This is a genomic window from Deinococcus sp. QL22 (assembly GCF_023370075.1).
Classification (GTDB): Bacteria; Deinococcota; Deinococci; order Deinococcales; family Deinococcaceae; genus Deinococcus.
This window is the reverse complement of the sequence record NZ_CP097149.1, coordinates 567350-680923: the sequence shown is the minus strand read 5'-3', so window position 1 is coordinate 680923 and position 113574 is coordinate 567350. Positions and strand designations below refer to the sequence as shown.

104 protein-coding genes, 2 tRNA genes, 5 pseudogenes and 1 riboswitch (2 of these 112 only partly in view) are annotated in these 113574 nt (G+C 63.0%); of the genes and pseudogenes, 65 read left to right on the top strand and 46 right to left on the bottom strand.

The features are described from left to right. From M1R55_RS03260 to yidC, 9 genes are all read left to right on the top strand, one after another. Window positions 1–118: the end of a phosphopentomutase gene (locus tag M1R55_RS03260; RefSeq protein ID WP_249393305.1), read on the top strand. It extends 1061 nt beyond the left edge of the window; only the last 118 of its 1179 coding nucleotides appear in the window; its start codon lies off the left edge, out of view; its stop codon occupies window positions 116–118. After that, a complete protein-coding gene (locus M1R55_RS03255) occupies window positions 100–759 on the top strand; it encodes a DUF3108 domain-containing protein (RefSeq protein ID WP_249393304.1) in 660 nt (219 codons plus the stop codon). The genes M1R55_RS03260 and M1R55_RS03255 overlap by 19 nt, the downstream gene beginning before the upstream one ends. A 206-nt stretch (window positions 760–965) precedes the next feature. Then, window positions 966–2288 (top strand): histidinol dehydrogenase, encoded by a 1323-nt coding sequence (gene hisD, locus M1R55_RS03250; protein WP_249393303.1) that lies wholly within the window; start codon window positions 966–968, stop codon window positions 2286–2288. A 201-nt stretch (window positions 2289–2489) separates the two neighbouring features. Then, complete coding sequence (yedA, locus tag M1R55_RS03245; RefSeq protein WP_249393302.1) at window positions 2490–3404, top strand: drug/metabolite exporter YedA; 915 nt, start codon at window positions 2490–2492, stop codon at window positions 3402–3404. 77 nt (window positions 3405–3481) lie between these two features. After that, a complete protein-coding gene (locus tag M1R55_RS03240; RefSeq protein WP_249394118.1) occupies window positions 3482–4024 on the top strand; it encodes an antibiotic biosynthesis monooxygenase in 543 nt (180 codons plus the stop codon). Window positions 4025–4368: 344 nt separating this feature from the next. Beyond that, complete coding sequence (gene rpmH, locus M1R55_RS03235; protein WP_019010814.1) at window positions 4369–4512, top strand: 50S ribosomal protein L34; 144 nt, start codon at window positions 4369–4371, stop codon at window positions 4510–4512. A gap of 92 nt (window positions 4513–4604) precedes the next feature. Continuing rightward, a complete protein-coding gene (gene rnpA / locus M1R55_RS03230) occupies window positions 4605–5048 on the top strand; it encodes a ribonuclease P protein component (protein ID WP_249394117.1) in 444 nt (147 codons plus the stop codon). 65 nt (window positions 5049–5113) lie between these two features. Further along, window positions 5114–5398, top strand: a complete 285-nt coding sequence (gene yidD / locus M1R55_RS03225; RefSeq protein ID WP_249394116.1) for a membrane protein insertion efficiency factor YidD — start codon at window positions 5114–5116, stop codon at window positions 5396–5398. Continuing rightward, window positions 5395–7029 carry a membrane protein insertase YidC gene (gene yidC / locus M1R55_RS03220; protein ID WP_249393301.1) on the top strand — a complete coding sequence of 545 codons (1635 nt, stop codon included), beginning with the start codon at window positions 5395–5397 and terminating at the stop codon, window positions 7027–7029. The genes yidD and yidC overlap by 4 nt, the downstream gene beginning before the upstream one ends. A 133-nt stretch (window positions 7030–7162) precedes the next feature. Here the strand turns inward: yidC and M1R55_RS03215 are convergent, their stop codons facing one another. The 4 genes from M1R55_RS03215 to M1R55_RS03200 all read right to left on the bottom strand — a co-directional run bounded on the left by M1R55_RS03215 (window position 7163) and on the right by M1R55_RS03200 (window position 12080). Continuing rightward, window positions 7163–8209, bottom strand: coding sequence for a C39 family peptidase (locus M1R55_RS03215; RefSeq protein ID WP_249393300.1), 1047 nt, complete (start codon window positions 8207–8209; stop codon window positions 7163–7165). Window positions 8210–8406: 197 nt separating this feature from the next. Continuing rightward, complete coding sequence (locus M1R55_RS03210; RefSeq protein ID WP_249393299.1) at window positions 8407–9417, bottom strand: alpha-ketoacid dehydrogenase subunit beta; 1011 nt, start codon at window positions 9415–9417, stop codon at window positions 8407–8409. 118 nt (window positions 9418–9535) lie between these two features. After that, a complete protein-coding gene (pdhA, locus tag M1R55_RS03205; protein WP_249393298.1) occupies window positions 9536–10660 on the bottom strand; it encodes a pyruvate dehydrogenase (acetyl-transferring) E1 component subunit alpha in 1125 nt (374 codons plus the stop codon). Window positions 10661–11171: 511 nt separating this feature from the next. Next, the gene (locus tag M1R55_RS03200; RefSeq protein WP_249394115.1) at window positions 11172–12080 is read right to left on the bottom strand and encodes a DUF4384 domain-containing protein; all 909 of its coding nucleotides are present in this window, start codon (window positions 12078–12080) and stop codon (window positions 11172–11174) included. 237 nt (window positions 12081–12317) lie between these two features. Between M1R55_RS03200 and M1R55_RS03195 the strand changes: the two genes are divergently transcribed. Continuing rightward, the gene (locus M1R55_RS03195; RefSeq protein ID WP_249393297.1) at window positions 12318–13016 is read left to right on the top strand and encodes a hypothetical protein; all 699 of its coding nucleotides are present in this window, start codon (window positions 12318–12320) and stop codon (window positions 13014–13016) included. Continuing rightward, window positions 13013–14290, top strand: a complete 1278-nt coding sequence (locus M1R55_RS03190; RefSeq protein WP_249393296.1) for a sensor histidine kinase KdpD — start codon at window positions 13013–13015, stop codon at window positions 14288–14290. Before M1R55_RS03195 ends, M1R55_RS03190 begins: the two co-directional genes overlap by 4 nt. 257 nt (window positions 14291–14547) lie before the next feature. Here M1R55_RS03190 and M1R55_RS03185 read toward each other — a convergent pair whose 3' ends face one another. Continuing rightward, window positions 14548–15591 carry a CAP domain-containing protein gene (locus M1R55_RS03185; RefSeq protein ID WP_249393295.1) on the bottom strand — a complete coding sequence of 348 codons (1044 nt, stop codon included), beginning with the start codon at window positions 15589–15591 and terminating at the stop codon, window positions 14548–14550. 272 nt (window positions 15592–15863) lie between these two features. After that, window positions 15864–16460 (bottom strand): RNA polymerase sigma factor, encoded by a 597-nt coding sequence (locus M1R55_RS03180; protein ID WP_371827175.1) that lies wholly within the window; start codon window positions 16458–16460, stop codon window positions 15864–15866. A 259-nt stretch (window positions 16461–16719) separates the two neighbouring features. Between M1R55_RS03180 and M1R55_RS03175 the strand changes: the two genes are divergently transcribed. Further along, window positions 16720–17097, top strand: coding sequence for an FUN14 domain-containing protein (locus M1R55_RS03175; RefSeq protein ID WP_249393294.1), 378 nt, complete (start codon window positions 16720–16722; stop codon window positions 17095–17097). A 5-nt stretch (window positions 17098–17102) separates the two neighbouring features. Here the strand turns inward: M1R55_RS03175 and M1R55_RS03170 are convergent, their stop codons facing one another. Next, window positions 17103–18107: a LacI family DNA-binding transcriptional regulator gene (locus tag M1R55_RS03170; RefSeq protein ID WP_249393293.1), complete on the bottom strand. Its 1005-nt coding sequence runs from the start codon at window positions 18105–18107 to the stop codon at window positions 17103–17105. A gap of 257 nt (window positions 18108–18364) precedes the next feature. Here M1R55_RS03170 and M1R55_RS03165 point away from each other — a divergent pair, with 257 nt between their 5' ends. The 3 genes from M1R55_RS03165 (at window position 18365) to M1R55_RS03155 (ending at window position 20561) form a co-directional block, all read left to right on the top strand. Continuing rightward, complete coding sequence (locus tag M1R55_RS03165; protein WP_249393292.1) at window positions 18365–18913, top strand: copper chaperone PCu(A)C; 549 nt, start codon at window positions 18365–18367, stop codon at window positions 18911–18913. A gap of 71 nt (window positions 18914–18984) precedes the next feature. After that, complete coding sequence (locus M1R55_RS03160) at window positions 18985–19728, top strand: SCO family protein (protein WP_249393291.1); 744 nt, start codon at window positions 18985–18987, stop codon at window positions 19726–19728. 86 nt (window positions 19729–19814) lie between these two features. Further along, the gene (locus tag M1R55_RS03155; protein WP_249394113.1) at window positions 19815–20561 is read left to right on the top strand and encodes a cytochrome c oxidase assembly protein; all 747 of its coding nucleotides are present in this window, start codon (window positions 19815–19817) and stop codon (window positions 20559–20561) included. A gap of 367 nt (window positions 20562–20928) precedes the next feature. On the opposite strand, the gene kynU is transcribed toward M1R55_RS03155, so the two are convergent. After that, window positions 20929–22116, bottom strand: coding sequence for a kynureninase (gene kynU, locus M1R55_RS03150; RefSeq protein ID WP_249393290.1), 1188 nt, complete (start codon window positions 22114–22116; stop codon window positions 20929–20931). Window positions 22117–22195: 79 nt separating this feature from the next. Beyond that, window positions 22196–22963: a cyclase family protein gene (locus M1R55_RS03145; protein WP_249393289.1), complete on the bottom strand. Its 768-nt coding sequence runs from the start codon at window positions 22961–22963 to the stop codon at window positions 22196–22198. 476 nt (window positions 22964–23439) lie between these two features. Here M1R55_RS03145 and M1R55_RS03140 point away from each other — a divergent pair, with 476 nt between their 5' ends. Next, entirely contained in the window at window positions 23440–25848 is a 2409-nt protein-coding gene (locus tag M1R55_RS03140; RefSeq protein WP_249393288.1) for a tetratricopeptide repeat protein, read from the top strand. A gap of 99 nt (window positions 25849–25947) precedes the next feature. After that, entirely contained in the window at window positions 25948–27747 is a 1800-nt protein-coding gene (locus M1R55_RS03135) for a S8/S53 family peptidase (RefSeq protein ID WP_249393287.1), read from the top strand. A gap of 74 nt (window positions 27748–27821) precedes the next feature. Here M1R55_RS03135 and M1R55_RS03130 read toward each other — a convergent pair whose 3' ends face one another. Then, window positions 27822–29843 (bottom strand): DNA topoisomerase subunit B, encoded by a 2022-nt coding sequence (locus M1R55_RS03130; RefSeq protein WP_249394112.1) that lies wholly within the window; start codon window positions 29841–29843, stop codon window positions 27822–27824. A 345-nt stretch (window positions 29844–30188) separates the two neighbouring features. Here M1R55_RS03130 and M1R55_RS03125 point away from each other — a divergent pair, with 345 nt between their 5' ends. The 21 genes and pseudogenes from M1R55_RS03125 (at window position 30189) to M1R55_RS03030 (ending at window position 46829) form a co-directional block, all read left to right on the top strand. Then, window positions 30189–32210: a vWA domain-containing protein gene (locus M1R55_RS03125; RefSeq protein ID WP_249393286.1), complete on the top strand. Its 2022-nt coding sequence runs from the start codon at window positions 30189–30191 to the stop codon at window positions 32208–32210. 63 nt (window positions 32211–32273) lie between these two features. Further along, a complete protein-coding gene (locus M1R55_RS03120) occupies window positions 32274–32756 on the top strand; it encodes a hypothetical protein (RefSeq protein WP_249393285.1) in 483 nt (160 codons plus the stop codon). Between the two features lie 127 nt (window positions 32757–32883). Beyond that, window positions 32884–34194, top strand: coding sequence for a LysM peptidoglycan-binding domain-containing protein (locus M1R55_RS03115; protein WP_371827147.1), 1311 nt, complete (start codon window positions 32884–32886; stop codon window positions 34192–34194). A 62-nt stretch (window positions 34195–34256) separates the two neighbouring features. Next, complete coding sequence (gene rbfA, locus M1R55_RS03110) at window positions 34257–34544, top strand: 30S ribosome-binding factor RbfA (RefSeq protein WP_249393283.1); 288 nt, start codon at window positions 34257–34259, stop codon at window positions 34542–34544. 11 nt (window positions 34545–34555) lie between these two features. After that, the gene (locus M1R55_RS03105) at window positions 34556–34984 is read left to right on the top strand and encodes a thioesterase family protein (RefSeq protein WP_249393282.1); all 429 of its coding nucleotides are present in this window, start codon (window positions 34556–34558) and stop codon (window positions 34982–34984) included. A gap of 115 nt (window positions 34985–35099) precedes the next feature. Continuing rightward, window positions 35100–35576 (top strand): NUDIX hydrolase, encoded by a 477-nt coding sequence (locus M1R55_RS03100; protein WP_019010786.1) that lies wholly within the window; start codon window positions 35100–35102, stop codon window positions 35574–35576. A gap of 32 nt (window positions 35577–35608) precedes the next feature. Next, the gene (locus tag M1R55_RS03095) at window positions 35609–37042 is read left to right on the top strand and encodes a M1 family metallopeptidase (protein WP_249393281.1); all 1434 of its coding nucleotides are present in this window, start codon (window positions 35609–35611) and stop codon (window positions 37040–37042) included. 129 nt (window positions 37043–37171) lie between these two features. Beyond that, complete coding sequence (locus tag M1R55_RS03090; RefSeq protein WP_249393280.1) at window positions 37172–37939, top strand: BON domain-containing protein; 768 nt, start codon at window positions 37172–37174, stop codon at window positions 37937–37939. Window positions 37940–38066: 127 nt separating this feature from the next. Then, window positions 38067–38477, top strand: a pseudogene (locus M1R55_RS32040) (transposase); the annotation flags it as partial. A 397-nt stretch (window positions 38478–38874) separates the two neighbouring features. Next, window positions 38875–39090 (top strand): transposase, encoded by a 216-nt coding sequence (locus M1R55_RS32035; protein WP_249394874.1) that lies wholly within the window; start codon window positions 38875–38877, stop codon window positions 39088–39090. Between the two features lie 133 nt (window positions 39091–39223). Further along, complete coding sequence (locus M1R55_RS03080; RefSeq protein ID WP_249393278.1) at window positions 39224–39475, top strand: ferredoxin family protein; 252 nt, start codon at window positions 39224–39226, stop codon at window positions 39473–39475. Between the two features lie 26 nt (window positions 39476–39501). After that, window positions 39502–40158, top strand: a complete 657-nt coding sequence (locus M1R55_RS03075) for a Crp/Fnr family transcriptional regulator (protein WP_249393277.1) — start codon at window positions 39502–39504, stop codon at window positions 40156–40158. Between the two features lie 215 nt (window positions 40159–40373). Continuing rightward, window positions 40374–42188: a sensor histidine kinase gene (locus M1R55_RS03070; RefSeq protein ID WP_249393276.1), complete on the top strand. Its 1815-nt coding sequence runs from the start codon at window positions 40374–40376 to the stop codon at window positions 42186–42188. After that, on the top strand, window positions 42185–43399 hold the full coding sequence (locus M1R55_RS03065) for a hypothetical protein (RefSeq protein ID WP_249393275.1): 1215 nt from the start codon (window positions 42185–42187) through the stop codon (window positions 43397–43399). Before M1R55_RS03070 ends, M1R55_RS03065 begins: the two co-directional genes overlap by 4 nt. Then, window positions 43396–44088: a response regulator transcription factor gene (locus M1R55_RS03060; protein WP_249393274.1), complete on the top strand. Its 693-nt coding sequence runs from the start codon at window positions 43396–43398 to the stop codon at window positions 44086–44088. Before M1R55_RS03065 ends, M1R55_RS03060 begins: the two co-directional genes overlap by 4 nt. Continuing rightward, a complete protein-coding gene (locus M1R55_RS03055; protein WP_249393273.1) occupies window positions 44085–44309 on the top strand; it encodes a hypothetical protein in 225 nt (74 codons plus the stop codon). Before M1R55_RS03060 ends, M1R55_RS03055 begins: the two co-directional genes overlap by 4 nt. Window positions 44310–44320: 11 nt before the next feature. Next, window positions 44321–44809, top strand: coding sequence for a hypothetical protein (locus M1R55_RS03050; protein WP_249393272.1), 489 nt, complete (start codon window positions 44321–44323; stop codon window positions 44807–44809). Next, window positions 44769–45593 (top strand): transposase, encoded by an 825-nt coding sequence (locus M1R55_RS32030; protein ID WP_371827146.1) that lies wholly within the window; start codon window positions 44769–44771, stop codon window positions 45591–45593. Before M1R55_RS03050 ends, M1R55_RS32030 begins: the two co-directional genes overlap by 41 nt. Beyond that, a complete protein-coding gene (locus tag M1R55_RS03040) occupies window positions 45529–45831 on the top strand; it encodes a transposase (RefSeq protein ID WP_249393270.1) in 303 nt (100 codons plus the stop codon). Before M1R55_RS32030 ends, M1R55_RS03040 begins: the two co-directional genes overlap by 65 nt. A 318-nt stretch (window positions 45832–46149) precedes the next feature. Continuing rightward, window positions 46150–46323, top strand: a complete 174-nt coding sequence (locus M1R55_RS03035; protein ID WP_249393269.1) for a hypothetical protein — start codon at window positions 46150–46152, stop codon at window positions 46321–46323. 62 nt (window positions 46324–46385) lie between these two features. Beyond that, window positions 46386–46829, top strand: coding sequence for a DUF3995 domain-containing protein (locus M1R55_RS03030; RefSeq protein ID WP_249393268.1), 444 nt, complete (start codon window positions 46386–46388; stop codon window positions 46827–46829). 254 nt (window positions 46830–47083) lie between these two features. Here M1R55_RS03030 and M1R55_RS03025 read toward each other — a convergent pair whose 3' ends face one another. The 3 genes from M1R55_RS03025 to M1R55_RS03015 all read right to left on the bottom strand — a co-directional run bounded on the left by M1R55_RS03025 (window position 47084) and on the right by M1R55_RS03015 (window position 49996). After that, window positions 47084–47830, bottom strand: coding sequence for a chlorite dismutase family protein (locus M1R55_RS03025; RefSeq protein ID WP_249394111.1), 747 nt, complete (start codon window positions 47828–47830; stop codon window positions 47084–47086). Between the two features lie 119 nt (window positions 47831–47949). Continuing rightward, complete coding sequence (locus M1R55_RS03020) at window positions 47950–48984, bottom strand: aldo/keto reductase (RefSeq protein ID WP_249393267.1); 1035 nt, start codon at window positions 48982–48984, stop codon at window positions 47950–47952. A gap of 385 nt (window positions 48985–49369) precedes the next feature. Continuing rightward, window positions 49370–49996 (bottom strand): acetoacetate decarboxylase family protein, encoded by a 627-nt coding sequence (locus M1R55_RS03015; protein ID WP_249393266.1) that lies wholly within the window; start codon window positions 49994–49996, stop codon window positions 49370–49372. A gap of 22 nt (window positions 49997–50018) precedes the next feature. On the opposite strand from M1R55_RS03015, the gene M1R55_RS03010 reads away from it, so the two are divergent. Then, a complete protein-coding gene (locus tag M1R55_RS03010; protein ID WP_249393265.1) occupies window positions 50019–50381 on the top strand; it encodes a VOC family protein in 363 nt (120 codons plus the stop codon). A gap of 16 nt (window positions 50382–50397) precedes the next feature. Here M1R55_RS03010 and M1R55_RS03005 read toward each other — a convergent pair whose 3' ends face one another. Then, window positions 50398–51522 carry an AI-2E family transporter gene (locus M1R55_RS03005; RefSeq protein ID WP_249393264.1) on the bottom strand — a complete coding sequence of 375 codons (1125 nt, stop codon included), beginning with the start codon at window positions 51520–51522 and terminating at the stop codon, window positions 50398–50400. A gap of 148 nt (window positions 51523–51670) precedes the next feature. Here M1R55_RS03005 and M1R55_RS03000 point away from each other — a divergent pair. Then, window positions 51671–51744 (top strand) — tRNA-Cys (locus tag M1R55_RS03000). A 26-nt stretch (window positions 51745–51770) separates the two neighbouring features. Next, window positions 51771–51845: transfer RNA gene (locus M1R55_RS02995), tRNA-Val, on the top strand. A 957-nt stretch (window positions 51846–52802) separates the two neighbouring features. Here the strand turns inward: M1R55_RS02995 and M1R55_RS02990 are convergent. The 5 genes from M1R55_RS02990 to M1R55_RS02970 all read right to left on the bottom strand — a co-directional run bounded on the left by M1R55_RS02990 (window position 52803) and on the right by M1R55_RS02970 (window position 56946). Continuing rightward, window positions 52803–53828: an IS630 family transposase gene (locus M1R55_RS02990; protein WP_249393263.1), complete on the bottom strand. Its 1026-nt coding sequence runs from the start codon at window positions 53826–53828 to the stop codon at window positions 52803–52805. Window positions 53829–53894: 66 nt separating this feature from the next. After that, a complete protein-coding gene (locus M1R55_RS02985; protein ID WP_249393262.1) occupies window positions 53895–54986 on the bottom strand; it encodes a hypothetical protein in 1092 nt (363 codons plus the stop codon). Window positions 54987–54993: 7 nt separating this feature from the next. Beyond that, the gene (locus M1R55_RS02980) at window positions 54994–55419 is read right to left on the bottom strand and encodes a hypothetical protein (protein WP_249393261.1); all 426 of its coding nucleotides are present in this window, start codon (window positions 55417–55419) and stop codon (window positions 54994–54996) included. After that, window positions 55383–56414, bottom strand: a complete 1032-nt coding sequence (locus tag M1R55_RS02975; RefSeq protein WP_249393260.1) for an MBOAT family protein — start codon at window positions 56412–56414, stop codon at window positions 55383–55385. The genes M1R55_RS02980 and M1R55_RS02975 overlap by 37 nt, the downstream gene beginning before the upstream one ends. Before the next feature lie 4 nt (window positions 56415–56418). Further along, on the bottom strand, window positions 56419–56946 hold the full coding sequence (locus M1R55_RS02970) for an alginate O-acetyltransferase AlgF (protein ID WP_249393259.1): 528 nt from the start codon (window positions 56944–56946) through the stop codon (window positions 56419–56421). A 239-nt stretch (window positions 56947–57185) separates the two neighbouring features. On the opposite strand from M1R55_RS02970, the gene M1R55_RS02965 reads away from it, so the two are divergent. Together M1R55_RS02965 and ilvA are read left to right on the top strand one after the other, a co-directional pair. After that, window positions 57186–57608 (top strand): GNAT family N-acetyltransferase, encoded by a 423-nt coding sequence (locus M1R55_RS02965; protein ID WP_249393258.1) that lies wholly within the window; start codon window positions 57186–57188, stop codon window positions 57606–57608. 330 nt (window positions 57609–57938) lie between these two features. Then, complete coding sequence (gene ilvA / locus M1R55_RS02960; RefSeq protein ID WP_249393257.1) at window positions 57939–59489, top strand: threonine ammonia-lyase, biosynthetic; 1551 nt, start codon at window positions 57939–57941, stop codon at window positions 59487–59489. Window positions 59490–59842: 353 nt separating this feature from the next. Here ilvA and M1R55_RS02955 read toward each other — a convergent pair whose 3' ends face one another. The 4 genes and pseudogenes from M1R55_RS02955 to M1R55_RS02940 all read right to left on the bottom strand — a co-directional run. Next, window positions 59843–60814: a hypothetical protein gene (locus M1R55_RS02955; RefSeq protein WP_371827145.1), complete on the bottom strand. Its 972-nt coding sequence runs from the start codon at window positions 60812–60814 to the stop codon at window positions 59843–59845. Then, window positions 60811–61617, bottom strand: a complete 807-nt coding sequence (locus M1R55_RS02950; protein WP_249393256.1) for a M23 family metallopeptidase — start codon at window positions 61615–61617, stop codon at window positions 60811–60813. Before M1R55_RS02950 ends, M1R55_RS02955 begins: the two co-directional genes overlap by 4 nt. Window positions 61618–61699: 82 nt before the next feature. Further along, a pseudogene (locus tag M1R55_RS02945) lies at window positions 61700–63166 on the bottom strand (hypothetical protein). Window positions 63167–63303: 137 nt separating this feature from the next. Then, window positions 63304–63528: pseudogene (locus M1R55_RS02940) on the bottom strand (IS982 family transposase); the annotation flags it as partial. 64 nt (window positions 63529–63592) lie between these two features. Between M1R55_RS02940 and M1R55_RS02935 the strand changes: the two are divergent. Then, window positions 63593–64665, top strand: a pseudogene (locus tag M1R55_RS02935) (IS4 family transposase). 26 nt (window positions 64666–64691) lie between these two features. Here the strand turns inward: M1R55_RS02935 and M1R55_RS02930 are convergent. The 5 genes and pseudogenes from M1R55_RS02930 to M1R55_RS02910 all read right to left on the bottom strand — a co-directional run. Beyond that, window positions 64692–65225 (bottom strand): annotated as a pseudogene (locus tag M1R55_RS02930) (IS982 family transposase); the annotation flags it as partial. 125 nt (window positions 65226–65350) lie between these two features. Next, entirely contained in the window at window positions 65351–66379 is a 1029-nt protein-coding gene (locus M1R55_RS02925) for an NAD(P)/FAD-dependent oxidoreductase (protein WP_249393255.1), read from the bottom strand. After that, on the bottom strand, window positions 66376–66804 hold the full coding sequence (locus tag M1R55_RS02920; RefSeq protein WP_249393254.1) for a CoA-binding protein: 429 nt from the start codon (window positions 66802–66804) through the stop codon (window positions 66376–66378). The genes M1R55_RS02925 and M1R55_RS02920 overlap by 4 nt, the downstream gene beginning before the upstream one ends. Beyond that, the gene (hemL, locus tag M1R55_RS02915; RefSeq protein ID WP_249393253.1) at window positions 66801–68204 is read right to left on the bottom strand and encodes a glutamate-1-semialdehyde 2,1-aminomutase; all 1404 of its coding nucleotides are present in this window, start codon (window positions 68202–68204) and stop codon (window positions 66801–66803) included. The genes M1R55_RS02920 and hemL overlap by 4 nt, the downstream gene beginning before the upstream one ends. 324 nt (window positions 68205–68528) lie before the next feature. Beyond that, a complete protein-coding gene (locus M1R55_RS02910; RefSeq protein WP_249393252.1) occupies window positions 68529–69200 on the bottom strand; it encodes a hypothetical protein in 672 nt (223 codons plus the stop codon). Window positions 69201–69319: 119 nt separating this feature from the next. On the opposite strand from M1R55_RS02910, the gene M1R55_RS02905 reads away from it, so the two are divergent. Next, window positions 69320–70714, top strand: coding sequence for an alpha/beta hydrolase (locus tag M1R55_RS02905; RefSeq protein ID WP_249393251.1), 1395 nt, complete (start codon window positions 69320–69322; stop codon window positions 70712–70714). Window positions 70715–70958: 244 nt separating this feature from the next. On the opposite strand, the gene M1R55_RS02900 is transcribed toward M1R55_RS02905, so the two are convergent. The 6 genes from M1R55_RS02900 to M1R55_RS02875 all read right to left on the bottom strand — a co-directional run bounded on the left by M1R55_RS02900 (window position 70959) and on the right by M1R55_RS02875 (window position 79175). Continuing rightward, window positions 70959–71597, bottom strand: a complete 639-nt coding sequence (locus M1R55_RS02900) for a thiamine diphosphokinase (RefSeq protein WP_249393250.1) — start codon at window positions 71595–71597, stop codon at window positions 70959–70961. After that, a complete protein-coding gene (locus M1R55_RS02895; RefSeq protein WP_249393249.1) occupies window positions 71594–72601 on the bottom strand; it encodes an ABC transporter ATP-binding protein in 1008 nt (335 codons plus the stop codon). The genes M1R55_RS02900 and M1R55_RS02895 overlap by 4 nt, the downstream gene beginning before the upstream one ends. Window positions 72602–72683: 82 nt before the next feature. Then, on the bottom strand, window positions 72684–74234 hold the full coding sequence (locus tag M1R55_RS02890; protein ID WP_249393248.1) for an iron ABC transporter permease: 1551 nt from the start codon (window positions 74232–74234) through the stop codon (window positions 72684–72686). A gap of 75 nt (window positions 74235–74309) precedes the next feature. Then, on the bottom strand, window positions 74310–75335 hold the full coding sequence (locus M1R55_RS02885) for a thiamine ABC transporter substrate-binding protein (protein ID WP_249393247.1): 1026 nt from the start codon (window positions 75333–75335) through the stop codon (window positions 74310–74312). 102 nt (window positions 75336–75437) lie between these two features. Further along, window positions 75438–75535, bottom strand: a riboswitch (TPP riboswitch). A gap of 189 nt (window positions 75536–75724) precedes the next feature. Next, window positions 75725–76960 carry a nitrate/nitrite transporter gene (locus M1R55_RS02880; protein ID WP_249393246.1) on the bottom strand — a complete coding sequence of 412 codons (1236 nt, stop codon included), beginning with the start codon at window positions 76958–76960 and terminating at the stop codon, window positions 75725–75727. An 85-nt stretch (window positions 76961–77045) separates the two neighbouring features. Next, entirely contained in the window at window positions 77046–79175 is a 2130-nt protein-coding gene (locus M1R55_RS02875) for a molybdopterin oxidoreductase family protein (protein ID WP_249393245.1), read from the bottom strand. A gap of 341 nt (window positions 79176–79516) precedes the next feature. Here M1R55_RS02875 and nirB point away from each other — a divergent pair, with 341 nt between their 5' ends. The 4 genes from nirB (at window position 79517) to M1R55_RS02855 (ending at window position 84919) form a co-directional block, all read left to right on the top strand. After that, entirely contained in the window at window positions 79517–82120 is a 2604-nt protein-coding gene (gene nirB / locus M1R55_RS02870; protein ID WP_249393244.1) for a nitrite reductase large subunit NirB, read from the top strand. Window positions 82121–82293: 173 nt separating this feature from the next. Beyond that, complete coding sequence (nirD, locus tag M1R55_RS02865; RefSeq protein WP_249393243.1) at window positions 82294–82671, top strand: nitrite reductase small subunit NirD; 378 nt, start codon at window positions 82294–82296, stop codon at window positions 82669–82671. Further along, window positions 82650–83483, top strand: coding sequence for a uroporphyrinogen-III synthase (locus M1R55_RS02860; protein ID WP_249393242.1), 834 nt, complete (start codon window positions 82650–82652; stop codon window positions 83481–83483). Before nirD ends, M1R55_RS02860 begins: the two co-directional genes overlap by 22 nt. A 146-nt stretch (window positions 83484–83629) precedes the next feature. Further along, complete coding sequence (locus tag M1R55_RS02855) at window positions 83630–84919, top strand: hydroxyacid-oxoacid transhydrogenase (RefSeq protein WP_249393241.1); 1290 nt, start codon at window positions 83630–83632, stop codon at window positions 84917–84919. A 16-nt stretch (window positions 84920–84935) separates the two neighbouring features. Here the strand turns inward: M1R55_RS02855 and M1R55_RS02850 are convergent, their stop codons facing one another. Next, window positions 84936–86045, bottom strand: coding sequence for a quinone-dependent dihydroorotate dehydrogenase (locus M1R55_RS02850; RefSeq protein ID WP_249393240.1), 1110 nt, complete (start codon window positions 86043–86045; stop codon window positions 84936–84938). 45 nt (window positions 86046–86090) lie between these two features. Then, entirely contained in the window at window positions 86091–86450 is a 360-nt protein-coding gene (locus tag M1R55_RS02845; protein WP_249393239.1) for a DUF952 domain-containing protein, read from the bottom strand. Between the two features lie 54 nt (window positions 86451–86504). Between M1R55_RS02845 and M1R55_RS02840 the strand changes: the two genes are divergently transcribed. Beyond that, the gene (locus tag M1R55_RS02840) at window positions 86505–87209 is read left to right on the top strand and encodes an N-acyl homoserine lactonase family protein (protein ID WP_249393238.1); all 705 of its coding nucleotides are present in this window, start codon (window positions 86505–86507) and stop codon (window positions 87207–87209) included. 27 nt (window positions 87210–87236) lie between these two features. Here the strand turns inward: M1R55_RS02840 and M1R55_RS02835 are convergent, their stop codons facing one another. Further along, window positions 87237–87707 carry an Rrf2 family transcriptional regulator gene (locus tag M1R55_RS02835; protein WP_249393237.1) on the bottom strand — a complete coding sequence of 157 codons (471 nt, stop codon included), beginning with the start codon at window positions 87705–87707 and terminating at the stop codon, window positions 87237–87239. Between the two features lie 198 nt (window positions 87708–87905). On the opposite strand from M1R55_RS02835, the gene M1R55_RS02830 reads away from it, so the two are divergent. The 3 genes from M1R55_RS02830 to M1R55_RS31725 all read left to right on the top strand — a co-directional run bounded on the left by M1R55_RS02830 (window position 87906) and on the right by M1R55_RS31725 (window position 90718). Next, window positions 87906–89744 (top strand): chorismate-binding protein, encoded by a 1839-nt coding sequence (locus M1R55_RS02830; RefSeq protein WP_249394109.1) that lies wholly within the window; start codon window positions 87906–87908, stop codon window positions 89742–89744. Further along, window positions 89729–90445 carry an aminotransferase class IV gene (locus tag M1R55_RS02825; RefSeq protein ID WP_249393236.1) on the top strand — a complete coding sequence of 239 codons (717 nt, stop codon included), beginning with the start codon at window positions 89729–89731 and terminating at the stop codon, window positions 90443–90445. Before M1R55_RS02830 ends, M1R55_RS02825 begins: the two co-directional genes overlap by 16 nt. A 147-nt stretch (window positions 90446–90592) precedes the next feature. Then, window positions 90593–90718 (top strand): hypothetical protein, encoded by a 126-nt coding sequence (locus M1R55_RS31725; protein WP_256566009.1) that lies wholly within the window; start codon window positions 90593–90595, stop codon window positions 90716–90718. Between the two features lie 63 nt (window positions 90719–90781). Here M1R55_RS31725 and M1R55_RS02820 read toward each other — a convergent pair whose 3' ends face one another. Beyond that, a complete protein-coding gene (locus M1R55_RS02820; RefSeq protein ID WP_249393235.1) occupies window positions 90782–91333 on the bottom strand; it encodes a DUF6174 domain-containing protein in 552 nt (183 codons plus the stop codon). Window positions 91334–91441: 108 nt separating this feature from the next. Between M1R55_RS02820 and M1R55_RS02815 the strand changes: the two genes are divergently transcribed. From M1R55_RS02815 to M1R55_RS02795, 5 genes are all read left to right on the top strand, one after another. After that, a complete protein-coding gene (locus tag M1R55_RS02815; RefSeq protein WP_249393234.1) occupies window positions 91442–92353 on the top strand; it encodes a 1,4-dihydroxy-6-naphthoate synthase in 912 nt (303 codons plus the stop codon). A 152-nt stretch (window positions 92354–92505) separates the two neighbouring features. Beyond that, window positions 92506–93780, top strand: coding sequence for a sorbosone dehydrogenase family protein (locus M1R55_RS02810; RefSeq protein ID WP_249393233.1), 1275 nt, complete (start codon window positions 92506–92508; stop codon window positions 93778–93780). Between the two features lies 1 nt (window position 93781). Next, the gene (locus M1R55_RS02805) at window positions 93782–95227 is read left to right on the top strand and encodes a superoxide dismutase family protein (protein ID WP_249393232.1); all 1446 of its coding nucleotides are present in this window, start codon (window positions 93782–93784) and stop codon (window positions 95225–95227) included. 308 nt (window positions 95228–95535) lie between these two features. Next, window positions 95536–96474: an ABC transporter ATP-binding protein gene (locus tag M1R55_RS02800; RefSeq protein ID WP_249393231.1), complete on the top strand. Its 939-nt coding sequence runs from the start codon at window positions 95536–95538 to the stop codon at window positions 96472–96474. Next, window positions 96474–97247 (top strand): ABC transporter permease, encoded by a 774-nt coding sequence (locus tag M1R55_RS02795; RefSeq protein ID WP_249393230.1) that lies wholly within the window; start codon window positions 96474–96476, stop codon window positions 97245–97247. Before M1R55_RS02800 ends, M1R55_RS02795 begins: the two co-directional genes overlap by 1 nt. Before the next feature lie 326 nt (window positions 97248–97573). On the opposite strand, the gene M1R55_RS02790 is transcribed toward M1R55_RS02795, so the two are convergent. Together M1R55_RS02790 and M1R55_RS02785 are read right to left on the bottom strand one after the other, a co-directional pair. Then, window positions 97574–98164, bottom strand: coding sequence for an ATP/GTP-binding protein (locus tag M1R55_RS02790; RefSeq protein ID WP_019008293.1), 591 nt, complete (start codon window positions 98162–98164; stop codon window positions 97574–97576). 115 nt (window positions 98165–98279) lie between these two features. Then, window positions 98280–98765 carry a roadblock/LC7 domain-containing protein gene (locus tag M1R55_RS02785; RefSeq protein WP_019008294.1) on the bottom strand — a complete coding sequence of 162 codons (486 nt, stop codon included), beginning with the start codon at window positions 98763–98765 and terminating at the stop codon, window positions 98280–98282. A 194-nt stretch (window positions 98766–98959) separates the two neighbouring features. On the opposite strand from M1R55_RS02785, the gene M1R55_RS02780 reads away from it, so the two are divergent. Then, complete coding sequence (locus M1R55_RS02780; protein WP_371827144.1) at window positions 98960–100915, top strand: phosphodiester glycosidase family protein; 1956 nt, start codon at window positions 98960–98962, stop codon at window positions 100913–100915. 106 nt (window positions 100916–101021) lie between these two features. Here M1R55_RS02780 and M1R55_RS02775 read toward each other — a convergent pair whose 3' ends face one another. Beyond that, window positions 101022–101567, bottom strand: a complete 546-nt coding sequence (locus tag M1R55_RS02775; protein WP_249393228.1) for a PolC-type DNA polymerase III — start codon at window positions 101565–101567, stop codon at window positions 101022–101024. Window positions 101568–101658: 91 nt separating this feature from the next. Between M1R55_RS02775 and M1R55_RS02770 the strand changes: the two genes are divergently transcribed. The 3 genes from M1R55_RS02770 (at window position 101659) to mqnB (ending at window position 106279) form a co-directional block, all read left to right on the top strand. Continuing rightward, window positions 101659–102630, top strand: coding sequence for an AAA family ATPase (locus M1R55_RS02770; RefSeq protein WP_371827143.1), 972 nt, complete (start codon window positions 101659–101661; stop codon window positions 102628–102630). A gap of 26 nt (window positions 102631–102656) precedes the next feature. Next, the gene (locus M1R55_RS02765) at window positions 102657–105524 is read left to right on the top strand and encodes a transglutaminaseTgpA domain-containing protein (RefSeq protein ID WP_371827142.1); all 2868 of its coding nucleotides are present in this window, start codon (window positions 102657–102659) and stop codon (window positions 105522–105524) included. A gap of 89 nt (window positions 105525–105613) precedes the next feature. Next, on the top strand, window positions 105614–106279 hold the full coding sequence (gene mqnB, locus M1R55_RS02760; RefSeq protein ID WP_249393227.1) for a futalosine hydrolase: 666 nt from the start codon (window positions 105614–105616) through the stop codon (window positions 106277–106279). Window positions 106280–106346: 67 nt separating this feature from the next. Here mqnB and M1R55_RS02755 read toward each other — a convergent pair whose 3' ends face one another. Both M1R55_RS02755 and M1R55_RS02750 read right to left on the bottom strand, forming a co-directional pair. Next, window positions 106347–106775: a hypothetical protein gene (locus M1R55_RS02755; protein ID WP_019008300.1), complete on the bottom strand. Its 429-nt coding sequence runs from the start codon at window positions 106773–106775 to the stop codon at window positions 106347–106349. A gap of 82 nt (window positions 106776–106857) precedes the next feature. Further along, window positions 106858–107019, bottom strand: a complete 162-nt coding sequence (locus M1R55_RS02750) for a hypothetical protein (protein ID WP_249393226.1) — start codon at window positions 107017–107019, stop codon at window positions 106858–106860. A 382-nt stretch (window positions 107020–107401) separates the two neighbouring features. Between M1R55_RS02750 and tdh the strand changes: the two genes are divergently transcribed. The 3 genes from tdh to M1R55_RS02735 all read left to right on the top strand — a co-directional run bounded on the left by tdh (window position 107402) and on the right by M1R55_RS02735 (window position 111244). Then, a complete protein-coding gene (tdh, locus tag M1R55_RS02745) occupies window positions 107402–108427 on the top strand; it encodes an L-threonine 3-dehydrogenase (RefSeq protein WP_249394106.1) in 1026 nt (341 codons plus the stop codon). 361 nt (window positions 108428–108788) lie between these two features. Beyond that, window positions 108789–109925, top strand: coding sequence for a molecular chaperone DnaJ (gene dnaJ / locus M1R55_RS02740; RefSeq protein ID WP_249393225.1), 1137 nt, complete (start codon window positions 108789–108791; stop codon window positions 109923–109925). 320 nt (window positions 109926–110245) lie between these two features. Beyond that, complete coding sequence (locus M1R55_RS02735; protein WP_249393224.1) at window positions 110246–111244, top strand: ribose-phosphate pyrophosphokinase; 999 nt, start codon at window positions 110246–110248, stop codon at window positions 111242–111244. Between the two features lie 196 nt (window positions 111245–111440). On the opposite strand, the gene M1R55_RS02730 is transcribed toward M1R55_RS02735, so the two are convergent. The 3 genes from M1R55_RS02730 to M1R55_RS02720 form a co-directional block, all read right to left on the bottom strand. Continuing rightward, window positions 111441–111917, bottom strand: coding sequence for an NUDIX domain-containing protein (locus tag M1R55_RS02730; RefSeq protein ID WP_249393223.1), 477 nt, complete (start codon window positions 111915–111917; stop codon window positions 111441–111443). A 127-nt stretch (window positions 111918–112044) separates the two neighbouring features. Continuing rightward, window positions 112045–112680 (bottom strand): VOC family protein, encoded by a 636-nt coding sequence (locus M1R55_RS02725; RefSeq protein ID WP_249393222.1) that lies wholly within the window; start codon window positions 112678–112680, stop codon window positions 112045–112047. 109 nt (window positions 112681–112789) lie between these two features. Continuing rightward, window positions 112790–113574, bottom strand: partial view of an NAD(P)/FAD-dependent oxidoreductase gene (locus M1R55_RS02720; RefSeq protein ID WP_249393221.1) — the 3' portion only. 496 nt of this gene lie beyond the right edge of the window; 785 of the gene's 1281 nt are visible here — the last part of the coding sequence; its start codon lies off the right edge, out of view; the stop codon is at window positions 112790–112792.

Below are 113574 nucleotides of genomic sequence, written 5' to 3'. Positions count from 1 at the left end.
GGGGGCCGTGAATCTGGGCGAGCGGGCCACCTTTGCCGATGTGGGGGCCACCGCCGCACACGCGCTGGGCGCAGGCTGGGACGGGCCGGGTGAGAGCTTTTGGAATCTGATCGCATAAACGATCCGGGCCAAGAATCTTTCCAGATCGGGGCTGAATCCTTTGCGCTGACCCTGACGTTGGGCGGGCGCTATGCTGGAGAGCAGACGTGGACGGTTCACCCCGAACGCAGCGCCCTGATTGCCCGCGTGGAAACCAACTTTGGCGGCGTGCTGCCCGAAGTGCGGCGCGTGCAGAGCAGCCGGATGCACGCCCGCACCTTTGCCAGCCACAGCTACAGCGAGGGCGACGGACGCGGCAAACCCAGTTTCGAGACTACCTTTGACCGCAAAAACGGCGTGCTGACGCTGCGGCAAGGCAAAGACGAAGTAACCACGCCTCTGCTGGGCGATCATCATGACCCCGTAAGTCTGTTGCTGTGGCTGCGCGGCCAACACGGGCAGGATGTGCCGCCTCAACGCCTGACCGGGGGCCGGGTGCATGTGCAGACTCTTCACCCGGCTCAGGGCGGCGACGTGAACGGCACGCCCACGCACGTGTATCTGCTGCGCCCCGGCCACGCTTACGTGTACGTGGAGCAGGACGCGCCCCACCGCCTGCTGCGCCTGATTCAGCCCACCGATTTTGGCCCGGTAGAAGCCAATCTGCCTCAGGCGAGGCGGCAAGCTCAGCCCGAACGCAGACGGCGGCGGGCGGGGTAGGAGCGTCTAAGGGACGAGGGTCTAAAGGTCTAGTGTCTAAGGTGCTGGGGCGGTAGGGTTTCGGGTGGTGTGCGAGAGCATTCGCGTTGCTCATTGATCCTGTCTTTTGCTCGGCTGTGCCAGTCCCTAGCCCTGCCCACGTTCCACCCCCACGCTCCCGCTTTTGCCCTTAGACCCTCGACCCTTAGACCTCCGCAGGAGCAACCATGCAAGTCCTTCAAGGCCCAGACGCCCGCGCCGCCCTCACCCGTACCTTCAACGATATTCCTGTGCCCGACAGCGTTCTGGCCCGCATAGAAAGCACTTTTGGCGAGGCGCTGACCCCCACGCAGGTCGTAGAGCGAATCATTGCCGATGTGCGGGCACGCGGCGACGACGCCCTGCGCGACTGGACAGAGCGGCTGGACGGCGTGCGCCCCGAGCATCTGGAAGTGAGCGCCGAGGAACTGGCCGACGCGACGGTGGACGCCGATCTGCACGCCGCGATTCGGCTGGCGATTGCCCGCGTGCGTGCTTTTTATGTGCAGCAGCCCGCGCACGGCTTCCTGACCCACGATGAGGGCGGCGCACTGGGCCAACTTATTCGCCCGCTGGGACGGGTGGGCGTGTACGTGCCGGGCGGCCTCGCGCCCCTGATCAGCACCCTGATTCATACCGCTGTGCCCGCGCAGGTGGCAGGCGTGCCCGAAATCGTGGTCGCCACGCCGCCTGCCGCGGGCGGCCAGATTCACCCCGCCATTCTGGTCGCCGCCCGCGAACTGGGTCTGACCCGGATTGTGCGTGTGGGCGGCGCTCAGGCGATTGCGGCGCTGGCGTATGGCACGGCCACATTGCCCGCTGTAGACAAGATTGCTGGCCCCGGCAACCTGTTCGTGGTCATCGCCAAACGGCTGGTATACGGCCAGACCGGAATAGAAAGCCTGCCGGGGCCAACCGAAACGCTGGTGGTGGCCGACGACAGCGCCGACGCCCGCTACGTGGCCGCCGATCTGCTGGCACAGGCCGAACACAACGGCGCGGAACCCGTGTTGGTGTCCACCAGCCGCGACCTGCTTATTCGGGTACAGGCCGAACTGGGCGGCCAACTGGAGAACCTGCCCGAACCCAACCGCACCTGGGCGCGGGACAGTGTGCAGGCCCGCATGAAGGTCATTCTGGCCGCCGACCTGCATGAAGCCCTCGACCTCGCCAACCTCTACGCCCCCGAACACCTGTGCCTGCTGACCCGCGACCCGTGGAGCCTGCTGGGACGCGTGCAGCGGGCGGGGGGCGTGTTCATCGGGGAAGCCAGCATGGAAGCTCTGGGTGACTACGTGGCAGGCCCCAGCCACGTCATGCCCACGGGCGGCACAGCCCGCTTCATGAGTCCGGTCAATGTGCGCGACTTCCAGAACATCATCAGCGTGATCGGCGTGAACGAGGCCACTCTGCACCGCATCGGCCCCGCCGCCGCCCTCCTCGCCCGCGCAGAGGGGCTGGAAGCACACGCACGGGCGATTGAAAGCAGGCTGGTGGCTGAGGAAGTTTGAAGGTGGGGAAGTCTAAGGGTCTAAGGTGCAGATGTATGGCAGTTTTGGGTGGGTGTTGCCCTCTATGTTCGTGTGACAGGGATGGTGAGCGTCAGCGATCGCCTTTTCTTAGACCCTTCGACCCTAGACCCTTAGAACGCTGCCACACCACCTGAAACCCCAGCGTCTCACATCCTGAGACCCCCGCCCCCGCGCAGGCGTATGCTTTCCCGCGTGTCTTCTGCCGCTGCTTCCGCCCCCGCCGCCCGCCTGACTCCTGCCGTGCTGTTGGCGCTGGGCATCGTGTACGTGGTGTGGGGCAGCACTTACTTTGGCATCAAAATCGCCATTGGCAGCCTGCCCCCGCTGGGCATGTTGGGCATCCGGTTTTTGGTGGCGGGCGTAATTCTGTTTGCCTTCCTGCGCTGGCGGGGTGCGCCCATGCCCACGGCGCGCCAGTGGGGAGCCAGTGCCATCGTGGGCTTATTGCTTCTGGGCGGCGGCACAGGCCTCGTTACGCTGGCCGAACGCGACGCCAGTTCCAGCGTAGCGGCGATGGTCATTGCCGTTTCGCCCCTGTTCGCGGCCCTGTTCGCGCGGCTGTGGGGCGAGCGCACGGGCGGGCGAGAATGGCTGGGCATCGGCGTGGGTCTGCTGGGCATTGCGCTGCTGAACGTGGGCGAATTGCAGGCTACGCCGCTGGCCGCCCTGCTGCTGATCCTGGCCCCGCTGTGCTGGACGTTTGGCAGCCAGTGGTCGCGCCATCTGCCGCTGCCTTCTGGCCTGATGGGCAGCGCCGCCGAAATGGTCACAGGCGGGGTGCTGCTCTTCGGATTCAGCCTGCTTATGGGCGAGAAATGGGGGACGCCAACCTCGGCCAGCCTGTGGGCACTGGCGTACCTGACGGTGTTTGGAAGCCTGGTGGCCTACAGCGCTTACATGTACTTGGTGGCCCACACGCGGCCCGCACTGGCGACCAGTTACGCCTACGTGAATCCGGTGGTGGCCGTGCTGCTGGGCGTGGGCCTGGGCGGGGAAACATTGGGGGCGCTGGGCTGGGTGGCACTGGGCGTGATTCTGATGGGCGTGATGCTGGTGGCATGGCCCAAGAAGCTGCCAGAGGTGACCCCTGCATGACCGACCCTGCCCCTGTCTCTGCCCCTGCCTCGCCGGACAACGCCGCCCCCGACTCTGCCCGCCTGACCCTGCGCGACATGGCTCCCTCCGACCCCGTGAGTCTGGTGGTGCGCCGCCGCATTTTGCCAGGCCACGAGGCCGAATACGAAACGCTGCTGACCGAAGGTGGAGCGCTGCTGGCGCGGGTGCCGGGACACCGGGGGACTGGCATTATCAGGCCGCCCCCCGGCGAGCGCGAATATACCCTGATCGCCCGCTTCGATACGGTCAACAGCGCCGCCGATTGGGAACTCTCGCCCGAACGTGCCGAGTGGCTGACCCGTGTGAATGCCCTGGTAGACGGTCAGGTCAGCTTTGAAAAACAGCCCGGCCTGGAGTTCTGGTTCACGCCGCCCGCCGCGCCCAATTTGCGCCAGCCGCCCCGCTGGAAAATGGCGCTGCTGACGTTGGCCGCCCTCTATCCGGTCAGCGTGAGCCTCGGCCTCTTGCTGGCTCCTGCCATCGGCCATTGGCCCGCGCCGCTGCGTGCCCTTCCACAAATGGTGTTGGTGGTTCCTGCCATGACTTATTTGGTGATGCCGGTGGTAACGCGCTGGGCGGCGGGGTGGCTGCGGCGGTAGGGGGTTGGGAAAGAGAGCCTCTGAAAGCTTTCCTGTGTTCTAACTTTCCTGTGTTTTACCTGTGTCTCACAGGCCGCAACTTCACCCTTTAAGCCTATCGAGCCCTGCTCTGTCGTGGTTTCCCCATTGTCTGCCTGTCCCCCTTTTCTGCCTGCCGCCCCCCGTGCTACACTTCCAGAGTTTGCCCTCTAAAGGGGGCGCAAGATCGCGGGCCGAACAGGCCTAGGCAGGGCCGCAGGCGGAAGGCAGTCGCGTAACAGCAGATTGCCGGAACCCAGCGGGACAGCCAGCAGCGGTGCGGGGGCGTGAATCCTCCCGTCCGCCGCGAACGAAGGAGAGAGCACATGAAGCGTACCTACCAACCCAATGTCCGCAAACGGGCCAAAACCCACGGCTTCCGCGCCCGCATGAAGACCAAAGCTGGCCGCAACATCCTTGCACGCCGCCGTGCGAAGGGCCGTCAGCAACTCACCGTCGCCGACGAGTAAGCGCCTCCCCAAGGCAGGAAGCGTCTATCGTCACGCCCGATCAGTCCAGCGCCATGCAGGAGCGGCCCCGCCGCCCAGTGGCGCTGGATTCTTTGCGTGGTGACCGCGAATTTCGCAAGGTGCGTCAGCAGGGTGTGGCAGTGCGCGATCCGCTGTTTACGCTGCGCCTCACCGATTACCGCCCGCGATACGGCGAAACGTGGCAACCCCGCGCCATCATCGGCGTCGTTATTTCCAAAAAAACCCTGAAACGCGCTGTAGACCGCAACCGTGCCCGCCGCCGGATGCGCGAGGCGCTGCGAACCCTGCCGGACGGCTTGCCGCCTTGCCGGGCTATTTTGTTGCCCAATCCCGGCGTCCTCACGGCCACGTTTCCGGCGCTTCAGGCGGCCCTGATGCGGGCGCTCGCCAAAGCACCGGGCCGGGTCAAAAAAGGTGCGGGCGGGCCAAAGGGCGGGAACTCTGGCCGCCCCAGAGCCGTATCTGAACCTGTGTCACCTCTCCCAGTGCCGGCTCAGGGCGAACCCTCCGAATGAAGCAGACTGTGCCGACTCCTGCTCCCGCTGTCCGCGCTCCATCTTCGGGGCTGGCGGCGCGGGGCATGGTGCGCGTGGTGCGCGGCTATCAGCGCAAGCTCTCGCCACTGAAGCCCGTGCCCACTTGCCGTTTTGTACCGACCTGTTCGCAGTACGCTCTAGAGGCGATAGAACGCTTCGGGGCCGTGCGGGGCGGGTGGCTGGCCGCGTGGCGGGTCATGCGCTGCAATCCATTTGTGCCGGGCGGTTTTGACCCGGTGCCCAGTTCGTCCCCGGCCCATCTCGGCTCGGCGGCCCGCACCCCTGCGGCTGACCCGGCCCATCCCACCGCTGGAAAACCCAAACCATGAAACCAAAACATCTGCTTCCGCTGACTGCCGTAGGTTTGCTGCTCCTGACCGGATGCGGTACCACTGGCCCGCTTCCCTCCTTCAACAACGCGATCAAGCCCGAATGGATCAAGGCCGATTTTGACGGTCTTCCCGGCGACGAATTCATTGCCACCAGCAACCTTCAAGACGTGGTCTTCAATGACCGGGGCGAAGTGATCGGCTGGTACGTCAAGTTGTACGCAGGCACGCCGTTTATCAAGAAAGACGGCACCGGCAAGTATGATTTCACGGCCCTGAAAGCGCAAAAAAGCATTATGAATCTGGTGGGGCAACCCAGTGTCCAGGTAGAGGGCGCTGCCGCTTTTCCCGCAGATCGCCGCGCGTTTGCGCTCCGGGGTGGGCCACTCGACCCAGCCCAACCCGCCGAGGCCACCGCGCCGCAACTGACGCAGAGCTTGCCGCAAAACCGTCAGGACGCCGTGTTCCGCTACACGCAGGGCGGCGCAACCGTGACCAAAACGGTGACGCTGCGGCCCCGCTCCTTCAAGGTAGACGTGAAAACCACCGTGACAGGCGGCCCTGAGCGCGTCACGATGCTGTTTCCCGGCCTCGCCAAAGCGGCCAATCCCCGCGTACAGGCGGTTCCTGTGGGGGGCCAGCCTGCCAGCGTGCAGGGCAGCGGCACCACCACCGTTCAGAACATTCAATACGCCGCGATTCAGGAAGTGGGCGGCACCTTCGGCCCCGGCCAGAACGCCCACGCCCTGATCGTGCGCCCGCAGGCCGGAACCAACGCCGACGCGACCCTCACCGGCGGCGCACAGTCGCTCCTGAGTGTCACCTTGCCTGCCGCCAGCACCGTAGAAGTCTTTGGTGGCCGCAACGAACTGATTCACCTGTACCAGAGCGGCTACACCACCCTGCCCGGCCTGTTTGCCCCCAACATTTTCGGTCAGATCAGCCTGTACATCGTCAAGTTGATGGAAGCCATGTACAAAGTAATTGGCAACTGGGGCCTCGTGCTGATCCTGCTGACCGTGCTGCTGCGCCTTGTCATGTGGCCGCTGATGCAGGCTCAGGGCCGTACCACCGCCCGGATGCAGGTCATGCAACCCAAGATCAAGGAAGTGCAGGACAAGTACAAAGACCGCAAAGACCCCGATTCGCAGCGGGCCATGCAGGCCGAAATGCAGCAGGTCTACCGCGATTACAACTTCAATCCGGCGGGCTGCTTTAGCACCTTCGTGCCTTTCCCTGTCCTCATCGCGCTATGGTCTACCATTCGTAACTTCGAGTTCGACAGTGGCTTTCTCTGGCTGCCCGACCTTGCCATTCCCGACCCGTTGTACATCCTGGCCCTGATCTACCTGATCGTGAACATCGGCCAGTTGTACGTGATGACCCGCAAGAACCCAGCGATGTTCCGCCAACAGGCCTTCATCTACCTGATCTTCCTGTACTTCGCCCTGACCTTCCCGGCAGGCGTGACCATCTACATCATTTTCAGCACCCTGATCGGTATTGGGCAGCAAATCCTGATCAACAAGCAAGTGGAGAAGGAAACCGCCAGCATCGGTACGACGGTGGTACAGAAAACGCCTCTGCGTCCGGCCAAAGTCGCCAAAACGATAGACGCGCCCAAGAAGTAAGAAAGTCCTACAAAGAACCGCCCCGGCTTACATAGTCGGGGCGGCGTTCTTTTAGCTGCTGTTTGGAGTGTGGATCGTAAAAAGTGGCAACGGCCAGAACACTCTTCACACTCTATGAGCCACATTCTACGATTTACGTTCCGGCAGCCAATCCTGTCAACGCCACCCGCGCCGCCGCAAATGTAGGCCGGACTCTCAGCGCTTCACGGTAAGCGGCTTTTGCTTTGGCGCTCTGACCCTGTGCGGCCAGGGCGCGGCCCCGCCAGTACAGGGCTTCTTCGTGGGCGGGGGCGTCTTGCAGCACGGCGTTGGTCAGGCGCAACACATCGGCGGTGCGGCCCGTGCGGGTGTAGGCTTCCAGCGGCCCGAAGGAATACCAGAGCGTGCGCCAGGGCAGTCCCCCTACCGTGCGGGCAGGCCGGGTGGGGTCAAGCGCAGCGTCTGCGCGGCTGGAAAAGGCCTGATCGTAGGCGCGGGTTGCTCCTCTGGAATCTCCCAACGCCAACCGCGCATTGCCCACGTTCAGCCAGGCAATGGCGTCGTTTTTGCGATCCGCTTCGGCCACCGCCACCCGCAAAGCTTCCCGTTTTGCCAATACCGGATCAGCCCGGAACCCCAGCAAGCCGCGCAATTCTTCCTCACGTTCCGGCGGCGATACCACCAGATAGGTGCGCCCAAAGGCCCGCCACAGTTCGTCCAACTGGGCGTAGGTGAAACTCAGTTTGCCGAGATAGGAATCCAGCGCCGTAAATTTTTGCTTGGTGTCGTCGTAGCCGTTCAGGATGCGGTAATGGCCCATGCCGCCACTGTCTGAAGTGACAAACCACGTTTCGACGATGACCGGAAATCCGGCGGCCAGCAGCCGCTTCAGCATGGCCCGGCTGCCGTTGACGGCCAAGTGCGTTTGCATGCCCTGTTTGCGGGCAAACGCGGCCAATTCGGGCGGCGTCACGTTCACGTCTGCGCCGTTGGGCTTCAGCACGGGCGCAATCTGGTACTGCGTCAGCGTGCCGCCCCAGCGACTGAGGGCCATGCCCACCGTGACCGGGCCGCAGTTGTTCAGGCGTTGGTATTCGTGCCGGATGCTGGGCACACTGGCAAATCGGGGCAGGGAAGAAGCCGCCCCAGCCAAACCGGAACAGGCCAGTAGCAAGCCGAAAGACAGGGAGCGGAGGCTCATGCTCTCTATCGTTTCAGGTCTGCTGGGGTGGGATTGTGGGGAATAGTGGAGATGACCTGGAAGGTGAACCCCCGGTTGCTGGCGCAACGCCCCCCTTATAGGTCGGGATCAAAGCTCTTTTGCTCTCGCCTCAAGGGGGCTGGCTGCGGACTGGTACAGCTGAGGATCAGAGCAGACTCGGGGGTTTTCTCTGTCCCTCAGTACCCCATCACTGTCCGAATGGCCCGCGCCACCCGCACCGCGTTCGGGCGGTAGACGTCCTCGATGGCGGTAAACGGCGGGTAAGGCGCGTCGTATCCAGTCACGCGCAGAATCGGGGCGCGCAGGCTGTCTATGGCGTGTTCAGCAATGTTGGCGCTGATCTCGGAGTGGAAGCCGCCGGTGCGGGGCGCTTCGGTGACCACCACAGCGCGGCCCGTTTTTGCCACCGAATTCAGTACGGTTTCCAAGTCCATCGGCACCAGCGTTCGCAGGTCAATCACCTCCACGCCGATGCCGTGAGCGCGGGCGGCTTCGGCGGCCTTCACGCTGACTTCCACCATGCCGCCGTAGGTCACCACCGTCACGTCGCTCCCTTCCGTCACTATTCTCGCCTTGCCCAGCGGAACCGTGTAATGGCCGTCTGGCACGCTCTCTTTGTTACTGCGGTACAGCTTGATGGCTTCCAGGAAAAACACCGGATCAGGGTCTTCTATGGCCGCCAGTAGCAGCCCTTTGGCGTCGGTGGGCGTGCTGGGAATCACCACTTTTACGCCGGGCACATGCGCCAGTATCGCTTCGGGGCTGTCGGCGTGCTGCTCTGGAGTATGCACGCCGCCGCCGTAGGGCGCACGAATCACCATCGGCAGGCTGTAACGGCTGCGGGTGCGGTGGCGGTAGCGGCCCAGATGCGACAGGATTTGATCCAGCGCCGGATACATGAAGCCTGCAAACTGAATTTCAGCAATGGGCCGTAGCCCCGCCAGGCCCATGCCGATGCCCATGCCCACGATGCTCGCTTCGGCCAGCGGGGTATCGAACACCCGGTCTGTGCCGAACCGTGCCTGCAAGCCGTCCGAGGCCCGGAACACGCCGCCCATCACGCCCACGTCCTCGCCAAACAGGTAGGTGGTGGGGTCGCGTTCCAGTGCTATGGCAAGCGCGTCGTTGATGGCGGCCACCATCGTGCGGGTGGTGGAGGCAGTGGGAGGGGTTTGGGTAGCGGTCATGCGGGAACCTCAGTTTGGAACGTGGATCGTATTGGGGAGATCGTGGGCTGAAGGGCAAGAGATTGGACGCTCTGGATGCTGTTTTTACAATCCACGATCCACCCTCTAAACTTCCGCCTCATTCGCCCACCTCACGCAGAATCTCGGCCCGCTGCGCCACCAGTTGTGGGGTCGGCTCGGCAAACACATGATCCAGAATCTCAGCGGGTTCGGGTTCGGGGTAGGTGTCGGCCTCGTTCAGCGCGGCCTCAAACTCCTCGGCAATCTCTTTCAGCAGGGCGGCGTCGCTGTCTTCGGTCAAGATTCCTTCGGCCAGCAGATGCACCCGAAGGCGCGTGATCGGGTCTTTTTCGGCCCAGCCAGCGGTGTCGGCGTCGGTGCGGTAGCGGGTGGGGTCGTCGGCCACCGTGTGCGCGGCAATGCGGTAGGTCACGGTTTCGATCAGGGTCGGCCCCTGTCCGGCGCGGGCGCGGGCCACCGCTTCTGCCGTCACCTGATACGTCGCCAGGACATCGTTGCCGTCCACGCGCACGCCGGGAATGCCGTAGCCATCGGCGCGGCGGGCCAGATTGACGGCGCGGGTCTGGGTGCGGGTGGGTACGCTGATGGCCCAGCCGTTGTTCTGCAAAATAAAGATGCACGGCGCGTTCAGTGCTCCGGCAAAGTTCAGCGCCTCGTGAAAGTCGCCCTCGCTGCTGCCCCCGTCTCCGATGTAGGCCATCGCCACATTCTTGGTGCCCTTGCGCTGCTCGGCCAACGCCGCGCCCACCGCGTGCGGGTACTGCGTGGCAATCGGGATGTAAAAGGGCAAGACCTTCAGGTGTTCGGGCATGTGCCACCCGTGCGGGCTGGTGCGCCAGTAGGCCAGCGTGCGGGCAATCGGCAGGCCCAGCGTCAGGGCCGCGCCCGTATCGCGGTAGGTCGGAAACAGCCAATCGTCAGAGGTCAGGGCCGCCGCCGTGCCCACCTGACTGCCTTCCATGCCCTTAAACGGCGGAAATACTCCCAGCCGTCCTGTGCGGTACAGCACCCAACCACGTTCGTCGAAATGGCGAATCCGGCGCATGTGGCGGTACAGGCTCAGGCGGATTTGGGGATCGGGCAGGGCGTCCGGGTTGGGCGCGGTGCCGTCGGGCGCAAGCAACTGAAAGGGAATATCGGTGGCGGGCGCGTGCCGGGGAAAGTCGGTCAAAGCGTCCGGCGTGGGCGCGGCAGTGTTGGATATAGCGGAGAGTTTGGTCATAGGAACTCCTGAAAGGGGAGAGGCGTGCAGCACACTGAACAGCAGACGGCCAAACTACCCCAGTCAGGGAGCGCGGCGCTGGTTCATCAGGCGCGTGCTGGAGCTGGGGCCAGTGCTGCATGCCGCCGCGTCCGTCCATTTGTCTGTGTGAACCGTCATTCCATCACCCGATCTGCCCCTCGCTTGAGCTGTCTTGGGAGTGCTGCGATTGGTCTAAAAGCTTGAGGTGTCTAGCCTACCAGACCTGCCTAACGCCCGTTTGGGGAGGGTGGACAGTTGTGGGTGCTTCGTCTGAGGGTCTGAAGGTCTAAGCGCAGGTCAAAGGCAATCGCTGGCGCTGGCCGCTCTGCTCTTGCGCTTGTCATGTCCTGCAAAGAACAAAGCAGAAGCCTGAGCACGCTTTTCTCAGACCCTTAGACCCTAGCCTCTTAGACATCTCACCCACATCCCACAACCCAAAAAAACCGCCGCCCCTGCATGCAGGAGAGCGGCGGTGATGTGTTGAAGGTCTTTAGCGGCGCGTGATCGTTACGTCGAAGCGGTTGCCACGCTGCTTCACTTCGAGGTTGGCGCTGCCCCGGTTGCTCTTGAACTCGCTGCGGATGTGGTTGCCGGTCTGACGGCTGCTGACCAGCGTAAAGCCTTCATTCCGCAAACGGTTCACGTACTCGGTGTTCAGGTCGCCCAGGCTGCGGTTGCTGCTGAAGGTGGTTTTTGTGACGCCGACGCTGTAGCCGGGCTGCACAGGCTGAACCGGAACGGGGCGCACAGGTGCGGGCTGCACAGGCTGGATGGACGTGGGGCGAACGGGGGCCACATTGCCCTGAGCCACGTTATAGACGGCGGTGGCCGAATCCCAGGTGTTCTGGGGCACGGGGTTCACCACGATGCTGAGGGCCTGCGCCAACCGCACTGGCCCCTGCGCCGCAGGACTCACGGGTGCGAAGGTGTTCTGGCCTGCCCGCACATTGGCAATCTGGTCGATGTTCAGGGCCGTCTTGCTGGCCACCGCCAACACCTTGTTCAGACCGTAGGGTGCGGCAATCGTAAAGGTAAAGGTATCGCCGTTGCTGGGAAACACTTTGACCGTGTTGGCCTTCAGGAAATTCGCGCCGCCTGCGTAGCCGTTGGGCAAAATCAGATCCACCTGTCCCTGCGGGTCTACGTTGAACAGGTACACATACGAATCCTGAGACACGCTGGTATACAGGCGAATGTTCTCGCCGGGGTAGTAGTTGGGGGTCTGTGTGCCGGTGCTGTCACGGTCTGTCCAGACGCGCACATTCACGGTGGTGGGTACCGGATTCACGATGATGCTCTGGGCACTGATCTGGGGTGCGGCCTGAACGCTGCCCAGCGATGCGGCAGCCAGCAGGACGCTGAGGGTCACGCCAGTAGTAAGGGTCAACTTGTTCTTCATGAGACCATCTTGCTCGCCCCGCGTGACGGCGGCCTGACCTGACCCCTGTTCAATCATGATGTTTTTCTCATCGGCACTTCAGGATGCAGCCGAGTCTTCCAGTTGAACGACCCGTCTTTTAATCTTCAGCTCTTTCAGGGAAGGTGGCAGCCCAGCCCTATTCTCTAACTGACCATATTGCATTTAATGCGTAACCAAGGCGACGTTTTTGTCTACCCAATACTCTAGACTGCGGAAGTGACCCACCATGAACCCGGCCTTTCTCAGACGGCCTATGTTGTGGTGAGCCGTAAATGCAGCTTTCTGAAGTCTCGGCCTCTGCGGTGGGCCGCTTCCGCGCTCGCGATAACCGTTGGTGTGTTCGGTCTGGGGTCGGCGGCCTTGACCCAGAACGTCTCTGCGTTGCCTGCTTCCCGGTTGCCTACATCCCGTCAGGCCGCCTCTATCCCGGCGCTGCCCAGTCCAGATCCTTCGCCGCGTGCCTTCCGGTATCTGCGCCCCGGCAAGACCGCGTTGCCTGCGGCCAAACCCGGCGAACGGGTCATGCTGACGCTGGAAAGTCCGGGCCACAGCCTGAAGCTGACGCGGGCACAACTGCTGGCCCTGCCCACCATGCGCTACACCACCGAGCAGCCTCAACTGCACCGCCGGTTTACTTATGAGGGCGTGCCTCTGCGCGATCTGGCGCGGTTGGGCGGCTTTTCGGGCAAAGACCTGCGCGTCTATGCCAGCAACGGCTTTATGACCGTGATTCGGGCCAGCGACTACCTGAGTACGCCCATCATGCTGGCGCACTCGGCTGAGGGAAAGCCTATTCCAGTGCTGGAAAAAGGCCCGCTGACCATCGTTCTTCCCGCCGATGCGACGCAATTTCCGGCCCGGCTGTATTCGCGCTATTGGGTCTGGTATGCCGCCAAAATCTCCGCCGCCCCATGAGCCGCGCCGAACCCGCAGGTCAGCCCAGCAGTAGGGGGGCAGAACCCAGCTGGCCAAAGCAGGTGCCCCGAATAGTGACAGCGCGGGAGATTCTGTTGGCGGCTCTGCCCGCCCTCCTGACCGTACTGCTGCTGCTGCTGGTGACCCGGCCTGCCTACACCCGGCTGCTGGAAAACGACAATGGGTGGTCGCCCTACGCCTATCAGGGATTGGTTCAAGAAATTTTGAATTATCAGGTGGCCCGCCTCGATCCGTCGCAGCCCCCCGCCGAGTTGCCTGATATTCGTGACCGTGCCCGTTCCAGCGCCCAGAATCCCGGCCAATTCACGTCTTTGGAGAGGGTGGAGAGTTACGGGGACGCCCGGCTGGAAACCGTGAACCGCCTGCTCCTACAGGACACGCCCGAATCGGTGGCCGCCGCCGGAGCCGAGGCCATTCTGCTGAACTCTCAGGCCAACAATTTTGGGCAAGAAACGGGCGGCGAATACTTCGAAGCTTTTTCGGACATGCGCCGCGCCCTGATCGTGACGGCCATCATTACGGGCCTGCTGAGTATGTTATTGACGGTGCGGGCGCTGTGGCTGTGGCGCACCGAACGCGAACGCCGCAGCCTGCGCGAAGCCCGCCAACGCGAGGCCCTGAACTTGGCCAGCCATGAACTCCGGCGCCCACTGCAAAAGCTGATGCTGGCCAGCGACCTGATGCGGCACGCCGACACCCCTGAACAGCGTCAACACCTGCTGACCCTGATCGAAGACAGCGCCGCCCAACTGGCGAGCCGCGCCGACCTGACCCGCCTGAACGATCTGTATCTGGACGTGACGCTGAAAGTCATGCGAACCGATTTACGCCCGCTGGTACGCCGCGCCGCGGAAGCCGGGGGCCGCGTGACCGCCCATGTGCCTGATATGCCCCTGATCTGGCCTGTGGACGTGAACCGCACCCGGCAGGTCATTGAAAATTTGGTTGAAAATGCCCTGAAATATACGAACGGGCCAGTCGAACTGACGCTGGGTGAACGGGGCGGCCAGCCAGAAATCGACGTGCGCGACTTTGGCCCCGGCATTGCCCCCGAACTGCGCGAACAGGTGTTCTTGCCCTACGAACGCGGCCCAAGAGGGCTGACCGAAGGACATGGACTGGGGCTGTCGCTGGTGCGCCGTTACGCCCGTGCCCACGGAGGCGACGTGACTCTGCACACGCCCGAAGAAGGTGCGGGAACGTTGGTGAGGGTGCGATTTGGCACGCCGCCACTGGCCGAACAGGGGGCGTGAGGGAGTTGCAAGTTGTGCGGCTTGTTGGTCTAAGCGTCAAGGGGCTGAGGGTCTGATACCAAATTGCGATGATTTGCGAGAATCATCCGACTGGCAAAGCTCTGGTAAAGCTACGGAGCAGAGCGAGTGACGAAAGCTGCGGGCTGGCGGCTATGGACGGACATCCGGTGGGCTGCGGGAGGGTCGGGAATCAGCGCAAATCCGTCTAAGATAAGGTCACGAGAAAGCAGCGGTTCACTTTTCTACAGCTCAGCTTGTTACAGCCGGGCAAAGACCTGCGTCCAGTACGTCTTGTATTTGGTTCCGAGCCGGGTCACGTAGCTGAGGCCGATAAAGCTGAAGTCGCCCATGATGTTGCGGCAATGGCCGGGACTGCGGAGCCAGCTGTCTACCACCTCTTCCGGGGAATCTTGCCCGGCGGCAATATTTTCGGCGCTGCTGCGGGGCTTCATGCCGGTAGCCTGTACCCGGCGAAACGGGGTGCTGCCGTCCAGAGCGCTCTGATGGTCAAAATATCCGGCGAGGGCCATGCCCGCCGACTGGGCAGTGGCGGCCAAATCCAGCTGTGGCATGCGGGCCACTGGGGGTAGGGCCGGGCCACCCTCGCGCAATGTGGCGCAGTTCCAGCCGCGTTGCCGGGCACGGTTGGTCAGGCGCAAGACCTCGGCATCAAAGGGAACGCTGCCGCCCAGCGGAGCCATCGTAAAGCTGAGGCTGCGCTCCAGCACGCCTGCACTGCCGGGCACGCGCACGGTTACTCGGTGTTGTCCGGCGGCCAGAGCCACTGCTTTTGGCCCCACTTCGCGGCCATTGATCAGAATGCTGGGCGTGCCGGGCGCATAAGCCACGCTGCCCGCCGAGCTCACGCGCACTTCTCCGGCACCCAGTAGCAAGGTCACTTCGGCCCGCTCTGCGCCGCTGCTCTGCACGTCCAGTTGCCCGGTGGCCGTGCTGACCAGACGGCCCTGCGCGTCCAAAATCTGGGTTTTGACGGTGTAGCTCCCGGCCCGGTAATAGGTGTGCCGCACCTCTGCGCCCACCCCCCCTTGCCCGTCGCCGTACTCCCACGCCACGCGGTAGCCGCCGGGTACTGTGGCCGTCATGGTCACGTCCAGCGGGGCGCGGCCCTCACCGTTGGCGCTCAGACGCACGCTGTAGCCAACAGATTGCCGCGTCTCTAGCGCCTGCGCCAACGAGGACAGACTGCGGCCCAAATCTGTCCAAGACACGGCACTCAGACCGACCAAAAGAAAGGCTCGGCCCCACTTGGGCTTCAGGGTTTTCTTTGTTCTGGCGCTCACCCATTCAGCTTATGCGGGCAAATCTTAAGATGACGTGAAGGAATCTACGCGGCGTTCTGGGGGCACTGGGGGAATGGGGTGCAGAGACTTGACTTCAGCACCGTTGGAAAAGTTCCAACTGTTCGGCGATTGCTAGATGCTCTGAATGTGTGGGCCACAGGTCATGAACCTCTGGCGTTCCCGGACAAATGCTCTGACTTGGCCTGTTCTTGCCGTCCATATCATCTGCTCGGCTCTCACGCTTCTCGACTCATCAGAGGCGAAGTTGTCGGCTAATGCACGTCGGCAACGTCGGCCAGCAGGGCGGCCAACTGCTCTTTGGCCCGGAACACGCGGCTTTTGGCCGTCCCCACTGCCACGCCCTGAATACGGGCAATTTCGTCATACGGCAAGTCTTCGACAAAGCGCAGTACCACGGCTTCCCGGTATTCCTCGGGCAGTTTCAGCAGGGCACGCTGCACCCGGTCTTGGGCCTGGGCGCTCTCGGCGGCCTGGGTGGGGCTGCGGGCCGCACTGGTGACCTCAAACCCCACGTCCTCGCGGGCTTCTTCCAGACTAAAGCGCTGCAATTGGCGGCGGCGATGGGATTCGATCTGGGTATTTCGGGCCACCTGATACAGCCAGGGCAGCACACGTTCGCCGGGCCGGAACGTGCGAATAGAGCGCCACGCGCGGTAAAACACTTCCTGCGTGAGGTCTAGGGCGTCTTCGCTGTTGCCCTCCAGGCGGTACAGGTAGCCGTACATCCGGCCCTCGTATTCGGTCACAAAGGCGTGCCACGCGGCTTCCTCGCCCGCTGTGAGTCGTGCCAGCAATTCCGCAGACAGCAGATCAGGGGGTATAGGGGGCAAATCCGGGGCGGGTTCCACGTTGCCTACACCATACCGTCCCGGCCCGCCCTGCGGCAGCACAATAGGAGAATAGGCCACAATGCTCAGCGCCGGGGCTCCGGTGGTAGGAAGTTGACGACTCGGGACAAGCAGGAAAGGCGAGCAGGAAAAGCACCGTCTGTAAGGCTAAAAATCCTTTCTCAGACCCTTAGGCCCCCGACCCTTGGACGCCTTTCACGGTGCCCCACCTCCTGACAGGTCTGTGCAAGACCAAATGCTCTAGCATGCGTCCCCGTCCATGTCCGTGCCCCTTCCTAATTCCACACTGACTGATCCCACTTCTGCAGATTCTGTCCTCTCGGGCGGCCTGCTGGCTTCCCTGCTGCCCGACCTGAGCGTGGGCGCGGTGCTGGGCTTTGCCACCGGGTACGCCCTCAAAAAGTTGGGTCGCGTGGTACTGCTGCTCGTCGGCCTGCTGTTCATCACGCTGCAGGTGCTGTCTTGGTTCGATCTGATTACGGTGCACTGGACGCGGGTGCAGGCCCTCAGCGAACCCTGGTTGAGGCAGGGCAGCGAACAGGGTGCGGCATGGCTTTCGCGCCTGCTGACGGCCAACCTGCCCTTTGCGGGGGCTTTTACGGCGGCGCTGTTGGTGGGCTTGCGGGCACGCGGCTAGCTGCTTCAGGCCGTGTCGCGCACCATCAATTTGGGTTCGAAACGGCGGGCGCGGGCGGGGCCACGGTGTCCACCCAAGCGCGACAGGAGCAACTGGGCGGCCTCGTAGCCCATGTTTTCTACCGGTTGGTGCAGGGTGGTCAGCCCGCGTGCGGCGGCCCAGGGCTGATCGTCGAAGCCGATAATCCGCACATCCTGCCCCGGCGTCAGGCCGCGTGCCCGTACCTCGTCCAGCAGCGATCCGGCCAGCAGATCGGCAGAGGCGAATACCGTGCAGGGAAAGCCCCCCGCCGACGCGATCTCGTCCAGCAGCGTGCAGGCGCTGTTGCGTGCGGCCAGTGGGTCAAATGAAGAGGTGTGTTCACTCACCACTTCCCGGCCCGCTCCAGCCACCGCCTTCAGGAATCCGGCGCGGCGATCCTCGAAGACGCGGGTGGTAAACAACTGATCGAGTTCCGTTTCCACCCAGATGGCGTGCAGCGTTCCCGGCAACGTGGCGGCGTAGTCTCCGGCCAACTTGCCGCCCGTCACGTTGTCCATAAAGGCGCAGTCCACGCCCTCGGCGTAGGCGTCGACCAGCACGGTAGGCTGCTGCGTTCGCAGGCGGTGCTCGTTAAACATCTGCGTCAGGTTGTAGGTTGCCATGACCAAGCCATCGGCCTGATACGCCAGCGTATGCGACCCCAGATAGCGTTCCAACCGCGAACGATCCAGCAGCGGAAAAATTGCCACGTCGTACCGCGCTTCCTGAAACGCTGTCTCCAGGCCGTCCAGCAGGCGCACATAAAACTCGGTGGTTACAACGGGCAGCAGCACGCTGATGGTGTAGCTTTTGCCGCCCGCGATGCGCCGGGCGTGCGGATTGGGCGTGTAATCGAGATCGGCAATGGCCTTCAGCACCGTTTCGCGGGTCGCGCCGCGTACAGCAGAGTGATTGTTCAGCACGCGGGACACGGTGCCGACGCCGACACCCGCCTCACGGGCGACATCCTGAATGGTGGGCTTTCGCATAGGTATACCGGTCACCATACCGCGTTGCGTGGAACGGGTTCCATCACGAGGGAGCCGGGTAAGTGGTTAGTCGTCTAAGCAGGCAGGACGGCAGACCCACGTTTTGGCCTGCCAGACCTGCCGCTGACCGCATACAGGGACAATTCAGCCCGGCCTCTGCGCCTAGACTGCTAGGCAGTGGCGGCCGGGGCAACACATTTTTGAGTAACACAGCTTCTTGTTGTGCAACACCTTCTCCCGGCCCCACTGGAGTCCCTATGTCCTCTTCCCAATCTTCCCATCAACCTGTGGCGCTCGCGCTGTCTTTGGCCGCCGCGTCTGTGGCATTCGTGCTGTCTGTGGCGTTGGCGCAAAATACGGCGACCCAACAGGGCCACTCGGCGGGGCATGCCGTTTCTACCCCGCTGGCCTTACCGACCACTGCTCCGGCTGCCGCTCGGTTTCCTCTCTCTGCCCAGAACGCCACCATCGTCGCCGTGCCGCCCAGCATCACCGAAACCAGCGTCTTTATGACCCTGCGAAATACGGGCAGCAAGCCTGTCGTTCTCAGCGGCGTAAGCTCTGCCGTAGCCGCACACGGCATGTTGATGGTCACGCGCCGCGACGCTCAGGGCCGCACTGGAATGTCGGAAGCCCGCACCCTGACCGTCCCTGCTGGCCGCAGCCTGACCCTCAGCGCCACCGGAGATCACCTGATGCTGATGGGCCTCAAGCGCCCGCTGAAAGTTGGTGAGCGGCTGCCCCTCACGCTCCGCACCTCGGATGGCCGTAGCCTGAAGATTGTGGCGGTCGTTCGCAAGCCCTGAGCCCGCCCACGCCAACCCAGCCCAGATCAAGCCAGACACGTACAACCTTGTCATTCCAAAAGGCCCCACCCATGACCGATCATCCTGCCAACCCTGCCGCCAGCACGCCCGCACCCCTGGAAGTCGCTACCGGGCGGCCCTGGTACGTCTCGGCCATCCTGGCCGTGTGCGCCATTACGCTGGTGCTGGGCGGGGCGTGGGTGTTTGCGCGGATTCGCAGCCCGTTTCCGTTTTACGGCACCGCCTACGACGTGCCCAAGCAGGCCGCCGCTTTCCGGGGCACCGATCAGGATGGCCGCGCTTTCGCCTTCACTCCGGCCACCGACAAGAAAGTCACGGCGCTGTTTTTTGGCTTTACGCATTGCCCCAACATCTGCCCGCTGTCGTTGGCGTACCTCGACAAAGTGCGCCTGAGCCTGTCGCCTGCCGAGCAAGCCCAATTTCAGGTGCTGCTGGTCAGTGTAGACCCGGCCCGCGATACGCCGGAGCGCCTGCGCGAGTACGTCACATTTTTTGGCAAGGCGCAGGGCATCTGGATGGCTGAACCTGCCCTGAGCCGGGTGGCGCGGGCGTATGGGGCCAGCTACGAAAAAGCCGACATCAAAAGCGCCACCGAGTATCAGATCAACCACACCACCGCCACCTACCTGATAGACGCGGAAGGCCGCCTGCGCGTGCTGTGGGACTACACGCAGTTGCCGCAGGTGGAGCAGGTGACCGCAGACGTGCGCTACGTGCTGGGCAGCGTGGCCCAGGCGGGGAAAGCTGAGCCTGCAACACCTGAAACACTCGTTCAAACCGGAGAAAACCCGTGACCGTGCCCATCATCTCCGCCTCGGAAGTGGCCGCCAACCTGAACCCCACATTGGCCGAGCTGCTGGCCCTGCGCCCCGACCCGCTGATGCTGGTGCCTGCGCTGATCGTGGCGGCGCTGTATTTCTGGCGCTATGTGGGGGCGCGGCGTACCCCGGAAGGCCGTCAGCGGTGGCCGATCTGGAAGACCGTCCTGTTTGCCCTGGGCATCGTGCTGCTACTGCTGACCACCCAGAGCCGCGCCGCCGATCTGACCTCGGGCAGCATGGCGCTGTACATGGGCCGCCTGATGGTGCTGGCCGAGGTGGTGCCGCCCCTGCTGATGCTGGGCATTCCGCGCAACGTGAAATTGGACGCCCGCAAAGGCTTAGGCCGCCTGCTGGGCGTACTGCTTGACCCCTGGGTGGCGCTGGGCGTCTGGTCTGCCGTCATCATCTTCTGGAATATTCCCGCCGGATTCAACGCCTCAGTGGTCACCAATACGGCGGCGGCGTTGCTCCCCGCGCTGTACCTGCTCAGCAGCCTGATGGTGTGGGCCGTGGTGCTGCGGCCCCTGCCTGCCGTACAACCCGCCACCATCGGCTCTCGCGGCTGGTTCGGATTGTTGGCCGCCCTCCCGATGATGACGGTGGGCATGGTCTGGCTATATTCGCCCGATGTGTTGTACACGCCCTACGTGAACGCGCTGTGCCTCTGGAATCTGACCCCGCTGGACAACCAGCAACTCAGCGGCTGGATCATGATGCTGGCCGGACTGCCCGCGCTGGCGTTGGCGTTTATCCAATTGTTCGCCTGGCTGATCGCCCTGGCCGATGGCGGGACGCAGCGGGAGTAGGGACGTCTACGGGTCGAGAGTCCAAGGGACTGAGAAGGACAATCGCTTTGCTCACTCACCCCTTCTACTGCGTAGCTCTGCAAACCAAAGGAGAGGAGCTAAGTACGGCGCACTTAACATTGCCCGTTTCCAGAACATCACCGGAACCGGTTCATTCCCGGTGCGCTGTACTTTCTTCGTTTCTCGCTCCGCTCGGTAAAGCTTTACTGCGAGGTACTTAACAACTCAAGGCTCTCGCTCTTGCTTTTCGCCCTCGCCCCCGTGGGGCTCGCAGAGCTGCGCTATGGGAGCAGTGGGGTGAGGGGGCCACCGGGCAACCGTTCCCTCCCCAACCCCCTAAACTTTCAGACCTTTAGACGCGTTTCTCCTACGTCACCAACCCCACTTCCCGCGCCGCCTTATAGCTCCCCGTATCCAGCAAGTCGCGCAGCACGCGCACCGTTTCTTCTATTTCGGCCTCGGTGGTGTACAGGGCCACCGGAGCAAGGCGCAGAATGTCAGGCTGCCGGAAATCGGGGATGATGCCGCGCTCGCGCAGGGCCACGCTGAGAGCCAGAGCGTCGGGGTGGGCCAGCGCCACATGGCCGCCGCGCTGGGTATGCTCTCGCGGCGTGACCATCTTTAACTCTGGTAGATGCGCGTCGGCAAGGGCAATCATGTGGTCGGTCAGGGCCAGACTACGGGTGCGGATGTCGGCCATGTCTACGGTGGCGAAGACTTCCAGCGCCCCTTCCAGCCCCGCCAAAGCCAGCACGGGCGGCGTGCCCAACTGGTAGCCGCCCGCGCCCGCCGCAGGGCGGAAGTGGTGCGCCATCTCGAACTGGCTGGTCTTATCGTGGCCCCACCAGCCGCGCAGGGCGGGCATGCGCCCATGATGCCGCTCGTGCAGGAACAGCCCGCCGGGTGCGCCGGGGCCAGCGTTCACGTACTTGTAATGACACCACACCGCAAAGTCCGCGCCGCTGCCGTGCAGCTCGTGGGGCACGCTGCCCACCGAATGCGCCGCGTCCCAGCCCACCAGAATGCCGCGTGCCTGTGCCTCGGCGGTCAGGCCAGGAATGTCCAGTAGTTGGCCGCTGCGGTACAGCACGGTGGGCAGCAGCACCACAGCCACATCGTCCGTCAGGGTCGCCAGAATGTCTTCGGTGGTCAGCGTTTGCCCGTCACGGCTGGGAATCAACCGGAGTTCTGCGCCATGCCTGTCGGCCCAACTCTGCATGGCGTACACATCCGAGGGAAAATCCAGCGACGTGGCCACCAGATGCCGCCGTGTGTCGCCGGGCTGCGGGTGGTACAGGGTCGCCATCAGGGAATGCAGATTGGACGTGATGCTGCCCGTTGCCATGACCTCGTGCGGCAGGGCTCCGACCAGCCGCGCCACTCCCGGTGACAGGCTTTCGGCCAGTCCGAACCATTTGTCCCAGCCATGTACAGCGTCGCGTTGCCAATCGTCCAGGCGACGCAGCACCGCTTCCCGCGCCGCGTGTGGCATGACGCCGAGGCTGTTGCCGTCCATATAGATGCCGGGGGGCATCGCAAAAAGTTCGCGTCTCATAGGAGTTCCATTGAAGCAGATTTGAAGTGAACAGGTGGTCTATTCCCTGTGAATTTGGAAGGGCAAACAGGCAGCATGCTCACTCGCCCAGTCCACTCAGGGCCGCAGCCTCCAGTTCTGTCGACTCCAGAGTTGTCGTTTCTAGGGCGGCCAAGGTTCCGGCGGGCAGCAGCACGGTGCGGGCAGGTGCGCCGTCTATGCCGATGTAGTTCCCGGCAGCGTCCGGGCCACTCGCCAGCGGCATCGGCAGGCACATCAGGTCGTATTCGCCGTCCTGCACGCTGCTCAGGTTCAGGCCTTCCAGAATCAGGATGCCCGCTGCAAAGCAGGCGGCGTGGGCGTCCAGCGTTGTGCTGGTCAGGGGGTCAACGCTGGGGCTATCTGTTCCCAGCAACTGCACGCCGCGCCGTCCCAGTTCCGCGATCAGGTCGGGGTGCAGGGCCGTAAAATCTTCGGGGAAAGCGTCCCAGTGGGCGGGTTGCCCGGTATGCAGCAGCACGCGGGGCGGCAGCTGGTCGGGCAATCCTTCCAGCGCGTCCACGCCCACCCGCGCAGGCTCGCCGCTGCCCTGTGTTTGACTGGCCTGAACCCGAATCACGCGGCAGCGGCCCACATAGCGGCTCAGCGGCACGGCCTCCAGTTTTTCGGCGGCGTCAGCGTAGTGCCACGGCGCGTCGACGTGCGTGGCGGTGTGGGTACTCATCGTCAGTTCTGCCGTGTTCACGCTGTCGCCCGCCGCCATGCGTGCGCGGGGGTGCAGCGCGAATTCGGGGTCGCCGGGCCAGCTCGGATGGCCGGGGGTCAGGGCGCGGGAGATGTCTTGCAGGGCCGGGGGTGCAGTTGACATATCCCCACCATAAAGCGCCGGAGCCAGCGCATGGGCATGAACCTGTTGTATGAATCTAGAGGGGACGATTCTGGGGGAACCCCCCCCCGTTGCTGGCGCAGCGCCCCCTTGAGGGGAGGACAAAAGCTATTGCGCTCCCCTCTCCTACGGAGCTTTGCAAGTCGAGGGGGGCTGGCTGCGAATCAGACTGGGAGGTTCATCCTCCCAGCCGGAATCACAGCCAACTCAGCACCAAACAGATTTACACCGAGTTCAGACAGTCGGAGAGTCGGCACGGAGTTCACCCCTAGAAAAACCGCGTCTCAGTGGCTTTTTTCTCCGGCGGAGCGCGACAACGCAGCCTTCCGTACCTCTCCGCCGTTTAGCGAACTGTGAGATTTGTCGTAATCTGCTTGCGCCCTTTCCCACAGTGGTCAAGAATGCGCGTATGAGACGGCGTTGCTCCACTCCTGCCCACACGGGCCGCCGCTGAGCTGATGAGGCTGCGGACGCTGGGAACGCTGGCAGTAGAAGGCGCGGGCCTGAAGCGCGAAAAGGTGCTGCTGCTGCTGGCGTACCTGTGCCTGGAAGGGCCGCAACCGCGCCGCCGTCTGGCCGACGTGTTCTGGCCCGACGCTGCCAACCCCATGAACAGCCTCGCGCAACATCTGGTGCATCTGCGGACATTGCCGGGGGCGCTGCACGAAGAAGGCAGCCGGGTGGAAGCGGCCCTGCTCTGTGACGCGGCCCAGATGCGGGCGGCGGCCAGAAGCGGGCAGTGGGAACAGGCGGTGTCCCTGTACGGCGGGCCGTTTTTAGACAGCCTGACCATTCCGTTGGGAGGAGATTTAGAAGAATGGGTGTATGAAACGCGCGAAGCCCTGGCGCTGGAGATGCGGGCCGCGCTGCTGACCCTGGGTGGGCAGGCGGCGGCGCGGGGTAACACCGCAGAGGCCTCAGCTTTGGCCGCCCGCGCCCTGCTGCTGCCCGGCGCGCCCCCACCCGATGAAGCCGAACTCCCCCGGCTCTATCATCTGCTGAACCTGAGCGCCCACCCGCTGGCCGCTCAGGTGGAGCGCGACGCCCGCAGCCTGGGCGTGCCGCTGGACAGTCCTGCTGACCGTATCTTGGCCGCTTCCACCCCGTTCGTGGGCCGCGCCGCCGAACTGAGGCAATTGGCCGCGTTGCCGCCCGGAGGCTTCACGTGGGTCAGCGGCCCCGGCGGAATGGGCAAAACTGCGCTGCTAGACGCCCTGAACCGGGCAGGGGGCTGGCAGATTCTGAGGGGAAGGCCGGAGCCTTACGCCACACTCGCGCCGTTGCTGCCACGTCCAATCAGGACGCCACAAGAAGCTCTTAGCGCCTTCCAAACCCCCCGCCTGAAAGTTGCCATTGACGACTGGGACAGCGTGGACGAGGCCAGCCGAGAGGTGCTGACGCTGGCCGCACGGCAGGCCCAACGGCAAGAACTCGGAGCCGTGATTTTGGTCACGTCGCGCCGTCATCCCCCGTTTGAAGTCCGGACACACCTGACGTTGGGATTGCTAGACCCTGAAGACGTAGAGGAGCCCGGCCTGCACGCCCTCACCGACGGACACCCGACGCTGGTGGGCGCGGCCCTGCGTGGGCAACCGCTGGAGCTGGGGCAGGGGGCCAAAGTGCGTGCGCTGCCCCCCGAACTGCGCGACACATTTTTGCTGCTGGCCCTCCAAGACCACCCCGATCTGCGGGCCACCCGCGCCGCCCTGAACCTGCACGCCGACGCTTTTGCCCGCATTCTGTCGGCCTTGACTGTGGAGGGTCTGACGGGCGAAACAGGCCGGGTGTACGCTGCCGCCACTATCCGTCAATACCTGTCGGCCATCTATGTCCAGGCTCAGTTGTTGCATTTGCGTTTGGCCCGCGCCCTGCCGCCCGAAGCCGCCTGGCCGCACTACGCCGCCGCCCGCGACCTGTGGGAAGGTGCAGACGACACCCGCATTGCTGCCGTGGCCGCCGCCCGCGCACACGCCCTGATTCGGCGGGGCCACCCCGGAGAAGCCCGTGCCCTGCTGGACAGCCTTCCAGCATGGCCTCAACTGGCCGTGGCGCACGCTTGGGCGCTGCTGGGCGCGGGCCAATATGCCGCTGCCCTCCGGCGGCTGGACGCCCTGACGCCGCCCCACGCCGACGCCCCTGCTGCCCTGTCTGCCCGCGCCACTGCGCTGGTTCGCATGGGCCGCCCCACCGAAGCCACCGCGCTGGCAGGCCGGGTCACGGGCACGGGCGCAGAGGGCGCGCAGGCCGCGAGCGTGCTGGCCCACGCGGCCCGAATCCGCGAGAATTGGGACGAAGCACGGCGTTATAGCCGCATCGCCGCTGACCTCTGGCAACTGAACGGCGACGAGGAGCAACATCTGAGTGAACTCGGTTTTGTGGCGCTGGCCCGTGTGCGCCTGGGCGTCGCTCCTGCCGAAGCCTTTGACGCCCTGCTGGAACGCGCCAAAGGTGTTCCGAGTGTGCGCGGCACGATGCTGGTCAATTACGCCCAAATGCTGGGGCAACACGGCCAGTGGGAACAGGCTGAATCGGCTTTGCGCCAAGCTGTACAAGAACTCACGCGGGCCGGAGACACGTTGGGGCTGGCTCAGGCGCTGATCAATCTGGGGGTCAGGCTGCATCTGCAGGGCAATCTCAAAACTGCCGCCGAACTGTATAAGCAGGCCATCAGCCACCTTAAGGGCACGGGCAGCATCCGCACTCTGGGGTTGGCGCTGAGCAATCTCAGTGAAATTGAGGGCGATCTGAGTGCCTTCGAGGACGTGATGCAGATGTTGGAACGGGCCGGACAGCATGAGTTGGTGACCTACATTCGCCGCAGCGCACAGGTCGTGTCTCGCCTGCCGCCCAGTTCTATGCAGTCTTAACCGCCGTCTTCAGGAGGCCGCCGCTGCCCGGTCACGCGCTGATCATGGCCGGGGGTTCACACTCCCTACAGCTTCACACTGCATTCAGGAGGTTCGGCCATGAATCACCCACTCCACCGCGATCTTTATAGCAGTACGGCTCAGACCCGCCCGGCGTCCTTTTCCCCCCTGTCTCTTTGCCTGCCAAAGGCCCTGATGCTCACGCTCGCGCTCCTGACATTGCTGACCGTCAGTGTTGTCAATGCACAAAGTACTGTTGCCACTATCCCCAGCATCGGCACGGTCTTTCCCGGCACGGCGGCCCCCGGCGAGCGCGTATGGATTCCGGGGCCGACCCGCCTCACGGTGCGCGATACCCTCTGGATCGGTGGGCAGCCTGCTACATTGGTGCGCGATCCGGTGTCGGGTTGGCTGGCCTTCGATGTGCCCGTAAACGCGGCGGGCGGCCCTCAAGGGCTGGGCGTGAATGACCCGGCGCGGCAGGGCGGCGCGGTTCAAGGGGGCGCTGTCCTGAATGTGTTGCCCCCAGAATCGGCCTTGGGTGACGTGGCGATCTACGTCAATCCGGCAGCGGCGGCAGAGATTCGCACCAGCTTCAGCGAGCGCGTCAAACGCTTTGGGGTAGCCTGCCAGCGCGGTTGCCCCGCCGAATTGACCGCGACGCTTAACCGTTTGTCGGCACTGACCTTACCCGCGTTGCAACCGTTGAGCCAACCGGGCATAGGAACGGTTCGCCTTCCACCTGTGGCGCTCAATCCGGTGCGCGTCAATCCGGGCGCAGCCACCAGCACAGGTATGCCGACTCTCAATATCCAGAATCTCAGGCTCCCGAACCTGACCCTCCCGAACCTGAGCCTGCCGCCCCTGAACAGTGCCGCTGTAGTGGCCGCTCGACGCAGCAGCTTTTGCAGTTGGGTGGGTACGACGCTGCCTACGTCGGGCCTTCCTACGGGGCGGGTCATTGCCCTGCTGGGCGCATTGTTCGGAGATGATCTACAAGTCGACCCTGCCACAGGTTCTCACCCGACCCAGGCAGACGCCCCATACCAGAATGAAAAACCCGGTACGGTACTGGAAAAACTGATCGGCGCGGGCACCGGCAGTGGAAGCACTGGAAAAGGCGTCACGATTCATGTGCTGGACACGGCCAGCGGCGCAGGCAACCGCGTGTCCGACCCGTTCATCATGGGCGAGCCAGTCAATTACTACAACCAGATTTATACAGGTCTGGCAGGGCACGGCAGTATCGTGGGCCAGATTGCCGCAACGGTGGCTCCCGGTGCAGCCCTGCGCTATCAGGCGGTGTGCGACGGCGCGGGCAACTGTTCTAGCCTGCGCGTCGTGCAGGCGTTGTGCGCGGTGGCTTCAGAGGCGCGGCAGGGCGGGCGCCATGTGGTCAATTTCAGCCTGGGCGGCCCGGTGCCGCTGGTGGGCGTGCGCTTGGCCCTACAGGAAGTGGCTCTCTTGGGCGTTCCCACCGCCGCCTCGTATGGCAACACTGACGATTGCGCTGGCCTGATTCCCGGTGACCGCTGCTGGCACTACCCCGCCGACTGGCACGCCGAATTTTCGGTGATGGGCCTGCCCAGTCTGATCGCACAGAAACGCCCCACCATGCTGCTCAGCGTGGCGGGTTGGGACATCGGCACTCAGGAGATGGCGACCTACAACCGCGCCATGCGCCTGAAGGGAGTGACCGCGCCGCCGCCGAGCGTGCAGGCTCTGGGCGAATTCTGGTTTGGTGGGCGGCCCTACTTCGGCACGTCGTTCGCGGCTCCGGTGGTGGCGGGCGGGCTGGCGCTGTGGGCGCAGTGCAAACCGGGAGTGCCCTTTTTGCCGCTGGTGCTGACGCCGGGTGTGGCCCCGATGAATCTGGCTGCTCTGGGAACTTGTCCGTAACCGAACCCTGAAGCAACAACAAAGCCGCCCCTCTCATCTGGGGCGGCCTTCTTTGGACTCGGTTGCGGCTGAGGTTACACGCTGATCTCTGCAAACCTCGCGTTCTCGCGGATGAATTCCTTGCGGGGCGCAACGTCCGTCCCCATCAGGGAATCGAACACTTCGTTGGCCACGATCAGGTCTTCGATGTTGACGCGCTTCAGCACGCGCAGTTCGGGATTCATGGTGGTTTCCCACAACTGGTCGGCGTTCATCTCGCCCAGTCCTTTAAAGCGCTGAATCTCGTACTTCTTGCCTTCCTTGTTGGCGCGGGCCACGTGCTGCTTCAACGTTTCTTCGTCGTACAGGTACGTGCCCTTCTTTTCGCGGCCAAGCGTAATGCGGTAAAGGGGCGGCTGGGCAATGTACAGGTGGCCCTGTTCCACAATGGGGCGCATGTAGCGGAAGAAGAAGGTCAGCAGCAGCGTGGTGATATGGCCGCCGTCCATGTCGGCGTCGGTCATGATCACGACTTTGTGGTAACGCAGGTTGCTGAGGTCAAAGTGCATCCGGTCACCCGTGCCTTCCACACCCGCACCGATGGCCCCGATCAGCGCCCGGATTTCGGCGTTTTTCAGGATCTTGTTCAGTTCCGACTTCTCCACGTTCAGGATTTTGCCGCGCAGGGGCAAGATCGCCTGAAAGCGGCGCTCGCGGCCACCCTTGGCGCTGCCGCCTGCCGAGTTGCCTTCCACGATAAACAGTTCGGATTCGGCGGGGTCCTGCGAGGAGCAGTCGGCCAGCTTGCCGGGCAGGTCGTCATTTTCCAGCGGGTTGCTGCGGCGCACGATGTCGCGGGCCTTGCGGGCGGCTTCACGGGCGCGGGCAGCTTCGGCGGCCTTCTCCACGATCGTTTTGCCGATCTTGGGGTTCTCTTCCAGGAACTCCGCGAATTTCTCGCCCACGATGGCGTTTACAGCGGTCTGCGCTTCACTGTTCAGCAGCTTCACTTTGGCCTGAGACTCGAACTGAGGCTCGCCCAGTTTCACGCTGACCACGCAATAAATCCCTTCCAGGAGGTCGTCGCCCGTGGGAATCGGGTTGCCGTTCTTGATCAGGTTCTTGTCGCGGGCATACTTGTTCAGAATGCGCGTGTAGGCTGTCTTGAATCCGGTCAGGGGTGTGCCGCCGTCGCGGGTGCGGATCATGTTGGCGTAGGTCAGGATGTTGTCGGCGTTGTAGGTGTTGGCATGAATAAACGCCACTTCCACTTCCACTTCGCTGTGCGTGCCGCGCATCACGATGGGCTGGTCGTACAGCAGCTTGGAATCGTCGGTCACGAGGGCGCGGGCAAAGTTGGCGATGCCGCCCTGCTCGTAAAACGTTTCTTCCTTCACGTCGCCCGCGTGCAGTTCCGTGCGCTCGTCGCGGATCACGATTTTCAGGCCCGTCAGGTAGGCCAGCTCGCGCAGGCGGCGGCGAATGCGGTCATAGTCGAACAGGTTGGCAAACTCGCTGAACACGGCGGCGTCGGGCTGAAAGCTGACCTGCGTGGCCCACTTCACGTCGGCGGGCGTGTCGCCCAGCACTTCCAGCGGGGTCACCACGTCGCCGCATTCAAAGCGGATGTGGTGCAGTTTGCCGTGTTTGTTCACGGTCACGTCGAGGTAGCTGCTGAGCGCGTTGACCACGCTGGATCCGACGCCGTGCAACCCGCCCGATACCTTATAGGCACCCTGTCCGAACTTGCCGCCCGCGTGCAGCTCCGTGAAAATTACTTCGATGGCGGAACGGCCCTCGCTTCTCATGATGTCTACGGGAATGCCGCGCCCGTTGTCGGTCACGGTGGCGCTGCCGTCGGCGTGCATGATCACGTGCACTTCGTTGGCAAAGCCCGCCAAGCCTTCGTCGATGGCGTTGTCGATGATCTCGGTCAGCAGTTGGTGGTAGCCGTCGATGCCCGTACCGCCCTGCACGTACATGCCGGGGCGTTTGCGAACGGCCTCCAGGCCCTTAAGAATAGAAATATCGGCGGCGGTATAGCTGCCACTGGGGCCGCCCGCGACGGTGCTCTCACTCTGTACGTTATCAATGTCGCTGTCCAGCACGGCATCCATAGGGTTGGGGTCAGTTTTCGTCATGTTCCTCCTGATCCGCCCACACGGGGCGTCTCGCTGGTTCTGGCTGTGATTGAGATGAAAGTATGGAGCGCCAGAGGTGGAAAGGTGGGTAAAGTCATGGGGTGAGGTGACGCGCACTGCGCCTCCATCAGTCTGCTCAGTATACTCCCTTTGCTGAAATGGGTCAAATAAATTATGTTATAAGCGTAATTTATGGGCAGTCTTCTTGAGGGGTGTCGGGGGTAGAAAATCCGTCCCAGCGCCCTTCTGTTTGCTGCCGGTTTCTGAGGCCTGGGCCAAAGTTGCACGTTAGGCCTCTGTACGGGTCAGAATGGGCACGCGATGCGCCGCGTTTCCCTCCTCCTCCTTTGCCTGACCGGTTCCCTGTCTCTGGCCCATCTGACACGGGCTGGTGCTGCCACACCGAGCCTGCCCAATCCTGCCGCTGCCCCCGTCTGTGTTCTTCCTGCCGGGCCGCTGCCCACCCAGACGCGGGCCGTGTTTCTGCTGGATACCAGCGGCAGCATGCGCGGCATTGGCGACGGTCAGGCCGATATTTTTGAGCGTGTGAAGGTGAGCATCAATGCCTACGTGCGGGCCGAGCAACCTGACCGGGTCGACCTCGTGACCTTCGACAGTGGCGTGAGAACCCAGCGCGGCTACGATCTGCCGGGGGCGGCGGGGCGCTTTAACGGCGACCTGGCCGCGCTGCGGGCCGATGGGCGCAATACCTACCTGTACCGGAGTTTGCAAGCAGCCCTGAAACCGTTGGCGGGTGCAGAGCGCTACCTGACCCGCGTATTCGTACTGACCGACGGCATAGACAACGACACCAGCCGCACCGCCACAGCCCAGAGTGCGCTGGCGGCGTTTACCGGGCGCGGCCCGCTGGATACGCTGCATTACGTGGCGCTGGGGGCCACTGTGCCCGCCGAGGCGGCCCGTGCTTTGGCCGCCAGTGCCTACGCCGACAGTCAAACTGTGCCTGTAAACGAAGTGCCCGACCTGACGCTGGTGGCAGCGGGCGACGGCCTGCGAACTGTAACCGACGCGGGCCAAGTGGCGGCTCCGTACCCAGATGGGACACCGCTGGCGCTGGCTTCCGGCGCCAGTGGGGTTGGGTTGGCTGGAACCACCGCGCAGGGCGGCTTCACTCGCCTGAGCGTGCCGCCGCGCCTGCCACACGGCACGCCGGCGCTGCTCTGCGCTCCTTCCACCCGCGCCGAAGCTCCGGCCCGCCGCGTGCTGTTGCGGCTGAATATAGGCACCGATCCGGCGCTGGCGTGGCTGAATCCTGCCGCAGACCGCACCCTGAAAGCAGGCGAAACCGTAAACCTGCGCTACCGGGCGGCGGCTGACCTGAATCTGGGCGGCGCGAGGGTGGGCGGCTTGAACGGAACCGGGCTGGAAGGCGTGCTGGAGCAGCAACCCGGCAGCCGTGAATTCACGGTGCGCCTCACGAATGGGGGCGCTGAACCGGGCCGAATTCTGACGCCCAGCCTGGCGCTGGCAAATGGGAGGCGGCTGGCTCTGCCCATCATTACGGGCGACGAGGGTGGGCGCGTGGTGGCAGCGGGCAGTATCAGCACGGGCACGCCTGCCTCGCCTCCTATACCTGTCGCCGAGCCAGAAAACCCCAGCAGTCTGGCCCGAATTGCTGCCTGGCTTTTGGGTGGCGCGGCAGTGTTGGGTCTGTTGTTCTTCCTCTGGCGCAGAAGGCAGGGCCGCCGCGTGGCTCCTGCTGCCCCCGTTTCTGTCCCGCCGCCCGCTGTGGAAGGGCTGGAATACCGCGAAGACCGCACGCTGGCCCTCGTGACCGCCAATGGCGACGTGAGCAGCGTCAACATGCCGTTGGGGGGCGCATTCGATCTGGGTCAGCTTGCCAGTGTGCCGCACCTCAGCGGGTTGCGGGCCGAGCAGCACCGCGACGGCCTCAGCATCATTACGGTGCCTGCCGATCTGGAAGTCAGTCAGGGCGCACGCCTGCTGCAATCGGGCGATGTGGTGCGCCCCGGTACGCTGTTGGGTGTAGCTGTCGCGCGGCTCTCGCGTGCGCCTCATCCGCCGCTGGGGTCGTTGGTTGGCTTGGGTCTGCCTCTGCGTCTGCTGGCCGATGGCGTGACCCTGCACGTCACCGGGCCATACGGCGACCACGCCTTTACGCTGGGGGCAGGCATCACCGATCTGGGCGCGGCGTTTCAGGCTCCGGCCCTCGCGGGCGTGCGCGTCAGCTCTAGCGGCCCGCGTGTGCTGCTGGCCGACGTGCCCAGCCACCTGATTCTCAGCCGATTTGGTGAGCCTGCACCCCTGCGCCCCGGCACCTACCTGCCCCCTGCCTCGGAACTCACGTTTTTGAACGACTGAATGGGGTTATGGGCTGTGGACGGTTGCCACCACGTCCCGCCCCCAGCACGTTAGGCTAGCCCTATGGAGTTGCTGCAAGCGGTTCACGGGTATCAGTTTTTTGGGGCGTGGGCCAAGCTGACGCCGACACCCTACGCGATGGTGACGCTGGTGCTGTTCATCTGGAGCATTGCCCCGGCCCTCAAAGGCGTGGTGCGTTCCGGCTTTATCTTTTGGCTGCGCGTCACATGGTTTTTTACGTTGCTGCCAGCCGTTACAGGCATCATATTGGCTCTGAACGGTCAGGCTGTGCCCAGCGCCACCGCTGCGGCGGGCGGCCTCACCAAATACGGCTTCGAGCCTGATCCCAGCCGCAACTGGGAACACTGGATGTACTCGGCCTTCGCGCTGCTGAGCCTGTATGTCCTGGAAGTCCTGGTGCGCGGAAAATTGATAGAACACAGGACTGGCCTGCGCTTTTTGCCGGTAGTCACGCTGTTCTTGTACGGGGTGGCGTATATGGTCGGTCGCGTGGCGGTGTTGCCGGGGAGTACGCCGGGAACCTAACCCATTTTGCACCACCCCCACCGCCCCGGCCCCGCTATCCTCACGCCCGGTCAGCTTCGGCTCACCCGCTGCTGAACTTGGCGTGCTCAGCTAGGCAGCGATGGTACGCCGTGTCTGCTCTGTTGCTGTGTTGGCCCTGATGATGTTGGGTGGAGCCTTGGCCGCGCCCGCTACCGTGAAAGTGAAGTCTGGAGACACCCTTTTTAAGATTGCTACCCGCCAAGGCCTGAGTGTGGCCCGCCTGAAAACCCTGAACGGCCTGACCACAGACACCATCCGGGTGGGGCAAGTGTTGCGTCTGAGTGGGAATGCTGCGCCTGTGACGCGCAGTTCGGCCAACGCTGGTCAAGGCGTCTACACCGTCAAATCCGGCGACTTCCTGAGCAAGATCGCGGTGCGCTACGGCGTCAGTGTGGGGTCGTTGCAGATGTTGAATGGCCTGCGCGGCAGCGTGATTACGCCGGGCCAGCGGTTGCGCCTCCCCACGCGGGGCACAGGGATCGGTTCGGGGGTGGCGGTTCGCCCTGCACCCCGGCCTACCACCGAAGTTCGGATCGTGTACACCTACGTGCGCGTGGCCCTGCGCGATACCGCCGACAGTTTGGCTGCCCGTTACCGCACCACCCGCCCCGCCCTGATGAAACTGAATCTTCTGAACGCCCGCACGCGCCTGATGCCGGGCCAAAAATTGCTGGTGCCTCAGCGCGTGCCTGTGCCGATCCCGCCCGCCGCACGCGGGGCCGCTGTGACCTACAAGCGCTTTAGGCCGCTCAATATTCCGGTGCAGGTATTCCGGGTCGACCTGCGCCACCGCGACGTGTTGGTGGCTCCGGTGCTGCCGCGTGCGGGCCTCGGTTACGGAGCGCGGGTGGGCACCTTGGCCCAGCAAAGTGGGGCGCGGGCCGTCATCAACGGCAGCTATTTTCATCCCCAGACGTTTGCCCCCGCCGGAGACCTCGTGATGCAGGGCCGCCTGCTCACCTGGGGCCGCATTCCCGCCGCGCTCGCTATCACGCCCGACAACCGCGCCGCCTTTGCCGTGACCACCACGGGCCTGCTGGGCCGCCCGCTGGACGCCACCTGGAACGGCATGGAAACCGTGATCGCCACCGGGCCGCGTATTTTGCTGGGGGGCCGGGTGCAAACGCGCTACAACACGGCCTTCCGCGATCCTGCCCTGTTTGGCCGCGCCGCCCGCAGTGCTGTGGGCCTCAGCAGCAACCGCGATCTGGTCTTCGTATCTACCCATTCTCGCCTGACCACCACCGAAATGGGCAAAGTCATGGCCCGCCTCGGTGTGCGAGACGCGCTCTTGCTGGACGGCGGCAGCAGTACGGGTGTGGCCTGGAACGGCGCGGCGATTATAGACAGCACGCGCAAAGTCAGCTACGGCATCGGCATATTTACCGATTACACGGGGAGGCGCTACGCCAGATAGGTCATCCCGTAACATGTTCAGATGATCCCTCCCGTGTCCCGTTCCCGCCGCCCGGTGCAGCCATGAGGCCCGAACAAGTCCAGTCCCAACTGTTGCGGGTGCTCAGCGACGCCATTGCCCAACTGCGTGACCCCCGTGTGCCCATGATCGTCACCGTGGAACGCGTGGCCGTTACCTCCGACTACGGCATCGCCCGGATTTACGTCAGTTCTATGAACGCCGATATGAATGCCCTGCTGGACGCCCTGAACCACGCACGCGGCCACCTTCAGCGGGAAGTGACGGCGCAGGTGAAGCTGAGGCGCACGCCTGTACTGGAATTCCATTCGGCGGCAGATGTGCCGCTTTGATGGGGAATGGAATGACCGAATCCATTTCCAGCACCAGTATCCAAACTGAAATTCGCGTGCGGTACGCCGAAACCGATGCGATGGCAGTGGCCCATCATGCCAATTACCCCATCTGGTTCGAGGTAGGCCGCACCGACCTGATGCACGCGCTGGGCTTGCCGTATGCCGAGGTCGAGGCACGCGGCTACTACCTGATGCTGAGCGGCCTGAACGTGCAGTACCGCCGCGCCGCCCGCTACGATGACCGCCTGACCCTGACCACCCGCGTCTCGGAAATCAGGAGCCGCACCCTGAAATTTACCTACGAACTGCACCGCGCAAACTTGGACGGCGCAGCAGACCTGATCGCCACTGGAGAAACCCAGCACATCGCCACCGACAAGACCTACCGCCCAGCACGCCTGCCGGATGAGGTGCTGAAGCTGCTGCGAGGGGAATAAGAGGCGGAGGAAGCCACCCGAAAACATCCCCGCCCCAGCACCTTAGACCCTAGACTCTTAGACGCAGCACCCTTAGACGCCCCGCCCACACGCCGATGCTCTAGACTGCGCGGCAATGAGTCACCTCTCGCGCACCCTGCCCATCAAGCGCGCCGCGCACGTCTATTTGGTGCGTGAAGGCCAATTGCTGCTGGTCGAAGAACGGATGGACGACGGCAGCATTTTTTACGGCCTTCCCGGCGGCAAAGCGCAGGCGGGCGAGACGTTGGCCGCCGCTGCCGTGCGCCAAGTGCTGGTCGAAACGGGCCTCACGGTCACCGATCTGATGTTTGTCAGCCTGCTGGAAGGCGAACTGCTGACGGGCACACGCAACGAGTGTTACGCCACGTTTGCCCGCTTTACCGCCGAGTTTCACGGCGAACTTGACCCCACCGACCCCGAAGTGGTAGGCGTCAAATGGGTGCCTTTCGAGATGGTCGAAGCGTTGGTGCGTTACGGCCCGCCGCCCGAAGTGGAGGAGCGCAATCCGCTGATCTGGCTGCCCACCCAGGACTTTTTGCGCGGCAAAATCCGCAGCTATTACTCCATCTGAGTATGCAAAAACCAAGGGCAGGGGGACTGGTTTTGGTCAGCCTACTGCTGTGCGGCGGCAGGGGAGAGACACAGGTGGTTCCGGCCCTGCCGCCCGCCCCGCCGCTTCAATCGCTGCCCAACACGCAGAATATTGGCGATTCCATCTTCCCGGCGTTGGGGCAGGCGGGGCTGGACGTGCTGAATTACGACCTTGCCCTGACGGTGGCCCGGCCCGGCACGCCGCAGATACAGGCAGAAGTGACGCTGCTGCTGACAGCCACGCGCCCGCTGCCGCAGATTCGGCTGGATTTTGTCGGCCCCACCGTGTCGTCGGTTCGCTGGAATGGCCGTGCCGTACCCTTCCGAACCGACAGCGCCGCACAAAAGCTGCTGGTGTCTCTGCCCGCCCCGCTGCTGCCGGGAGTGCGGGGCAACCTCACGGTCAGGTATGCGGGCACGCCCGGCATCGTCCGTGACCCCGATTTTAATTTTCCGGTGAATCTGGGCTGGCAAAGTGTGCCCAGCACGGCAGAGACAGCCGGGGCCAACTTCACGCTCAGCGAACCCAACGGCACGCGCACCTTTTTGCCCAGCAACGATCATCCTTCCGATAAGGCCACCTTCCTGACACGCATCACGGTTCCGGCAGGCTTTACCGGGGCGGCCAGCGGCGTGCAGATTGCCCAAACGGGAGCAACGGGCGGCCCCCAAACCTTCGTGTTTTCGCAGGCCCAGCCGGTTCCCACCTATGCCCTTGCCATCCACGTCAACAAGTTCGAGCGTGTGGATTCGCCCGCCGTGCCTGTGGGTGTGAACGGCTCACCTGTTCAGCGCCGCGATTATTTCCCCATTGGCACCGCGCAGCCTACCCGCGAGGCCTACGCCCGAACTGCCGAAATGATGACCGTTCTATCGGGCTGGTTCGGGCCATACCCCTTCAGCGCTTACGGGGTGGCGGTGGTCACGCCCCCGTTGCCCGCTCTGGAAACGGCCACGCTGTCCACCATGCCCGTGTCCTCTAGCCGCGAACCGGTGGCCCTGCACGAACTGGCACACCAGTGGTTCGGCAACGACATCAGCCCCGCGGACTGGTCTGACGTGTGGCTGAATGAAGGCTTTGCCACCTACGCCGAGCTGCTGTGGGCCGAGGCACAGGGCGAAAACGGTCAGGAGATGGCCGCCCGCTGGTGGACGACGCTGAACCGCACTGGCACCCGCCCGTTGGCGGCCCGCCGCGCCGAACAGTTGTTCGATACCAGCGCCTACCGCCGGGGTGCCCTGGGCCTTCACGCCCTGCGCGTGGCTGTGGGGGACGACAAATTCCGTACTTTTTTGCAGACTTACGCGGCCCGCTATAGCGGCGGCACGGTCAGAACTGCCGACCTTGTGACACTGGCCCGCACCCAAACCGGGCCGGAAGGTGAGGCGGCCTTGAGGCTTTGGATAGAATCAGCTACCCTCCCCCCATTACCTGTGCTTCCCTGACTACCCAGTCTCATAATTTTTGGTGTACCAGGGTATATTTCCTAGCTTGCGTGAGAGACACCGCTGAGCTTCCCTTTACCAATCGTGGGGTATTTCACAGTGTGGGTGTTCCGTTGTACGCTGCCTCTTATGTGGCCCTTTGGAAAGAGCACCGCCGACCGAGTGAAAGACGCCCTCAACGCCCAGCCCCAGCTGAAAGACTTGGGCCTTCAGGTCACTGAAAACCGCGGCAACGTGACGGTCAGCGGCATGGTTCCCAATGACCGATACGGCAGATTGGTCAGCGTCGTCGCTGAAGGCATCAACGGCGTCAAGAGCGTGGACGTGAGCGGTCTGGTCGCCGAGGAGACGACCCCCGTTGCCGCCAGCGCCCCAGCCCAGCCCGCTCCCGGCGCACCCACCCCCAACATCTCTGCTCCCAACATCGGCACTCCAGCGCCCAAAAAGGCCGCCAGCCCCAGCATCGAGGCTGAACTGAAGGAAGCCGAGGACAACAGCAAGATTGCTAAGGCCGTGCACAGCGCCCTGAAGAACAACGGCGAACTGAAAGACGACCCGATTGACGTGTTGCAGAGTGGCAAGAGCATCATTTTGCGCGGCGTCGTGGACAACGACCACGAACAGCGCTTGGCCGAGCAATTGGCCCGCGCCGTACAGGGCGTGGCTTCCGTAGACGTGAGCGGCCTGAAGGTCGCCGCCGGAGCCAAAGAACTGACCAAAGAGAAAGATGAGGACAGCGGTGACACCGTGTACACCGTGCAGAACGGCGATACTTTGGGCGCGATTGCTCAAAAGTACTACGGCAACGCCGCCGAGTACAAAAAGATTGCCCACTACAACAACATCAGCAACCCTGACCTGATCAAAGTGGGCCAGAAACTCCGTATTCCTAGCTAGGAGACTTAAATTTAAGCGCCGCCTTCCAAGTTGGGGGCGGCGTTTTTTATGTTGGTGGGGTTTGCGTTTTGGTTGTCCTTGACTTGGGTCATGGCATGGACAGCGTAGACCCGGCAAGCTACGGGACATGACCTCTAGCGCGACATTCGTCATTACTAGTACAGCGTTTTGCAATTTAGTAGAGTTAGTTATGCCTCGCCCTCTGCTGTACAAAGTGGAATTGAGCCCTGAGCAGGAACAGACTCTCAAAGCCATCACAACGAAAGGGACCCACAAGGCGCGGGTCATGACCCGCGCTCAGATCTTGCTGATGGCCCATCGGCAGATGGGTGATCTCGCGATCAAGGAAGCCCTGGGGATCAGTGTGCAGATGGCGCAGTCGATCCGAAAACACTTCGTGCTCGGAGGGCTGGACGCGGCGCTCTATGAGGCCCCACATACGGGTCGACCCGCGAAATTCACTGGCCAGGATCGGGCGGCGATCACGGCACTGGCGTGCCGTGAGGCTCCCACAGGCCATGCCCAGTGGAGCGTTCGCCTGCTCGCCGAAAAAGCCGTGGAATTGAACGTGGTAGACGGCATTGTGCCGTCCACGGTGTTCTACATCCTGAAAAAACGCGCTCCAGCCGCACCGCAAAGGCAGTGGTGCATCGCGCAACTGACGGCAAAGTTCCTGTGTGAGATGGAGCGTGTCCTGGACGTGTATGCCCGGCCCTATGATGAACGCTTCCCCGTGTTGTGCTTCGATGAGCAGCCTTGTTTCCTGATCGGCGACGTGATGGCCCCGGTTCCGATGGAACCGGGACGAGTCGCCAAGCAAGACTATGAATACGAGCGATTTGGAAGTGGCGCGGTGCTGCTCGCGGTTGAACCCCAGACTGGTCGTCGGTTTGTGAACGTGTGCCCGACGAACGGCCGAGGAATACACGGCATTCATGGAGGAGCTGGAACGGGCCTACCCAGCAGCGGTACAGATCACCCTGGTGCAGGACAACCTCAATACCCATCATGGGGGCAGCTTCTACAAGTGGATGTCCCCAGAACAGGCCCACCGGTTGGTGGGCCGATTCGAGTGGATCTACACGCCGAAACACGCCTCTTGGTTAAACATGGCGGAGTTGGAATTCAGCGCTCTTCAGCGGCAGTGTTGACATCGGCGGATTCCTTCGCTGGAACGACTTCGTTCCGAAGTCGAGGCCTGGGTGGCCGCGCGTTCACGCGCGGCCATCACACTCAACTGGCAGTTCTCGACTCAGGCCGCCCGACGAACCCTCGGACGCCACTATGAAACCATTCGTATTAATTGAACGCTGTACTAGCCCCTGCATAGGTGTCAAAGACGCGGCCTGCACCGAAGTTTGCCCCATGGAATGCATCTATGACGCCGGGGATCAGTTCGTTATTCATCCTGAAGAATGCATTATTTGCGGCGCTTGCGTGGCCGCCTGCCCCGTCAGCGCTATTTTCGAAGATGTGGATGTACCCGCCGACCAGTACAGATTTATTGCCCGTAACCGCGCCCACTTTTTGCTCTGAAATTCCCAGCATGCCAGTATCCGGGCATGGATATTCCGTCCCTGCTGCACCAGACCCCACTGTTTGCAGAGGCGTCGGCAGAGGCGCTGGGGCCGTTGGTGAGGGTGGCCCGCGTGCTGGACGTGGCGGCGGGAATAGTACTGGCGCGGCAGGGTGACGCTGCCGATAGCCTGTTCATCGTGGAATCGGGTACGGTTCATGCGTCCAGCCTTGCGGCAGGGGGCCGGGAACTGACCCTGTTCGTGGCCGGAGCGCGGCAGGTCGCGGGCGGGAGCGAAGTGTTTCTGAACTCTGCACCGCACGCAGCAACCCTGACTACGCTGACGCCGGCGCGGGTGCTGGCTTTGCCCGCCCTCCAAGTCCGGCAAAGCGTGTTTGCTTCCCCTCACCTTTCGCGGGCATTGGTGGCGCATTTGGCCCGCCGGGAGGCCGAATTGATGACGCGAATGCAGCGGCTGGTGCTGACCGAACTGGGAGTACGCTTGGCCGCGTATTTGCTTGAACATGCTCAAGCGGGCGGCTTTCCACTCCCCACCAACAGTACCCTCGCCGCCGAACTAGGCAGCGTCCCCGAAGTGGTCAGCCGCAAGTTGGGCGAGTTCTACCGCTTGGGTCTGATTACCCTGGAACGCCGAACCGTGCGCGTAACGGACGCGGTGCGGCTGCGGGACATCGTGGGGTGAGGTGTACAACTGAGTTTTTGGGTGCTAGGTCTAAGGGTCTAGGGTCAAAGGGTCTAAGAAATACTGCTGAGAGCTTAGGCACTCGCCCTTCGTGGATGAGGCGGCCACCCAGAACCGTCCCCGCCCCAACACCTTAGACCGCTCCCCCCCCTTCCCCCTTTCGGCGGAAGCCCGCGCCTACCCACCCGCCCTAGCCTGCGTGCATGATGAGGGCCATGACCGCCCCGCCCCCCCTTCCCCCTGCTCCCGCTCCCCGGCGGGGCGTGTGGCACAGGCTGTTTGCCGATGTGCTCGATCCCTACGCCTTCCGGGTGGCGCTGTATGTGTTGCTGGCGCTTCCGGCGGGCGGCCTGGTGTTGGGGCTGCTGCTTGTAGGTGTGGTGGGCGGCGTGCTGACGCTGGCCCTGGTGATCGGCGCGGCTTTGCTGCTGGGCGCACTCTGGTTGGTGGGCGGCCTGGCCGACGTGCAGCGCGTGATGGCCGGACTGCTGGGCGTGTCGTTCGTGCGGGCGGGGCCAGCTCCGGCCTACACGGGCGTCTGGCCCTGGGTGCGGGCCACCCTGTCCGACCCGGCCACCTACCGGGCGCTGCTGTTTCATGTGGTGCAGTTTCCGCTGGCGGCACTGTGCTGGGTGGTACTGGCTACATTGCTGGGGCTGGCGCTGGGCGCACTGGCCTCGCCGCTGTGGTGGCTGCACCCGCCGTTGTTCCCGCTGGTCTGGCAAGATTCCACCGTGACGCCGGGGTTGCCTGTGGTGGCCGGACTGTTGTTGCTGGGCCTCGGCAGTCTGCTGGTGCTGGGCGGCGTCCTCAACCTGATGGGCCGGATGTGGACGCGCCTGACCTTGGCCCTCCTGGGCGGAGATATGGGCTACGAGGCGGCGAGGCGAGAAGTGATGGCGCTGCGGCGGGCAGCGGGCCGGGTAGCACTGGGTGACGATCTGGACGCGACTTTGGCTGATCTCGCAGTGCAGGCACGGCTGGCAAGTACCGCACAGGCGGTGGCGCTCTTGGCCCCTGACGGCACTTCTCGGGCGTCCAGCGGCACGGCCCCCGCAGAATGGTTTCAGGAGTCTGGGTCAGCCCGGCCTGATCAGCCCGCCCCCGTACCGCAAGGAGAGGCCGACGTGCGCTATACGGCAGGCGGGGCCACTTTGGTGTCTTTTCCGGTGTCGCTGCCCCCCTCTGCCGAGGTGCTGGACGGCGGCATGCTGCAGGCCGTCTATACCCCCGGCACGCGCCCCGGCCCCGATGAACTGGCCTTCCTGCTCTCTATTGCCGACCACGCCGGAACTGCCCTGCACGCCGCCCAACTGATCGAGCGGGCAGGCACGCGGGCTGGAGAACAGGAACGCGCCAGGTTGGCCCGCGAACTGCACGACAGCGTGGCGCAGGCGCTGTATGGCATCACGCTGGGGGCCAAAACTGCCCGCGCCACCCTAGACCGAGACACCGAAAAAGCCCGCGCCAGCCTCGATTACACCATCCGTTTGGCCGAGGGCGGCGTGTCGGAGATGAAGGCCCTGCTGTTCAGCCTGCGCCCCGACGCATTGGAAGAAGGCGGCTTGGTGGCGGCCCTGACCGGACACGCGCAGGCGATGGAAGCGCGGCACGGCCTGACCGTCTTTGCCGACCTGCCCGCCGAACCCCACCTGACGCCTGACGCCCAGGCCGCCGCCTACCGCGTGGCGCAGGAAGCCCTGCACAACGTAGTCAAGCACGCCCGCGCCCATCAGGTGTGGCTGAGTGTGGTGCAGGCGGGCGGCTGGGTCACGCTGACGGTGCGCGACGATGGGCGCGGCTTCGACCCGCAGGTGCAGGGCCGAGATACACAGGGCCGGGGAACCTTGGGCCAGCGCAGCATGCGCGAGCGGGCAGCGGGCGCGGGCGGCACGCTGGACGTGCGGAGCGTGCAGGCCTCAGAGTTTGGAACAGCTTCAGGAATGGAGTCGGGAACGACGATTACTCTGCGCCTGCCGGCTGCCCCGTCCGAACGCGTAGCCGCCGTGCTGACCGGGGCGCAGTCATGACCCGTCACCATCCAGCCAACCAGACTGGACAGCCGATTCCGCCCGTGCTGGCACGGATGGCACTGGGGCTGGGGCTGGCGGTATTGGGCGGCACGCTGGCCTGGAACACGGTCACGGTGCGGCCTACCCCCGGCTTACGCGGCAGCCTCACGCCCATCAATGTTTCGCAAGATGGGTTGGCGGCGGCGTCAGTGCGGCTGGAAGGAGACCGAACCGACCTCCGGCTGGGCGCTCTGGCCCCCGGCAGCGCCGACTTGCTGGGCGGCACGGCCACGCACCGCACGCGCAACCCTGTCAGCATAGATACGACCCGCACGGGGGGCAGGCTGGAGGCGGCGGGTCTGAAGGGCGCCACCATGACCGCCGCCGTGACCCTGAACGTGCAGCCGCTTCAGCGCGGCGTGACCGTGACCGGGGGGCCGGAGCCACTGCAACATCGCCTCGACCTGCGCCTGAGCCGGGGCGTGCCGATTACCCTGACCACGCGCACGGTCACGGGTGACCAGACCCTCGACCTCAGTGCCCTGAGAGTGCGTGCCCTGACCACCCGCACCACCTTCGGCAAGCTGAACATTACCCTTCCGGCGCGGCAGAGTGGCCCGCTGTCTATCGTAAGTGCTGCCGGGAGCATTACCGTGCTGGCCCCCATGGGAGCCGCCCCCGAAGCCCTGCGCGTGAACGCTGACGGCGGCAATCTGGCCCTGAACTTGGGCGCGGCGCGGGTGCAAACGCTGAGTGTGGGTGCGTCGGGCGGGAGTGTGCGCCTGACTCTGCCGCAATCGGGCCGAAGCAGTGTGAATGCGGGGCGGGGCAGTGTGACGGTCAGTGTGCGCCCCGGCACTCGCGGCAGCCTCGATATTCGCGCCGGGGCGGGCCGGGTGCTGTTGCGCGTGCCGCAATCCCTCAGCCTGCGCGTGCGCTTTACGGATCGTGACCCGCTGGTGCTGCCGCTGCCCGCGCCTGCTTTGCCGGATGCTTCGGCGGAAGCAGGAGAGCTAGCAGGGGAGACGTTGCCTCCTGAAGCTGCTCTTCCAGAGACGCCGCCACCTTTCATTCCCCCCGCGCTGGACGTGTTCGTAGACGCACCCGCCACAGCCTTTACGCTGGCCTACACTGACGCCGACACGCCCGACGATTCCCTATCTGTTCCAACTCCCACTCCCGACACCTCAACTTCTAACAGCACTTCTGACCCCCGGAGGAATCCATGACCCAGCCTCAACACCCTGACGACGCCCCCCTATCAAGCCAAACCGCTCCCCGCAGCGTGCGCGTGCTGCTGGTAGACGATCATGCGGTAGTGCGCCAGGGCCTGCGCCTGTTTTTGGGCCTTGACCCTCTGATAGATGTGGTGGGCGAGGCCGCCAACGGCGAAGAAGCTTTGGCCGAAGCCGCCCGCCTGCGCCCCGATGTGGTCGTCATGGATCTGATGATGCCTGTGATGGACGGCATTACCGCCACGCGCCTGCTGCGCCGCCAACTGCCCGACACCGAAGTGATTGCTCTGACCAGCACGCTGGAGGAACACAAGGTCAACGGCGCGATTGACGCCGGGGCGATGGGCTACATGCTCAAAGACGCCTCTAGCGATACCTTGGCCGAGGCGATTCACGCCGCCGCACGCGGGGAAGTCAGGCTGCACCCGGAAGCAGCCCGCCGTCTGGTACGCGATTTCCGCTCGCCCGAGATGCGCGAGAACCTGACGCCCAAAGAGGTGATCGTGCTGCAACTGATCGCGCACGGCCACTCCAACCGCGATATTGCCCAGGATCAGGGCGTGGCAGAGGCCACCGTGAAAACCCATGTCAGCCGCCTGCTGGGCAAACTGGGACTGGAAAGCCGCACCCAGGCCGCCCTGTACGCGCTGCGGCACGGGCTGGCCACGCTGGATGAAGGTTGAATTTCCGACTCCTTCCGCTGTTTGCGCTGCCTCTGCTGATGCTGGGTGTGCCGTTGGCGGGTAGCTTGGCGAGTGTGGTGCGGGGCGTGATGCTGGGCAGTGAAGATGGTATGAATTTACTGGTTGTGGCGGCTCTGTTGTTGCTTCCAGTTACAGTTTGGCGGCGCTGTGCATCTGGGCCAGTCAGCGCAATAAGGGCGCGGCGTGGGGCGCGGGTTTAGGCGTCGTCATCGTGGCAACTGGCGTGAACTTTTACCTGTCGATGCCCGAAAACCTTCAAGAGGGGGATATTCCCTACACCGTCTACGTATTGTATGGCTGGCTGTTTCCGCTGATGCCTATTGCACTCTTAGGCGGCGTGGTGGGCGTGGCGGTATGGCCGGAGCCAAAACGGGCCAGGCACCCTGCGATGCCGCTTGTGCCCTGGCTGTGGCCGCTGCTGATTCCACTTTTTTCCATCGTTGCCGTGACGATCTTTCACATACTCGTCCTGGCTGGTGAACCGTTTGATTTTGCTCTGGTTTTGTATCCCGTCCTCGCCGTTGTAGCTTTGGTGGGACTCATGTTGCTGCCGCTCGTCCTCCTGCGTCAGCAAGCCAATCGCACCCAACAAGCTCAACTGAGATCTTGCATTTTTCCAAAACGATGTCTGGAACGTGCTTTTGGCCCCATAGTGGGGTGTGAACCCAAAAGAACCGCGCTCCAGACGCCTGTATTCTGACATCCTCACGTGCTTTTCAAGGGCGCAGCATCGGGCCTCATTTGAGGTGTTTCTTGATCTGCTGCTGGATGGTTCTGGTCGCCCCCTCCCAGAACGGGCCACCGTGAAGTCACCGGCAGCCATCAGCCGGTTTTTGAACCATGCCGCATGGCAGACCCGGCAGCTCTGCCGGGTCATGCGCCAGCACGCGTTGCAACTGTTGCCGGATGAATGGCGACTTCGGCCTCATCAGCGACCTCGACTTGACCTGTTGGTCGATTTGACGAGCTTGGAAAAGAGTGGCAAGTTCGCTGACCTGGACGACTGGATGCACACCTTCAACAGTGTTCATGGCGTCCATCTGGTGGTGCTGTATCTGTGTTGCGGTCAACTGCGGTTGCCTTGGGCGGTTCAGGTGTGGCGGGGCAAAGGGACGCCTTCCCCTGCACAACTGGCCCTGAAGTTGCTCCGCACCGTTGCACGACTGCTGCTGTCGGGGAGACGGCGCCCTCGTCTCCATGCAGATGGGGGGTTTGAGAGCGTCGAGTTCATTCAAGGCGTTCTCGCCCAGGGCTTGGACATCGTGGTGGGTGTCCGTTGTACACGCAAGCTCGAGGATGGCCGTCAGGTGCAAGATCTCATGGTTAGAGGCAGTCTGGTCAAGCCCTGTGGGCTTGACCAGATCATGTGTCTCTTGGGTGTGGCTTTACCGGAACAAGGAGCCAGAACAACGCTTTGTCATGTCCAACGTCAATCTCGGCGGCGTGTATCTGGCACGGGTCGGGAAAGGGCGTTGGAGGATTGAGGCGTTCTTTAAAACGATCAAGGGGCGTTTCGGACTTGAACGCTTTGCCCAACACAGCAAACAGGGCGTGTTCCGCTGGTGGTGTTTGTCCACCTTGGCCTTTTTTCTCTGTCATTTCCAAGAGTTGGATGGCGCCGTGAGGAAACCGCAGGTCTGGCCGGATTGGGGAGTGTTGGCGAGAACCATACGGTTCTCGTTTGTTCCAGAAGTACGTCGTCAAGCACTTCTTCTAGAGTGAGCGGCACTCAACGCCTTCCAGCACGCACAAATTCCCCTCAAAACTTGAACTGCAAGATCTCAGGCAACCCCGTCTCAGCGCATGGTGGGGCGTTTGCGCTGGCTTGGCGCTGGCCGTGTTGGTCTTTGAAGTTTGGATTGCCACTTCTAATTCTCTTGGCCTACTGTGGATTTTGAGCCTCGCTCTCCCGTTTGTCGGCTACGGCTTGGGCCTCATCTGGGGCGAACGCCGGGGCAAGATTGCTGCACCCCCAACGCCAATACACCCAAATGGCTAGGCCGTCAGACTCGCGTCACGGCCTGCGCTCAGGCTAGCCTCATGTTGAGCCGCCCCCTCGTTTTCTTGCCTCTCTTGCTGATCGTGGGGCTGGTTGGCGTATCGCTTCTCTCGCTGGCCGTGCCCTTTCCAGAATCGCTGTGCATGATCCTCACGGCTTATGCGCTGGGCTACGGCCTGCTGCTGCTGGGCCAAACCGGACGCGAAACCGCCTGAGCGCCCAGCATTGCCAGCCTGAGCAGGACATTCTTCTGGGCCAAAAGGTGTCTGATCACCCTATGTCAGACAAACTCCCGGCTCCCGCTTCAATGCGCTTTGCTTCTGTGGGGGCTGCCCTGATGACGGGGGCCATTTCTGCACTGCATGTGTACTGGGCTGCCGGGGGCCGCGCCGGACTAAGTGCTGCATTGCCTCAAGACACAACGGGCAAGCCCATGTTCTTGCCCTCAACCGCCGCAACGCTGGTGGTCGCCGCAGGTCTGGCAGGCATGAGCGGCACAGCCCTGCTCTCTCAATCCCAGAGTGCAGCCAGATTACGCTGGCCTCTGCGTCTGATTGCTGGTGTGTTTCTGGTGCGTGCGATAGGCGATGGCCGCAGCGTGGGCCTGACCGGTCAGCCGTCAGGTACCCAGTTTGCCCGGTTTGACGCCCAACTCTATACGCCGCTGTGTTTGCTTCTGGCCGCACTTTATGGGGTTCTGGGACTGAAACGGGCCACTTGATCCTGCACGATTCCAGACCTTCCAAAACACCACAGAGCCAAAACAAAAAATCCGCCCCTCACGGACGGCGTTGGTCTTGCTTGATAAGTAGAAATATAGCGCGGTATGCAGGGCGTGTCAACCCGATCAGGCCGGAGTAGATTTTGTCGTGCTGGACGGAATTTATAGGTCGCCAAATAGAGGGCGAATGCATACAGCAAGCGGGCGTCAGAGGCGAATCATGCCGCCTGACGCCCGCTTAATGTGCGTGAGCCTTACGCCAAATCGTCCAGCACGCCTGCCAAGTCCTTTTTCACGCATGTAAACATGGGCGTGTCGGTCAGGGTGTACAGGCTGGCTTGCGTGTAGCGCAGACGGTGAACCAAATCCACAAATTCCTGCGGGTGGTCGGAATCAAAACTCACCACGAATTCCTGATCGTCTATGCCGTAGCTGTAACTGGTGTTGATCCGCACGCCCTTAAACGGCACCGAGGCGTGAATATGCTCGTCCATCATTCCTTGGCGGCTGTGCGGCGTCAGGTCGTACCACGCCCGCGTTTTCACGAACGGGTAGATAAACAGGTATTGCCCCTGCCCCGGCAAGATTTCCAGCCCGTGCCCGCTGCCGTCCACGCGGTTGGCGTACTGGCTGCGCTTGTTCATGCTTACAAAATTGTACGGCTGGGTCAGGTAGCCCATCAGACGGGTGCGGTTCAGGCGGCCCTGCGCTTCCTGAAACTCGCGCACATCGAAGGCGATGCGCCACAGCATGAAATCCACATCGGCCCGCACGCCCACCAGCGAGTACGGGCGCTGAATCAGGCCTTTCTCGGCGGGCGCACTTTCAGTCCAGCCCTGCGCGGCGGCCAAAAACTCAGCCTTCAGTTCCTCGCGTTCGGCGTGTGGCAAGCGGCGAAAAGCCGGGTCAAGCTTAAAGAAGGCATAGTTCAGGAATTGACGGTTGGCCCGGTCAGGCTCGCGCCCGGTGACCTGACCGCTGGGGTCAAGGTCAACCATCATTTTGGGGCGGCCCCCGCCCGCCGGCGCACCTGTCGGGCGTCCAGTGGGTGCAGGTGGCGTGCCCTCATTCTGCGCTGGAGTCTGGTTCGGTTGTTCGCTGCTCATATCCTTATCTCCACTCACCGCACAACCTCCCCGATCAGGTTGGTGTTCAGGCCAAAGTTGGCGGCGTACAGGGCTTGAATGCCTGCATATTCAGCGTCGGTCAGCGGAGTGGCACTTGGGGCGGCGGCATATTCCTCCAGACCTTTTTCGTCGTAAATATTGGGAATCACCGACGCCATCGCTGGCGAACGCAGGGCGAATTGCAGGGCCAGTTGTCCAATCGTGCGGCCCTGTACGAACTCAGCCTGCAACTGCTCCACCTTCTTCAGCCCGTCTTCCATCCACGCCTTGCGCTTCTCGTTGGTGGTCATGCGCCAGTTGCGGTGGTCGCCGGGTTCAAAGGTCGTGTCCAGCGTCATATAGCCTTCCAGCAGCCCCGATGCATGCGGCACACGGGCCATCACGCCCACGCCCTCGGCCTCGGCCACAGGCAGGATTTGTTCTCCCAACACCTGTTCCAGCAGGTTGTAAATGATCTGCGTGGGGGCGCGGCGCTCCCGCACACTGGCAATGCCTTCCTCAATCTGGCGCTCGTTCAGGGCTGGCCCCAGCGCCGTGCCATACGCCCGAATCAGTCCCTCGGCTTTCAGGGCTTCCAGTTCGGCAAATAGGTCGTCACTCTGCGCGGAGCCGGGGGCAATCGCGTCCAGGCGTGGGTTGTGCAACTGGTAATAGTCGATGCGGTCTGTGCCCAGGCGGGTCAGGCTGCCTTCCAGCGCCTTTCGCAAGTAGGCGGGCGTCCAGTCGTGCGGGCGCTCCTGTTGGCCGGGGCGTTCGGGGTTGTTGTAGATGTCGTAGCCGAATTTGGTGCCGATCATCAGGTGATCGCGCACGTCGCCCAGCGCTTTACGCTGCAATTCCTCGGCGCGGCCCGAAGCGTAGGTATCGGCATTGTCAAAAAAGGTGATGCCCAATTCGAAGGCGCGGCGCAGCAGACGGATAGCCACGTTTTCGTCTTTTACGCCCCACCACGTCGTTCCCACCGTCCACACGCCAAAGCCAACGGCGCTGAGGGTCAGGTCGGTGCCCAAAAGCTTCCTGTATTCCATACCTGCACTATTTCACTGTGCCGCCGGGACAATGCACCCCGACCGACAGGTCAGGCGGAAGTATGCAGCGACGCAGGCAAAGGCGTCGAAAAAATGTCGTCTGGGACGCTTGCTATCCTAGTCACTCGCATGATTTGACTGGGGCTGCATACCGCGCTATATTTGTTCCTATCAAGCAACACCACCACCGTCCGAGCAGGGCGGATTTTTAATGCCTTGAATCAGCGGGCGGAGTTGTGGGTATTCAGCCCGCGATAAGTTGACGAGCCGGAAACACCATGCAGCACGGCAAGATTCTGACCCATGTGCATGATTTGACATGCCCTGCATATCACGCTATATTGGCCTCATCACCGTCCGAGCAGGGCGGATTTTTCGTTTTGGCTCACTCAAGCGCCACACCATCAACCCTCTCCGGCACCGGGAAGACCAGCCGAAGCTCCTGCACAGCCAGCGTCAGCAGGGGCCGAAGCTGCATGAGTGGCGCGTGGAATCCGGCGGCGTCCAGCACGGTCAAGCGGGCGGATTGCGCTGTGCCGACGGCGTTCACTGGGGTCAGAAGCCAGCCAGTTTTGCCATCCAATGCGGGTTGGGCCAGTGTGCGGAACTGTGCGGGCACGGGGATGGTGGAAACGGGCAACGAGATTCCCCGCGTTCGGTAGGCCAGATGTGCCAACAAGTGTCCTTCTGGCGCGTGGATTCGGACTTGTGTTGTCTGGCCCTCTTGCTGCCACTCGAACCGTGCGAGGCCCTTGGGAATGCCCCAGTTGTGGCGGCCCCAGCGCACGCTGGCCTCGGTGCTGACCACGATGTTGTGCACCTGTGGGCGCGGCCCGACGGGCGACGGATTCGGCGCGGTGGCCCATAACAGCTCGTCGTATGGCCCCACTGGAGAATCCTTGTAGCGCACCAGCATCAACGCTCCCAGCGCTGCTTCCGCGTGTTTGCCGTACAGCGCAATCACGGCGCGTCCGTGCAGCGTCCAGGGGGGCGGAGCGGTGTCGGCGTGCATCGGTTCAGCGTACCGTAGAGGCATGCTCAAACATGTTTCCTTCCTCACCCGCGACCTGCCCGCCACGCTCGCTTTTTATACACATCTGGGTGGCCTGATCGAAAAAAACCTGACCACCGCAGAAGGCCACCGCCGCGCTGTGGTGCGCCTCGGCGGTGGCCTGTTACAGTTTTTCCAGATAGAGGGTGAGGTTCCCGCGCCGCATCCCCATTGGTCAGAACATATCGCCCTGCATGTGCCCGACTTGCGCGAGCTGTTGCCCGTGCTGCGGGCGTCGGGCGTGACTGTTACGCGGGACTTGCAGTCCAGTCCCAGTGGGCGCGACATGGCCTTTGTACAAGACCCGGACGGGCGGCAAGTAGAGCTGCTTCAGGCCGATGAATGAGCAGGTTGAGCCGCGCTCACGGCCCTTCGCTGTACACCCGGCTGGCGTAGTAGTACTTTTCCAGCAGTAGTTTGCCCAGTGCCACCACTGGCACGGCCAGCAGCGCTCCCACGAAGCCGAGCAGCGCCACACCGACCAAAATCGCCACCAGCACGGTAATGGGGTGCAGATCAGTAGTTTTGCTCAGAATGTACGGACTTAGGAAGTTGCTTTCGATCTGGTTGGCGGCCACGAACACCACGATGACCAGCAGCATCTTGACCCAGCCGTCGGGGAGTGCCAGCAACAGAGCGGGGGTGGCCCCCACCACTGGGCCCAAGTACGGCACGATATTGAAGGCACCCGCCAAAAAGCCGATGGCGGCGGCGCTGGGAATGCCCAGCAGGGTCAGGCCCAGCCACACGAACACGCCGATAAAAATGGCGATCAGCAGTTGCCCCCGCACGTAGCCGCCCACCGCTGTTCCCACGAGGCCCGACAGTTCCAGCACACGCGGCTGCCAGGGGCGCGGAAACACGCGCAGCAGGGTCACGTTCACGCGGGCGTAATCCAGCATCAGATACACGGAAAGCAGCAAAATCAGCAGCACCTGCCCGATAAACCCGCCGATAGACATCAGGCCTGCAAACACCGTACCAGACGAAGTGAGGGCGTTTTGCAGAATGGGGACGATGTTGTTTTCCAGACTTTGCAGGTAGGTTTGCGCCGCTTCGGTCAGGCGTTCGCGGGCATTGTCCAGGCCGGGCACGCCCAACCCCGTGAGCCAGCCCGTCAGTCGGTCTAGGCCCGAACTGAGTTGCTCCACCTGGCCCGGCAAATCCTGAAACAACTGGATAAACTGCGCGGAAATAGTGACGATCAAAGCCCCGGCCATTGCAAAGATGCCGCCGAACATCAGCAGTACGAACAAGACGCCCAGCCCGCGTTTGACCCTTCCGCGTTGCAACCAGTTCAGCAGAGGATTGGCAAGGTAGGCAATCAGGAAAGCCACCAAAAAGTCCACCACCACACTGGTGATTTGCCCCAGCAGGCGGTACGTCAGGTAGGCGGCCAGCCCGAAGACCAGCAACCTCAGCCACGGATTTCGCCACGCGTGCTGAAATGCGTTGTCATGAACTTCTCTGGTGGGTAAAGGTGGCATCACAGTGCCCCTACTCTAAGACCGCCCGCCGCCGTTGAGACGCCGTCCTGTTGAGGGTAGACACTCTTCTGACCCCGTGCTACTATTCCTTCCGCTGGCAGGAGCAACATCCCGCCTGCGGCACCTCAGCACCACCACGCAGACCCCCGGCGCTGTAGCCAAGTGGTAAGGCAGAGGTCTGCAAAACCTCCACCACCGGTTCAAGTCCGGTCAGCGCCTCCAAGTTTTCCCCGATTTTACTTAGGTTCAGATCCGTAGCTCAGGGGTAGAGCACTACATTGACACTGTAGGGGTCAGCAGTTCAAATCTGCTCGGGTCTACCAACCAAAACGCCTTCCTGGAGGGCGTTTTTTTTATTATGTCCCTAATCTGAATTGCCGTTTCTACGCCATTGCAGGAACCCGCTTCTAGTGCAGCAGCGAATTCTTCTTTTAGGCGCGGTTCATCAGCATGTTCAAGGCCCTGATAGTTAGCTAGGGAAACGTAGTTATGGCGCATGTCGTGGATGCGTAGAACAGCTTCTGAACTCTTGTGAGTGTCTTGGAAGGGGATCAGACGCACTCTGGATCATGCCCAAAGCAGAGAAGCCGATCTCAACACCAGCCCCGCAGCCAGACAACAGTGGCGGCAAAGGCGGATAAGCATAGAAGAACAGCGCCCCCGCTTTGGCTGTGGGTGAGGGCTTCCTCCTTTACCCTCAGCCTATGCATCCGCGTGACCTGACGCCTGTCGAACTCGCTGATCTGCTGGACACCCCTAAAGTCACGGACAAGTAAGGCGTTGTGAGGTTCGTGTCACAGAATCACGCGCACGCTGGGCCATGCCTGAAGCAGACAAGCCCTCGCCCCCGCCACCAGCGCCTGCGCCAGATACGGGCGGCACTAAAGGCGGGTAAATCCAGAGAGGACAATGCCAAGTCCTCTCCTGCGCTGATGGATGGGCTCTTTTTGTCCACAAAGTTAACTTGGGGGCGTTGATAAGTTGGAGCAGTGCGCGCAGCACCACTGTCACTCTCTAAAAATCCCTAACTGTTCCAAAAACATAGAGGACACGTCTGACACGCTACAAAAACCTCTATCAAGTTCAAAGAGACCGAAAAATACAGGCAGGCTTGAGCTAGCCATGCTGTGTTCGTCGAAAATCCGTGTCATTCTGCTTATTTGTCGGCCTATCTGTGACTCATTTGCAAGGCCAGCAACTGAGGTTTGTGTCGCAGAGGCGGCACCTCTGCCCGGCATCCGAATCGCTTTGCCCCCAATTAAGTACACCGCATTTAACATCTAGATAAACTTTGCCCCAAGAATCTTGAGCCCAGTCATGAGCGCGGCCCGGAGCTCAGTCACGGCGTTGTCACAACGACGCGGCATCAGAATCCCCTTCAACTTCCGCCACACCTCCTCAATGAGGTTCAGAAAGGGCGCATAGGGTGGAAGATACCGAAGGAACAGCCCCTGCTGTTCCCAAGACGCGCGTTGTTCCCTGAGTTTCGCGCTCCTGTGAAAGGGCGCGTTGTCCAGGACGACGACCGTGAGCTGGTTCGGGTCACCAACCGAGGCCAAGGTATTCAGATATGCGATCACCTGATCCCCGTTGCAGCTGCCTTCCAGTTCGCGAACTTCCAGCACTTCTTCGCAGGCGTGCAGGCTGTAGGTGCCGATGAGGTTGATTCGTCCAGAGGATCCCCACCGAGTGGGGATTTCAAACTGCTGCCCAGAACCTCGCTTAAACCACGTCGCCCCCACCGACAACATCAGAGAAAGTCCGGTCTGGTCGAGATATTTCAGGGTGAGTTTGCTGTCCAGTGCCCCTTTTAAGATCTCCAAAGAAGCCTGATGTGGTGCGATAATTTCAGGATCGAGCGTCTGAGCGGGTGAATATCGGGCGCGTTTCCAGCGGTATCCCAGACGTTGCAGGTGATTGGCCAATGCACGAGGTCGAATTCCCACCCCAAACTGCTGTGCGAGAGCCTCGCACAGCAGTGGAGCATTCCAGAAGCGCTGTTCTCGCAGTTGCTTGTGAAGAAACTGCTCCATCTCTGGCGTCACTTTCGAGGGCTGTCCAGGTGGACACTCATCGGCCAATCCGGGAATGCCGCGCTCCTCGAAACGGGTGAAATCATGGTGGATGGCCTGATGGTTCCGGCCAAAATGCGCGGAGAGTTGTGGAATGCTCCAGCCCTGTCGATGCAGCCGGAGAATGCTGGCCCGCAGGCGAACCTTCGGGTGGGTGTGTGGACTGATCTCCAGTTCCCGAAGCAGCTCATCAGCGTCTTCGGAAATGTCAATGCGGCGAGCAGGACGAGCCATGCTTAAGTCTACATGTTAAATGCGCTGTACTTAGGAAGGCTTTAGGGGCAGAGGTAGAATTTACGGCTATTCCTTGTACGCCACCCGCAGGAACCGTTCTGGAATCTCCCAGATCACGACCTGCGGAGGGTTATTTTGGCGGTCTTCACTTTTCAGGTAGTCACGCATAGGCACAATCGGGCCTTTGCCCTCTTTCGCGGCGTTCAATACTTCGGTTTTGAGGGTCTGCGAGAGTACCCCGGCAAAGTGCCACACGTTGTCTTTACCCTCGGCGCTGTAACTGGTGCCGACCAACGTGACGGCCAGGGTTTCTTCTCCTAGCAGCCCGCCGCCCTCGTCGGTGCGCGTGTATTCCAATTCCCGCACCTCGTCGGGCGCTGGGCCGGGCACGTAGCGCAGGAGGTCGCCGCTGCGCTCAACCGCTGCTCTGGCCTTCACGGCGTACTGTGTGGGCGGCAAATCGGGGGCGAGTTCTGTGATAGCCGGGGCCAACGCTTGGGCGGCTGTCGCTGCTCCATACGGTGTCCAATGGGTATCGGTGCGGAAGAACAGGTCGCCTGCATCTTCCTGCTTTCCTCCCTGAAGGCTGGCGAGCAGATCAGGCGCAGCGATCCCTGCTTGGGTGAGGGCGGCCCGGAAGGAGGCGTAAGTATCGGCCTTCTGGCGGGGGACAGGTGCAGACAGGAACTCGGAATACAGGCGGGTTTTGGCGGGAATCAGGGCAATGACCAACTTGGCCCCGTTTTTGGCAAGCTCGTCCCGCACTTCAGTGATGTAGTTCAACTTGGCCGCAATTTCTGCCTCGTCTTGGGCTGCCGTCTGGTATTCCTCGCTGGTAAACAGCCAGCCCTCTTTGCCCACCAATGCGCCGTCGCTGGCTTCTCCAAACAGGCGGTAATTGAGGCGGCCCCACAGATTCACGCTGAGGTCACGCCACGGCACTTTGGCATCCAGACCTTTTTCCCAGGCCAGTTGCCAGGTGCCCGTCAGCATGTCCTGGCCCGCCACGCGCTCGCGGAAGCCGGGACTGCTGAGGGTGCCCACTGCGCCCAAACCGACCCCACCTAGCAGGAAAGCAGCAGACAGCCAGTGCAGCAAGCGCGGCGCGGCGGCATTGTCTGCCTTACGTTTTACGGTGTCCTGAGCAAATTCAGTCATTCAAACCTCAGAACTGGAAGTACAGAAAGGGCGTGTAACTTTGCGCCGACAATTTCAGAATGGCGACCACGAACAGTGGCAGCAAGACCAGGGTGGCTCCCACCGCCAGCCGTGGCCGCAGCAACCGGCTACCCACATCGCCGACCCGCGCCCCCCACACCGGTGCACCAAAGACCAACACCGTGCCCAGCAGCATCGTGACCAGCACACTGCCGCGCACCTGCCAGGCCAGCGTGTCGCTGATGCCTATCCCGTTCAGGCCGATCATGCCCCGGTACATCCGGAAGGCGTCTGGCACGTTGTCGGCGCGGAACATGACCCAGCCCACCATCACCAGCAACAGCGTGCCGGGAATGGTCAGCCACGCCGCGCTGGGTTTCCACAGGTCGGCCTCTTTCAGGCGGCGTTCGATGGCCAAATGCTGCCGTGCCACATCCCCCACAGTACAAACGTCCAGTTGGCCCCGTGCCACAGGCCCCCCAGTACCATCGTCAGCCACAGGTTCAGGTACGTGCGGGCGCGGCCATAACGGTTCCCGCCCAAACTGATGTACAGGTATTCGCGCAGCCAACTGCTCAGGCTCATGTGCCATCTGCGCCAAAATTCCGTGATGGAGCGGCTGATACACGGATGGTTGAAGTTTTCGGGGAACTTGAACCCCATCATGGTGGCCAGCCCGATTGCCATATCGCTGTAACCGCTGAAATCGAAGTACAACTGGAGGGTGTAGGCGGCGGCCCCCAGCCAGGCGTCGGCCATCGTGGGGTCAGGTTGATTGAAGCTGGCCGTGACCAGCGGCGCGATGGTGTCGGCAATCAAGACTTTTTTGGCAAACCCGGTCATGAAGCGGGTGACCCCGTAGCTGAACTTTTCCAGCGTGTGGGTGCGGGTGCGGAACTGATCGGCCAGCAGGTTGTATTTCAGCACTGGCCCGGCAATCAGGTGCGGAAACAGGGCGATGAAGGCCGCAAAATCCAGCAGCTTATGCGTGGGCGGTTCTTCGCGCCTATACACGTCCACGATGTAGCTGATGGCATGAAAGATAAAAAAGCTCAGGCCGATGGGCAGCAAAATGGGTGTCCAACTGAAGGCTTGCAGACCCAGGCTGGTGGTCAGCGCATTAAAGCTCTCGATGCCGAAATTGGCGTACTTGAAGTAGGCCAGTGCGCCGAGATTCAGCACGATGGCCGAGATCAGCGTCCAGCGCCGCTTGGGGCCGTCTGGTTGCCTGTCCAGCACCAGGCCGTAGGCATAGGCCACGCCCGTAATAGCCATCAGCAACCACAGGCAGTCCAGTCGCCACCAGCCGTACAGCGCGTAACTGCCCGCCAGAATCCACGCGCTGCGGGCCTTGAAGGGCAAAAGGTAATAGACGATCAGAAAGAGCGGCAGGAACAAGAACAGGAAGACGTTGGAACTGAAGACCACGGGGTTATTTGGTCTTGGTGCTGCTTTGGGTGAGCGTCAGGCCGCTGTCGGTCAGCACGAGCGCGTAGGCGTTGCCGCGTTCCAGCTTCACGCCTTTGAGGGTGCCCAGTGCTTTGGTGCCTGCAAACGCGGCCAAATCCACGGTAATGCCGTTCACGGCGCGGCTGCCGCTCTGGCCCGTTTTGACGCCTGCCACCACAGCCGTTTTGCCATCCGCCGTTTTCAGGTCGACGCTGGCGTTTTTGCTCAGGTTGTAGATCGTCAACAGCGCTTTGGCCCGGTTCTCAGCGGCCTGATCCGCCATCAGCATGACTTTGCCGCCGTTGCTGATCACACTGTAGAACTTGCCTGCCTCGACCTTCAGTTTGCTGGTAACCGTGCCGATTTTGGCGGCAAATTCTCCCTGCGGGATAACAACGTAAGCGCTGGCAGCTCCTTTGAGGGCGCTCACAGGCTTGCCTCCCAGCGTGGCGGCGGGCGCATTGATGACCCGCACGAAGGCAGAGTCGGCGGGGGGGGCGGGATCATACAAGCCCGTCTCCTGAGCAGCAGCGAGACCAACCAACAGGCCAATTAAAGGAAGAGCTTTTAACATCTTCCTAACTTAGCTGGAAATTGCCGAGCTTGCACCCAAAGTTGTGAGATTTTGCCGGGACATTTTCCTTAAGTGTGTGATAAAGATTGGTCAGTCTGGGAATATGAGCATCATGTGAGAAAAAGATGGGAATGAGGTGAGCCTGTCTCTCAAAGGGTTTAGCGTGCGGGGAGGTTGTGACCACAGGTGACACCTTCCCATATGACCCTGCGTGGTCGTCCGAACAGGCCCGATCCGTGTGGGTGCAGCCTCTTCCCAGTCACACCGTCGTTGCCTGCGATGACTCGCGGATCCTGGGAACCGCACATATGGGGCGCAACCGTCCTGGTGCAGGAGCGCACGTGGCCACTGCAAGTTTTATGGTCGCTCGGGACGCGCGTGGCCAGGGAGTCGGACGCACACTGAGCGAGTACGCCCTCTCCTGGTCACGTGAGCAGGGGTTCGCCGCCATACAATTCAATGCCGTCGTGGAATCTAACGAGGTCGCGGTGCGGCTCTATCAGGCACTTGGCTTCAACGTCATCGGAACCGTGCCTCAGGCGTTCAAGCATCCGACGCTGGGATTGGTTGGTCTCCACGTTATGCACCGCTTTCTTTAATCTTCACTTGCCATCAGATTGACGCCTTCCCCCACCGCTAGTCGCTGATGAGCATATGCATGTCAACCCGTATTCGCGGTTATTCTTTTCACATCTCCACGATCCACAGGTTGACGATTCACCCCGCCCCTTGTCTACCCTCCCCCCGCTTCACCCTGCGCCCGACGCCTATGCTGAGCGCATGAACGCGGCCAGCCTGTACGGGCGAATTATTCAGAGATTCGGGGAGCGACGCTTCCGGCTCTGAACTGCCGTGATGCCCTTCCCCGCCGATCTGGTGGGGATTTTTTTATGTCCAGATCACTCAGTTATACGAAACAGGAGAAACTCATGATGCAGGCCAACGAATTTAAACCCGGAACCCTTGATGCGATGGATGTGCTGCGCTTGGCTCTAACCAGCAAGGTCTACGGCGCGGCCATCGAAACGGCGCTCAGCGAGGCTCCGAGCCTCAGCAGGCGCACGGGGAACCGTGTCTTGCTGAAGCGGGAAGACCAGCAGCCCATCTTTTCGTTCAAGATTCGCGGCGCATACAACAAAATGAGCCAACTGACAGCGGCGGAAGCAGCACGCGGCGTGATCTGCGCCTCGGCGGGCAACCACGCACAGGGGGTGGCCTTTGCGGCGCAGGCACTCGGCATCCGCGCCGTGATCGTGATGCCCGCTACCACGCCCGACATCAAGGTGCAGGCGTGCAGGCAACGCGGGGCCGAAGTTGTGCTGCACGGCGACAGTTTCAGCGACGCCGAGGCCCACGCTTACGGCCTTCAGCAGGGTTCGGGCCTGACGTTTGTGCACCCTTACGACGATCCCCTCGTGCTGGCTGGACAGGGCACGGTGGCGCTGGAACTCCTGCGGCAACTGGACGCGCCACACGGCTTCACGGTGTTCGTTCCGGTGGGCGGCGGCGGCCTGATCGCGGGCGTTTCCGGCGTGCTGAAGGCGCTGCGGCCCGATATTCGCATCGTGGGCGTGGAGCCCGACGACAGTGACGCCATGTACCAGAGCCTTCAGGCGGGCGAGCGCGTGCGGCTGGACACGGTGGGCATTTTTGTGGACGGCGTGGCGGTCAAGCAGGTGGGCGCGTATACCTTTGACCTGACGCGGCGCTACGTGGACGACTGGGTACGCGTAAACACTGATGAAGTCTGCGCCGCCATAAAAGACGTGTTCGACGACACCCGCGCCGTGATGGAACCCGCCGGAGCGTTGGCCGTGGCAGGCCTAAAGAAGTACGCCGCTGAACACGGCTTGCAAGACGAAGTGCTGGTGGCCCTGACCTGCGGTGCAAACGTGAACTTTGACCGCCTGCGCCATGTGGCCGAACGCGCCGAAATTGGCGAGCAGCGCGAGGCGATCTTGGCCGTGACCATCCCCGAACGCCCCGGCGCATTCCGGCAATTTATCGAAGTGATCGGCGGGCGGGCCATCACCGAATTCAATTACCGTTACGCCCCCCGCACCGACGCGCAAATTTTTGTGGGCGTGCAACTGGCGCAGGCTGGGCAGCGGCCCGCGCTGGTGCGCCAACTGACCGATCTGGGTTACGCCGTGACCGACCTCACCGAAGACGAACTCGCCAAAGTGCATGTCCGCCACATGGTCGGAGGCCGCGCCCCCGAAGCCACCGACGAACGCGTGTACTCCTTTACCTTTCCCGAACGCCCCGGCGCACTGCTGCAATTCCTGACCCACCTGCACGCGGGCTGGAATATCAGCCTATTCCATTACCGCAATCACGGCAGCGCACATGGCCGGGTCTTGGCCGGAATACAGGTGCCAGACGAAGAGATGGACGCCTTCGCAACATTTTTGGACGGTTTGGGCTATCCGGCAGAGGACGCGACTCAGAATGCAGCGTATCGGTTGTTTTTGACTTGAGTGGCGGAGTTTGCTGGGGGTTGGTCTAAAGGTCTGGGGTCTAAGGAAGGGCAATCGCTGTCGCTCACTCACCCTGATACCGCGAGAGGCCAGGGCCAAAAATAGACCCAAACCGTTCCCGCCCAACTCCGTGGGAGGCCTTCGTGTGTACAACGCGCGGGCCAATTTCAGTGTCAAGACGACTGACAATTCCGCTTCAGACGAAGGATTAAGCCGAGTTGGAATGCAGCAAGAGCAATCCTCCCGAGCGGAGCGCTGAGTTCCCCCTAACCGGTGGGGTAGGGGGCTGGGAGGTGGGGCAAAACGTGGGAGAAGTCCAAAAAACCGCCTCCAACAGGCGCAAACGTCGCCAGCTACTCCGGCAAACTCACTACCCGAACATTCCCGTCCTTCGCACTCAGGTAGCTGATCTTTTTCCCGTCCGGGCTGACACTCCAGTCTCCTTGCCTGACCTGATCGCCCAGATCGCCCAGCGTGCGCCAGGTCCCTGTGCGGGCGTTGTATTCGCGCAATACATGCGGGCTGCCGTCTGGAACCAGGGGAATGACCAGCAGCCGCGAGGCGTCGCGCCAACGGTAGGAGCCGAAGGAATCCAGCCGCTTGGCCGTGCCCCCAGCCGTGTTTTGAATCCATAGGCCGTTGCGGGCGGCGCTGTCAAAGGCGATGTAATACACGACGCGGGAACCATCGGCGCTGAGGCTCAGGCCCCGGAAACTGATGGCAGACCGCAGGGTACGGCGTGAGCCTGTGCGGGTATCGAGGGTAAAGAGGTCACGGTCACGGCCTGCGGCGTTCAGCTTGCCATTCAGCAGGAGGGTAGAGTCCTCAATCCAGCCGCTGATGCCGCCGCCGTACAGGGTTGCAATCTGCTTGGGCGCAGCAAACACGTCGGATATAAAGACGTGGGTGGTGCGGCGGTCAAAGTTGCCGCTGGTGTCGCTGCGGGTGTAGGCCAGCCGGGTTTCTGTGGCCGTCCACGTCACGTCTGCGCCGCGTGTGGGCAGGGTAAACTTGCGCCCGTCGCTCAGGCGTTCCAGCGTGGTATTTTCTCCTGTGCCGGGCCGCACCGCCCAACGCAACTTGGGCGAAAAGTAGGCCACAGAAGAAAACCGCCGCGTGACTGCGCCGCCCTCTGCCGGAACTGAATAAATGCCTGTAGCACTCCGCACAGGCGGGCCGTCCAGGAACATGAGCGCCCGCGAGTCGGGTGCCCAGACCACGCCGGGGCAACACGTCCCCGACAATACGGTTTTGGAGGGCAGGGTGGCGGCCAGGGCCGATCCCATAAGAGCAACAAGCCCGACCAGAACGGCGGCCCGCTTCACCGCGCTCCCCCTGGTGCGGGCGGCCAAGGCTTGGCGAACTCGTTCAGAATGCGCCCGCCACGTAGCACTTCCGGCTGAGATTCGGGTGTTTGCCACTTGCGCGGGGCCGTGAGGTCGTATTCGTAGCCCCGGCCAAAGCTGCCTGCCAGCGCTAAAGAATCCCAATCGGCGGCAATATAGGGCAACGGATTGAAAAAGCGTTGGTGAGAGCGGTCACGCAGTTCGAGGTGCAGATGCGGCGCACTGACGCACGTGAACTGGGAGTCTCCGCTTTCGCCTATGATTTGGCCCCGCGTGACGCGCACGCCCACCCGCAGGGGCGAACGCACACGCAAATGGCCGTACAAACTGCTGAGATTACCCGCATGATCGATAACGATATTGTGCGGCGGGCTACCGTGTGGGCCGTCTACTTCGGCCACCACACCGTCCCCGATGGCGCGTACCGGGGTGCCGCAGGGCGCACTGAAATCCAGCCCCGCGTGTACGCCCTGAAGGTTGCCATACGTGCTGCGGCGCTGCCGGTACGCGCCCGTCGTGTTGCCGTAGCCTTGACCCAACAGCCAAGAATTCGGCCCCGGCGCACCCGCAAAAGGCAACCCGAATTGCCGTGAGGGTTTGGCAATGACGCTGCTGGGCAAGGCCGCCGCGTAATGTGCCGCCGCCCATGTCCCGCCCGCACCAACGCACAACATCCCCACAAGCGCCCACCGTGTTCCCGTCCACCGCCGTTTCATGACCGAATGCTGGCGCACTGGGCCGCCGCAGAGAGTGGGAAAGGCCACAGGCGGGGGGACGGTCAAGCCTTCAGCGGAGTGCCTTCTACTGAATGCCGCTCTCGCCAGACAAAACCCGTTCCGCCTCACTTGTGCTGCCCACCAAACGTCAGCGTAAAACGTTCGGAACCCGGCACACCTCGACGTAGCCGGACACAGGCGCTTGCTTCTCCAGTTGAACAGCCAGAGAGCGGACGGATTTTTCGTCGGTCAGCAGGCTATAGAAGTCGGTTCGGCTGCCCGTGAAATAGGAAGCTGGAGTCCGGTAGATTTCAAACCTCAGCGCTGAGCCGTCCGTGTATGTTCCTTCCCTGACTTCAACGTAGTTTGTGGGCGCGTCGGTGTGAATATGAATCAAGCTTTTGCCCTTATTGATCGTGGCCCGCTTGGGCGCAAAGACCATCTTTGCCGATGGAGCCGAAAATTCAGTCTTAGCAATGCGGGTCGCGTTCGAACAGCCGATCAAGGCGGCAGTCATCTGGCCATAATCGAAGTCGTTGTTGGAAACCCCACCCATAAACGGCACCACCACGAACGTCGGCAACTTGGCCACCAGTTTCGGATCTGCCAGGTAGCCTGCCAGGGTCGCCGTCTTTCCGTTTCCAGAGACCGAGTTATTCACCACAGGGAGCGCGGTTTTGGCCTCCAGCAGTACGCCAAAGTTTTTGTCGCCTCGGGTACTGCTGTAGCTCAGGCCGAAGCTGTCGCCAAAAATACCGATCACCGGCTCGACGTCATCCAGGAGCGAGGTGGATTCGGCGGTGTAGGTGGCGTCGTCCACGGGCATAGCCTCGATCCTCAGATCATAGGCTGTCATGTAGTGCGAGCCCATTGACCCCGCAGATCCCCCCGCGGGCTTGATGGTCAGCTCGCCTTGCTGCCGCTCCAGATCAAGCTTCTGGGCCTGGGCGAGGGCCGAAATCTGTGCGGCAATCTGCGTGGTGGCGGCCTCCATTCCAGACAGAGACCAGTGGTGGTCGCGTGATTGGAAAAAATCTTCCCCACGTGCATTGACTTGAAAATTGAGAATGGTGGGCATCAGATCGACGACCGTGATGCCTGTGGCCCGCGTCTGAGCGATCATGGTGTTCCACGACGCCACATACTAATCTTTAGAAAACTGCAGATTCGGGTAGCGCGCGAAGTCGAGCGTCTTTTCGGCGCTCATGGCCCGCGTAGGTACCGGCACCAGAATCAGGGTGGAACCCCGCATCTTGAATGCTTTGGTCAGCTGGTTCAGGGCCGTCAGCGACGTGCTTCTTAGGCCTTCCAGTGCTGTAAATTCGTGACTCTCAAAAATCCAGCCGTCCGAGCCGAACAGTTCGTAGGTACCCTTCCCGTCGATGTCGCTTGACTTGGCGCAGGCCGTGTAGGTGGGCTGAACCGTGGAAGTGGTTGCTTGGGCCAGAGAACACCCAAGAGAGAGTGGAGCCAGAGCCAACCCGATCTGGGTCGCCCGCTTCCACCGGGCATGGACCTCAGGCCGAGTCTCATCTGTGTGGCCCAGTCGTTGCGCCGCAAGAGGGGTGTAATTTCGCTGAAAAGTGTCTATCCAAGGGATATTCGTGCCGCGCATAAGCCATGCTGACTGTTGAGGCGTTACCGGAAGATCGACCAGACGGCGGGCCAGTCGGCCTCGGTGTAGTTACGAATTTGCACCCGAACAGTGTAATCGCGAATAGACGTACTACATAAGAGTTGACAGGGAGGTGATCAGCCGCTGAGGTCAATGAGTTTCAGGTTGTGAGCCAGGACGTTCAACGCCATTTTTAAGCGCAGGCTGAGATACGTTTTCAACTGTCCCCACCGTAGTCCTGCACCTACCAAGACGGAAAATGCCGACTCGACACACTTTCTGGCCGCACCGTATTCTGCCTTCCAGCGCGGATCAACCCGTTTGGCATTCACTTTCGGCGGTGTCAGGCATGTCCCCGACTGCTCTCTAGGGGTCAAAAGCCTGCATTCGAGGTGAAAAGTCGGTTCCTGTACGGTGTTTTCTGCGATGAAGAACACCAAGAACCGACCGCCTCAGGATAACCTCTGTGCACGCCTGACGACCCACTTTCCGCTTGATCCGCGTCGCCTCACCGTCTTGGCGGCGCTGATCCTCGCCATCATTGAAAAACGCACTGTCTGTCTGTTCCAACTGGTGGTGTGCATTCGTCTCGCCTTGCCGACGAGACCATCTATCAGCGCCTGAAACGCTTTGTCCAGTTTGACTGGGCCGATCAGCAGTCGATGGTGGCCCGCTTCGTGCTGAGCTTTTTCCGTGATCAAGATGATCTGGTGCTCATCCTTGACCGCACGAACTGGATGTGGGGGCAGCGCGATCTCAATCTGCTGATTCTCAGCGTCATGTGGAAGTCGTTCAGTTTCCCGTTGGCGTGGACGGTGCTGCCCCATGGGGGCAGCAGTTCATCAGCGACTCGGATCGCCCTGTTGGAATCGGTCGTGGCGTCGCTTCAGGGCAAGCGTCTCGCCCTCCTCGCCGACCGCGAGTTCATCGGGCGGGACTGGTTTCTCGCGCTTCAACGCCTGGGGATCAACAGGGCGATTCGACTGCATGCCACCACACGTGTGAATGGGATCGAAGTCCGGGCTTGTTTCCAGAAGCTCCAACCGGGTGAATTGCGCCGCTGGCACTGTGCGATGACGGTCTATGGTGTGCGGATGCGGGTTCTTGCCTGAAAGAACCTCCACGGCGAGATCCTGTATCTGGCGTACCACGGGTGGAGTACCCAGGCCATTGATCGTTACGCCTGGCGCTGGAACGCAGAACACATGCACCAAGCGCTCAAGGGACGCGGTTTTGATTTGGAAGCGACCCGACTGACTGATGGGGATCGGCTCAGCTTGCTGTTCGGCGTGGTGGCACTCGCCTTCATTTGGTGCTGTGTCAGTGGGGATTTCGTGGCCACGAAATCCCCACCAAAGACCTTAAAGCACGGCTACAGCGCCAAAAGCCTGTTTAGGCTGGGTCTAGACGCCCTTGGCGCCGTTCTCTCAAGGCGGCCTCGACAAAAACATTCGTCCAGGCCGACATTCCTCCAATTACTCGCGACTTTTGACCCCTAGAGAGCCCCGACTGATAGCCCTTGTCCCCAATCTCTGTTCATGTCGCATAGCACGCTGAAATCGTGTTCATTGGCTGGCCGAATCTCATACTTGATGATTGTGCCATTTAGAGTGCTCCAAGTGTGGGGTTCGAAGCCGTACACCGGTTCACCGGTGCTGAAGCCAGGACGGGCTCCACGGAATTTGCATCTTGGAGCTCGCTTGAAGGTCGAGACGGGCAGGGGCTCAGAGTCGACAACGACGAAATCCAGTTTCTGGACTTTGGTGGCAAGTGGTTCGACCACCGGCGTTAACCGGGCCAGCCGGATACGGGTCTGAGGCTCGGACGGGAAGGGCGGGAAGTGGTCGACTCTGAGAAATCGCCATCAGCGGCTGAAGTGCGGTACCTTGTGCAGCCTCTGAAGCAACGCAATCGCCAGTAGGTCTGCATCGGATATTTTCTCGTGTGCGTGAAGCAATTTTGCTGCAACACGGGGTCCAATCCACCGAGCGAGGCAGGTGACAGCTTCAGGCAGGGGGAGTAAAGTCAGATCAGGACGGCACTCATGTGCCGTCCTGATCGCATTCTTTGGGATCGAAGTCACTCCTATTCGCGGTGAATCTCTAGGGGTGTTGCAAAAGTTTAAACCAACAATGTTGACGCTCACGCCCACATGCGCTGTTCCCACGTTCCACAACCCACCCACTACGATCCAGCCCCCACCCTCGCCGCCAAGCGCCAGCCACTCAATAAGGCCGCTTCTACCCTTGGGCCGTGCGGATCGGGCGTCAGCCAATCGCCGCACCAGCCGAGATTCAGGTCTTCATCCCAGTGGCAGGGGGCAGGCACGCGGGCGGTGGGCGTGGCGTAGCGCCAGCGGTGGGCAAAGGCGTGCAGATGAGGCAGCGATTGGCCCAGTACCTCTGCCGCCGCTCCCAACAATTCCGGCAACACCTCGTCGGGGCGGCGCTCCAGGTTGGCGCGTGACCAGTCGGCCCCGGCGTGCAGCATCAGCGCGGGCGGGTGGCCGGGGGCGCGTTTGGTGTGTTCGCGGGCGATCCAGTCCAGCACCGGGTGTCCGGTAAGTTTCAGAGCAGGCCAAGAGTGGCCCTCCAAGTCTTGCTCCAGCACCACGCCCGCCGCCCAGCACGGATCGAAGCGCACGCGGCCCACCGTTTCGGCAGCGTCGCCAATATCGTGGTCTTCCAGCAGGGCGGCCACTTGTGGAGCAGGCAAACTGAGGATCAGGCGCGGGGCCTCCCAGCTTGCGCCGTCGCGGGTATGCACGCGCCAACCGTTGCCCCGGCGCTCCAAGCTGGTCACTTCGGTATCGGTTTGTACGTCCAGCCCGCGTGCGAGGGCGCGGCCCATACCACTGAATCCTTCGGCGGGCGCGTAACGGGGGTGGCCGTCTGCGGGCGTATGAAGCTCGCCGCCCTGCCACTCGCTGACCGTGCGCGTCCATTCGCTTAGCCAGCCTTCGCGGAGGCCTGCTTCTGCTAAAGCTTTTGTGCGGTCATGCCGGGCCGTAAAAAAGCGTGCGCCGTGATCCAGTCGTGCTTCGCGGCCATCCTCCAAAGGCATCCGGCGGGTAGACGCCCTCCCCGAAACGCCCTTGGATTTGTCCAGTACCTTCACGCGCAGGCCCGCGCCCGCAGCGTCCCGCGCACAGGCCAGTCCCGCTAGACCCGCACCGATGATCAGCAAGTCGGGGGCTGGATGGTGTGCGGTCAAAGCAGCGCCCGGTGATCGGCCAGCATGCAGCGGTCTTGAATCACGTCTATGCCGTGCGCCGCCAACTCCTGCGCGGTGGCGTCGTCACGGATGCCCAGTTGCAGCCACACCACCTTGGGCAGCGGATTCATTGCCAGAATATCGGCCAGATGGTCGTGCACCTTGTCGCTGCGCCGGAAGACTTCCACCACGTCTACAGGCGTGGCAATTTCGGCCAGCGTAGATACCGCCTTTTGCCCAAAAAAGCTCTCACCCCGCGCCGCCAGCGACGGATTCACCGGAATGACGCTATAGCCCTGCCGGTGCATGTATTCGGGGACGTAGTGGGCGGGCTTTACGGTGTCGCGGTGAAAACCGATCACGGCAATGGTTTTGTGTTCGGTCAGCACGCGAATCACGTCGGCGGTGGAGGTGAGTAGGGTCATTGTTCTCCTCTTGGGGCCAGATTGAGGGCGGCGTAGGCCTGTGCAGCGGCTTCCAGCGTGGCGTTTAGGTGCGCGTCGGTGTGGGCGGCACTCACAAAAATGCTCTCGAATTGCGACGGTGCCCAGTAGATTCCGCGTGCCAGCATGCCCTGAAACCAGCCCGCGAAGGCGGCGGTGTCGCTACGGGCGGCGTCGGTGTAGGTGCGGATACTGCCGTGCGGGGCGCTGCTGTGAAAGGCCGTGAGCATGGAGCCGATCTGGTTCACGCTGATGGGGACGCCTGCTGCCGTAGCCCCAGTTTTCAGCCCTTCAGCCAACTGGGCCGTATAGGTATTCAGGCGCTCGTACACGCCGGGGTCGGCTTCCAGTGCGCCCAGCATCGCCAACCCCGCCGCCATTGCCAGCGGGTTGCCGCTCAGGGTTCCCGCCTGATAGACCGGGCCTTGCGGAGACACGAAATTCATCACTTCCGCCCGCCCGCCGTATGCACCCACAGGCAGCCCGCCGCCGATGATTTTGCCCCAGCAGGTCAGGTCAGGCCGCAGCCCCAACAGCCCGGTGGCTCCGCGCAGGCTCAGACGGAAGCCGGTCATCACTTCATCGGCAATCAGGAGCACGCCCGCCGCCTGAACGCGGTGCAGGGCGTCTAGGAATTCGGGGGTAGGAATTAGCACCCCGGCATTGCCTACCACCGGCTCAAAAATCACGGCGGCGATCTCGTGCCCACGAGCCGTCATCAGGGCGTCCAGCGCGGCGGGGTCGTTGTACTCGCTGACCAACGTGAGGGCCGCGTATTCTTCCGGCACACCCGCGCTGCTGGGGGCCGCTTGGCCCAAGCCCTGGCGGTTCAGTTGCCCTCCATCGGCTACCGCGTCGGTCATCAGGCCACTGCCCGCTTCCACCAACAGACCGTCAGCGTGGCCGTGATAGTTGCCGCGAAACTTCAGAATGTACTTGCGGCCTGTAAAACCTCGTGCCAGACGCAGGGCGCTCATGGTCGCTTCGGTGCCGCTGTTCACAAATCGCACGCGGTCTACCCCGGTAATTCGCGTCACGGCCTCGCCCAGCAAGACCTCACGCTCGCCGGGAGCGCCGAAGCTGGTGCCGCCCGCCAACGCCTCTATCACGGCTTCGCGCACGGCGGGCAGGTTGTGGCCCAAGATCATCGGCCCCCACGAGCCGATGTGATCTATGTAGTCGTTGCCGTCTGCATCGGTCAGAATCGCGCCGTTGGCCCGCGCGACAAAACGCGGTGTGCCTCCTACGCTGCGAAAGGCCCGCACCGGACTGTTTACGCCGCCGGGAGTGACCGCCTGTGCCCGCGCAAACAGGGCTTCCGACTGCGTTGTGCTGGTTGTAGCAGAAGAAGGAGTGGAAAGAATCTCAGGATTCGCCGTCATACGGCACACCTTACCGAACCCTGATGAGACGTGCGGCGAGAGGGCAGACAGTCTGAACGCGGGGCCAACGGGGGGTGAGATTGGGGGTCAGCACAGTCGCGGAGGGATCGGCTTGGTGTATGACGGCGAATCCGTATTCTCAAGAGTATCGGTGGTATCGAGTGATAGAGAACAGACCTCTTAAAACGCCGTCTAGAACGCTCAGCCTGCCCATCCCCGCTGCTCCGTAACGCTACGACTCTCAGCTCGGCCAAAAAAAACTGGACGGCTGAAACCTTCTCCAGTCCGTCCAGCCCGAAATTTAACCGAGTCTTGCTTGCAGATTTACAGCCCCAGCAATCCCACTGCCGCTGTCGTCAGCAATTCGGTCTTGAAAGGATTCACCAAAGCTTGCGCCTGCGGGTCTGCGGCCTGCACGGTGGTGTTCAGATCGGGCAAGCGGCCCTGCTGCAAGGCAGATGCGGCCTGAGCAAAATCCACGGTGGGCACGCCGAGAGCACGGTTTACGTCCCCCCGCACAGCGGCGTAGCGTTCGGTGGTCATGCCTTCGCGGGCCAGGGCTGTGGCCTGCGCGGTGCGGGCTGCCCCCACGCTGCCGCCGACCTCACGCAAAATGTTGACCACCTGCAAAATATTGGGCGTCGCGCCGTTCTGCACGTCTGTCCAGACGGTTTGCAGGCCCGTAAAGCTGCTGCCCAGTGCGCTCCGCACGTCGCGCCGAATACGCACGAATTTTTGAACGTCGGCTTTGGTCAGCGGGTTAGTGGTATTGACGGTGGTGGCCGTACCAGATGAGGGCGGCGGCGTAATCGTGGTGCTGGAATTGCCTGCTCCGGTCTGTGTTTGCGTCTGCGCGGGTGCGCCCTGCCAATTTGCCAAAAAGCTGCGTGCAGGCTGAATCACCAGAAACCACGCTGCCGCCCCCAATAACGCCAGCACCAACAGCGTGCCGCCGCCGCAGCCCAGGCAGCCAAAACCTACTCCTCTTCGTCTCATGCCCCTAGGGTACGGGCTGAACATGAATAAGGTTCCCGGCGGGTCTGTCTTGCGCTACACTCGGTGGGTCTTAACAACCTAGATGTGCGGGCTTTACTGCACTCTTGCGGAGGTTTACTATGATCCGTTCTGTCTTCCTGACTGCCCGCTCCGGCTCTGCCCTGCTTCTTTCGGCCCTGACCCTGGCCGCCTGCACCCAACCCGTTGCCCCGCCTGTGGCCGAAACCCGTACCCAGGACACCCGCACATTTACCGCTGTCGTGCCTACCCTGACCGCAACGCCCGGCGCGGCGCTCTATCAGGGCAAATACCCCGGAATTCGGGGAGAGGCCAGCTACGCCATAGAGGTTCCCGCCAACTGGAACGGACAACTCGTGATGTACGCGCACGGCTACGCGGGCACGGGCGCAGAGTTGCGGGTGCAGGCTCCGTCACTGCGGCCCTTCCTGCTGTCTCAGGGCTATGCGTGGGCCGCCAGCAGCTACAGCGCCAACTATTACGATGTGCAGGCAGGCGTAGAAGACACCAATGCCCTCGCCAATGCCTTTGTCAGCCTGACCGGGGGCAAGCACGCTGCGCCTACCAAAACGCTGATTATGGGCGTCAGCATGGGCGGGCATGTGGCCGGAGCCGCCGTGGAAAAGGAAACGCAGGCCAGCGCCAAGAATAAAACCACCTATGCTGCGTCGTTACCCCTTTGCGGCGTGATGGACGAAGAATATGAGTTCCAGTGGCTCGGCGATTACACGCTGGCGGCGGCGCAACTTGCAGGCTTTGGCCCCCGCATCTTCCCGCAAACCGACTACCAAACCCTCCTGCCCGACATCAAAGCAGCCCTGTTTAGCAGCACCGAGGGTGCACAGTGGCAAGAAAACAGTGTGCAGGGCGCAAAACTCCGTGAGATTGCCCGCAACCTGACGGGCGGAGACCGCCCCGTATTCGAACTCGGATTCCGCAGCGCTACCTGGCAAAGCGCCGTGCTGGGCACCGGCGGCGCAGACGGCACAGTCACCGGAATCCTGCCCCGCAACCTGTATGACAACACCAACGTGTCCTACCGCTGGACGGCGGGCGCAACGCCTACCGCTGCCGAGGCCGCCTTTAATGCCAGCATTCTGCGTGTGAAGGGAGACGTCAACCCCAACCCGGCCCGCGCCGACGCTGTGCGCTGGCTGCCCCGGATCAATGGCGAATTCAGTGTGCCCGTGCTGACCATGCACACGCTCGGAGACTTTTATGTGCCGTTTGCCCACCAGCAAAAATACCGTGCTGCTGCCATTGCTGCCGGAAATGGTGACCGCTTGGTGCAACGCGCCATCCGGGCTGCGGGGCACTGCGAATTCAATGCCGCTGAACTTGTAGAGGCGTTTACCGATCTGGTGACGTGGGAGAAAACGGGCGTGAAGCCTGCGGGCGACGACGTGACCACGCCCAACGTGGTGGCCGACCCGAACTACGGCTGCAAATATACCCGCGCTCCCCGTGCAGGCGTGGCGGCCTGTGTGGTCAACTGAGGCCGTGGTGGGCTTGATTTCTTCTTGATCTCTGCATTGATCGGCAACTTGTAACGGTTGCCGGGCAGGGGAGGACAGAATGCACTTCTCCCCAGTTCTGAGGGGGGCGTTGCGCCAGCGACGGGGTTGCCCTCCCAGGCTAGCCAAGAATCGTCAATTCAGCTGTTGCTCTCGCGTCCTCGCAAACGCCAAACACAGCCCCGCCGGATGCAGTGGCGGGGCTGTGTTTGCTGTCGTCCCGATCTCAACCCCCTGCCATTTCCGTCCCGCCCGCCAACACCGTCACCAATCCCCAGCCCTCTTCCAACGTGGCGGTCACAGTTTCTCCGGTGGTTTCGTTGCTCACAGTCCACCCGCTGCCCAGCGGCACATCGGCGCGGTGCAGGGGCCAGCGCACTCCGCCGAGGCTCAGGCCGCGCAGGTTGGAGAAGGCCAGCACACTCAGGGTCAACTCCGTTTTCAGCTCTAGCGCAAGGGCAGCGGCGGGCAGCAGCGGCCAGCCCCATTCGTCGCCGCTGGTGAGAATCACGGGCCAGCCTTCCCGTGCCAGCCGAATCCCGCCCAGCATCAGGGCCGCCGTATGGTCAAAGCGGCCCCCGAAAGCCCCGATAAACACCAGTGCAGTCGCGCCGCGTTCCAGGGCCACCCGCACGGCCAGTTCTGCGTCGGTCTCGTCCTTGGCCGCCGGGTGAACCTCGCGTGGGGCGTCGAGATGCACGTCTGCCGAACTGTCGAAATCGCCCACCCACACGTCTACGGCCACCCCAAGTGCCGCCGCGTGCCGTGCGCCCCCATCGGCGGCGACCACCAGCGCGGGCTGGGGCAACGCCGCCAGCAGAGGCGTCGGCGTCAGGCGGCCCCCGACCAGAATCCAAGCGATCATGCTTGTCTCTCTGACACGGCTTCCCGGTCATCCACCAAGCGCTGAAGTTGCCCCTCATTCACCCACACCCGCAACTGTCTATCCACAATCTGCAGGCTTTCGCGGGGGCTGAGATTCAGCGTGAGAGGGCCGCGTGGGTGCGCTACCGTCACGGTTTCGCCGGAATCGTGGGGCTGGCGGGACGTGACCGGATAAGGCTCACCTTCGCCCAAAGTCAAGGCCTGTTCTGGCACCAGCAAGCACACGCCGCCCGGTTGCGGCCACAGGTTGGCCTGGCCCAGGAACGCCGCCACCCACGCCGTCGCCGGATGCCGGAACACGTCCTGTGCCGCGCCCTGCTGCACAATTTGGCCCGCCCGCATGACCGCTACACGGCCCGCCAACGCCAACGCTTCGCGCTGATCGTGCGTGACCAGCAGCACGCCCGCGCCCACCCGTGCAAACAGCGCCCGCAACTCGCCCCGCATTTCGGCCCGCAGGCGTTCATCCAGGTTGCTGAGGGGTTCATCCAGCAGCAACAGCGGAGAGGCGGTGGCCAATGCCCGTGCCAGCGCCACCCGTTGCGCCTGCCCCCCGCTGAGTTCGGTCACGCGTCGGCCCCCGAACTCGGCCAGATTTACCAGCGTCAAGGCCTCCTGTGCCTGTGCCCGAGCTTGGGGCCGGGGCAGGCCACGCACGCGGGGGCCGTAAGCCACATTGTCCAGCACGCTTAAATGGGGAAACAGCGCGTAATCCTGAAATACCAGCCCGATGTGCCGCGCTTCGGGGGGCAGGGCCGTCACGTCCCGTCCGCCGATCTGTACGGTTCCCACATCGGGAACTTCCAGCCCCGCGATCATCCGTAAGACCGTGCTTTTGCCACAGCCACTCGGCCCCAGCAGCGCCACCGTTTCGCCTGCCTGTACGCTGAGCGATACGTCTTTTGCAGCCTGAACACCCTGCCGGCCGCCGTAGCGTTTGCTGAGGTTTCGGGCGTCCAGTGCGGCAGGAAGAGTGCTATTCATCGATTGCACGATTCCCAAGGATTCCACACTCTAAAGCACCCCAGCCAATGCCCAGGCCCCACATTCATTCCCCAATCCTTCTTCACGTTACTTCCCCTTCCCCGCCGTCCAGCAGCGTAAAAGCCAGCACGGCCAGCACCAGCAGCAAGGTCGCCAGAGCGCAGGCTTCGGTGAGGTTACGTTCTCCAGGACGGCCCAGGCGGTCATACAGGCCGGTGCTGAGGGTGGCCCACTCTGGGCGGGTCAGCACCAACGTGGCCCCGAACTCGCCCAGCACGGTGGCCAGGGCCAATGCCGCGCCGCCTCGCAGGGCCGGAAGCGTCAGGGGAAATGTGACTGTGCGCCACACCGTGTAGCTACCTGCGCCGAGTGTCCGGGCGGCTTCCAGGGTGCGCGGGGGCAGCGCCCGCAGGGCCGGAAGCAGGCTGCGTGTGACCAAGGGCATTCCCAGCAGCGTATAGGCCCCGATCAGCATGGGCAATGTGGCTGACAGCGCCGGATACGCCAGCAGGTAGCCCACCGCCAGACTGACGGGAGACACCATCAGCGGCAGCAGCGATAAGCCGTCCAGTACACGGGAAATTGGCCCCCGCGCCCGCCAGGCGGCCAGAGCGTGTAGCCCGCCCAGCAGCACCGCGCCGAACAGTGCCAGCACGCCAAAACGCAGGGTATTGCCCACCAGAGTCCACGTTTCGGGGTTGCTGAGAACGGCCTGCCACGCGGTGAGACTGGGGCCGCTCGTGCTGATCAGACTGCGGGCCACCACCGCCAGCAGAGGCCCAAAGCAGATCAGCGACACGCCGCCCATGAGTGTCCAGATCACGGCCCGTGTGCCCCCACGTGCAGGCACCAGCCCCCGCCCACTGATGCCTGCGCCCCCGCGTGTCAGGGCGACATAGGCCCACGTCGCCGCGCCCGTCAGTAGCAGTTGACCCACGATCAGGGCCGAGGCTTCCGGCAGGCGCAGTTGGTAGGCGGTCAGGGTGTAAATCTCCACTTCCAGCGTGCTGTAGCGCTCGCCGCCCAGCGTGAGCGGCAGGCCGAAGCTGAGGGCCGAATAGAGGAACACCAAGATAAATCCGGCGGCCAGTCCGGGCAGGGCCAATGGGAGTGCTACCGTCCACGCGGCCTTCCACCCCGATGCACCCAAAGAGCGTGCCGCGCCGATCAGGTGAGGCGGAACCCGTGAAAATCCCGCGTGCGCCAGCCGAATCATCACGGGCAGATTGAAAAACAGGTTGCCCAATAAGAGCAGGCCGGGGCCGTCGCTCAGGTCTATTCCGGTCAGGCGGGTGATCCATCCCTGTGGCCCCAGTAAGGCGGTCAGCCCCAGTACAGCGACCAGTGTGGGCGTCACGAACGGCAGCAGCAGGAAACGCAGAAACACCGCCCGGCCCGGCACATTCCAGCGAGACAGCAGATAGGCCAGCGGCCCGCCCACCGCCAGCGCCACTGCCGCCGTGCCCAGCGCCTGCCCCAGCGTCCAGCCCAGGCGTCCCACGAAATACGGATCGCGCCACACGCCCAGATTCACTCCGCCCTCAGCCAGCGTGCGCCCCAGCGGAAGCGCCAGCAGCAGGGCCATGAAGGTCAGGGGCAGGAGGGCCAGCAGGAAGGTGGTTAGGCGGGCCATGAGCCAGAAGCTCTGAGCCGTGAAAGACAGGATTCATAGCCCACAGTCCATAGTTCAGAGCCAAATCTGTACGCTCTAGCGCCGCAGCACATTCGTCACCCAGCCGTCGACCAGCCGTTGAGGGTTGGCGAGCAATGCGGGTTTGATGGGCGTGGGCTTGGGCTGCTCAGCAAACTTGAAGACCGGATTTAGCGGCGTGCCTGCTACCGCCGGATAAATCCACAGCCGGGTAGGAAGGTCGGCCTGTACGCCCCCCGACAGCATAAAGTCCACGAATTTGCGGGCCAGCCCGGGCTGTTTGGCCCCCTTAAGAACGCCCACACCTTCCAGTTGCAAGAAGGTACTGCCCGGCAACAACAGGTTCCCGGTGGGCGATTGCTGGGGCAACTTGGCCGCGCTGAATCCCTCGGCATAAAAGACCTCGGCGGCGGGGCTGCTGGCATAGCTCAGCACGATGGGAAACTTGCCGCCATTGCGCGTAAACTCCTTGTAGTACGCATCCGACCAACCGCGAGTGACCTTCATGCCGCCCGCGCGGACGGTGCGCCACCAGTTCCACGCGCCCGCCTCGCCGTACTGGTTCACGCTCGCCAGCAGGAAGGCCAGACCGGGGCTAGAGGTCGCGGGGGACGGAACAACCGTCAGTTTGGCATAGGCCGGATTCTTCAAGTCATCCAGCGTCTTGGGCAGGGCTAGCCCCACTTTCTGGAACCAGGCCCGGTCAAAGTTGAAGGCCACGATGCCGTAATCCACCGTGTTCAGCAGCGTCGTGCCATTGGCCTCATCCATGCGGTAGGTGGCGGGCACGGCCTTCAGCGCGGGCGAGCGGTAGGCGTCCAGCACCCCGGCAGCGCGGGCACGCGGTAGCAGGCTATTGTCCAGCCCGTACACCACGTCGGCCAGTGGCGCACGGCGGGTCAGGATCAGGCGGTTCAACAACTCGCCCGCATCGCCGCCCTTCACAAAGCGCACGCGGGTCGCATTGGCTTTCTCGAAGGCCGCCACCAGCGCCTTATCTACCTCGAAACTGTCGTGAGAGATGACGGTGAGGGTGGTTTGGGCGGATGCCGCGCTGCCCAATAGCAGTCCTGTAACGATCATTGCTCGTCTAATTTGCATAAACATAAAAAAGCCCCTTCGCGTCAGGAAGGGGGGCGTTTCCCTGACGATGCAGGGCACACGGAACGGGGCCGCACTGGGCAAGCATTCCGCGCATCACGCTCCCTCCGCCGGAATGACCCGGATCAGGTTCCTGGGGTATGTCTCAGCCCTAACGTTGTAGGGCACCCCCGGTGACGACAGGGGAGAGCATAGCGCAGAAAGTGGGGCGGGAAGGCGTGTATGCGTGCTTTGTCTAAGGGTCTAAGGTGTTGGGGTGGGACGCCGCTCGATAGATTCTTCGCACCCCAAAGGAAGAAGGTCCAAGCAAAGACGCATCCGCCGTTGCTTAGACCCTTCGACCCTAGACGCTTAGACGCCTTTGCGCCCTATCAGGCAAAATTAGGCCGACGCCCCAGCGCCCGCAGCCGCATCATGCTGGCCACGAACACGGCGGTGCTGAGCAGGCTGACGAACATCAGCGTAATAAACGCCGCCTGAGGGCCGAGGCTGGGTTTCAGGAAGGCGAACGCGAGGGGCAGGATAAATCCGCCGAGGCCGCCCAGCAAGCCCACTAGGCCGCCCACCACGCCCATGTCACGCGGATACCACTGGGCCACCAGCGTATAGGTGCTGGCTTTGCCCACACCCATGCCCACGCCGACCACAGTGGTTAGCAGCATAAACGCTGTCAGGGGCAGTTCGCGCATCAGGGGCAGCAGGCCCAGCAGCATTACGGCAAAGCTGGCAACCGTGATGCTGCGCGGGCCAAAGCGGTCGCTGAGGTAGCCGCCGAGAGGCCGCAGCAGGCTGGCCGGAAAGATAAACAGCGCGGTAAGCAGGCCCGCCTGTGCCAGCGGCAGGCCGTAATGGTCTACATAGTATTTGGGCAAAAACAGGCTGAGGGCCACGTATGCGCCGAAAAACACCACGTAATACAGCCCGAAGCGCCAAACCTGTGCGCTGCCGAGAGGCCGCATCCAGTCGGCAAAGGTGCGAACCGGGCGCACGGCGGCGTCGGCGGGGGTAAAGCGGGCGGTAAGAGCGGCAATGAGCACCAGCAAAATGGCGAACACGAACGGGACGAAATGCCAGCCGCCCGGAATCAGCAGGCCCACCGGAATCAGCGTAATCAGCAGCGGCGCAAGCAACTTGGTGATACTGGCCCCCGCGTTGCCCGCGCCAAAAGTACCGAGTGCCAGCCCCCGGCGCGACACCGGAACCCACTGGGCAATCCACGCGTTGCCCACCGCAAAGCTGACCCCCGCGAGGCCCACACCCAGCGCCAATGCCAGCAGCGTGTTGTAGCTGTTGGCAAACGCTAGAGCGAGGGCAAAAGCCGCCGTAATCAGCGTGACGCCCAAGAAGACCTTTTTGCCGCCGATTCGGTCGGCCATCAGGCCAGCGGGCAGGCGCAGCAGCGAGCCGGTCAGCACGGGAATAGCGGTCAGCAGCGTGAACTGAGTATCGCTGAGGCCCAGGGTTTTGCGAATGGGCAGGCCCACGATGGCAAACATGACCCACACGGCAAACATCAGCGTAAATCCGGCGGTACTCCACGCCACCACCCGGCGGGCATCGGGGCTGATCGGCTCGGCGGCAGGGCTGGAAATCGGGGTAGATGTCATGGCAAAACCTCGCAACAGAGACAGGAGAGGGCGGACACGGCGCGGGGAACACGGTGTCGAGCGGTAAAACGGGCAAATTGGATAGTCAGCGCATCACAGGTTGACCCACCCCCCGCATTGGTTCGGTTGCAGCCGCAGCATGGGCTGGGTGCAGCCTGACGGGCGTGGCCTTGAACGCGGGCATCTTGGAATGCGGGTCGAGCGTGTGGGGATCGGTGAGCAGATTGGCGGTTTCCGGCCAGTGGAACGGCAAAAACACCGTGTCAGGGCGAATGCCGGGAGTGATGGATACGGGCAGGGTGGTACTGCCATGAGCAGTTTTCAGGGTCACGGCGTCGCCTGCCTTCAGCCCATGTTGGCGGGCCGTATCGGGGTGCATCTGGGCGGTGTTTTCAGCCCGCAAACCTGCGTTCCGGCGCGTCTGGGTGCCGCTCTGGTACTGGTTGCCGAGGCGTCCGGTGGTGAGGGTGAGGGCGCGGGGCGACGCCGTGAATGCGGGCAGCGTGGGCAGATGCAGGGTTGCCAGTCCATCGGCGGTGGGGTAGGTGGGCGCGTAGGCGTAAGGCGTATCGGGGCCAGCCGCGTGTGGCACGGGCCACTGGGCACTGGCCCGGTCAAGGCGCTCGGCACTCAGACCGCTGTAATCGGCCTTGCCACCGCGCGTGGCCCGGAAGAATTCGTCTTGCAAATCCCGGAACGTGGCGTATTCGAAACCTTTGGGACGGCCTACCGCGTGGGCCAGATCGCACAGGATGCGCCAGTCTTCGCGGGCGGCTCCCGGCGCAGTGATCGCTTTGCGGCGGCGCTGCACCCGGCCTTCCAGATTGGTGGTCGTGCCTTCTTCCTCGCACCACATGGAACCGGGCAGCACCAAGGTTGCCAACTGCGCCGTTTCGCTGGGCAAAAAGTCGATGACGATCAGGTGCTTCAGCGCCTGAAGGCGTTCGGTGACGAATCCGGCCCCCGCCGCGCTGACCACCGGATTTGACCCCAGCACGATCAGGGCTTCTATGTCTGTGCCGCAGGCGTTCAGCAACTCCTGTGCGCTCCTGCCGGGTTGGGGCAACTCGGCGGGATCGCAGTTCCACAGCGCGGCAATCTCGGCGCGGTGGCGGGGATCGCGCAGGCTGCGTGCGCCCGGCAACTGGTCAGTTTTCTGGCCGTGTTCGCGTCCGCCCTGCCCGTTGCCCTGCCCGGTCAGGGTGCCGTAGCCGCCGCCCGGTTTGCCAAAATGCCCGGTCAGAAAGGCCAGATTCAACAGCGCGTGAACCGTGTCGGTGCCGTGGGCATGCTGCTCTGCGCCGCGTCCGGTGAGGATCAGGGGCTTGGTGGCACCCGCGTAGGCGTGGGCCAGCGCCAAAAAGTCGCTTTCGGGAATGCCGCATTCGTGGGCTACGCGGGCGGGCGGGTAGTCGTCGGCCTGGCGCAGCACCTCGGTCAGGCCGTGTGCGGTGGCGGTGGGCCGAATTTTGCCCCACTGCTTCATCAGGTGCAGCAGCCCCAGCGCCAGCACGCCGTCGCTCCCGGGCCGAATCCCCAAGTGTTTGCCCGCAACTTTGGCGGTGGTGGTAGCGCGTGGATCGATGGCGTACACCAGCGCCCCCCGGTCTTTGGCGGCCTTGAGGTACTGCATGATGGGCGGCAGCGTCTCGGCAATGTTCGCGCCCACCAGCAAAATCAGGTCACTGGTGCCCATGTCGGACAGGGGGAAGCCCAGCCCCCGGTCATAGCCCACCGTGCGGTTCAGGGCCGTGCTGGCCGAGGCCATGCAGTAGCGCCCGTTGTAATCGATGTTGGCCGTTTTCAGCGCGAGGCGGGCAAATTTGCCCAGCAGGTAGGTCTTCTCGTTGGTGAGGCTGCCGCTGCCGTACACGCCCACCGCGTCAGGATTGGCCGCCAGTAGCGGCGTCAGGGCTTCGCGCACATAGGCCAGCGCCTCGGCCCAACCCACAGGTACGAGTTCGCCGTTTTTCCGGAGCAGCGGCGTGGTCAGGCGTTCGGGGTGGCGCAGATCGCTGAGGGCCGCCAGCCCCTTTTTGCAGACCGTGCCGTGCGCCACCGGGCATTCTTTGGTGGGCGTGATCTTCACGGGCAAATTGTTTTCGATGTGCAAGTCGAAGTTGCACTGCACCGCGCAGTAGGGGCAGGTGGTTCGCACCAGCCGGGGCACGGCGGGCGGCAAGACACTGGAAGCGGAGACGTGCGGCGCAGACATGGCCTCACCTTGCGGGGTACTTGTGTCTATGTCAAGGTCAAATTTGCAGAACGAACTGTTTTTTGGTGACATCTAGCAATACACGTCTAAATTCTTCTGTCACTGTTCCGGTGAATTTGCAGTTTGTTCGAAAATCTATTGACAATCGGTCTGAGATCGTTCCCAATAGAGGGCAGAGGGGGCGCGGCGTGCGTGTCGGCCTTCCTGCCCCCGGCCTCCCTGCTCCGATCTGTACTGTCCCAATCTGTACCGGCCCGATCTGTACTGTCCCAATCTGTACCGGCCCGATCTGTACTGGCCCGATCTGTACTGGCCTTCCCCCGCTTTGAGAGAGGTTTTTGATGTCGCACCCCACCAGTCCAGCTGTCGCCCAAAGCACCTTGCCGCACGTCGTCGTCGTGGGCAGCGGCATGGTCAGCCACCGTTTTGTAGAACAACTCCGCGCACAGGCCGACGCCGCTTGCCTACGCGTCACCGTCGTCAGCGAGGAATTCCGGCTGGCCTATGACCGGGTGCACCTGAGCAGCCATTTTGACCAACCGCGCCCCGATCTGGCGCTGGCGACGCCTGTGGGCTACGCCGAACTGGGCGTGAATGTGGTGTTTGGCCGCGCCAGCCACATCAACCACACCACCCGCAGCGTGAGTGTGGGGAACACTGAACTGAGTTACGACGTGCTGGTGCTGGCAACGGGCAGCTTTCCCTTCGTTCCGCCCCTGCCCGGTAAAGACGCGGCGGGCTGCTTCGTGTACCGCACGCTGGATGATCTGGACGCCATTCGCACGGCGGCGCAGGCATTGCAGGCCGCAGGAAAAAGCACAGGTGTGGTCATCGGCGGCGGGTTGCTAGGGCTGGAAGCAGCGGGCGCACTGGGCAAACTGGGCCTGCAAACGCATGTGGTGGAATTCGCCCCCCAGCTGATGCCCGCGCAACTGGACGCCGAAGGGGGCGCGACGCTGCGCCGCACGATTGAAGGCATGGGCATCGGCGTGCACGTGGGCAAGGCCACCTCTGAGGTGCAGGTGGATGAGAGCGGGCAGGTGACCGGGCTGGCCTTTGCCGACGGCTCTAGCCTGCCTGCCGACTTGGTGGTGTTTTCGGCAGGGATTCGGCCCCGCGACGAACTGGCCCGCACGAGTGGCCTGAGCGTAGGCGAGCGCGGTGGAATCACCATCGATGACCGCTGCGTGACCTCTGACCCGGCGGTGTACGCGGTGGGCGAATGTGCGCTGCACGACGGGCGCGTGTATGGGCTGGTGGCTCCCGGTTACAGCATGGCAAAAGTGGCCGCCGCCAGTGTTCTTACCGATCTGGGCCTTCATGAAGGTTCAAGCGCCCGCTTTACCGGGGCCGACCTTTCTACCAAGCTGAAGCTGCTGGGCGTAGAAGTGGGTAGTTTTGGCGACGCCAAAGGCACCACCCCCGGCGCTCGCACGGTCAGCCTCAGCGACAATGTGCGGAACACGTACAGCAAACTGGTGCTGTCGGAAGACGGATTGCGCGTGCTGGGTGGCCTGCTGGTGGGCGATACGGCCCGCTACAGCGACCTGCTTGACCTGACGCTGAGTGGCACGCCCCTGACCGTGCCGCCCGAAACGCTGATCGTGCCGCCCATGCCCGGTGGCGCGGCCTTACCTGCATCTGCCAACGCCCTGATCTGCTCCTGCGAAAACGTGCGCTCGGACGCCTTGTGCAGCGCCATTGCGGGCGGTGCGCGGGACGTGGCGAGCCTGAAAAAATGCACGGGCGCGGGCACGGGCTGCGGCGGTTGCGTGCAAGTGATGCACGGCCTCCTGCAAACGGAACTGCGGCGGCTGGGCGAAACCGTGTCCAACCACCTCTGCGAACACTACCCGCACTCGCGTCAGGAACTCTTCGACCTGATTCGGGTCAAGGGCTGGCAAAGCTGGGATGAAGTGCTAGAGGCGCACGGCAGCGGCATGGGCTGCGAAGTGTGCAAGCCAGCGGTGGCGAGCATTTTGGCGAGCCTGCACAACGAGTATGTGCTGAAGCCCCAGCACGCGCCGCTGCAAGACACCAACGACGCCTTTCTCGCCAATATCCAGAAAAACGGCACCTACAGCGTGATGCCGCGCATTCCCGGCGGAGAAGTGACGGCAGAAGGGTTGATTGCTATTGGCGAAGTGGCCCGCAAATTCGGCCTGTACTGCAAGATTACGGGCGGGCAACGTATAGACCTGTTGGGCGCACAGCGCGACGATCTGCCCGCCATCTGGACAGACCTGATCGCGGCAGGCTTCGAGAGCGGGCACGCATACGGCAAAAGCTTACGCACGGTCAAAAGCTGTGTGGGACAGACATGGTGCCGCTACGGGGTGCAGGATTCCACCAGCCTCGCCATCCGGCTGGAATTGCGCTACCGGGGCCTGCGCAGCCCGCACAAACTCAAATCGGGGGTATCCGGCTGTACCCGCGAATGCGCCGAGGCCCGCAGTAAGGACTTTGGCCTGATCGCCACCGAAAAAGGCTGGAACCTGTATGTGGGTGGCAACGGAGGCGTCACACCCAAGCACGCGCTGCTGCTGGCCGAGGGGCTGGATGAAACCACGCTGATCACGCTGCTTGACCGCTTCCTGATGTTCTACGTGCGAACCGCTGACCGCCTGCAACGTACCAGCACCTGGCTGGAAAACCTGGAGGGCGGGTTGGACTACCTGCGGGCCGTGATCGTGGACGACAAATTGGGTATCTGCGCCGATCTGGACGCGGCCATAACCCACCACGTCGGCACCTATGAAGACGAATGGGCCGCCGCCCTCACCGACACGGCAGGCTTGGCCCGCTTCCGCACCTTCATCAACAGCGACGCCCGCGACAACGCCATCGAGTGGGTAGACGAACGGGGCCAGATTCGGCCCGCGCCGCTGCAACCTGTCTCGCTGCATGGGCTGACGCCTCTGCCGATGGCGGGCGGAGACGATTAAAAGCCGTAAGTGGTCAGTGGTGAGTGGGAACTGCAAAAACCATGACCATTGCCCATCAAACTCTGATCAACAGGGCTTCTCAGACCCTTAGACCCTCGACCCTTAGACCAGCTTTTTGCCCTGTGTCCCAGCGTCCAGATTTCACCAAAGCTCACCCAATTTCAAAAGGAGCCATGATGACCCTCACCCTTTCTTCTCCGTCTACCGCCTGGGTTCGCGTGTGCAAGCTCGACGATATTTTGCCCGGTGCGGGCGTGTGTGCCCTCGTAGACGGCGCTCAGGTGGCTGTGTTCCGCGTGACCTACCGAGGTGCAGACCGGATTTTTGCAGTGGGCAACCACGATCCCTACACCAGCGCCAATGTGCTGTCTCGCGGGCTGACCGGCAGTTACACGGCGGTAGACGGCCTGCGGTTCAAGGTGGCCTCGCCGCTGCTGAAGCACGCCTTTGACCTGGAAACGGGCGTAAGTCTGGACGACCCCGCCCTGCGCCTGCCCGTGTATGCGGCCCGCGCCAAAGGGGGTGACGTATGGATTGGTTTGGCGGTCTGAGGGTACTGAGCCTGGAGTCCCGGCGCTCCGAGGAAATGGCGACCCTGATCGGCAAATACGGCGGCGTGGCGATGGTGGCCCCCAGCATGCGCGAGCAGAAGCTGGATCTGAGCGCCCACCTGACCCAGTTTGAGGCGGGGCTGGCGGCGGGCGACATTCACGCGGTGGCCTGCATGACGGGCGTGGGCAGCAAACTGTTCCTACGCGATCTGGCGGCCCTGAATCCACAGCATCTGGAGACGCTGCAACGTGTTCCGATGGTGGCACGCGGCACGAAGCCCATGCAGGCGCTTAAAACCTTTGGCCTGACCGGGGTGAGTGTGCCCAAGCCCTGCACCTGGCACGAGATTCAGGATCACCTGATTGCCACCCTGGCCCCCGGTCAGCACGCTGTGATTCTGGAATACGGCGACGCCACGCCCCCGGCCATGCTACACACGCTCAAGCACGCGGGCCTGCGCGTGACCAGCATTCCGGTGTACCGTTGCGCCTTCCCCGCCGACACCGCGCCACTGGCTCACGCCATCCGCGAGACTGTGCTCGGCGGCCAGGACATCTTGCTGCTGTCCAGCGGCACACAGGTCTTGCATCTGCTGAAATTTGCGGCCCGCATGAACCTGGAGCCCGAGTTGCGCGACGCGATTCGCCGGATGGTGGTCGTCAGCATCGGCCCCGCGTGCAGCGAGAGTGCCGCCGAACTGGGCCTGAGAATTGATCTGGAGGCCAACCCGCACAAGATGGGCATTCTGGTTCGCACCGCTGCCGAACACGGCCCCGCGCTGCTGCGTGGGCGACTGGGAAAAGTCGGCTAGGTAGGCAAAGCAATCGCTCTCAAAACAAACCTAATCACCCCCGCCCGTCTGCCATGCCCAGACGGGCAATTCCTTGGCACTGCACGGGTGCTAGCCTGCCGGAAACGCGACAACCTACCCCAACAGCGCTGCCCCGGAGGAATTCTATGACCCATGCCCCATCTCCCCTCGAAACCGTCTTTACCGTCGAAGCCACCCCCATCAAGTTTGGGCCGGGAGCGGCGGCAGAAGCAGGCTGGGAACTGGCGCGGTTGGGCGTGCGGCGGGCCTTCGTGGTGATTGATCCGGCCTTGCTGGAACAGGCGGCGGGGCAGGCGGTGCTGGACAAGTTGCGGGAAAGTGGCGCGGAACTGATCCTCTTTTCGGATATCCGTGTGGAGCCGGATTTGCAGAGTTTAGAACGGGCGGCAGCGGCGGCGCGGGCCAGTGGGGCCGATGGGTTCGTGGCGCTGGGCGGCGGCAGCGCCATAGACACGGCCAAAGTTGCCAATCTGCTGGCCTCGTGCGGGGGCGGGGTGATGGACTACGTGAACCCGCCCATCGGCGCAGGCGGTCAGCCCACGCGGGCGCTGATGCCCCTGCTGGCTATTCCCACCACGGCGGGCAGCGGGTCAGAGGCCACCACCGTCGCCATTCTGGATCTGCCTGAACTGGGCGTAAAATCGGGCATCAGTCATCGGCTGCTGCGGCCTTCGCAGGCCATCGTAGACCCGGAATTGACCCGCACCGCGCCGCCTCAGGTCATCGCTGCCGCCGGGCTGGATGTGGTCTGCCACGCTGCCGAAAGTTTCCTGAGCCGCCCCTACACCACGAGGCCGCGCCCCGCCACGCCCGCCGAGCGTCCGCCGTATCAGGGCAGCAATCCGGTGGCCGATTTATGGTCGGGTCAGGCCCTGCGCTGGGGCGGAGACTACCTGCGCCGCGCTGTGCAGGACGGCCACGATACCGAGGCACGCGGCTTCATGATGCTGGGCGCGACGATGGCAGGCGTGGGCTTCGGCTCGGCGGGGGTGCATATTCCGCACGCCTGCGCCTACCCGATTGCGGGCCTGCGCCACAGCTTCCAGTCGCCCGGCTATCCCACCGACCATGCCTTCGTGCCGCACGGCTTTTCGGTCATCGTGACCGCCCCCGCCGCCTTCCGGTTTACCTTTGGGGCCAGCCCTGCACGGCACATTCAGGCCGCCACCTTCTTGACCGGGCAAACCTATGCGCCGGATGACTGGGACGCGCTTCCCAACGCCCTTTTGTCTCTGATGCGTGATGTAGGCGCACCGTCTGGGCTACACGCTCTGGGTTACGTGCCCGCCGATTTGCCTGCACTCGTGGACGGGGCGCTGAAGCAGCAGCGGTTACTGGCGGTTGCGCCCCGGATGCCTACTGCAGAGGATCTTGAAGGAATTTTTGCAGCGAGCTTTGAAAATTGGCCGTCGTAAGGAATGGAACTGCTGATTATTCCCCTACCCCCACCGCTTCCGCCACTGTCTTAAAGCCGTCGCGCTGCAAATACTGCGCCAGTGTGCGGTTCAGGCGGGCGGGCAGCAGCGGGCCTTCGTAGATCAGGCCTGTATACAACTCGATCAGGCTGGCCCCGGCGCGGATTTTGGCGTAGGCCCCGTCGGGGGTAAAAATGCCGCCCACACCCACAATCGGCAGGCGGCCCCGCGTCTGGCGGTAGGCGTCGGCGATCAGCGCGGTGCTGCGGAGGGCCAGAGGAACCCCGCTGAGGCCGCCCGCCTCGGCAGAGTGGGCGTGCGTGAGTCCGGTGCGGCTGAGGGTGGTGTTGCTGATGATCAGGCCGTCTGCGCCCGCCTCCTGCACGGCGTTCACGCTGGCCTCAAAGTCGGCGGGGTGCAGGTCGGGGGCCAGCTTGACCAGCACGGGCGGGGCGCGGCGGCCTCCACGAACCCGGCCTGTCTCGCCCCCGCTTTGCGCCTCCACTTCTTCCCGCACAGCCCGCACCAACGCTCCCAAGCCTGCGGCTTCCTGTAGGGCACGCAGTCCCGGCGTGTTGGGGCTGCTCACGTTGATGACAAACCCATCGGCCACCGCATGCAGCGCCCGCACGCATTTCAGGTAATCCTGCGCGGCTTCTTCGTTGGGCGTGTCCTTGTTTTTGCCGATGTTGACCCAGACAGGCACAGGCCGTTTTTCCCCTGCCAGACGCTGTTGTAAGGCTTCTGCTCCCGCATTGTTGAAGCCCATCCGGTTGATCAGTGCGCCGTCGGACGGCAGGCGGAACAGGCGCGGGCGTGGGTTGCCGGGCTGCGGCAGCGGCGTCACCGTGCCTACTTCCAGAAAGCCGAAGCCCATTGCGCCAAAGGCAGGGACGGCCACACCGTTTTTATCCAGGCCCGCTGCCAACCCCACCGGAGAGGCAAAGGTGCGCCCCCACAGCGTTTGCGCCAACTGCGGTTGCACCGCACCGGGCAGCGTGACGCCGCGTGCCAGCGCAGGCCACAGCGGAATGCTGGAAGCTGCCTGCAACAGGTTCAGGCTCAGGTGATGCGCGTCCTCGGCATCCAGACGAAACAGCAGCGGGCGGAGGGCTTGGCGGTACACGGGCCATAGGATAGAGCGTGGAGGGTCAGAACTCCTGTGAACACATCACAGGGTTTCGGTCAACCCAGTCAGACTGGAAAGTGAGAACAATCCATCTGGCGCGGGAAGGAAGTCGGCCACCGCGAGAACAGCGTCCAGATTGATAGGGCCGTACACATGCGGGAAAAACAGCCCACTGTCCTCGTATTCCTCGGACTTGAGTGCTGAGGTGAGCCGTTCGGGATCGATGTGCAGCAAGATGAGATAAGGCTGGCCCAAGAAATAAGCGTTGGCGACGGCGATAACCTGCTCGGTGGTTGGTGTGGAGCAATGAATAGAGTCGTCTATAACGAGACTGGGATGGCTATAGTGGCCGATGTGCTGTGCCTGCGCCCAAGCTGAGCGGGTGGTGATATGAACGATCATTCAGACCTCGGGTTGCAGGGACGAAAACCTATATTTGGTTTCAGGGAGGAACAGATGAGCCAGAATGCTGTGAAGCGTTTGTATCTGATGCAGGTAGGAGGCATGCCGGAGTACCAGATTCCGATTGTGTGCTACTTGGTGCAGATGGAGGACGGCCACAATGTCCTGATCGACACTGGCCTGCCAGAGATCATCCCGGAAGAAGGCTCCGACTTCGAGAATGGGCAGGACGTGACCCTACAGTTGGCGAGCATTGGCCTGACACCAGACGACATTGATACCGTCATTTCGACGCATTACGATCTTGACCATGCCGGAAGACACGCGGCCTTCAGGGCAGCGCAGTACGTGGTTCAGCGTGTGCATCATTTGGACGCGGCGACCAATCCCCGTTTTGCGGCCACTCGGCCCGAATGGGATCAGCCCCCAGAGCGCGTCCGGCTGGTGGACGGAGATATGGAGCTGTTACCGGGGCTGGAGCTGATCGAGACGAGCGGGCATGTGCCGGGCCATCAATCGGTACTGGTGCGGCTGCCCAATACAGGGACGGTGTTGTTGCCCATAGACGCAGTTTCCTTCGGCAAAGACTTCACGCGTGACGAGCAGGATGACGGAAGCAACCCGGACGCCGAGGCAATCCGCGTCAGCACCATCAAGCTGCTTGATCTGGTGGAACGCGAGCAGATCGGGCTGGTCATTTTCGGGCACGACCAAGCACAGTGGGCAGGGCTGAAAACGCTGCCGGAGTATTACGATTGAGGGGGCCAGTCCCTCTAGCCGTCCCCTCTACCCGCCCAATCCCAGTACGTCAGGCCGCATGGGTTCCAGTTGCACCAAACGGGCGTGCTGTTGGCGGTCACTCTGCTCTATCAAATCGGCCAGTGTGGTGCCACCCAATACGTCGCGTAGGGCGGCGTCTACGCGGTACCACAGGTCTTGCGTGCCGCACACGTTCTGGCTGTCGCACACATGGTTGTCCTCTACGCACGACACGGGGGCAATGCTGCCTTCCATCGCCGTGACCACATCGTAGGCATTGATGGCCGACGCCGCCCGCGCCAGACGGTAACCGCCGTGTGCGCCGCGAATACTGCGAATAAACCCGGCCCGGCGCAGGTTGCTGGCGATCTGCTCCAGATAATGCTGGCTAAGGCCCTGGCGCTCGGCCACATCCTTGAGCGGCACGGCCTCCCCGCCCCGGCGGCCTATCTCAATCAGGGCACGAAGTCCGTATTGCGCTTTGGTCGAAACCCACATGAGGTTAGTTTACCCGGAAAGCCGTACAAGAAATAGGACATTAAGCGCGGATAGGTGACAGAGCCCGTGGACAGCGAACAGCAACTTATCCCCGCCACAACCCATTACACTTCCCCTGTGTCCCACGCCGCCGTCCTTCCATCTGTCCTTTCCGGAACGCTGCCCACTCCGGCAGACGTGCTGCTGCGCCTGCGGGCCATGCACGCGCCGGGCATGGTGCTGCTGGAATCGCTGGGGCCAGAGGTAGACTATGGACGCTATTCCTACCTGAGCGCTTGGCCTGCGCGCGTGCAAACCCAATTGCCCGCACAGCTCAGCGGGGATGAAGTGTTCCCGGCATGGCTGGGTGGCCTGAAATATGAGGCGGCGCGGGAGTTTGGGCTGGAGACACACGGCTCAGACGGCGCTTCAGCTTGGTGGGGCTTCTATCCCAGCGGTCTGGTGTGGGACAGACAGGCAGGCACGCTGACAGTGGTGGGTGAGGCGGGGCATGTGGACTGGGCGGCGGTGCTGGCCCACGCCCCAGCTTCAGTTCCGGCGCTGCATGTAGGGCCATTCGGAGCCGATGATGTGGCTTATCCGGACGGTGTGCGGGCCGTGCAAGACCTGATCCGGGCGGGCGAGGTCTATCAGGTGAATCTGTCGCGGGGGGTGCGGGCGGCGGCGGCGGGCGATCCTCTGGCGGCCTATTTGCGCCTGCGGGACGTGAATCCCAGCCCCTTCATGGCGTTCTTAGATATGGGGTCAGAAGTGGTGGTGTCGTGCAGCCCCGAACGTTTGGTGCTGTGGGAGGGCGATACGTTGTCGGCCCGCCCGATTGCAGGCACGCGGCGGCGCGGCGACACACCCGCAGAGGACGCCGCACTGGAAGCCGAACTGCGTTCCAGCGCCAAAGAACAGGCCGAACACACGATGTTGGTCGATCTGGTGCGTCACGATCTGGGCGCAGTGGCGGTGGCTGGCACGGTGGCCGTGCCCGACTTGATGCTGGTGGAACGCTACAGCCACGTCATGCATCTGGTGTCGGAAGTGACGGCCACCGCCCGCCCCGGCATCAGTTTGCGCGACGTACTGGCGGCCACTTTTCCCGGCGGCACGATTACCGGCGCACCCAAAGCCCGTGTGATGGAGGCGATTCGGGCGCTGGAGCCGGGGCCGCGTGGCTGGTACACCGGCGGCGTCGGGATCGTATCAGGGGCGCGGGTAGACCTGAACATCCTGATTCGCACGGCTGCCTTTGTGCAAGATACTGAAGGCTGGACGGTAGCGGTGCGGGCAGGCGGAGGCACGGTCATAGATGCCGACGCCGACGCCGAAGCGCGGGAAACAGTTCATAAGGCCCAGGCGCTTTTGGGCGTGCTGGCCGATGTGCCGGGGCGAGCGGCGCAGGCTCCAGCCCTGCCGGTGTCAGGGCGGGCGTGGCAGTCGCCCCCAGCAGCCTCGTCTGCGGGCAGGGGCCTGCGTGTGTTGCTGCTGGACAACCAGGATTCGTTTACGTGGAATCTGGCCCATGATCTATGGGTGCTGGGCGCACATGTAGACGTGCGTTCGCAGGATGAGCTGGCTGAAACGTTGCTGGCTTCCCGGCCTGACGCCGTGCTGGTCGGCCCTGGCCCCGGCACACCCGATTCCAGCGGCTGCACATTGCCCCTGACCCGGTTGTGTCTGGAACGGCAAATTCCGCTGTTGGGCGTGTGCCTCGGTCATCAGGCGTTGGGGCAAATTCTGGGGGGCAAAGTAGAACGGGCCGCGCCTGTACATGGCCGCCCGGAAGCCGTGCAGCATAGGGGAACAGGGCTATTTGCAGACATTCCAGACGGCGCAGAATTTGGCCGCTATCACTCATTGGTGGTGCGGAGCCTGCGCCCTGAACTGGTCAGCGCCCGGAGTGCCGACAGTTCAGAAATTATGGCCCTGCACGCTGCCGACGCGCCTGCCTGGGGCGTGCAATTTCACCCCGAAAGTATCCTGAGTCCGTTTGGGCGGGTGGTGCTGGGTAATTGGCTGAAGATGAGCCGGGCATGGGAACACCAGTGAACATCCTGCCTGCCCTATTGGACGATCCGGCCTGGTTGCATGGAGCCTCGGCATTTACCACGGTTCGGACGCGGCACGGGGCGGCGCTGAACTGGGCGGCACACTGGGCGCGTTTGGCGGGGACTTGCGCCTTCTTGGGCCTGCCCACGCCGGAATCTGAGGTGCCGGAACTGGAAACTTTCGCCTGGGGTCTCCTGCGTATCACCGCTACAGCGGGCGGAAGCTTCGCGCTGCACCGCCCGCTGGCACCCGGCCCGCGCCCGGCTGCTGGCGTCCATATTCACCTGACCGACATCCAGCCGCACCCGCAATTGGCCGCGCACAAAACCGGAAACTATCTACCCTACCGCCTCGCTGCCCAGCAAACCGCCACTGCCGGAGCATTTGAGGGTTGGTTGCTGGATGCAACTGGTCACGTCGTAGATGGCTCGCGCACCTCGCCGCTGCTGGAAATCGGCGGGCGGCTGGTGCTACCGGCGGGCGGCTTACCGGGCCTGACCCGCGCCACCTTTTTAGATGGGCAGGAGTATGAAACGCGGCCTGTCGCTGCCGCCGAGTTACCCGAGGTGACCCGCGCTTGGATTTGTGGCGCAGGCGTGGGCATCGTGCCTGTGCAGGAAATCACGGGGGCGGGGCTGCGACTCCTATTGCCTGTGCAGTGGCCGCAGGTACAGGTAGCGGGGCTGGTTTGGCCGGAGTAGGGCGAGTCTAAGGGTCTAAGGAAGGGAAGGAGGGTAATCGCTGGCGCTCACTCACCCCCTCCCAACCTCCCCCCTCAAGGGTGAGGAGCTACAACCCTAGACTCCGCCACCTTAGATTCTCCCCGCCCAATTCCGTGTGAGGCCGTCGTGCGTGCAACGCGCGGGCCAATTCCAGTTCAAAGACGACTGGCGATTCCGGTTCAGAAGAACGATCTAGCCGAGTATGGACGCGACAAGATCACTCCTGCCGAGCGCAGCGACAAACTCCCCTGACCCCTTTGGGGCGGGGGCTGGGGGGTGGGGGAAACCGTGGGAGCAGGCCAAGAACCTATCCCCTCAGCGCCGCGCAAACCCCGTCACATTCCACTCCCCTTCCCCGTCTGCACTATTGGCTTCCTTAATCCCGCTATACAGCCGCGTCGGATGCCCGTCCTGCGCGTCGTATTCGGCTTCCACGGCTGGGCAAGGCTGGGCCTGCTGATAGGCCAGAGCATCGGCAATATTCTGAAACAGGTCGCCAACGGTAGCGCGGGCCTGTGCCGAGGGTTCGCCCTCCTCACCCGCTTTAAGGGCCACACTCTGCACTGCCCCGCCACTGACGGTGACGCGCACGGCGGGAAAGCGCACAGGCAAGGCGTACTGGGCAAAATCGTAGGCATAGTTGGAGATGGCGGCGGCCTGCCAGCGGGTGCGGGCGGCGCTAAGGTCGGCGTTCAGGCGGGCAAAGTCGGGGCGGGTGTAGCCCTCTACGCAGGCGGCGCCAGGCTGTGGCTGGGCTGTTGGCTCCGCGCTGCCGGAGTTGGTAGACATCGGGCGGTTCATGCACGCGCCTAGGCTCAGGGCCAGCGCCGCCAGCAACCCACTGCGGATCAACACGGAACGGATCATGCACCCAGCGTACCTAAACCCGCGTGACGGGCCGCTGATGAATCATGTCTGCCGTCTTGAGCGAACCTGAAGACCATTGCCCCGCCGCTGTGGGCGTACCCTGACCGCATGACCGACGCCGCCCCCGCCTCGCCCGCCGTCCTGCAACTGGATTCACTCCAACTGGGCTATTCGTTCTGTCCCAACGACACGTTTATTTTTCATGCACTGTACGCGGGCCTCACGCCGTCGCCCGTGCCTGTAACCGAAATTTTGGAAGACGTGCAAACCCTGAACGACTGGGCCGTGCAGGGCCGCCTGCCGATGACCAAAATCAGCTACCGCGCCTATTTTGGCGTGATGGACAGATATGTGGCGCTGCGGGCAGGCGGCGCACTGGGCCGGGGCGTGGGGCCGCTGGTGGTGGCGCGGAATGGAACGGCTGGAACGGATTTGAGCGACATGGATTTGAATGGAAAGGTGGTGGCTTCTCCCGGCGCACTGACCACCGCCGAACTGCTCCTGCGGGCCGTGTATCCCGACGTGAAGGTGCTGAGAATGCGCTACGACGCCGTGATGCCCGCTGTGGAGCGCGGCGAGTGGGAAGGCCAGGCCGTAGACGCGGGCCTGATCATTCACGAGTCGCGCTTTACCTACCCACAGCACGGCCTCAGCAAAGTACTGGATCTGGGCGCGTGGTGGGAAGGCGAAACCGGGTTGCCACTGCCACTGGGCGCAATTCTGGTGCGGCGCGACCTGCCCACCGAGTTGCAGTGGAACCTGAATACTGCCGTGCGCCAGAGTTTGGACTACGCCTACGCCCACCCGCAGGCCGCCACCGAATATATCCGCGCCCACGCCTCCGAAATGTCGGAGGAAGTGATGCGGGCGCATATTGACCTGTACGTGAATGAGTTCAGTTTGGATGTGGGTGAGGAAGGCGAACGCGCCGTGCAGGAGCTTCACCGCCGCGCTGTAGCTGTGGGGGCAGTTTCAGATTCAGACCTGCCATTGTTCGTTTCTTCCGGCCCGAATTTATAACAAACCACCTGTCCTGTATAAATACGTGCAGATGCTTAAGCTCGCCTCAACTCAGCTTTGAGAAGAGGCTTAAGTGGCGCTCAGAAGGTGTCAGAACACAGGTTTGAGCATTTCAGGCGTATGTGATGCTGCTGGTCAGGAGGCTTCACAACATGCGTACACCCTTTCTGACCGCTCTGACGGCGGCCCTTGCTTTTGCCAGTTTTGGCCCGACCTCTACCACGTTTGCCCAGCAGCCCCCACCCGCCTTGCTGCCGCCCGTACAGCCGCGCCCGATTGCGCCGCCCGACCGCCCCGTGACCGTGACTGCCACGCGCAACGAGCCGACGCCGCTGGAATTTACGATGGATAAGCTCGAGCGCCTCACCGTGCCACAGGGCTTTACCCTCAGCGTGATGGCGACCGGGTTAGGCAACGCCCGCCTGATGCACGTGATGCCTGACGGCGGTATTTACCTGACGCGCCGTCAACAAAACGACGTGTGGTACCTGAAAGACGTGAACAACGACGGCAAAATCGAGGCCGTGGAGCGCAAGCAGGTGGCCCAGAACCTCAAGGCCGCGCACGGCATGGACGTGAAAGAAGGCAAGCTGTACGTTGTGGGCGAGAAAACCATCTGGGTCATGACGATGGCGAAGGACGGTACCCTCAGCGTGCCCCGCGTGTTTGCCGACGGCTTCCCCGATGCGGGCCAGCACCCGGCACGCACGATTCACTGGGGGCCGGACGGCTTCCTGTACGCCACATTCGGGTCGACCAACAACGACGCCCCCACCCTAAACCCCGAAGAAGCGACCATGCTCAGAATCAGCCCCAATGGTCAGATTCGGGAAGTATTTGCACGCGGCCTGCGCCATACCATCGGCTTTGGCTGGCACCCCATTTCCAAGACCCTGTACGGCTTCGATCAGGGCAGCGACTGGCACGGCGACAACATTCCGCCCGAAGAACTGAATGTGATCCTGCGCGGCAAGAACTACGGCTGGCCCTTTTGCTACGGCGACAAACAGCCCGATCCCTACGTGAACGTGGGCAACATTCCCGGCAAGATCACCAAAGCCGAATACTGCGCGGGCACGCAGGGCAGCACCCTGAATTACACGGCGCACGCGGCAGCCATCGACGCCAAGTTCTATACGGGCACGCAGTTTCCCACCGAATTCCGCAACGACGCCTTCGTGGCCTACCGGGGATCGTGGAACCGTTCGGAACCCAGTGGCTACGAAATCGCCCGCGTGAACTTTGACGCCGCCAACAAGCCCACCGCCATCACGCCCTTTATTTCGGGCTTCGTGTTCGAGGAAAACGGCGAGTGGAAGCAGTTTGGCCGGGTGGCAGGCGTGGCCCAGTACACCGACGGCAGCCTGCTGTTTACCGATGACCAGAGCGGCGTGATTTACCGCGTGCGCTACACCGGGGGAAACTGAAATGCGGGGAACTGAAACACGGTTGAAACGGCTGAGATGGACGACGCTGGGCGTACTCACACTGGGTCTCGCGGCGGCGGGCGGCGCAGAAATGGTGCAGATGATGGCCCCCGCCACCACACCCCTGACCGCCAATGCGGCCATCACCGACGAGCAGGGACAGGTGCGCGGCCTCGCCACCTTCCGGCAGGCGGGGACGGCAGTGGCCGTAACCGTAGAAGCGCGGGGGCTGACGCCGGGGCAGCACGGCATGCACGTGCATGACACGCGTAAATGCTTGCCCGGAGTCGACCCTGCCGTGAACAGAGTGGTGCCGTTCGGCGCAGCTGGCCCCCACTTCGATTCCGGCATGAGCCGCAACCATGACAGCCCCGAAGCGGGCAACAAGTACGGGCACTCGGGCGATCTGCCCATGCTGACGGTGGGCGCAGACGGCGTGGGCCGCGCCTCGTTCATGTCCGACAAGATTTCCCTGACGGGCATGGACGGCATCCTCAACCGTACCCTGATCATTCACGAAAAGCCCGACGACTACAAAAGCGATCCATCGGGCATGACGGGCGCACGCGTTCGCTGCGGCACCATTGTTCGCGTCGGCCTGAACACCCGCGACTACCCGCTGCCGGGCGTACAAACCTACCCAGAAGGCGTGGCGTATGACGCCAAAAGGGGCGTGCTGTACACGGGCAGTGCCGCCACCGGGGCTATTTACACGGTCAACCCGACCAGCGGAACGGTGAACCTGTTCAGCGAAGGCGGAGCTCTGGGCCGCAGCAGCGCTCTGGGCCTGAAGGTAGACAGCCAGAGCCGCGTGTGGGTGGCGGGCGGAGCGACAGGCACGGTCAGCGTGTTACGGCCCGACGGTTTCCCGGTCGCTATTCTGGAAACGCCCAAGAGTCCGAACCCGTATATCAACGACCTCGCGCCCGCCGCAGACGGCAGCGTATACGTCACCGATTCCACCCGCCCTGTGATTTTCCGGGTGTCGCCCGACCTGAAGCTGAGCGCGTGGCTGGATTTGGGCAATACGCCCATCAAATACGGCCCCGGCATCAACCTGAACGGCATTCTGGCAACCCCTGATGGCCGTTACCTGCTGACCATGCAGCTGAACACGGGCGACCTGTGGCGCATAGATTTGCGAACCAAAGCCGTGAAAAAAGTGATGGGCGGCCTGACCCGTGGCGACGGCATCCTGCTCAATCCCGCCGACCCGCGCACGCTGTACGTGGCCCGCAATGCAATGGGCGTGGTCAGCAAAGTAGCCCTCAGCGCCGATTCGGGCACGGGTACACTGGTTGCAGAAGAACCGCTGCAAGGCCTACGCTTTCCCGCCACGCTGGCGGCAGTGGACGGTGACGTGGTGGTCACACAGAGCCAACTGGACAAACTGATAGGCGGCACACCAGAAACACCCTTCCGTCTGACACGGTTTAAAGCCTTCTAAGCCAGGAAGAGAACTCAGATCAACCATGAGCCGGGGCTGATGCTTCCGGCTCGTGTGTTATTTGAGGCGACTGATACTGATTCCGCGTTCTACTGCACTTTGAAAACGTTGAGTCGGAAGGTGAATCCCCGCTTGCCCGCGCTCTTGAGCATGGCCTCTTCAACCCCAAACCCTTAGACCAAGCACCAGCCCCCTAGCACATCAACCTGCTCCCTACTGCAATTCTTCCCGGCTCGCCCTTCATGCTCTGGACGGGTGTAGGGGGCAGTGTAAGAACTTGGTGGAGTGTATTAGGTTAGGTTAAAGGGGTGACTAAGCAAGGCGCGCCCGCACTTCCGGCCATCGAGGTGCGCGGATTGGTAAAGCGGTACGGTTCCAATACCATCCTCGAAGACGTTCACCTGACCGTAAAGGCAGGCGAAGTGTATGCCCTGACCGGCCCCAACGGTGCAGGCAAAACCACCCTCATTCGCTGCCTGACCGGCCTGGCCTTTCCCACCGACGGCGAGGTGAGGCTCTTGGGGCGCGACGTGCACACCGATGGCACCCGCGCCCGCGCTTACCTCGGCGCAGTCGTAGAGGCTCCGGCCAAGTTTTACCCGCAGTTTACGGGCACTCAGAACCTGCAAACCCACGCCAACCTTGCGGCGATGGCTCCCGGCGGGCGCAAAGTCAGCCGTGACCGCATTCGGGAAGTGCTGGCCCTGCTGGAACTGACCCGCATGGCTGACCGCAAGGTGGAGGAATTTTCGCTGGGGCAGCGGCAACGGCTAGGCGTGGCGTCGGCAATTTTGGCCGAACCCAAAGTGCTGATTCTGGACGAACCCACCAGCGGCCTCGACCCCCTCGGCATCGGCCTGATTCACCGCATCGTGACCAGCCTCGCCACCAGTGGGTGCGCCGTGATCCTCAGTACCCACCACCTGCGCGAAATTGCCACCTACGCGCATACGGTGGGCATTCTGACGGGCGGGCGCATGGTAGACACGGTGGATTTGCGGGCGCGGCAGGCGGCTTACCGCTTCCGGGTAGACGATCCGGTGGGCGCGGCCTCGGCGCTGGAGCGCTTGCCGTTCGTGCGCCGGGTCACCACCCGCACGCCCTACGCCATCGCGTATCTGGGCGGAGAATCCCGCGTGCCCGACGCTCTGGCGCACCTCAGCAACGAGGGCATCCGGGTCTTCGAGGCCAGCCCTGACCATTTCGACCTGTACGAGTACTACCGCGAGCGCGTGGAGCAAGCCTGATGCTGACCCTGATTACCCTAGAGTTCCTGAAACTGCTCGGTTCCCGCAGCGCCCGCCTTGCCCTGCTCGTGTGCTTTGTGCTGCCGCTGCTGTGGGCCTTTGCTCCTCGCCTGGAGGTGCTGATGAAGGTGGCCGTGGTCAGCGGGTGGCAGATTCCCGCCATCAGTATCGGCATCGCCGTGCAGTTCCTGATTCCGCTGTTTATTGCCGTCACGGTGGCCGAAATGATCGGCACGGAAGTCAGTCAGGGCACGCTCGCGCCTCTACTGCTGCGCCCTGTGGAACGCACCACCGTCATTGCCAGCAAACTGATCGTGGCCCTGTCGTATCCGGTGCTGCTGATCTCCATTACGGTCATAGGATCGCTGCTGGCGGGCATTCCCAGAGGCTTTGGGGAATTTGCGGGCGGTACGGGCATGGGGCCGGGGCTGTTTGTGGGCGTGGGTACCCTGACCAGCAATGCGGCGTTGGCCGAGGTGCTGCGCGGCAGTCTGCTGGCCGCCGTGATGCTGATGCCGATTGCCGCCCTCGCGTTGCTGTTCGGCGTGCTGCTACTGAATACTGCCGCCGCTGCACTCGCCACTTTTGCCGCCCTGAACCTGATGCGCCTGTTGGTTGTCTTCCCCGACACCATCCAGCGCGTGCTGCTCACCAGCCACCTGAACCTGTACGCCCAACAGACCGACATCACCCAGCCACTGATTTTGCTGATCATCTATACGGTGGGATTTGGGCTGATGGCGGTGTTCGCCTTTGACCGCCGGGATGTTTGAGGGCTGTAAGTGGTGAGTGGGAACGGATAAAGATTGGAGTTGTGCCCCTGCCTTCGGGTGGGGGTTTCTCTTTTGGGGATGGGTGCGGCGGGTTCGTGCCCTCGTAGCCCCCTCTGCGAGTCTCACAAGGGGGCTAAAAGCAAGAGCAAGAATCTAAGGTTTTTAGCTCATCACCCTTGGCTGGGAGAGGGGAGTGATTGGGAGGGGGTGAGTGAGCAACGCGATTACCCTTTCACAAGCCATCTTCTCCACCCAACGCCCCAAAAAAGGCCCCACCAACTCGGCAGGGCCACAACTCCAAACTCCTATCGCTTTTTACAACCAATTTACTTATTCTGCGACAGGCGTTCCAGCACCAAACGGCTCACGGTTTTCAGCGTCTCGAACACGCCCCCGCCCAGGTGCGCGGTGGCCTCGAACAGTTGCAGTTCCTGACGGGGATCGATAACGGAGCGGATCATATTGGTGGGGAGGGCGTCGGGTAGGTCGCGCTTGTTGACCTGCAATACGATGGGCACATCGCGCACGTCGATGCCGTGTTCTGCGAGGTTTTCGCGGAGGTTGCGCATGCTTTCGGCGTTGGCCCGCAAGCGGTTGGGGGCGCTGTCGGCCACGAATACGATGCCGTCTACGCCGCGCAAAATCAGTTTGCGGCTGGCGTTATAAAACACCTGACCGGGCACGGTGTACAGGTGAAAACGGGTTTTGAAGCCCTGCACGGTGCCGAGGTCGAGGGGCAGGAAATCGAAGAACAGGGTACGCTCGTCTTCGGTGGCGAGGCTGACCATTTCGCCGCGCAGGTGGGCCGGAACCTTGCCGAACACGTGCTTGAGGTTGGTGGTCTTGCCGCTCATGCCGGGGCCGTAGTACACGATCTTGCAATTGATTTCGCGGGCAGCAAAGTTGATGGTACTCACAGCGGAGCCTCCGGGTGCGGGCGCAGGTCAAGACACTGGCGCGGGTGAGGGGAAAGGAGGCGGGCGGACAAATCCAGCACAATGAAAAGCTGAGTGAGGGACAGCGTCATGGGGGTCATCCGAGGAGATCGTCAAGCAGGGCGTTGGCCCCTTTGGAGAAGTCCGAATCCAGTTGCACGGGCGGAATATCTTTGAGTTCTTCCAGGATGGCGGCGAGTTGCACGATGGATTTGCGGGCGTACACCTTGACCTTGCCCAGCGGCACAGCCACGTCGAAAATCAGGGTCAGGAGGGCCTGATCGCCCACCGATTCCACGTACAGGGTGCCGTTCTCGCCCTGATGGGTCTGTTCGCTGAAGGTGCGCTCACCCAACATGTTGGCGAGTGCGCCTGTGGCGGCGGCGTTGCTGGCCACCAGCGTCGCCACACTGTCCAGCGCAGGCGGACGAGGTGCCCAGAGCGCCTCCTTATGAGACAACACGAAGCCTTTACGGTCTACCAGCAGCCCATAACGGACGCCGGTGACCTCCAGCAGTTCCTCTAATAACCGGTCAACGCGGGCAAATGCGTCTCCGTACAGGGCAAGTGAGGGTTCAATCATGACGCTTTGCAGTATAGGAGGCGTCCGGCACAATCTTCTGACGTTTTTGAAAATAACGTGAGAAATCTTGCAGGCTCGGGCGCGTTTCTAGGTTATTCGGCACGGTTTAAATGGGGGCGCTGGGGGGGGTGCGGCCTTCCTCACCCGGCAGTCAGCACCCGAACAGTACACTCGCCCGCGTGAGAGGGTTGCGTGTGAGCAGAGTGCAGAAGAAAGCAAGCAGGCGCGGACTGTGGCTGACGCTGCTGGTGTTGGCGGCCAGTGCAGCCGGGCAGACCAGTGGTCAGGCAGCGGCGCGTCCGGTGGCGATTGGGGGCGTGCTGCAAAGTGCGGCGCTGGAAACGCGGGTGCTGGGCAGCGTGGAATACATAGCCGTCTGGACGCTACCCCGCGTGGGCGTCAGCGTGCGCAACGATCCGCGTGATGTGCGCCTGCTGTACGGCAACCGCGAATTGCGTTACCGCCCTGCCGACGCTGGGGGGACGGGATGGGTAGTCCTAGGCTTCGCACTGACCACGCCTCTGCCCGCACCCGAAATCGTGAACGGCAGCCTGTATATCTCGTTGCAAACCTTGCAATTGCTCGGCGTGCGCCTGCTCTCCGACGCGCCGGATGTGCTGGATTTCGCCGCGCCCGCTGTGGTGCCGAGTAGTACGCTTCCGCCTTCGCCTGTGGCGGCAATTCCAACTCTACCTGTTGCCACGCCGATGCCGCCAACCACGCCTCCACTCACCGAGCTTAGGCCTGTGCCCACGCCGCCCGCCATTCAGCCCATCATTGTTCAGCCCATCAATCCGGCCTCGCCTGCCCTGGCCCACCTTGATACGGTGCGGGTCAGCCGAACCCTGCACCGAAAAGTAGAGGTGCAGCGTGTGGTGCTGGAACTGAGCGGCCTCGCCCCCTACACCGTCGTGCGCGAGAAAGCGGGCCTAAGCGTGACCCTGCCCCGCGTGAGCGCCACCGCCAGCGCGCAGGAATTGCCTTCCGGAGACCGCCTGAGCGTGGAGCCGAGCGACGCCGGAACCACCGTGCGCCTGAACACGGGCGGCGGCATCAGCACGCTGTTTACGCTGGACAACCCAGACCGAGTGGTGATCGATACGACCACGCAACTTGATTCCTCTGTGCCGCCGCCGATTGACCCGGACGCCCTGCCCACTGGCGTTACCTACCGCCAGAAAGGAATGCTGCACCTACTGAGTTTCGACTCGGCCCTGTATCAGCCGCGTGTGGTAAGTGCGCCTAGCGGCAAGGCGTCGGATGTGGCCGCGTTGGTACGCGGCGTGGGCGGCGTGGCAGGCGTGAACGGCGGGTATTTTGACCCCGCCAGTGCGCTTCCCGTCGATCTGGTGGTGGCGGGCGGCCTGATGACGGCCCCCAGTCTGGAACGCCGCGCCACTATCGGCTTTACTGCGCAGGGCAGCACCCTCTTTGGGTATCCCAAGCCGCGCTACCTGCTGACCGGGCCGTTTGGCAGCCTGACCGTAAACAGCGTGAGCAGCAAGCCCCGGCCCGATCTGCTCACCGCCTTTGTGGGCAATGGCAGCACGCCTGTGGGCGCGGACAGCCTGACCACGTTGTATATAGGTCTGGGCGGCAGCACGGTGCTGAACGCATTGACAGGGCGGGTCAAGCCGCCTGCCGGAACCCTGACCGTCACTTTTGACCCTGCCCGTTTTCCACTGTTGCCGCGCACCGCCGGGCAGCCCCTGAAGACCACCCTGAGTTGGCGGGCCGACGACGCGCCGTGGAATACCGCCCTCGACGCCCTGAGCGCGGGGCCGCTGCTGGTGCAGGCCGGTCAGGTGGCTCTCAACCCGGCCCGCGAGATGTTCGATACAGGCACCAACCTGTGGCGGGCGACCCGGCAAGTGGCGCTGGGCGTCATGGGCGGGCAAACCACCATCGCCTACTTCGAACACGGCACGCCCGAAGTGTTCGCCGCAGCCCTGGCTGGAGCAGGCGTGCGCGACGCCGTGCGGCTCGACAGTGGCAGCAGCGCCACAGCCTATCTGACGGGCGGGTATGCCAATTTGGGCGCGTACCTGAATACGGTCTGGAGCCGCCCCGTGCCCAATGCCATCGTGTTTGTGCCCCGCACGGCTCCCGTGTTGCCAAGCCCCGTGTCGCCGGAATTGTCGCGCCGCTGAGGGGGTTGGGCCGAGGTTAAGGCTGCGATGCCTGCTGAGCTTTTGGGTGAACCTCCGTTGGAGGGGAGGATAAATGCTGTTCTTAGACCCTGAGACAGCTTTTCTCCTACCGACTCCCCACCTTCAGCCGCTCCATCAGTTGCACGAACGCCTGCGCCGTCACCTGCACATCCCCGAATGAGCGGTGGCGGCCTCCCTCGGCAAAAGTCAGATTCAGGCGCTCGGCCAGCACTCCTAAATTGTGGGCGCGTTCGCGGGGAAAGGCGCGGCGTGACAGCTGCACGGTGCAGTATTCGGTGGGAGGTGCCCAGGTCAGGCCCGCCCGACGCGCCGCCACACGCACAAAGCCGTTGTCGAAGGGCGCGTTGTGGGCCACCACAGGCGACTCTCCCACAAAGGCCAAAAAGTCGGGGAGCGCCTGCGCGATGGTGGGCGCACTCCTGACCATCGCGTCCGAGATGCCGTGAACCTGCTGCGCCCGCCACGGAATCTGCAAGGTGCTGCCGCTTTCAGTGGTGGGCCGCACCAACGTTTCAAACTTCTGGCTCTCATCCACGCGCCCGTCTACGATTCTCACCGCACCGATTTCTACGATGCCGTCCCGTTCGGGCGACAGGCCAGTGGTCTCAAGGTCAAACACGACAACGTTCATTGGGCCTAGCGTAGCGCGTGGCGGGCTGCGGGATTGACCCATGCCTTATGTCGCAGTTCTGTCAGAGGCGGGCGGCTAGGCTGCTGGGCATATGACTCGTGCTGCCGTTTCGTTCTCTACCGGGTCTGCGTCTACCGGGTCACAGACAATGCACAGTCAGGCGTTGGCCGCCGCCCTCGCGCAACTGGACAACGTGATTCTGGGCAAAAGTCATCAGGTGCGACTCGCGGTGGCCTGCCTGCTGGCGCGGGGGCACCTGCTGATAGAAGACCAACCTGGTGTGGGCAAAACCACGCTGGCACACGGCCTTGCCCGCACGATGGGGCTGGCGTTCCGGCGGGTGCAGTTCACGGCAGACCTGCTGCCCACCGACTTGCTGGGCGTGAGCGTGTGGGACGCCGCCGCCGCAGAGTTCCGCTACCATGCTGGCCCCATTTTCTCTGAAGTGCTGCTGGCCGACGAGATCAACCGGGCCACGCCCAAAACGCAGGGGGCCTTGCTGGAGGCGATGGAAGAACGGCAGGTCAGTGAAGGCGGCGTCACGCGCCCGCTGCCCGACCCCTTTTTTGTGATTGCCACGCAGAATCCGGCGGCGTTCGTGGGCACGTCGCCGCTCCCCGAAGCACAGCTAGACCGCTTCCTGCTGACCGTCACTCTGGGCTATCCTGACGCCCGCGCCGAACGCACACTGCTGGAAACGGGCGGGCGGGTGCTGACCGTGCGCGACCTGCCGCCCGTGCTGAACGCCCCGCTGCTGACCGCCATGCAGCGCGAGGTAGACGCTGTACACGCGGCGGCCCCGCTGCTGGATTATTTGCAACTGCTGGCCCGCGCCACCCGTGAGCATGCGGTACTCGCGGCGGGCCTGAGTCCACGTGCCCTGCTCGCGCTGCTGGCCGCCGCCAAAGCGTGGGCTTATCTGGCGGGCCGCCGCATGGTGCTGCCCGAAGACGTGCAGGCCATCTTTCCGGCACTGGCCGCCCACCGCCTGCCCGTGCGCGACCCCAGCGCAAGGATCGGGGACGTGATGGCCCGCCTGCTGGCCGACACGCCGATTCCCTGACGCGGCGGCTGTTGCCCTTGTCTGCCGTGTCTAAATCCGTCCTGTCGTACCACCTGCGCCCCACCCGCATGGGCCTCGGCTTCCTGCTGCTGACCCTGCTGACGCTGGTGGGCTGCGTGAATTACAGCCTGAGCCTCGGCTACGGCGCAACCTTCCTGCTGGCAGGCGTGTGGGCGGTCACCGCCGGGCAAGCGATGCGGGGGGGGCGTGCACTAAGAGTCAGATTGGACGCACCGGGCGAAGTGTTCGCCGGAACAGAATCGGCCTTGACCGGGCAGGCGACGGGACTGGCAGGCACGCCGTTTGAAGTGCGGCTGGGAGCGATAGCCGCCACTGGACGCACTCCGGCGGATTCAGCGGGCCGTTTTACCCTGCCCCTGCCACCCCAAGCACGTGGCCCGCTGACCCTATCCCGCGTGCAGATCGCTGCTCACGACAGCCTCGGCCTATGGCGCTGGGTGCAGGTTTTGCCGCTGACCGAAGTAGGGCTGGATGTCTTGCCCCCCGTCTTCCCGGCCCCGGAACAGGGCGCACCCACGCCGCCCACGCGCCGCACTGGGGCTGCGGGCGAAGGCCTGACCCGCACCACTGGTACCGAAGATTTTTCGGGCTTGCGGGCCTACGTGCCGGGAGACTCGCCGCGCCTCGTGTCCTGGAAGCACGCCGCCCGCACAGGCACGCTGCTGACCCGCGAATTCGACGCCCCGGCAGGCACGGCGCTGATGTTTGACTGGGCCGACACCTCGGCGCTGGGCAACACCGAGGCCCGCCTCTCACGGCTAGGTGCCTGGATCAGCGCGGCGCGGGCGGTAGGCCTTCCCTTCGGCCTGACCCTGCCGGGGCGCACGCTGCCTGTGGCGGCTGGAGAAGCCCACGCACGGGCGGCACTCACGGCTCTGGCGCTGCATGAGCCGTTGCCCGCGCCTCCGCCCCCCGCATCATCCGCTGCCAAAGTTCCCCGTGTTCCCCCAATCCTGCCCGCTGCCGCCCTACGTTTCACCCTGTTCGGGCTGGCGGTGGCCCTCGTGCCGGGAGTGTTGCGCCAACCCGTGTGGGTGTCGTTGCTGACGGCCCTGCTGCTGGGCTACACCGCGTTGCAGACTCGTCCAGTCCAGTCTAAACAGAGCGTCCGTCCCCTTCCCAGTTGGCTGCTGGGAATCGCGGCGGGCCTAGCGGCGGTAGCGCTGAACGCCGAATACGGCACGCTGCTGGGCAGTGAGGCGGGCACGGCGCTCCTCGGATTATTGGTGGCCCTCAAAGCCGCCGAATCGCGGAATGTGCGCGACGCCCGGCTGTTGGTGCTGCTGGGCCTGTTCGTCACGTTTACGCACTTTTTGCATGGGCAGGGGCCACTCGTCGCCCTGCACGCCCTCCTCAGCGTGATCCTGACGCTGGCGGTGGCGGGCGTGTGGGTGGTACCGAACAGTCAGGCCGATACACAACCCGGCCCAGTCCGAACAGCGGGCAAAGTGGTGGCGCTGGCGCTGCCGCTGATGCTGGTGCTGTTCGTGCTGTTTCCCCGTCCAGACGGCCCGCTGTGGCAATTGCCCCTGCAGGGCCGCGCCCAAACAGGACTGTCGGACGAAATCCGCGCCGGAGAATTTAGCGATCTGGCCCGCAGCAATGCAGTGGCCTTCCGCGCCGATTTCAGTGCTGGCCTGCCTGCGCCTCAAGACCGCTACTGGCGCGGCCCGGTCTTCGAAAGCTACGACGGGTTGGCATGGACACAGGCGCGGCTGCGGGGTGCGTCGCCCAGCATCGAGCCGACTGGCCCGGAAAGCGTCTACACCCTGACGCTGGAACCCAACGGTAAACCCTGGCTGCTGACGCTGGACGTACCCACCGAACTGCCGCCCGGCGCGTTCCTGTCTACGGCGTTTCAGGCCGTGAATCCGCGCCCCAGTAGCACTCGCGCCCGCTATGCCATCCGGGGCCGCAGTGCCCGCCTGGGCGTACAGGAAAGCCCCGAACGCCTGAATTACGATCTGTTGTTGCCTGTGGGCCAGAGTCCACGAGCCCGCGACCTGGCGGCCAGTTGGACTGGGTTGGCCCCGGCGGCGCGGATAGAAGCCGCCCTGAACTACCTGCAAGCGGGGGGTTTCACGTATACCCTCAGCCCGCCCACCTTGCCCGAACAAGACCGCGTAGATGCCTTTTTATTTGGTGCTCGCACCGGATTCTGCGAGCATTATGCCAGCGCCTTCGCCTTCCTGATGCGGGCGGCGGGCCTGCCTGCGCGGATCGTGGGCGGGTACCTCGGCGGCGAGATCAACCCGGACGGCGGCTACCTGATCGTGCGCCAGCAAGACGCGCATGCCTGGGTCGAAGTGTGGCTGGCCGGGCGCGGCTGGACGCGAATAGACCCGACAGCAGTGGTGGCCCCCGCCCGCCTGAACACCAACCTCAGCACTGCGCTGACCCGCCCGAATGCTACCCAAGCCGCGCCCATCGGTACCTTTGCCCGCCTGCGCCTGCGCGTAGACGCCCTTCAGAACCGCTGGAACGATACGGTGGTGGGCTACAACGGCGAGCAACAACGCAGCCTGCTGGGGCGCGTGGGGCTGGGACAGGTGGGGGCCGCACCTTATCTGCTGGCCGTGCTGGCGCTGATTGCTCTGGCCTTTGTACCCGCGCTGCTGGTGGCCCGCCGCGCTGCACGCCCCCGTGACCCCGCCGCCCGCGCCCTGCACGACCTGACGGTGCGCCTGCGCCTGCCCCGCGCCCCCGGAGAAACCGCCAGCGCCTACGCAGCGCGTGTGCAGCAGCGTTGGCCCCAGTCCTCGGAATCGCTGAGTGCCTTCCTGAGTGCCTACCACGAGGCCCGCTATTCGCCGGAAGCCTCGGCAGAAGGGGCGAAGAAGTTGCGGGTGCTGGTGCGGAAAGTGCGGCGCTGATTCTCCAAACGCGCACCCGTTCTCAGACCCTTGACCCTGAGACGCTCTTGCCCCTCACCCATACTTCTTCTGCTGCATACTGACCCCACATGAAAGTCCTGATTATCGTAGCCACAGCGGGCGAGGCGGCGAGGCTGGCAGGCGTGCCCGCGCATGTGGTGGTGTGCGGCGTGGGCGCGGTGGCGGCAGCCCTGACCACCCAGCACGAGCTGATGCAGGAGCCGTTCGATCTGGTCGTCAGTGCCGGAATCGGCGGCGCGTATCCGGGCAGCGGCCTGAATCCCGGCGACCTCGCTGTATCGAGCCTGATGGCACAGGCCGACTTGGGCGCGGTGGACGGCCTGCCCGGTCAGGAGACCTTTTTGTCGCTAGACGAATTGGGCCTCAGCGTGCAGCCCGATCAGCCCTCTGATCAGCTCAATGGAGGAATATTTCCGGCATGGCGCGGCGCACAGGCTTTGGCCGAACGCCTGAACCTTTCCAGCCTGCGCGTCGGCTATGGCCCGGCCCTCACACTGTCCACGGTCACGGGCAGTTTGGCTGTGGCCCACGCTCTCGCCGCCCGCTTTCCCGGTGCAGTCTGCGAGGGCATGGAAGGTGCAGGCGTAGCGCAGGCGGCCCTGCGCTGCGGTGTGCCTGCGATAGAAATACGCGGCATCAGCAATCCGGTGGGGCCGCGTGACCGGGCCGCCTGGAAGTTGGGAGAGGCTCTGGCCGCGACAAGGCGGGGCGTGGAGGCGTTGCTGGGGTGGTAGAGAAAGGAATAGGAAGTGGGCGGTAGGCAGGGCTTTTGCCACAACCTACCGCCCACTTCCCACACCCTCAGTTGCGGTTCAGGAACAGGTTCTGCACGGGCGTGGGAGCAACAGGGAAGTTGACCTGCACATGCACGGTGGTTCCGGGGGGCGTCTGGGGATCGACGTTGATCCAGTGGCTCGCCAACACAGGTGGATTGGGCTGAGGATCGATGGCCCGCACCAAGACGCGGCCCTGCGCGGGCACGAACACGCACCAGCCTTCGGGGGCGGCAGTAAAGGCACGCACCGGCAGCACACTTTGCAGGGTCAGGTCGGTGGGGGTGGCCCAATACTCGATGAGGAGGCTGGCCTGCTCGCGCGTCAGATCCTTTTCTTCGATATTGAGCTGGATTTCCACGCTGTCGCTCTGGCCGGGCACCAGATTCATCCAGCCGGGAACCACGTACCGGCCACTGCGGGCGCTCTTGAATTGTTGGGGGGCGGGGTTGGTCATACAGTCTAAGGTAGCGCGGCAAGTCTTTCGGGGTCATCACACCGCCCTCGCCGGACTGGGGGCACTATTTGGGGGTAAAGCCTTATTCGGCGGCGTCTTGGTCAGGAGTGACCGTCTGAACGGTGTGCAGCAAGGCACGAACAGCCACATAACCCACCACAAAGAACAGCAGGGGCACGAGGTTGATGTTCACTTCGGCGTCTTTTTCGGGGGTCAGGGCATTCTGGCGGCGGAATTTGATCATGCCATACAGCCTACGCGCCCCACATGACCGGGGGGCCACACCGGGGCTTGAGACAGCGTTGACAAATGGGCGGTTTGCACCTCAGTACCTCGCGGTAAAGCTTTAGCTTGACCGAGCGGAGCGAGAAACGAAGAAAGTACGGTGCACTGGGAATGGACTCAGAGAGCCGCTTGCGGAGCGGTTCCGATGCTGTTCTGGAAACGCGCAATGTCAAGTGTGCCGTACTTGGCAGCAAAGAACTCTGGCCCGCTATTCCGGCCAACGGTGAAGGCCTCCATTGCGCCCCCTGCTTGGGGGGAGTAGAACCGTTGCCGTGACCCTCTCTCCTGTGCCTCCTAACTCTGCGCCCGAAACCACCCCCGATACCCAAACGCCGCGCACCATGCGGGCGCTGAGCAAGCAACATGCCCGCGAAGGCATCTGGATGATCGAAACCGATGTGCCGACCCCCGGCCTCAATGACCTGCTGATCCGCATCAAAAAGAGCAGCATTTGCGGCACCGACGTTCACATTTACAAGTGGGACGAGTGGGCACAGCACACCATCCCCGTGCCGATGGTGGTGGGGCACGAATACGTGGGCGTGGTGACGGGCATGGGCAGCGAGGTGCGCGGCTTCACGGTGGGTGACCGGGTCAGTGGTGAGGGCCACGTGACCTGCGGACACTGCCGGAATTGCCGTGCAGGACGCCGCCATCTGTGCCGCAATACGCTGGGCGTGGGCGTGAACCGTCCGGGCAGCTTTGCCGAATATCTGGTGTTGCCTGCCTTCAACGCCTTCAAAATTCCCGACGATATTTCGGATGAAGTGGCGGCAGTATTCGACCCGTTTGGCAACGCCGTGCATACGGCCCTCAGCTTTGATCTGGTGGGCGAAGACGTGCTGATCACGGGCGCGGGGCCGATTGGTGTGATGGCCGCCGCCGTTGCCAAACACGCCGGAGCGCGGCAAGTCGTGGTCACAGACATCAACGACTACCGCCTGGAACTGGCCCTCCAAATGGGCGCGACGCGGGCCGTGAATGTGGCCCGCGAAGACCTCTGGACGGTAGCGACCTCCGAACTGGGTATGACTGAAGGCTTTGACGTGGGCCTGGAAATGAGCGGCAGCAGTCCGGCTTTTGCCCAGATGGTGAGCGTGATGAACAACGGCGGCAAAATCGCGCTGCTGGGTATTCCGGCGGGCCGCGTGGACATCGACTGGAACGCCGTGATCTTTAAGATGCTGACCATCAAGGGCATCTACGGGCGCGAAATGTTCGAGACGTGGTACAAGATGGCCGCCCTGATTCAGTCGGGTCTGGATCTGACGCCTATTCTGACGCACCGCTTCGGCATAGACGACTTCCAGCAAGGCTTCGACGCCATGCTAAGCGGGCAGAGTGGCAAGGTGATTTTGGATTGGTGAGTTGGGATGAACGACATTCGACGCGTAACTGCCCCACGGATAACCGGAGTCTCCAGCTTTGAGCAGGCTCGACAACCGTCGGAGCAGACTCAAAGGGAGTTTCGGCTGGCCTATGTGCAGTCCGCAGAGGATAGGGTCAAATTTCCGATGTAGGAAGTGTAGGGAGATGGCCTAGCAGCAGACGCCATGTGAGTGATGGTGACATGTGCACGCCATCCAGCCAGACCCCCAACACCCCTAGCCCACTTTTTCTGAGTGTGGTCATGTTAACCTATGGGCTAAATGCTGGTGCTGTGGCGCTGGCTCTGAATCCTATTCATCCCGCCCCAGCGCACCTACCAAGAGGCCAAGAGACACTGATATGACCGGACAAACAGACTATTACGAACTGCTGGGCGTGGCCCGCACCGCCGCCCCAGACGAGATCAAGAGTGCCTACCGCAAGCTGGCGCTCAAATTTCATCCGGATCGCAACAAGGAAGCAGGCGCTGCCGAGCAGTTTGCCCGCATCAACGAGGCCTACGCCGTGTTGTCTGACGGCGAAAAGCGGGCCCACTATGACCGCTTCGGCAGTGCGCCCAGCACCGGCATGCCCGGAGGCGACCCCTTCGGCGGCATGGGCGGCGCTGGTTTTGATCCGATGGACATTTTCGAGCAGTTGTTTGGCGGCGCAGTGGGCGGGCGCGGCGGGCGGCGTGGGCCTGCACGCGGCGACGACCTGGAAACCGAAGCGCACGTGACGCTGCTTCAGGCACGGGCGGGCGATGAGATCGAGGTGGCTGTAGACCGGCTGACCACCTGCGAGCACTGTCAGGGCAACCGCAGCGAGCCGGGGGGCAAGCCGCCCAAAACCTGCACCACCTGCAAGGGACAGGGCGCAGTTCGGGCACAGGCTCGCACTATTTTTGGCGTGGTAGACACCCAGCAGCCCTGTCCCACCTGCCGGGGCGAAGGCGTGCTGATCGAAGACCCTTGCACAGTTTGCCGGGGCCGGGGCCGTACACTGAAGGCCGAAACCGTGAAGGTGAAACTGCCACGCGGCATCGACGAGGGCTACCGCATTCGGGTGTCGGGCATGGGGAACGAGGGGCCGGGGGGCAACGGCGACCTCTACGTACACATAGAAATGGAGCGCCACGCCGAGTTGCGCCGCGAGCAGGAACACCTGATCTACACCTCGCGCATCGGGTTTGCCAAGGCCGCGCTGGGTGGATACATTACCGTGCCCACGCTGGACGGCCCCCAGAACGTGGAGGTCAAGGCAGGCACGCAACACGGCGAACTTTACCGCCTGCGTGGGCAAGGGCTGCCGCGCTTGCAGGGTGCGGGCAGCGGCGACCTGATCGTGGAATACGACGTGCAGGTGCCCAAGCCCGCCCAACTGACCCCCGAAGCCCGCGAAGCGCTGCTGGCCTATGCCCGCGCTGTAGGCGACGAAGTGAACGACAAGCCGGAAGGGTTTTTTGACAAGGTAGGGAAGATTTTTAGAGGCGAGTAAATTCCGCCTGGATAACGGTGTTCTGTTGAAGTTGAGCGGGGCGGATGGAAAAGAAGATGGGTTCCAGAATCGAGTTGACCGGCCATGTTGTTGCGGAAGCTGACGCAAAGGCAAGGGACGGAAGCCGGGAGTAGAGGAAGTGGATCGTGGTTGGGGATGTTTTCCCTGTCCACGATCCACGTTCCGTAGGCCGCCCACCCTCATTTCTAGCCCTGTCACGCAGCGACGGACGGCCCCGACCGGCCACTCACGCTATGCTGCCTGCGAAAAGCTCTGCAACTTCCCCGCTCCCACTTTCCCCGTTTTTGGAGGATTTCACCGTGTCTCTGCTCCGATCCACCCACTCTGACCGTATTGCCAGAAGCCACCGTGCGCCGCTCCTCGTCTTTGCAGGCCAGAGCAATCGCCCGCTGGCACAGGCCATCTGCGACAACCTCGGCGTGCCGCTGGGCAACAGCAAAACCGAGAAATTCACCAACGACAACATCATCGTGCATTACGAGGAATCGCTGCGAGAAGGCGACGTGTTCATCATCCAGACCTTCAGCACGCCCGTCAGCGACGCGATTATGGAACTGATGCTGATGATCGACGCCGCCAAAAGCGCCAGCGCAGGCCGCGTGACCGCCGTGATTCCGTATTACAGCTATGCCCGCAGCGACAAGAAAGACAGCCCCCGCATTTCGATTGCAGGCCGTCTGGTGGCCGACTTGCTTCAGGAAGCGGGTGCAGACCGAATCCTGATGATGACGCTGCACTCGCCGCAGGTGCACGGGTTTTTCAAAGTGCCTGTGGATCATCTGTCGGCGGATATCGTGCTGACGCAGCACTTTAAAAGCTGCGTGCCCAACGCACACGAAGGCGTGGTCTTGGCTCCCGACGCAGGCAGCATCAAGCGGGCGTCCCAGATTGCCCGCCGCCTCGATTCCGGCCTCGCCATGATCGACAAAGAGCGCATCAGCGACACCGAAGTCCGGCCCCGCGCCCTGATCGGTGAAGTGGAAGGCAAAACCGTATTCATCGTGGACGACGAGATCAGCACGGCGGGAAGCCTTGTGGAAACGGTGAATATCTGCCGCAATATGGGTGCAAAAGACGTGTACGTGGCCGTAACGCACGGCGTATACACTGGCCCCGCCATAGAGCGAATCGCCGCGCTGGACGTGACACAGGTGGCGAGTACCAACACGGTGCTGGTGCCCGAGAGCAAGATCTTGGCCGCAGGCGGCAAGTTGGCCGTACTGGACGTTGCGCCGCTGTTTGCCAACGCGATTGCCAATATTCACAGCGGGGAGAGCGTGAGTACGCTGTTCGAGTAATTCCGATTGAAAGTGCTGTCGTTTGGCGCTTCAAGCCGACTGGAAGGCCTCAAAGAGCTGCGAAGCAGAGTGGGAACAAATCTGGATTCCGGGAAATGGAGCCGCCAGTGATGGTCTTCCGAGGATGGCCATATTGGACGGAACTCGAATGGGAGGTGGATCGTGGTTTGGGGTTTCCCTTTTCACGATCCACGTACTACATTCCAGCTTCCAAATCGTATTCTCCCTGTGCCAGTGCCCCTCTGACCTTCTCTACCAGCTGCGTTTGCTCCGGCCAGAACAGGGCCGGAACCGTGTTCAACGGATGCCATTCCAGCCGGAAACCGGGTTCCAGCGGCGGCTGGCCCACTTCACCCGTGACGCCGAGGCTGTAGCGGGTGACTTGCCAGCGGGTGCGGGCGTAATTCAGGCGTTCCAGTGTGCCCAGATCGGCCACCACGCGTACGGTGTGCAGGCCTGCTTCCTCGCGCAGTTCCCGCATCAGCGCCTGCCCATGGGTTTCGCCCACTTCTACGCCACCTTTGGGTAGTTGCGGATAGTCGCCGGGTTCGATAACGACGGCCACAAGCCAGCCGGAATCACTGCGCTTCAGCACGACTGCACCCACGCTGGCCCGTTCTGGAATGGCCGGGGGGCGGGTGTAAAAAGTAGCGTCGGGTGGGGAGAGTTTCATAGGGTGGAGTCTCCGGGTGCCTTGTCTAAGGGCCTGGGGTCTGAGGGTCTAGGAAGGGCAATCGCTCCGCTCACTCACCCCCTCCCCAGCCCTCCCCCCTCAAGGGAGAGGGAGCAATCTTCCACACTCACAGCGTTACCAAGCCGTGCGGCGTTTCCAGCAACGCCTCCAACTCCGGCTGGGGCGCTTCGTAGACTTCGACTTCGCCTACAAAGTTCAGGGCGTCCAGCCAGATACGCAGTTGGTCTGGATCAGGCGTGCCCAGACGTAGGGAGGACAGGCGCACCCCCACATCTGGCAGACGCTTAGGCGGGGGCGGCGTGTGCCACACGATCAGGCTGGGCTGTATGCCGCCCCCTAGTAAGCGGCCACTTTCGGGCACGGTCAGCGCCCAACGGTTCTCGCCGCGTGACAATTCCAAAACCTCTGGACTGGGGAGCAAAGTCGGCACGCTCGCCACCCAGTGAATCAGCGCGGGGCTGTCCTCTAACCGCTGCCGCAGTTCGGGGGTGTCCAGCCCAAACCAGCGCGGGCGGGAAGGCGCGGGGGCGTGGGGATTGATGGCGATGACCTCCAAATAGGCGTCCGGCCCCAGAGACAGCAGCGCATTGTGCGTGCCGAACTGAACATGCTCGCCGCCGGGTGCGAGGCTTACTCCCAAACGCCCCTCCAGCCACGCCTGCCCCTCGGCCAGAGTACGGGCGGCGATGACCAGATGGTCTAGCGCGGCGGCCTTCATGTGTTCCGAAGTGAGCAGGGACATAGGGTGAGAGTAGTACAAGCAGAGAGCATAGGGCTGGAATCTTGGGCCAGAATCGTCTATCCCCTCCTGCTCCATCTCTTCAAAGCCCAATCACCCACCACTTCCGACCCTACGCCCCCCTTGGCCTGCTCATGCCTGCCAGGTCGCCCAGCACAATCGCTGCCGCCTTTTCGCCGCTTTCCATTGCGCCCTGAATGCCGCTCATAGAGGTCAGTTCGGAGGCCAGTAGCACGCCGGGGAGCGCCGTGGCATGGCCGGGCAGATGGGCCGCGTATCCGGCAGGCTGGGGATATTGGGCGTGTTCTATTCGCTCTATGTGCAGCGTGCGCAGGGTGCGGGCGTCGGCCTCGCCGTACCAGACGGCCAACTCTGCCCGCACCTGTGCATCCAGTTCCGCGTCGGACAGTTTGGTCACAGAGTCATCAGGACGGCCCAGTACGGTAGCAATCAGCAGGTGTTGACCTTCCGGCGCACGGCCCGGCACGGCCTGACTGATCCAGTGGGCGTTGTTGATCCAGCCTGTTTCGGCATTCAGAAGCAGACGGGGTTGCGGGTCAATGGCGTGCGGCGTGACGTAATGCAGATACACGCTGCTGAGGCTCCCGCGTGCCGTATCTCCGCCCAGGAGCGTCTGGGCCGTGTTCGGATCGGTGGCGACGATCACATGTCGGGCCTCCAGATCGCCCGCCGTCGTGGCGACACTGATCATTTCGGAGTGGGCCGTCAGCCGGGTCACGCGCACGCCCAGAGTCACATCCAAGTCCTGCGCCAGCTGCGCCGGAATCGCGCCCATGCCTCCGCGTGGCACGGCAATTTGGCCGTCCATCAGCATGCGGAAGTAGTAGCGGAACAGCCGGGCCGACGTAGACAGGTCGCGCCGCAGGAATACCCCGC

Coding starts and splice junctions, on each gene's coding strand:
- hisD (WP_249393303.1), top strand. CDS start 966: ATGCAAGTCCTTCAAGGCCCAGACGCCCGCGCCGCCCTCACCCGTACC.
- yedA (WP_249393302.1), top strand. CDS start 2,490: ATGCTTTCCCGCGTGTCTTCTGCCGCTGCTTCCGCCCCCGCCGCCCGC.
- M1R55_RS03240 (WP_249394118.1), top strand. CDS start 3,482: ATGGCTCCCTCCGACCCCGTGAGTCTGGTGGTGCGCCGCCGCATTTTG.
- rpmH (WP_019010814.1), top strand. CDS start 4,369: ATGAAGCGTACCTACCAACCCAATGTCCGCAAACGGGCCAAAACCCAC.
- yidD (WP_249394116.1), top strand. CDS start 5,114: ATGGTGCGCGTGGTGCGCGGCTATCAGCGCAAGCTCTCGCCACTGAAG.
- yidC (WP_249393301.1), top strand. CDS start 5,395: ATGAAACCAAAACATCTGCTTCCGCTGACTGCCGTAGGTTTGCTGCTC.
- M1R55_RS03215 (WP_249393300.1), bottom strand. CDS start 8,209: ATGAGCCTCCGCTCCCTGTCTTTCGGCTTGCTACTGGCCTGTTCCGGT.
- M1R55_RS03210 (WP_249393299.1), bottom strand. CDS start 9,417: ATGACCGCTACCCAAACCCCTCCCACTGCCTCCACCACCCGCACGATG.
- pdhA (WP_249393298.1), bottom strand. CDS start 10,660: ATGACCAAACTCTCCGCTATATCCAACACTGCCGCGCCCACGCCGGAC.
- M1R55_RS03200 (WP_249394115.1), bottom strand. CDS start 12,080: ATGAAGAACAAGTTGACCCTTACTACTGGCGTGACCCTCAGCGTCCTG.
- M1R55_RS03190 (WP_249393296.1), top strand. CDS start 13,013: ATGAGCCGCGCCGAACCCGCAGGTCAGCCCAGCAGTAGGGGGGCAGAA.
- M1R55_RS03175 (WP_249393294.1), top strand. CDS start 16,720: ATGTCCGTGCCCCTTCCTAATTCCACACTGACTGATCCCACTTCTGCA.
- M1R55_RS03170 (WP_249393293.1), bottom strand. CDS start 18,107: ATGCGAAAGCCCACCATTCAGGATGTCGCCCGTGAGGCGGGTGTCGGC.
- M1R55_RS03165 (WP_249393292.1), top strand. CDS start 18,365: ATGTCCTCTTCCCAATCTTCCCATCAACCTGTGGCGCTCGCGCTGTCT.
- M1R55_RS03160 (WP_249393291.1), top strand. CDS start 18,985: ATGACCGATCATCCTGCCAACCCTGCCGCCAGCACGCCCGCACCCCTG.
- M1R55_RS03155 (WP_249394113.1), top strand. CDS start 19,815: ATGCTGGTGCCTGCGCTGATCGTGGCGGCGCTGTATTTCTGGCGCTAT.
- kynU (WP_249393290.1), bottom strand. CDS start 22,116: ATGAGACGCGAACTTTTTGCGATGCCCCCCGGCATCTATATGGACGGC.
- M1R55_RS03145 (WP_249393289.1), bottom strand. CDS start 22,963: ATGTCAACTGCACCCCCGGCCCTGCAAGACATCTCCCGCGCCCTGACC.
- M1R55_RS03140 (WP_249393288.1), top strand. CDS start 23,440: ATGAGGCTGCGGACGCTGGGAACGCTGGCAGTAGAAGGCGCGGGCCTG.
- M1R55_RS03135 (WP_249393287.1), top strand. CDS start 25,948: ATGAATCACCCACTCCACCGCGATCTTTATAGCAGTACGGCTCAGACC.
- M1R55_RS03130 (WP_249394112.1), bottom strand. CDS start 29,843: ATGGATGCCGTGCTGGACAGCGACATTGATAACGTACAGAGTGAGAGC.
- M1R55_RS03125 (WP_249393286.1), top strand. CDS start 30,189: ATGCGCCGCGTTTCCCTCCTCCTCCTTTGCCTGACCGGTTCCCTGTCT.
- M1R55_RS03120 (WP_249393285.1), top strand. CDS start 32,274: ATGGAGTTGCTGCAAGCGGTTCACGGGTATCAGTTTTTTGGGGCGTGG.
- rbfA (WP_249393283.1), top strand. CDS start 34,257: ATGAGGCCCGAACAAGTCCAGTCCCAACTGTTGCGGGTGCTCAGCGAC.
- M1R55_RS03105 (WP_249393282.1), top strand. CDS start 34,556: ATGACCGAATCCATTTCCAGCACCAGTATCCAAACTGAAATTCGCGTG.
- M1R55_RS03100 (WP_019010786.1), top strand. CDS start 35,100: ATGAGTCACCTCTCGCGCACCCTGCCCATCAAGCGCGCCGCGCACGTC.
- M1R55_RS03090 (WP_249393280.1), top strand. CDS start 37,172: ATGTGGCCCTTTGGAAAGAGCACCGCCGACCGAGTGAAAGACGCCCTC.
- M1R55_RS32035 (WP_249394874.1), top strand. CDS start 38,875: ATGGAGGAGCTGGAACGGGCCTACCCAGCAGCGGTACAGATCACCCTG.
- M1R55_RS03080 (WP_249393278.1), top strand. CDS start 39,224: ATGAAACCATTCGTATTAATTGAACGCTGTACTAGCCCCTGCATAGGT.
- M1R55_RS03075 (WP_249393277.1), top strand. CDS start 39,502: ATGGATATTCCGTCCCTGCTGCACCAGACCCCACTGTTTGCAGAGGCG.
- M1R55_RS03070 (WP_249393276.1), top strand. CDS start 40,374: ATGACCGCCCCGCCCCCCCTTCCCCCTGCTCCCGCTCCCCGGCGGGGC.
- M1R55_RS03065 (WP_249393275.1), top strand. CDS start 42,185: ATGACCCGTCACCATCCAGCCAACCAGACTGGACAGCCGATTCCGCCC.
- M1R55_RS03060 (WP_249393274.1), top strand. CDS start 43,396: ATGACCCAGCCTCAACACCCTGACGACGCCCCCCTATCAAGCCAAACC.
- M1R55_RS03040 (WP_249393270.1), top strand. CDS start 45,529: ATGTCCAACGTCAATCTCGGCGGCGTGTATCTGGCACGGGTCGGGAAA.
- M1R55_RS03035 (WP_249393269.1), top strand. CDS start 46,150: ATGTTGAGCCGCCCCCTCGTTTTCTTGCCTCTCTTGCTGATCGTGGGG.
- M1R55_RS03030 (WP_249393268.1), top strand. CDS start 46,386: ATGTCAGACAAACTCCCGGCTCCCGCTTCAATGCGCTTTGCTTCTGTG.
- M1R55_RS03025 (WP_249394111.1), bottom strand. CDS start 47,830: ATGATGGTTGACCTTGACCCCAGCGGTCAGGTCACCGGGCGCGAGCCT.
- M1R55_RS03020 (WP_249393267.1), bottom strand. CDS start 48,984: ATGGAATACAGGAAGCTTTTGGGCACCGACCTGACCCTCAGCGCCGTT.
- M1R55_RS03015 (WP_249393266.1), bottom strand. CDS start 49,996: ATGCACGCCGACACCGCTCCGCCCCCCTGGACGCTGCACGGACGCGCC.
- M1R55_RS03010 (WP_249393265.1), top strand. CDS start 50,019: ATGCTCAAACATGTTTCCTTCCTCACCCGCGACCTGCCCGCCACGCTC.
- M1R55_RS03005 (WP_249393264.1), bottom strand. CDS start 51,522: ATGCCACCTTTACCCACCAGAGAAGTTCATGACAACGCATTTCAGCAC.
- M1R55_RS02990 (WP_249393263.1), bottom strand. CDS start 53,828: ATGGCTCGTCCTGCTCGCCGCATTGACATTTCCGAAGACGCTGATGAG.
- M1R55_RS02985 (WP_249393262.1), bottom strand. CDS start 54,986: ATGACTGAATTTGCTCAGGACACCGTAAAACGTAAGGCAGACAATGCC.
- ilvA (WP_249393257.1), top strand. CDS start 57,939: ATGATGCAGGCCAACGAATTTAAACCCGGAACCCTTGATGCGATGGAT.
- M1R55_RS02920 (WP_249393254.1), bottom strand. CDS start 66,804: ATGACCCTACTCACCTCCACCGCCGACGTGATTCGCGTGCTGACCGAA.
- hemL (WP_249393253.1), bottom strand. CDS start 68,204: ATGACGGCGAATCCTGAGATTCTTTCCACTCCTTCTTCTGCTACAACC.
- M1R55_RS02910 (WP_249393252.1), bottom strand. CDS start 69,200: ATGAGACGAAGAGGAGTAGGTTTTGGCTGCCTGGGCTGCGGCGGCGGC.
- M1R55_RS02905 (WP_249393251.1), top strand. CDS start 69,320: ATGATCCGTTCTGTCTTCCTGACTGCCCGCTCCGGCTCTGCCCTGCTT.
- M1R55_RS02900 (WP_249393250.1), bottom strand. CDS start 71,597: ATGATCGCTTGGATTCTGGTCGGGGGCCGCCTGACGCCGACGCCTCTG.
- M1R55_RS02895 (WP_249393249.1), bottom strand. CDS start 72,601: ATGAATAGCACTCTTCCTGCCGCACTGGACGCCCGAAACCTCAGCAAA.
- M1R55_RS02890 (WP_249393248.1), bottom strand. CDS start 74,234: ATGGCCCGCCTAACCACCTTCCTGCTGGCCCTCCTGCCCCTGACCTTC.
- M1R55_RS02885 (WP_249393247.1), bottom strand. CDS start 75,335: ATGATCGTTACAGGACTGCTATTGGGCAGCGCGGCATCCGCCCAAACC.
- M1R55_RS02880 (WP_249393246.1), bottom strand. CDS start 76,960: ATGACATCTACCCCGATTTCCAGCCCTGCCGCCGAGCCGATCAGCCCC.
- M1R55_RS02875 (WP_249393245.1), bottom strand. CDS start 79,175: ATGTCTGCGCCGCACGTCTCCGCTTCCAGTGTCTTGCCGCCCGCCGTG.
- nirB (WP_249393244.1), top strand. CDS start 79,517: ATGTCGCACCCCACCAGTCCAGCTGTCGCCCAAAGCACCTTGCCGCAC.
- nirD (WP_249393243.1), top strand. CDS start 82,294: ATGATGACCCTCACCCTTTCTTCTCCGTCTACCGCCTGGGTTCGCGTG.
- M1R55_RS02860 (WP_249393242.1), top strand. CDS start 82,650: ATGGATTGGTTTGGCGGTCTGAGGGTACTGAGCCTGGAGTCCCGGCGC.
- M1R55_RS02855 (WP_249393241.1), top strand. CDS start 83,630: ATGACCCATGCCCCATCTCCCCTCGAAACCGTCTTTACCGTCGAAGCC.
- M1R55_RS02845 (WP_249393239.1), bottom strand. CDS start 86,450: ATGATCGTTCATATCACCACCCGCTCAGCTTGGGCGCAGGCACAGCAC.
- M1R55_RS02840 (WP_249393238.1), top strand. CDS start 86,505: ATGAGCCAGAATGCTGTGAAGCGTTTGTATCTGATGCAGGTAGGAGGC.
- M1R55_RS02835 (WP_249393237.1), bottom strand. CDS start 87,707: ATGTGGGTTTCGACCAAAGCGCAATACGGACTTCGTGCCCTGATTGAG.
- M1R55_RS02830 (WP_249394109.1), top strand. CDS start 87,906: ATGCACGCGCCGGGCATGGTGCTGCTGGAATCGCTGGGGCCAGAGGTA.
- M1R55_RS02825 (WP_249393236.1), top strand. CDS start 89,729: ATGGGAACACCAGTGAACATCCTGCCTGCCCTATTGGACGATCCGGCC.
- M1R55_RS02820 (WP_249393235.1), bottom strand. CDS start 91,333: ATGATCCGTTCCGTGTTGATCCGCAGTGGGTTGCTGGCGGCGCTGGCC.
- M1R55_RS02815 (WP_249393234.1), top strand. CDS start 91,442: ATGACCGACGCCGCCCCCGCCTCGCCCGCCGTCCTGCAACTGGATTCA.
- M1R55_RS02810 (WP_249393233.1), top strand. CDS start 92,506: ATGCGTACACCCTTTCTGACCGCTCTGACGGCGGCCCTTGCTTTTGCC.
- M1R55_RS02805 (WP_249393232.1), top strand. CDS start 93,782: ATGCGGGGAACTGAAACACGGTTGAAACGGCTGAGATGGACGACGCTG.
- M1R55_RS02795 (WP_249393230.1), top strand. CDS start 96,474: ATGCTGACCCTGATTACCCTAGAGTTCCTGAAACTGCTCGGTTCCCGC.
- M1R55_RS02785 (WP_019008294.1), bottom strand. CDS start 98,765: ATGATTGAACCCTCACTTGCCCTGTACGGAGACGCATTTGCCCGCGTT.
- M1R55_RS02775 (WP_249393228.1), bottom strand. CDS start 101,567: ATGAACGTTGTCGTGTTTGACCTTGAGACCACTGGCCTGTCGCCCGAA.
- M1R55_RS02770 (WP_371827143.1), top strand. CDS start 101,659: ATGACTCGTGCTGCCGTTTCGTTCTCTACCGGGTCTGCGTCTACCGGG.
- mqnB (WP_249393227.1), top strand. CDS start 105,614: ATGAAAGTCCTGATTATCGTAGCCACAGCGGGCGAGGCGGCGAGGCTG.
- M1R55_RS02755 (WP_019008300.1), bottom strand. CDS start 106,775: ATGACCAACCCCGCCCCCCAACAATTCAAGAGCGCCCGCAGTGGCCGG.
- M1R55_RS02750 (WP_249393226.1), bottom strand. CDS start 107,019: ATGATCAAATTCCGCCGCCAGAATGCCCTGACCCCCGAAAAAGACGCC.
- tdh (WP_249394106.1), top strand. CDS start 107,402: ATGCGGGCGCTGAGCAAGCAACATGCCCGCGAAGGCATCTGGATGATC.
- dnaJ (WP_249393225.1), top strand. CDS start 108,789: ATGACCGGACAAACAGACTATTACGAACTGCTGGGCGTGGCCCGCACC.
- M1R55_RS02730 (WP_249393223.1), bottom strand. CDS start 111,917: ATGAAACTCTCCCCACCCGACGCTACTTTTTACACCCGCCCCCCGGCC.
- M1R55_RS02725 (WP_249393222.1), bottom strand. CDS start 112,680: ATGTCCCTGCTCACTTCGGAACACATGAAGGCCGCCGCGCTAGACCAT.